The organism is Cellulomonas sp. URHD0024 (genome assembly GCF_000426185.1).
Taxonomy (GTDB): Bacteria; Actinomycetota; Actinomycetes; order Actinomycetales; family Cellulomonadaceae; genus Cellulomonas.
This window is the reverse complement of the sequence record NZ_AUEW01000001.1, coordinates 913857-1029199: the sequence shown is the minus strand read 5'-3', so window position 1 is coordinate 1029199 and position 115343 is coordinate 913857. Positions and strand designations below refer to the sequence as shown.

Genomic DNA, 115343 nt, shown 5'->3' with positions numbered 1-115343 from the left:
CGACCACGACGGCGTCGACCTCCTGCTCATCCACACCCCGACCGTCGGCGACGACACCCTCGCCCGCGGCTGCTCGCCCGCGCAGATCTCGGGGCATCTGCATCGGCGTTACGGACCCGAGCGCACCGGTCGGGGCGTGCGCTACATCAGCTCGAGCACCGCCGGGGCGACCCTCGGCCAACCCACCGTCGGACCGCTCCACGGCGTCGCCGAGATGACCGTGCTGCGGTGGGACCGCACGTCCCGGCGCTTCGTCGACTACCAGGTGGTGGAGGTTCGGCCGGACACGACGGCGAGCGTCTCGCCCCGGACGCGGTGGCCGTCCGTGACGGTCGGACCCGCCGTCCCTGGCTCGCCGTTCGGTCGGACCCCGGTGTGAGCGGCCGCGGCGAGCGTCGCCGGGTGCTGGGAGTGTGCCTGTCTAGGCTGGGCGCGTGAGCACGCCGACCACGCCCGAGCTGAGCGCCGTCACGCAGGACTACCTCAAGGTCGTCTGGTCGGCGCGCGAGTGGTCCACGCAGCCCGTCACCACCAAGATGCTGGCTGCCCGGCTGGGCGTCGGTCCGTCGACCGTCTCGGAGACCGTCCGTCGGCTTGCGGACAGCGGGCTGGTGACGCACGAGCCCTACGGCGCCGTCGAGCTCACCCCCGACGGCGAGCGGCACGCCCTGGCGGTGGTCCGCAGGCACCGGCTCATCGAGACGTTCCTGGTGGAGGTGCTCGGGTACGGCTGGGACGAGGTGCACGACGAGGCAGAGATCCTCGAGCACGCCGTCTCGGACGTGTTCGTCGAGCGGATCGCCGCCCAGCTGGGGCATCCTCGACGCGACCCGCACGGTGACCCGATCCCCGCGGCGGACGGCTCGATCCAGGTGCCACCCGCGACCCTGCTCTGGGACGCGCCGACCGGGGAGTGGGCCGTCGCGCGGATCTCGGACGCCGATCCCGAGCTGCTGAGGTACGTCGACACCGTCGGTCTGGTGCTCGACGCACCGCTGACGGTGGTGGAGCGACGCGCCGTCGCCGGGGTGATCTCCGTGTCCGTCGGTCCGGGCGGCGCGCAGGGGCGGCGGACCGTGGATCTCGGCGAGGTCGCCGGGCGGGCGATCTGGCTGGTCCCGGCGCCGTGACGTAGGCTCTAGGCATCCACCGGAGTTGTCGACGACGCGCCTCCGCCGCCTTGTCGAATCGATTCGTTCCGGAGGAGCCACGTGCTGTCAACCGCACGCGCCCGCGCGGCGCTCTTCGCGCTCGCCCTCGGGGGCTTCTGCATCGGCACCACCGAGTTCGCGACCATGGGGATGCTGCCCGAGATCGCGACGGACCTCGGGGCTCCCATCCCGACGACCGGGCACGCCATCACCGCGTACGCGCTCGGCGTCGTCGTCGGCGCACCGACGATCGCGGTGCTCAGCGCCCGGATGGACAGACGCAGGCTCCTGCTCCTGCTCATGTCCGCGTTCGTCGTCGGCAACATCCTCTCCGCACTCGCGCCGAGCATGCGGACGCTGGTCGCCTTCCGGTTCCTCGCAGGGCTGCCGCACGGCATCTTCTTCGGGGTCGGCGCCGTGATGGGAGTCGCCGTGGTCGGCATCGAACGCCGCGGCCGCGCCGTTGCCGCGATGATGGCCGGTCTGACGATCGCGTGCGCGGTCGGCGTCCCGCTGACGTCGGTCGTCGGCGACACGGTCGGTTGGCGCTGGTCGTTCGTCGGGGTGGGCGTCCTCGGCCTGCTGACGCTGGCTGCGCTGTGGGCGTGGACGCCGTCGCTGCCCGTCGTCGAGGGCACCACCGTGCGGACGGAGGTCTCGGCGCTGCGCAACAGCCGGCTGTGGATCGCCTTCGGCGCCGGCGCGATCGGCTTCGGCGGCATGTTCGCCGTGTACTCCTACGTGAAGCCGCTGCTCACCGAGGTGACCGGCCTGGGGGTCGGGCTCGTCCCGGTGGTCCTCGCGCTCTACGGCATCGGCATGACGATCGGCACCATGGTCGGCGGACGCCTCGCGGACCGGTCGGTGCTCGGCACCGTGATCGGGAGCATGGTCGCCACGATCGTCGTGCTCGTCGTCATCGCCCTCGTCGGCTCGTACCCGGTTCCCGCGGTGCTCGCGCTCGTGATGCTCGGGGTGACGTCGCAGGTCCTCGGCCTCTCGCTCCAGACGCGGCTCATGGACGTCTCGCCCGCCGCGCCGTCGCTCGGTGCGGCGCTGTGCCACTCGGCGCTCAACCTCGGCAACGCCGCGGGGGCGTTCGTCGGCGGTCTCGTCATCGCCGGCGGGATGGGCTACCTCGCCCCCGCGTGGGTCGGCGCGGGCCTCACGGCGATGGGGCTGATCGTGGTTCTCGCGGCCGGTCGGGGGGCTCCGCCGTCGTTCGTAGGGACGCCGTCTGCGCCGACGAGCACCGAAGACGCTGTGCGAGACCTCACGCCCGAGCTGAGCTCCCGCTGACCTGAGCACGCCGTCCGGGGCACCCGAGCGGCGACCTGAGCCGTGCACCGCCCGGTAAACTCGACGGGTGACCTCGCAGGACGCTCCCGACACCACCGCCCCGACGACGTCCGACGACGTCCCGTTCCGCTATACGGCCGACCTCGCGCGCGAGATCGAGCTCCGCTGGCAGGACGAGTGGGAGCAGCGCGGCACGTTCTTCGCCGCCAACCCCGTCGGCGGCCTGACGGACGGCCACGGACGCAACGCGGACCCCTCGCAACCGGCGTTCTTCGTGATGGACATGTTCCCGTACCCCTCGGGCGCGGGCCTGCACATCGGGCACCCGCTGGGCTACATCGGCACCGACGTCGTCGGCCGGTTCCGTCGGATGCAGGGCGACAACGTCCTGCACGCGCTCGCCTTCGATGCCTTCGGCCTCCCGGCCGAGCAGTTCGCGGTCCAGACGGGTCAGCACCCGCGCACCACCACCGAGGCGAACATCGTCATCATGAAGCGCCAGCTCCGGCGCCTGGGCCTGGCGCACGACTCGCGCCGCACCTTCGCGACGATCGACCCCGCGTACGTGCGCTGGACGCAGTGGATCTTCTTGCAGATCTTCGAGTCCTGGTACGACGAGACCGCGGTGCGCCCGGACGGCGGTCTCGGCCGTGCCCGTCCGATCGCGGAGCTCGTCGCGGAGTACGACTCGGGGGTGCGGAGCACCCCGGACGGCACAGAGTGGGCGTCGCTCGATCCAGTCGAGCGGCGTCGCGTCCTGGACACGCACCGCCTGGCCTACGTCTCGGAGACGCCGGTCAACTGGTGTCCGGGTCTGGGCACCGTGCTGGCCAACGAGGAGGTCACCTCGGACGGGCGCTCCGAGCGCGGCAACTTCCCGGTGTTCCAGCGCAGCCTGCGGCAGTGGAACATGCGGATCACGGCCTACGCCGACCGGCTCGTGGACGACCTCGAGCTCATCGACTGGCCCGACAAGGTCAGGGCGATGCAGCGCAACTGGATCGGTCGCTCGCACGGTGCGCGCGTCACGTTCGCGGTCCAGGGCGGTGACCAGGTCGAGGTGTTCACCACGCGCCCGGACACGCTGTTCGGCGCCACGTTCGTCGTCGTCGCCCCGGAGCACCCGCTGCTCGACGAGGTTCCCGCGGCGTGGCCTGACGGAACCAAGGACGTGTGGACCGGCGGCCACGACTCGCCGATCGACGCGGTTGCGGCCTACCGCGCCGAGTCGGCGGCCAAGACAGCGGTCGAGCGGCAGGCGGACGCGGGCCGCAAGACCGGCGTGTTCACCGGGCACCTGGCCACGAACCCCGTCAACGGCGACCTGCTGCCCGTCTTCACGGCGGACTACGTCCTCATGGGCTACGGCACCGGCGCGATCATGGCCGTCCCGGGTGGCGACGAGCGCGACTTCGCGTTCGCCGAGGCGTTCGACCTGCCGATCGTGTACACGGTCGACGCACCCGAGGGCACCCCGCCGGGGGCGCGCACCGGCGACGGACGCACGATCAACTCGTCGAACGACGAGATCTCGTTGGACGGGCTGTCGGTCCCCGAGGCGAAGTCCGCGATCACCGACTGGCTCGCCGCGCGCGGCGTCGGCGAGGGAACCGTCACGTACCGCCTGCGTGACTGGCTCTTCAGCCGCCAGCGCTACTGGGGCGAGCCGTTCCCCATCGTCTACGACGAGCACGACCTGCCGCTGGCCGTCCCCGACTCGGCCCTGCCGGTCAACCTGCCGGACGTGCCCGACTACTCGCCGCGCACGTTCGACGCCGACGACGCGCACTCCACCCCCGAGCCGCCGCTGGGTCGCAACGAGGACTGGGTCAACGTCACGCTCGACCTGGGCGACGGACCCAAGGTCTACCGTCGCGACACGAACACGATGCCCAACTGGGCGGGTTCCTGCTGGTACTACCTGCGCTACCTCGACACGACGAGCGACGTCACGCTCGTCGACCCGGCCCTCGAGCGGTACTGGATGGGCCCCGGCCACGGGGAGCAGAAGCCCGGCTCGATCGGTGGCGTCGACCTCTACGTCGGCGGCGTCGAGCACGCCGTCCTGCACCTGCTCTACGCGCGGTTCTGGCACAAGGTGCTGCATGACCTGGGGCACGTCGCCAGCGGCGAGCCGTTCCACAAGCTGTTCAACCAGGGCTACATCCAGGCGTACGCCTACACCGACGCCCGCGGCGTGCACGTGCCGGCGGACGAGGTCGTCGAGGACGCGTCCGTCGAGACCGGGTTCTCGTGGCGCGGCGAACCCGTCAACCGCGAGTACGGGAAGATGGGCAAGTCGCTGAAGAACATGGTGACGCCCGACGACATGTATGCCGAGTACGGCGCCGACACGCTGCGCGTGTACGAGATGTCGATGGGCCCGCTCGACCTGTCGCGTCCGTGGGAGACCCGGGCCGTCGTCGGGTCGCAGCGGTTCCTGCAGCGTTTGTGGCGCAACGTCGTCGACGAGCGCACGGGTGACCTCGTCGTCACGGACGACGAGCCGTCGGACGAGACGTTGCGGGTCCTGCACCGCACGATCGCCGACGTCACCACGGACATGGCGGCGATGCGCATCAACACCGCCATCGCCAAGCTGATCGTGCTGAACAACCACCTGACCACCCTGCCGACGACGCCCCGGGCGGCCGTCGAGCCGCTGGTCCTAATGACCGCGCCCGTCGCGCCGCACGTCGCCGAGGAGCTGTGGCAGCGGCTCGGCCACGACGGCTCGCTCGCGCACGAGCCGTTCCCCGTCGCCGATCCCGGGTACCTGGTCGAGGACACCGTCACCTGCATCCTTCAGGTGCAGGGCAAGGTGCGCGGCCGTGCCGAGGTCCCCGTCGACGCCTCCGACGACGACCTGCGCGCCCTGGCGCTCGCCGACGCGGGCGTGCAGCGGGCGCTGGACGGCCGGGACATCCGGACGGTCATCGTCCGCGCGCCCAGGCTGGTCAACGTGGTGCCGGTCTGAGCCGCCGGCCGGAACCACCTGCCTGGGTCGCGGTCGTCACCGACTCCACCGCGTCGCTGCCCGACGGGGTCGCGGAGCGCTGGGGGATCGGCGTGGTCCCGCTCGACGTGATCGTGGACGGCGTCGAGCACGTCGAGGGCGTCGACATCACCGCCCCCGAGCTGCTCGGCGCGCTGACCCAGGGGTCCCGCAAGGTCACCACCTCGCAGCCACCGCCTGCGGCGTTCGCGGCGGCCTACGAGCGGGCTGCCGCGGCCGGGGCGCGGGAGATCGTCTCCGTGCACCTGTCCGGGGAGCTGTCGGGCACCGTCCGCGCAGCGCGGCTCGCGGCCGCATCCTCCCCGGTGCCGGTGCAGGTCGTCGACTCCCGCGCCGTCGGCATGGCTCTCGGGTTCGCCGTCGTCGAGGCCGCCCGCTTCGCCGCGCTCCCGGAGCCAGCCGAGCCCGCCTCGACGACCGGCCGGCTGGCGGCCGCGCGCTCGTGGTGGCAGGACCGCCACCGCGTCGCGCCGGTCGCTCCTGCGGCGGCGGAGGTGGCGTCCCGTGCCCACCGCACGGCCGAGTCCGCGCGCGTCTGGTTCCTGGTCGACTCGCTCGACCACCTGCGACGCGGCGGCCGGCTCAGCGCCCCGGCGGCGGCTCTGGGCACGGTGCTCGGTCTCCGGCCGATCCTGACGCTCTCCGACGGGAGCGTCGCGCTGCTCGAGAAGGTCCGCACGCGCCGCGCCGGCCGGGACCGGCTCGTCGCCCTCGCTCTCGCCGACGCCTCCGGGCGCCCGCAGGCGCGCATCGCCGTGCACCATCTCCGGCAGCCCGAGATGGCGCAGGCGCTCGCTGACGAGCTCGTCGCTGCTCTCGGCGACCGGCTGGTCGAAGCCGTGGTCAGCGAGTCGAGCGCCGTCCTGGCCGCGCACGCGGGGCCCGGCGTGCTCGGCATCGTCGTCGCCGACGCCTGAGGCCCGGACGGCTGCGGTCGCCGAGCCGACCACAGCCACCTGCGCTCATCCACCCCGTCCGCGGATCGCGCCTGTGCGGATCGCTGACCGGGCCCGGCGACCTACGGTCACCAGGTGCTGCGCCGAGACCGTGAGCTGACCCGCGCGGTCCGTGAGCGCCTCGACGCGGTGAGCGCATCGCCCGGTCGTGGTCCCCACCCCGGGTGGGTGCCGAGCCTCGACGGCCCGAGCGGCTCCGACCCGGACGGCGCGCGACCGACGGACGGGCTGCCCGTCGCTCCGCTCGACGCGCCGTCCGTCGTACCGCTCGCCGCCTTGCCCGTCGCTCCGCCCGACGCGCTGCCCGTCGTACCGCTCGGCCCGCCGCCCGTGCCGTCGCCGTCGGTCCACGCCTGGCCGGGCCGCGCTGACGGCCTGGTCCCGGAGCTCCGACCACCGACCCGCTCGACGGCCGCTCTGCGCGCAGCAGCAGGCTCGTACGCCGTCACGCACGGCACACCGCTCGGCAGGTATCCGCGGCGGCGGGTGCGCTGGTCGGTGTCCTGGCGGCTCGTCGGCGTCGCCGGGGCCACCGTTCTGCTCCTGGCCGGCGGCGTCGCGCTGCGCGCCGCGTCCGCGGCTCCAGGCCCACCCGTCGCTCTGCCGGTACCGGCGCCCGCGGGCACCCAGTCGTCTACCGGGACACCCGGTGCGCAGACGTCGCCCGCGGCGCCCGTGGTCGTCGACGTGGTCGGCGCGGTGAGGACCCAGGGCGTCGTCCGACTGCCGGCCGGGTCACGCGTCGTCGACGCGGTCGCCGCAGCGGGCGGCACCGCGCCGGACGCGGAGGTCGGCTCGCTCAACCTCGCACGCTTGATCGTCGACGGCGAACAGATCGTGGTTCCGCGGCCCGGGGACACTCCCGCGCCCGGCGTCCCCGCCGCCTCGGCCGACGACCGGGTGGACCTGAACACGGCGGACGCGGCTGCGCTCGACGCGCTCCCGGGGATCGGGCCGGTGCTCGCCGCTCGGATCGTCGCCCACCGGGACGAGGGGCCGTACGCATCCGTCGACGATCTCGGCGACGTGAGTGGCATCGGCCCCACGCTGCTCGACCGCCTTCGGGACCTGGTGCGCGTGTGACGACGCTCGAGACGCCACCCGACGACCGCGAGCCGACGGTGACCGTGGACCTGCGCCTGGCGGCCGCTGCGCTCGGTTCGTGGCTCGCCGCACTCGCCGTCGTCCGCACGGCGCCGTCGACCGCTGCTCTCGTCGCCGGCGCGTGCCTGGTCGTCGTGGCGGCCGGCGCCGCTGTTCGCCGCTCGGGTGGGCGGCAGATGCGCGTGGAGACACCCCGCGGTCCGACCGACCGCTCGGTCGTCGACGCCTCCGCACTCCCAGATTCCTCCGCGGCGCCGCGACTATGCGGGCCCGAGTCGCCGGCTCGGTCCCGCCGTGCGACATCCCGTGCGCGGTCAGCCGTCGCTCGACGGGGTCCAGCGGCACCCGGCGTGGCTCCCACCGTCGCCCTCGCGCTCCTGGCGGTTGCCGCCGTCCTCGGTGCGGGCGCCGAGCAGACCCATGTCCGCGCCCTGGGTCTGCTCCCACGGCTCGCGGCGACGCAGTCGGCCGCGGTGCTGACGGGGCGGGTGGTCGGTGAGCCTGCCGTCCTGCCGCCCGCCTGGCCCGGTGCACCGCCCCGCGCCCGGTGCGTCGTCGCGGTCGGGACGATCTCCGCCCGCGGCCGGGCGTCCGGTGCCGTGGGTCAGGTCCTCGTCCTCGGACCGCCCGCACTCGCGAGCGCGCGGTTCGGCGCGCGCGTCCGGGTCGTCGGGCGGTTGCAGCCCAGCACCCGCGGTGCGCGGCTGGTGGCGGTGCTCCTGACCAGCGCCGCACCTGAGCTCCTCGGCGACCCGGGGCCCTGGGACGCTGTCGCCGGGGTCGTCCGCCAGGACGTCGCCGATCTCGCGCGCCCGCTGCCCGGCGACGCCGGAGCGCTCCTTCCCGGGGTGACGGTCGGCGACACGAGCGGCGTGCCGACCGACCTGGCGGCGGACATGCGCGTCGCGGGCCTGACGCACGTCACGGCGGTCTCGGGAGCGCACTTCTCTCTGGTCGCGGTCCTCGTGCTGACCCTCGCGACGGCAGCACGCCTTCCGCGCGGAATGCGGGTCGCGCTGGTGGTGACAGCGATGGCCGCCATGGTGACCCTGGTGCATCCGTCGCCGAGCGTCGTTCGTGCGGCGGCCATGGGGCTCGTCGCGGCGGGCGGCCTGCTCCTCGGGCGTCCGCACAGGGCACCGCCCGCGCTCTTCGCCTCGGTCGTCGTCCTGCTGGTGAGCGACCCGTGGCTGGCCGGCGAGCTCGGCTTCCTGCTGTCGGTCCTCGCGACAGGTGGTCTCGTGCTTCTGGGCGGCCCCCTCGCGCAGCGCTGGTCGGGCCGGTGCGGCCGGCCGGTCGCGCAGGTCCTCGCGCTGCCGGTCGCCGCTCAGCTCGTCTGCGCGCCGGCGAGCCTGCTGGCCACCCCGTCGGTGGCGACGTACGCGATCCCGGCGAACCTGCTCGTCGCGCCGGCTGTGGCACCCGCGACCGTGCTGGGGCTGGCGGCAGGCGCTCTAGCGTCGTGGTGGCCGTGGGGCGCGCAGCTGCTCGCGCTGGGCGCAGGTGCAGCGTGCTGGTGGATCGGGGCTGTCGCCCGTGTGGCCGCTGCCGCTCCGGGCGCACAGGTCGCCTGGCAACCCGGTGTCGTCGGGATCGTCCTGCTCACGGTCACGGCACTGAGCGTGGCGCGGCTGCTCGTCGCCCGACGCTGTCGGTGAGGTCTGGCAGGCTGTACGCGTGCCCCCCGCAACCCGCCGTGCCGCCGCGAAGACCGTCGGCGTCTCGTGGGATGCCGTCGAGCTCGCGCCGGTCCTGCTCGTCAGCGGAGCCGAGGACCTGCTCGCGGATCGCGCTGTCGATCGCGTGGTCGCCTTGGCGCGATCGACGGACCCCGACGTCGAGGTGACCCGGTTGGACGGCGCCGACTACGTCGTGGGAACGCTCGGAGTCGTCGCGAGTCCCTCACTCTTCGCCGAGGACAAGGTCCTGGTGGTGGGTTCGCTGGACAAGGGTCCCGACGAGCTCCTGGCCGACATCACGGAATACGTGGCGGCGCCACCGCCTGGAGTGGTGCTCGTCCTGAGGCACTCGGGTGGCGTGCGCGGCAAGAAGCTGCTCGACCTGCTGCGCTCCACGGGCGTACCCACCGTGGCATGCGACGTGATCAAGTCCGACTCGGACAAGAGTGCATTCGTGACGGCCGAGCTGCGGCGGGCCGGACGACGCGCCGACGCAGGCGCGGTCCGGGCCCTGGTCGACGCGGTGGGGAGCGACCTGCGCGAGCTCGCAGCGGCCTGCGCCCAGCTGGTGGCCGACACGTCGGGCCTGATCGGTGCCGACGTCGTGGAGCGCTACTACGGCGGGCGGATCGAGGCGACGGGCTTCCGGGTCGCCGATGCGGCAGTTGCGGGAAACTCCGGTCAGGCGGTCGCACTGCTCCGGCACGCGCTGGCCACAGGCGTCGACCCGGTCCCCATCGTCGCGGCGCTCGCCGCCAAGCTTCGCGTGCTGGCCAAGGTCGCTGCGGTCCGGGGGCGTGGCGCCGGCGCCGTGCGGGATCTTGGTCTGGCGCCGTGGCAGACGGATCGCGCGATGGCCGACCTGAGGCGCTGGACCCCCGAAGGCCTCGCCGGTGCCATCTCTGCGGTCGCGCAGGCGGATGCAGAGGTCAAGGGGGAGGGGCGAGACCCTCAGTTCGCCGTCGAGCGAGCGGTCCTTCGCGTCGCGGCGTCGGTCGGCAGCTGAGTCCGGCCCGTCCTGCCCGGTCGCGCTGGCCGGACTCGGTCGTCAGGCCACGAGCGTGACGGCAGGCCCCAGGACGTCACCCTGCAGGAGCTCGAAACCCAGGGCGACGCACTCGTCGACGAGCCGGTGGTTCCAGACGCGTTCCGCCACGAGGACGGCCCCGTTGCGGCGAGCCAGCTGAACGATCTGCGGTCCGAGCCGCTCGACGTCGCGGACGTCGATCTTCACGAAGTCGGCGTAGGGCAGCATCGCCACCTGGTCCGGCTCCGCCGCGAAGTCGTCGATCGCGATCCTGTAGCCACGCTGGCGCAGCCTCGACAGCCCGCCGAGCACGGCGTCGTCGGCGGTGACCGACTCGACGATCTCGAGGACGAGTCGTCCGGCATGGCCCGGCAGGGGGCGCTCGTTGACCACGAACGAGCGGGTGACGTTGACGAACGCCGGGTTCGTGTCTCCGGGCGGCCCGTCGCCGAACAGCACATCCAGGACCGACGCGGTCGCGATGTCCTGCCGGTCCGAGCGCCAACGGTCCACCTGGGCCGGTAGGCCGTCTCGAGACCGGTAGAGGAACTCGTTGCCGAAGAGCCGACCGTCGGAGGTCCAGATCGGCTGTCGCGCGATCGGGAGCTTCGAGGGCGTTGTGGGAGACACTGCGGCCACGGTCACGTGACATGAGAGCAGGGTGTGTCTCATCTATGACGCGAGTCACCCGATCGGCTGAACCTGGGGTGGCCGGTCGGTGCCGTGCAGCACCGCACGCCGGCTAGGTGGCTGCGCCCGGTCCGGGGCTCAGTGGTTCGTGCGGGGCGCTCCGGCACGGTCCAGCACCCCGGCTCGCTCCAGCAGGTTGCCCTGGAACAGCGTGAAGCCGAGGTCGCGGGCGTGGCGCAGCGTGTCCGGGCTCTCGACGAACTCGGCGACGAGGAGCGCACCGTAGGACCGCGCGAGGTGCACGACCGGCGGTCCCTCGACGTCGAGGTCCCGGACGTCGATCTTGACGAAGTCGGCGTGCGGCAGCAGCCGACGCTGGTTGGCGTTGCTGACGAACGACGGGACGGCGATCCGGAAGCCTTGCTCGCGCAGGCGTCGGATGCCCGCGATCACCGCGGGATCGATGGTCACACCGTCGTTGATCTCGATGACCAGGCGGTCCGGTCTGCTCGGCACGGGCAGCTCGCCGACCAGGTAGGCGCGCGGGCACCGGACGAAGAGCAGGCGTCCGTGGGCGACGTGCTCGAGATCGACGCGGCCGAACGTGGCGCCGAGGACGTGTGCCGTGGCGCGCTCGTGCTGGTGCGAGTTCCACGTCGTTGCGGTTGCCGTGTGCTGGTCGGGCGAGCGGAACGACAGCTGGTAGGCGAAGGGACGGCCGTGCTCGGAGAAGATCCCCTGGCGGGCGACGAGAACCGGTTCGCGGGCGATGCGCTGCGACCACTCCTGGCGAAGGGCCAGAGGGATGGCGTCCTCGACCGCGGCCGCGAGGTCCGCGAGCCTGCCGTCGGCGTCGTCCGGTGTCATGCGAACTATGACATCACAAGTTCGAGCCTATGAACGTGGAACTGTGGGTGGAATTCTCATGGGGCGCCGGAAGGTCCCGATCGGACGGGTGACAAATCGAGAAGTTTTCACCCGATCTCGGTCGAACCGGTCGGACGGCGAAGCGGGGGGCACTTCATCGGTCATCATGGTGTTGACCGATCCGTTGCTTAATTTGACAGGAGATCCATCATGTCCCGTTCCATCAAGTCCGCCCTGGCCATCGTCGCAATCGCCGCTGCGCTCGGCCTCACCGGTGGACCGGCGGCCGTCGCCACCGGGTCGATCCAGCTGAACGGCGGGGCCACTGGGTGCTGCCGGATGGCGGTCTGAGCGAGCCACGGCGGTGGGGAAGCGCTCTGTCACATCATCACCCCCCGCAGGGGTGGTGCAACACGGAGACGTCACACATACAATGACTGACCATGACCACGATTGCTGACCGGGTGCGCGATGCCCGGCTCGCTGCGGGACTGTCACAGACCGCGCTTGCCGGGTCCGCGTTCTCCCCGAGCTACATCTCCCTGATCGAGGCGGGTCATCGTGAACCGACCGACTCCGCCCTTGCTGTGCTCGCCATCCGACTGGGCACGACCCTCGAGTTCCTCAAGCACGGCGAGGACGGACCGAACGAGGCACGGACCCGGCTCGAGATCGACTACGCACGGCTCGATCTGACCCAGGGTGACGCTGCCGGCGCCCAACGACGCCTCGAGGTCCTCGACCTCGACATCGTCTCGCCGGCGCTCCGCGTCGAAGCCCTGACCACGCTGGCCCGTGCGCACGAGGGTCTCGGCGACCTGGAGTCGGCCGTGGCGATCCTCGAGCCCCTGCTCGAGGACGCGCGCAGCCGGTCGCACCACGTCGAGTCGGCAAAGCTGGCCAACGCGCTCGTCGCCTCCTACCTCGAAGCCGGCGACCTGCACCGCGCGGTCGAGGTGGGGGAGCACACGCTGACCGAGCTGGAGGCCGCGGAGCTCACGGGGACCGACGGACACCTTCGACTGGCGTCGACGGTCCTGTGGGCCTACGTCGAGCGCGGCGACCTCCTCTATGCGACGCACCGGGCGGCAGAGCTCGTGCGGCTGGCCGAGTCGCTCGGCACGCCGCGAGGTCGGGGGAGCGTGTACTGGAACGCTGCTCTCGTGGCCGAGCAGCGCCGCGACTACGAGCTGGCTCAGCGCTACACCGAACGGGCGCTCGCGCTCCTCTCGGAGGGTGAGCCGGACCGGGATCTCCCGCGTCTGCGGCTCAACTACGCGTGGCTGCTGCTGCGCTCCGAGCCGGCAGATCCGAAGGCCGCGCTCGAGCAGATCGAGCGTGCGGCACCGGACCTCGCCGTCCTCGGCTCGGAGCTGGAGATGGCCAGGCTCGACGTCGAGCGCTCTCGGGCGCATCTCCTGCTGGGAGACGTCACCAGGGCCGAGGGGTTCGCGACCGCCGCACTCGAGCGGCTGGGCGAGCCGCCGCGGGTCGAGACGGCGATCGCCCGCCTCGCCCTCGGCGACACCCTGCACGCGCAGGGCGACCTCGAGGGATCCGCACGTGCCTACCGTCTTGCGGCAGACATGCTCGGCATGATGTCGGCGTCGCGGCAGTCTGCGGCTGCCTGGCGTGACCTCGGCGACCGGTACGCGTTGCACGGCGACACCTCGCGTGCCGCGGAGGCGTACGACCGCGCACTGCGGGAGGCGGGTTTCCGGCCTACCGTGCCGCTCAGCTCGTGGGAGACGTGGTCCCTGGCCTGATCGGCCCGAACGAACGAGAAGGCGTCCCCGACCGGGGGCGCCTTCTTGCGTCCCGCCAGGCGGGAGGCGGGAGGGACGACGAACGGGGCCGGCCCGAAGGCCGACCCCGTTCGTGGATCTCAGTGCAGCAGGCTCAGAGAGCGGCGACCGACTTGGCCAGCGCTGACTTCTTGTTGGCCGCCTGGTTGGCGTGGATGACGCCCTTGGAGACGGCCTTGTCGAGCTTGCGCGAGGCGGACACGAGCGCCGTGTTGGCAGCGTCCTTGTCGCCACCGGCGACGGCCTCACGGACACGACGGATGTGGGTCCGGAGCTCGGACCGCACCGCCTTGTTGCGCAGGCGCGCCTTCTCGTTGGTGGTGATGCGCTTGATCTGGGACTTGATGTTGGCCACGTATGGACTCTCTTGTGCGTTCGCCGAAGCGATCTGACAGGTCGTAGAGGGCGCACACAGCTCCGGGACTGGGGCGTGGGGATACCCGCGGAGAGGAACTGGGCTTGTGCCCGCCGACCCGGGCGGACACGCGACTGCCCATACTACCAGGCCAGTGGTGTCAGACCGAAACCCTGACCAGTCCTGGCCGACCGGTCACCACCCGTTGCACTCCCGCAGCGCTGCTGTGACCCGGTCGAACAGGGCGCGGTCCATGACGGCTCCCTCGCGGCGGAACGCGGTGGGGTGCAGCTGCACGACCCGATCGAGTCGGACCTCGCTCGGTCGTCGACGCGCGTCCCACGGCCCCGAACCGATGTCCAACCAGACGCGTCCGTGGCGGGCCTCGTTCGCAGCGTTGCGCGAGTGGTCCTTGCTCGTGAGCATCAGGCCGATCACGGAAGCGCCGTTGCGGGCGACGACGAGGACCGGCCGGTCCTTCCCCTGGCTGACGTCCTCCTCGTACGGCACCCACCCCCAGACGATCTCGCCAGGATCGGCGTCGCCGTCGAGGCTCGGTGCGTACAGCGGGTGGACGGGGCCGTGGTGGTCCGGCAGGACGACCCTGCGAGCGGGGGTCGCCGGTGCGGGCGCGCGACGGACGTCACGGCCGACCAGTCTGCTCAGGAGGCGGTGCAGCGTCGCCCAGCGGGTCCGTCCGGTCACGTGGGAGAACCTACCGGGCAGCGGCCGGGCCGGGGGCTCTCGGGACGTGCGCGCACCTCTGGGTCCGGCGAACACGTTCTGTTACCTGATCGGCCGATCCGTAACGCGTTGTTATCACCGGACGGCTACTGTCCGGGGCATGGCGGACCTGTTCGACGACTACCCAGCGGGCGCAGCCTGGGACGAGATGATCGGCGCCGACGGCGGTTCGCGTGCGGCCTACAAGGGTCTGCACACGGCCCTCGCCGAGCTGAGCGCGGGCGAGCTGCGCGGCCGCGCGGAGACGTTGGCGCGGTCCTACCTCGCGCAGGGCGTGACGTTCGACTTCGCCGGCGAGGAGCGACCGTTCCCGCTGGACGTCGTCCCGCGCGTCGTAGCCGGGGACGAGTGGGAGCACGTCGCACCCGGGGTCGCCCAGCGGGTGCGTGCGCTCGAGGCGTTCCTCGCCGACGTGTACGGCCCGCAGCGGGCGATCACCGACGGCGTGATCCCACGCTCGACCGTCGTCTCGTCGACGAACTTCCTGCGGGCAGCCCGGGGCATCACCCCGCCCAACGGCGTGCGTGTCCACGTCTCCGGGATCGACCTGATCCGCGACAGCCTCGACGGCTGGCGGGTCCTCGAGGACAACGTCCGCGTCCCGTCGGGCGTCAGCTACGTGCTGTCCAACCGGCGGGCGATGGCGCAGACGTTCCCCGAGCTCTTCGCGGCCTTGCGGATCCGACCGGTCGCCGACTACCCACGCCGGCTGCTCGCCGCCCTGACGGCCGCCGCGCCGCACGGCGTCGACGAGCCGACGGTCGTCGTGCTCACCCCCGGCGTGTTCAACAGCGCCTACTACGAGCACTCGCTGCTGGCCCGGATGATGGGCGTCGAGCTCGTCGAAGGCAGGGACCTGTTCTGCGCGAGCGGACGCGTCTGGATGCGGACCACCCAGGGCCGCCGTCGCGTCGACGTGATCTACCGGCGGGTCGACGACGACTACCTGGACCCGGTCGTCTTCCGCAACGACTCGTTCCTGGGAAGTCCAGGGCTGATGACCTGCGCGCGCAACGGCACCGTCACCATCGCGAACGCGGTGGGCAACGGGGTCGCCGACGACAAGCTCGTCTACACCTACGTGCCGGACCTGATCCGCTACTACCTGTCGGAGGAGCCGATCCTGCGCAACGTCGACACGTGGCGGCTCGAGGAGCCCGACGCGCTCGAGGAGGTGCTCGACCGTCTCGACGAGCTCGTGGTCAAGCCTGTCGACGGGTCGGGCGGCAAGGGTCTGGTCGTCGGACCGAGGGCGTCGCAGCACGAGCTGGCGGCGTTGCGCGTCCGGCTCCGTGAGGACCCTCGCGGCTGGATCGCCCAGCCGGTGGTCCAGCTCTCGACGATCCCGACACTGATCGGCGACGCCCTGCGGCCCCGGCACACGGACCTGCGACCGTTCGCGGTCAACGACGGCGAGTCCGTGTTCGTCCTGCCCGGCGGCCTGACGCGTGTGGCGCTCCCGGAGGGTGAGCTCGTCGTCAACTCCTCGCAGGGCGGCGGTTCGAAGGACACCTGGGTGCTCGGCGGTGCCGTGCCCCGCCGTGCGGTCCGGCTGGGTTCCGACCTGCCGCAGTCGGTGGCGCAGGACGAGGCGGTGCCCATCGACTCGAACCCGAACGACGTGCGCGCCCAGGTCATGCAGCAGCAGCAGACGCGGTCGTTCCCGGTCACGTCGTCGTCGGAGTCGGGCGGAGGTGGTGCCGCGTGCTGAGCCGGATCGCGGAGTCGCTGTTCTGGATCGGTCGGTACGTCGAGCGGGCCGACGACACGGCACGTCTGCTCGACGTGCACGTGCAGATCCTGCTCGAGGACCCGTGGGCAGAGGAGGACCTCGCCTGCCGCTCCTTGCTGTCGGTGATGGACCGGCCGGCCGAGCCGAGCCACGTGGAGGTCGGCCGCGAGTACGTGCTCGACATGCTGGCGTACGACAGGTTCGCGCCGTCGTCGATCGCCGGTTCGCTGGTCTCGGCGCGTGAGAACGCGAGGCGGGCCCGAGAGACGATCTCGACCGAGCTGTGGGAGGCGCTCAACGCCACCTGGAACCAGCTGCCGTCGCACATGCGGCCGGCTCGACCGCACGACTACTTCACGTGGGTGCGTGAGCGTGCGGCCGTCGTCGCCGGGATCACCGACTCCGCGACATCGCGCGACGACACGTGGAACTTCATGGTCCTCGGGCGTTCGATCGAGCGCGCCGACATGACCGCACGGTTGCTGACCACCCGCGCTCTGGCCGGTTCGGCCGGGCCGAGCTGGACGACGCTGCTGCGGTCCTGCGGTGCGCACGAGGCGTTCCTGCGGATGTACCGCGGAGCCGCGTCCGACGAACGCGCCGCCGGGTTCCTGCTGACGGACCAGCTCTTCCCGCGGTCGATCGTCTTCGCGCTCAACCAGGCCGAGTCGTGCCTGGCCGCGCTGGAGCCGACTGCGGACCGCGCCGCCGTCGACGACGCACGACGGCACATCGGCTACGTCCGGACGAACCTGGAGTACCGGCCCCTCATCGAGGTGCTCGACACCCTGCCCAAGGAGATGGAACGCGTGCAGCGAGCCTGCTCTGCCGCGTCGGACGCGATCCGTGGTCGCTACTTCCCGAGCGGCTCCGCGACGAACTGGGTGGGGGAGGCGCTGTGAGTCGGCTGCGCGTGGTCCACACGTCCGCGTTCCAGTACGCGAGCCCGGTGCTGGCCTCGTACAACGAGGCACGCATGACACCGCTGACGCAGCACGGCCAGACGGTGCTGGAGTCGAAGATCGAGGTGCAGCCGCACACCGGCTGGTCCGAGTACCGCGACTACTGGGGCACGGCCGTCTCCGCGTTCGAGGTGCTCACGCCGCACGAGTCGATGGTGGTGACCGCCGAGCACCTGGTCGACGTGGCCGAGCGCCAGCCGCTGCGGAACCCCGCCGGGTGGGAGACCCTGCGCGGCGCCGAGCTTCGTGACCGGCTGGCCGAGTTCCTCTCGGACACGCCGACCACCGCGCCGCCCGACGAGGTCGTCGAGCTGGCCAAGCGCGTGGCAGCGTCGCTGACCCCGGCCGAGGCCGCGCTGGCGGTCAGCAACGCGCTGCGGGACGAGGTCGAGTACATCCCGGGCGCGACGACCGTGCACACGCCGGCATCCGAGGCGTGGGCCAAGCGCGCCGGCGTCTGCCAGGACCTGGCGCACCTGGTCTCCGGGGCGCTGCGGTCGATCGGCATCCCGGCCAGGTACGTGTCCGGCTACCTGCACCCCGACGACGAGGTGGAGATCGGGACGACGGTCAGCGGCGACTCGCACGCCTGGGTCGAGTGGTGGGTGGGCGAGTGGTTCGCGTACGACCCGACCAACCGGTCGATCGCCGGTGACCACCACGTGGTGATCGCGCGCGGACGCTGCTACGACGACGTGCCGCCGCTGCGCGGGATCTTCGCGGGTGCGGGGACGCAGGAGACCTCCGTGACGGTGCAGATCACGCGCGAGGCCTGACGTCCGGATCCGATCACGGCGTCAGGCGCCGGGAGAGCGTGTCGTCGAGCGCTGCCCGGTCGCCGTCGACCCGCAGACCGTCGTCGGGGGACCGCCGTCCCCACAGGAGGAGGGCGAGGTCCCTCGCCCGGCCGGTGACGTGCACAGCCGGGGCGGCCGGGCCGCCCAGCGACCACGTCCGGTCCGCGTCGGTGGCGTGCAGAGCGACCGGCGCGGGCAGGGGCTCCATGCGACCCATCCGCTCCTGTCGCGGCTGCATGACGGTGACGACCTCGTCCACGGTGTCGGCCCACACGACGGGGTCCACGGCCAGGTCCAGCCCGCCTGCGGTGCGCAGGTCCCACAGGTGCACGAGCGTCTCGTGGGTCTGGCGACGGTGCCAGAACGACGCGGGTCCCTCGCCGAGGAGCGTCCACGAGCGAGCGTCCGGTCCGAGCTCGGCGAGCGTCTCGCGCAGCTCGGCGGCGCACGATCCGTAGAGGTCGGTGAGGACGAACGGCCCGCGTCCGAGCGGGGTCTCCTCGGTGCGGCGCGCCTGGCCCGCAGCCCAGTGGTGGATCCGGGCCACGTGCACCACCAGGTCCTTCACCCGCCAGCGGCCGCACCAGGGGACGCGGGTGGTCGGGTCGACCGCGGGGATCGTCGCGAGGAACTGGCCCTGGAGGTCCGACAGCACCGCCAGCGAAGCGGGTACAGCGGCGGGCGCTGGTGTGGGCGCATCGGCATGGTGCGTCGTCATGGGACCATGGTGGTACCGACCGCACGTGACCCGACAGGGCGACGACGGTCACCGATCGTCGCGACGGTGCCATCAGTGCCGCCCGAGCCTTCGCCGATATCGAACTCAGGAGCCAGTCCGCTTGTCCCCGATCCCCGGTGCCGCCGCCTCGTCGCGCATCCACCCCGCGGCCACGCCGCCGGAGCTGCTGCGCAACTTCTGCATCATCGCGCACATCGACCACGGCAAGTCGACGCTCGCGGACCGCATGCTGCAGCTCACCGGCGTCGTGGACGCGCGGGCGATGCGCGCGCAGTACCTGGACCGCATGGACATCGAGCGCGAGCGCGGCATCACGATCAAGTCGCAGGCCGTGCGGATGCCGTGGGGCGTCGGTGAGGACGCCTTCGCGCTGAACATGATCGACACCCCCGGGCACGTCGACTTCACCTACGAGGTGTCCCGGTCGCTGGCGGCCTGCGAGGGGGCCGTGCTGCTGGTCGACGCCGCGCAGGGCATCGAGGCGCAGACGCTGGCCAACCTCTACCTCGCGCTCGACAACGACCTGACGATCATCCCGGTGCTCAACAAGATCGACCTGCCGGCCGCCCAGCCCGAGAAGTACGCGGAGGAGCTGGCCAAGCTCATCGGCGGCGAGCCCGAGGACTGCCTGCGGGTGTCGGGCAAGACCGGAGAGGGTGTCACGGAGCTGCTGGACCGCATCGTGGAGCTGGTCCCTCCGCCCACCGGCGACGCGAACGCACCGGCACGCGCGATGATCTTCGACTCCGTCTACGACACGTACCGCGGTGTGGTCACCTACGTCCGGGTCGTCGACGGCAACCTGAACCCGCGCGAGAAGATCGTCATGATGTCGACGCGCGCGACGCACGAGCTGCTCGAGATCGGCGTGATCTCCCCGGAGCCGGTCCCGACGAAGGGGCTCGGGGTCGGCGAGGTCGGCTACCTCATCACGGGCGTGAAGGACGTGCGCCAGTCGAAGGTCGGCGACACCGTCACCAACGCCAGCAAGCCCGCGGCCGAGGCGCTCGGCGGCTACTCCGACCCGAAGCCGATGGTTTTTTCGGGCCTGTACCCGATCGACGGCACCGACTACCCGGTGCTGCGCGACGCGCTCGACAAGCTCAAGCTCAACGACGCCGCGCTCAACTACGAGCCCGAGACGTCGGTCGCCCTGGGCTTCGGCTTCCGCGTCGGCTTCCTCGGCCTGCTGCACCTGGAGATCGTCCGCGAGCGGCTCGAGCGCGAGTTCGACCTCGACCTCATCTCGACGGCACCGAACGTCGTCTACGAGGTGACGCTCGAGGACAAGAGCGTCGTCGTCGTGACCAACCCGAGCGAGTTCCCGTCGGGGAAGATCGGTGCCGTCAACGAGCCCATGGTCAAGGGCACGATCCTGGCGCCGTCGGAGTTCATCGGCGCCATCATGGAGCTCTGCCAGACCAAGCGCGGCGAGCTGCAGGGCATGGACTACCTGTCCGAGGACCGTGTCGAGCTGCGCTACGTGCTCCCGATGGCCGAGATCGTGTTCGACTTCTTCGACCAGCTGAAGTCCAAGACGCGCGGCTACGCCAGCCTCGACTACGAGCGCATCGGCGACCAGGAGGCGGACCTGGTCAAGGTCGACATCCTGCTGCAGGGCGAGACGGTGGACGCGTTCAGCGCGATCGTGCACAAGGACAAGGCCTACGCCTACGGCGTGATGATGACGGCCAAGCTCAAGGACCTCATCCCGCGCCAGCAGTTCGAGGTGCCCATCCAGGCCGCGATCGGTGCGCGGATCATCGCGCGCGAGACCATCCGCGCCATCCGCAAGGACGTCCTGGCCAAGTGCTACGGCGGCGACATCACGCGTAAGCGCAAGCTCCTGGAGAAGCAGAAGGAGGGCAAGAAGCGCATGAAGACGATCGGTCGGGTCGACGTGCCGCAGGAGGCCTTCATCGCCGCGCTCTCCAGCGAGCCTGCCGGTTCCGCCGGCGGCAAGGACGCGAAGAAGAAGTGAGTCCGGCTCTCCCCGAGGGAGACGTGGCACCCGACGACGGCTCCTTGCCGGCGTCGGCGTTCGACGGCCTGGAGCAGCGCGCCTTCGGCGTCTACCTGCACGTCCCGTTCTGCACGGTGCGCTGCGGCTACTGCGACTTCAACACGTACACGGCCACCGAGCTGGGCGGAGGCGCGAGCCAGAACGCGTACGCGGACACGGCCCTGAAGGAGATCGCGCTCGCCGCGAGCGTCCTGCCGGCGCGGCCGGTGCAGACCGTGTTCGTCGGCGGCGGCACCCCCACGGTCCTGTCGGTCCCCGACCTGTCGCGCATGCTGACCGGCGTCCGCGAGGCGTGGGGCTTTGGCGACGACGCCGAGGTGACCACCGAGGCGAACCCCGACTCCGTCACCCCGGAGTCGTTGGAGGCGCTGGCCGCCGCCGGCTTCACCAGGGTCTCGTTCGGGATGCAGTCGGCGGTGCCGCACGTGCTGGCCACCCTCGAACGCACGCACGACCCCCGACGTATCCCGGACGTCGTGCGCTGGGCTCGCGATGCGGGCCTGGCCGTCTCGCTCGACCTGATCTACGGGACGCCGGGGGAGTCGGTCGACGACTGGCGTACCAGCGTCGAGGCCGCACTGGCCACCGGCGTCGATCACGTCTCCGCCTACGCGCTGGTCGTCGAGCAGGGCACACGCATGGCGGTGCAGGTGCGCCGCGGCGAGCTCGAGCTGCCCGACGGCGACGACCAGGCCACCAAGTACGAGCTCGCCGACGACCTGTTCGAGGCGGCCGGCCTGCGCTGGTACGAGGTCAGCAACTGGTCGAGGACCCCCGAGACGGCCTGCCGGCACAATCTCGCCTACTGGCGGGGTGACGACTGGTGGGGGGTCGGCCCCGGGGCGCACAGCCACGTCGGCGGGGTGCGCTGGTGGAACGTCAAGCACCCGCGCGCGTATGCGGACCGGCTCGACCGCGGGCTGAGCCCCGCCGCCGGCCGCGAGACCGTGACCGGCGACGGCGCGGTGCTGGAACGGCTGATGCTCGGCGTCCGGCTGTCGGCCGGGCTGCCGCTCGACGTGCTGCCGGCGAGTGCGCGTCCCGCGGTCGCCGGGTTGATCGCGGACGGTCTGGTGGACGGCGCGGCAGCACTGCGTCGGGACGAGGGCGGCCGGCGTCTGGTCCTCACGCGTCGTGGACGACTGCTCGCCGACGCGGTCGTCCGGACGCTCGCGGGCTGACGTGACGGCCCTCGGTGCGCTGGGAGCCCGAAGCCGACATGCCGGGCATCACCCCGCATCCTTGACACAGGTGTGCGCCTTCGGTTCGCTGGCGTGGGCATCGACCGCCCGTGACCAGGAGGCCACGCATGAGCGAGAACCGGGACGGTACGCCGCCGAACGACGACGAGCCCGTCGCGCCTGACCCTCAACAGCCGGTTCCGCTGGCAAAGCCGCCAGCGGCACCGCCACCGCCACCGCCGCCACCGCCCGCTCCGCCGCAGGCGCCCCCACCCCCACCCCCACCCCCGCCGCCCGCTCCGCCGGTCCCGCCGCCTGCGCAGCCGCAGTACGGGCAACCCCAGTACGGGCAACCGGCGCCGGGCGCGTACCCGCCACCGCCCCAGCCGGGGTACGGCCAGCCGGGGTACGGCCAGCCGGGGTACGGCCAGCCGGGGTACGGCCAGCCGGGGTACGGCCAGCAGGCGCCCGGCGCCTACCCGCCCCCGGGCTACGCGCAGCCGCCCGCCGGTGGCTACGCACCGCCGCCGCCGTCGCCGATCGGGGAGTCGGTGTCCTACGGCTGGGCGCAGTTCACCCGGCACGGTGGCCTCTTCATCGCCGCCGGAGTCGTCTGGTTCGTCGGCTTCCTCGTCGTGGTCGGGATCGTCTCTGCGATCTTCGGCGGCGGCGCACGGATGTTCCGCAACGGCGCGTTCGGCTTCGGGCTGTCGTTGGGCGCGATCCTCCTGACGCTCGTCGCGTCACTGATCGGCTACCTGATCCAGGCGATCTTCATCAGCGCTGCCCTGGACGTCACCAAGGGCAAAGAGATCACCTTCGGGACCTTCTTCAGGTTCGTCGACGCCGGACCGGTCGTCGTCACGGCCCTGATCCTCACCGGGATAGCGGTGGTGCTCAGGGTGATCCCGGTCCTCGGGGGCCTTGCCTCGCTCGTCGTGAACTTCCTGCTGTTCTTCACGTTCTGGTTCGTGATCGACAAGAAGCTTCAGCCTGTGGACGCCATGAAGGCGAGCTACGCGTTGATCGTCGCCAACCTGTCCACCACGATCCTCTTCTACCTGCTGGCCCTCGCGATCGTCGTAGCGGGTGCCCTCCTCTGCGGCGTCGGCCTGCTGGTGGCCGTCCCCGTCGTGCTGCTGGCGAGCGCGTTCCTGTTCCGGAGGTTGCTCGGGGACCCGATCGCCCCCGTCGCCTGACCGCTGCTCGACACCCACGGTGCCCGGCCCGCTCGCAGGCCGGGCACCGTCACGCGGTGACGAAGTCGATGAGCTCCTCGACGCGACCCAGCAGGCTGGGCTCGAGGTCGGCGTAGCTGCGGACGGAGCGCAGGATCCGCTGCCAGGCGCGGGCCACATCGGCCTGGTCCTGCGCGGGCCACCCGAGCTCACGCAGGATGCCGTGCTTCCACTCGGTACCGCGCTCGATCGTCGGCCAGGCCGCCAGGCCGATGCGTTCAGGCCGCACGGCCTGCCACACGTCGACGTACGGGTGCCCGAGCACGAGCACCGTGCCCGCGGGGGCCATCCGGACGGCCTCGGCGGCGATCCTGCTCTCCTTGGCCCCGGCGACGAGGTGGTCGACGAGCACGCCGACGCGGCGCCCGGGTTCGGGGGCGAAGTCGCGGATCGCGTCGGGCAGGTTGTCCACGCCGTCGAGCAGCTCGACCACGACGCCCTCGAGGCGGAGGTCGTCACCCCAGACCTTCTCGACGAGCTCGGCGTCGTGCTTGCCCTCGACCCAGATCCGGCTGCCGCGGGCAACGCGCGCCCGGGCGTCGTGCACCGCGACCGACCCGGAGGCCGTACGGGTGGGGCGCCCGGGCGCCGGCGCCCGGACCGGGGCGGTCAGCGCGACGGGTTCGCCGTCGAGCCAGAAGCCCCGGCCGAGCGGGAACGTGCGCGTGCGGCCGCGGCGGTCCTCCAGGACCACGACGTGGACGCCGCCGGACTTCTCGACGCGGACGACCGCACCGACCCAGCCGGTGGTGACCTCCTCGACGACGAGGCCCGTCTCCGCAGCCTGCGGGCGGCTGGTCCGGGTCGGTCGGTGGTGGGTCGAGGCGGCGCCGCGCAGGACGTCGGAGCCGTAGCGGTCCTGGTTCACCCGGGCAGCGTAGAGGCGCGCCGGGATCGCGCCGGCGGGGCACGCCGTTGCGCTGTGGGCGCAGTGCCCCCACCTGCAGTCGTGGTGTCGTCGTCGCGGCGTAGCATTGGCACTCCTGCCCGGGGAGTGCTACCCGCCTCACCGCCGCGCAGGCCGAGACGGCCCGAAGGCAGGCTGCCACGAACGCGAGGGAGGCGAGATGAGCGACGACCGGAGGCTTGACGTGCTGCGGGCGATCGTCGAGGACTACGTCGCCACCCGTGAGCCCGTCGGTTCGCGCGCGCTGGTCGAACGGCACTCCCTCGGGGTCTCTCCTGCCACGATCCGCAACGACATGGCCTCGTTGGAAGAGGGCGGCTACATCGCTCAGCCGCACACCTCGGCCGGTCGGGTCCCGACCGACAAGGGGTACCGGCTCTTCGTCGACCAGCTCTCCAGCGTCAAGCCGCTGTCCAGCCCCGAGCGGCGCGCGATCGGCACGTTCCTGGAGAACGCGCAGGACCTGGACGACGTCGTCGACCGAGCGGTGCGCATCATCGCGCAGCTCACCCAGCAGGTCGCGGTGGTGCAGTACCCCTCGTTGCGGCGCTCGGCCCTGCGGCACGTGGAGCTCGTGCCCGTCGGCCAGCGGCACCTGCTCGTCGTGCTCATCACGGACACGGGTCGCGTCGAGCAGCGCACGCTCGAGCTCGACGGAGAGCTCGACGAGTCGGTGGTCGCCTTGCTGCGCGCCCGGCTGAACGTCAGCGCCGCAGGTCGTCGGCTCTCCGAGCTGCCCGTCGCCCTCGCCGACCTGAGCGCAGCCTTCGCCCCCGTCGACCAGGCCCTGGTGCGCAGTGTCGTCTCCGTGCTCGAGGAGACGTTGGCGCAGGAGAGCGAGGAACGGGTCGTGCTCGCCGGGACGGCCAACCTCGCGCGTGCGGGTGGGACCGACGTGCGCTCGATCGGGCCGGTCCTCGAGGCGCTGGAGGAGCAGGTCGTCCTGCTGCGGCTGCTCTCGGAGATGGCGGAGGACACTCAGGCCGTCGCGGTGCGCATCGGTCGCGAGACCCAGCACGACGGCCTCGTCGAGACCAGCTTCGTGACCACCGGCTACGGCGACGAGGGAGGCGGCTCGGTGGCGCGCATCGGCTCCATCGGCCCGCTGCGCATGGACTACCCGGCCACCATGTCCGCGGTGCGCGCTGTCGCGCGCTACCTGACGCGGATCCTGGCGCAATGACCGTCGCTCTGAACAGCACACCCACCGGAAGCGAGCAGATCCTCCCGTGACCGACTACTACGAGATCCTCGGCGTGCCACGCGACGCGACGCCTGACCAGATCAAGAAGGCCTACCGCAAGCTCGCGCGCGAGCACCACCCGGACGTCGCGGGTTCCGATGCGGGCTCCGAGGACACGTTCAAGGACGTGTCGCGGGCCTACGACGTGCTGGGGAACCCCGAGAAGCGCCGGGCGTACGACATGGGCGGCGACCCCGCCTCTCCGGGTGGCGGAATGGGCGGTGGGTTCGGCTTCCAGGACATCTTCGAGACGTTCTTCGGTGCGGCGACCGGCCAGGCGCAGCAGCGCGGGCCGATCCCGCGCGCACGCCGCGGCCAGGACGCGCTCGTCCGTCTGGACCTCGACCTGCCCGAGGTGACGTTCGGCGTGCACCGCGAGGTCCCGGTCGACACGGCCGTGGTCTGCCCGACCTGCAACGGCACCTGCTGCCGGCCGGGCACCTCGCCGCGCACGTGCGAGGTCTGCGGTGGTCGCGGCTCGGTCCAGCGCGTGGCCCGCTCGTTCCTGGGCCAGGTGATGACCACGCAGCCGTGCGCGGTCTGCCACGGGTTCGGCAGCGTCATCCCCGATCCGTGCACCGAGTGCTCCGGCGAGGGCCGGGTCCGTTCGCGGCGCACCCTGAGCGTCGACGTGCCCGCCGGCGTGGACACGGGCACGCGCATCAAGCTCACGGGTCAGGGCGAGGTCGGTCCGGCGGGCGGACCGGCGGGCGACGTGTACCTCGAGGTGCGCGAGCGGAAGAACGACACGTTCGTCCGTCGTGGTGACGACCTGCACGCGACGCTCGAGGTGCCGATGACCGCGGCGGCGCTCGGCACGGTGCTCACGCTGGAGACCTTGGACGGGCCACGCGACGTCGACCTGCGTCCCGGCACGCAGCCGTCGCAGATCGTCACGCTGAAGAACCTGGGGGTCGGCCACCTGCACGTCGGCGGACGCGGGGACCTGCACGTGCACGTCGACGTCCAGGTGCCCACCGCGCTGGACGACGAGCAGTCCGAGCTGCTGCGCAAGCTCGCGGCGCTGCGCGGCGAGGAACGCCCGGAGGCCCGGTTCGCCGGGTCGAGCACGGGCGTGTTCGCCAAGCTGCGCGACAAGCTGTCCGGCCGCTGAGCGGCCCGGCGGGATGAGCGCGCCGGTCTTCCTCGCCGACCCCGGGACCCTGCGGGACGTCGTCGCGGGCGGCACCTACCTGCTCGGCGGCACCGAGGGCCGTCATGCCGGCGTCGTCCAGCGGCGCGCCGCCGGTGAGCGGGTCGACGTGGTCGACGGCGAGGGCGTGCGTCTGGTGGGCACAGTCGACGCTGTGACGGCCGACGGCGTCCTCGTCGCCGTCGCGGAGGTCGTGCTCGAGGACCCGCCGGCCGTGGGGCTCGTGCTCGTGCAGGCGCTGGCCAAGGGGGACCGGGACGAGATGGCGATCGAGGCTGCGACCGAGGTCGGGGTGGACGCCGTGGTCCCGTGGCAGGCGGAGCGGTCGGTCGTCGTGTGGCGTGGAGAGCGTGCCGCGAAGAGCCGGCTCCGCTGGGTGGGTGCGGTGCGGTCCGCGGCCAAGCAGTCGCGTCGTGCCCGGGTGCCCGAGGTCGGGACGGCGCTGGACGGGCGAGCGCTCGCCACGCGGATCCGGTCGGTGGTCGACGCCGGTGGCGTCGCGCTGGTCCTGCACGAAGAGGCGTCGGCGCCGATCGCGGACGTCTCGTTGCCCGCCGCGGGCGAGTGTCTGGTCGTCGTCGGACCCGAGGGTGGGATCGGCGAGACCGAGCTGAGCCGGCTGACGGACGCCGGTGCGCACGCTGTCCGGCTCGGCCCGCACGTGCTGCGCACCTCGACGGCCGGGCCCGTCGCCCTGGCGATCCTGGCCCAGCGACTCGGTCGTTGGTCGTAGCCGGTCCCTTGTGGGCGCGGGCTCGTAGACTGCTCTGTACGTTCTCACCCAGCTAAGGAGCCCACGGCGCACGCCGAGCACATGGCCGAACCAACGCCCAACCCTGAACGCACAGCCCGCACCCACGGTGCGCCGGCTCGCGTCGAGCACCGGATCACTGTGCCGTCGGACATCTCCATGGTGGAGCTGCTCGGCCTGCAGGACGAGGTCCTGCGCGCGATCGAGACCGGTTTCACGTCGGTGGACATCCACGTGCGCGGCAACGAGGTCACGTTGGCCGGTCCGGTCGGCGATGTCGCTCTCGTGTCCCGCCTCGTCGACGAGCTGGTCGAGATGGCGGCGAGCGGCACACCGCTCACGCCCGACATCGTCGCGCGGTCGGTGACCATGCTGACGGAGGCCTCGGCGGTCCGGCCGGCCGACATCCTCTCGTTCAACATCCTGTCCAGCCGCGGGCGCACGATCCGGCCCAAGACGTCCGGGCAGAAGGAGTACGTCGACGCCATCGACCGGCACACCGTGACGTTCGGTATCGGTCCCGCCGGCACGGGGAAGACCTATCTGGCGATGGCCAAGGCGGTGCAGGCGCTCCAGGACCGCAAGGTGCACCGGATCGTGCTCACGCGTCCCGCCGTGGAGGCAGGCGAGCGACTCGGGTTCCTGCCCGGCAGCCTGTCGGACAAGATCGACCCCTACCTGCGCCCGCTCTACGACGCGTTGCACGACATGGTCGATCCCGAGGCCATCCCGCGGCTCATGGAGGCGGGGACCATCGAGGTGGCGCCGCTCGCCTACATGCGCGGTCGCACGTTGAACGATGCGTTCATCATCCTCGACGAGGCTCAGAACACGACCGTCGAGCAGATGAAGATGTTCCTCACCCGCCTCGGGTTCGGGTCCAAGGTCGTCGTCACCGGGGACGTCACCCAGGTGGATCTGCCGTCGGCGACCACCTCCGGGCTGCGGGTCGTCGAGCAGGTGCTCACGGGCATCGACGACGTCGCCTTCTGCCGGCTCAGCTCGTCCGACGTCGTCCGGCACCGGCTGGTCAGCGAGATCATCGACGCCTACGCACGCTGGGACAGGAGCTGAGGGCGAGATGAGCGTCGAGGTCAGGAACGAGTCCGGGTACGACGTCGACGAGGCGGAGTTCGCGGCGCTCGGCAGGTTCGTCATCGACGCCATGCACGTGCACCCGCAGACGGACCTGTCGATCACCCTGGTCGGCACCGACGCGATGACCGACCTGCACGTCCAGTGGATGGACGAGCCGGGTCCGACCGACGTGCTGTCCTGGCCGATGGACGAGCTGCGGCCCGGCCGGGAGGGCGATCCGACGCCGGCAGGGCTGCTCGGTGACGTCGTCCTGTGCCCCGAGGTCGCCGCCGCCCAGGCCCGGACCGCCGGGCACTCGACCGAGGACGAGCTCCTGCTGCTCACCACGCACGGCATCCTGCACCTGCTCGGCTACGACCACGTCGAGCCTGAGGAGCACAAGGAGATGTTCGACCTCCAGCGCCAGCTGCTGCTGAGGTTCCTGGCAACCCGATGACCGACGTGCCCGTCGCACTGCTCGTCCTGCTCGCGGTCCTGGGCATCGCCGCGGCCGCCGCGCTGTCCGCGGGGGAGATCGCTGTCGTGCGCGTCTCCCGAGCTGCGGTGACCGACCTCGTCGCGGAGCGGCACCCGGCGGCGAGCCGTGTCCGTGCGCTCACCGAGCACCCGACCCGGGTCGCCTCCGCGGCGGCGTTCGTGCGGCTCCTCACCGAGATGACGGCGACCGTCTGCATCACGCTGGCGGTGGGCTCGGGCGACCTTCCGTGGTGGGCCGTGCTGCTGATCTCGGTCGCGCTGTGCGGGCTGGTCGCGTTCCTGCTGGTGCGGGCGAGCCCCCGCACGCTGGGTCGCCGGCACCCCGTCCGGACGCTGGCGGTCCTGTCCCGGCCCCTGGTCGCGGTGACGGCCGTGGCAGGGCGGCTGGGCGCGGTCGGTCGACCGACGGAGGGCTCCGCCGAGGAGGACGAGGACGAGCTGCGCGAGATGGTCCAGCGCGTCAGCGAGTCGGACGTGATCGAGGACGACGAGCGTGAGATGTTCCGGTCGGTGCTCGGGCTCGGGGACACCCTGACGCGCGAGGTGATGGTGCCGCGCACCGACATGGTCACGGCACCCGACGACACGCCGGTGCGCAAGGCCCTCGCGCTGCTCCTGCGGTCAGGGTTCTCCCGTGTGCCGCTCACCGGCGAGTCGGTGGACGACCTCACCGGGGTCCTGTACCTCAAGGACGTCGTCCGTCGGCTGCCGATCGCACCCACCGGGCGCTCGAACAACAAGGAGCAGCAGGCCGTGCTCGACGCCCCGGCCAGCTCCTTGGCCCGGCCGGCGGTGTTCGTCCCCGAGTCCAAGCCGGTCGACGAGCTCCTGCGCGAGCTCCAGGACGGGACGTCGCACATGGCGATGGTGGTCGACGAGTACGGCGGCATCGCGGGACTCGTCACGATCGAGGACGCGCTCGAGGAGATCGTCGGCGAGCTCACCGACGAGCACGACCGGAGCGCCCCTGTGGTCGAGGACCTGGGCGACGGTCTGTTCCGCGTCCCCGCCCGTCTGGGGCGCGACGAGCTGGGCGAACTGTTCGGTCTCGAGGTCGAGGACGAGGACGTCGACACCGCCGGCGGTCTGCTGGCCAAAGCCTTGGGTAAGGTTCCTCTGCTCGGGTCGGCGGGGGACATCCACGGGCTGCACCTCGTCGCGGACCGCGTCGAGGGTCGGCGCCGTCGGTTGGCTACAGTCCTGGTCAGCCAGGTCGACCCCGAGACTCAGAACGAGCTGGACAAGCACGGAACTGTGGGCTCGGCAAGGACGCCCGCGCCCGACAACCACGGAGCGACTCGATGACCTTCCGATCCGGCTTCGCCTGCTTCGTCGGGCGCCCCAACGCCGGCAAGTCGACGCTCACCAACGCGCTCGTCGGCCAGAAGGTCGCCATCACGTCCGGCCGCCCGCAGACCACCCGGCACACGATCCGGGGCATCGTGCACCGCCCGGACGCGCAGCTGATCCTCGTGGACACGCCCGGGCTGCACCGTCCGCGGACCCTGCTGGGTGAGCGGCTGAACGCGCTGGTGAAAGACACGCTCACCGAGGTCGACGTGGTCGGCTTCTGCCTGCCTGCCGACGAGCGGGTCGGCCCGGGAGACCGCTTCATCGCGGACCAGATGACCGAGCTGGCGCGCGACGGTCGAGGCACGCCGGTGGTCGCGATCGTCACCAAGGCCGACCTCGTCGGCAAGGGCAAGCTGGCGGAGCACCTCATGGCCGTGCAGGGGTTGGGCGACTGGGCGGACATCGTTCCCGTCTCGGCGGTCGGCGGCTACCAGGTCGACGTCCTCGAGAAGGTGCTGATCGGCCACCTGCCGGAAGGGACGCCCCTGTACGCCGAGGGTGAGCTCACCGACGAGCCGGAGGCCGTGATGGTCGCCGAGCTGGTCCGGGAGGCGGCGCTCGAGGGCGTCCGCGACGAGCTGCCGCACTCGTTGGCGGTGGTCGTCGACGAGATCGTCCCGCGCGACGAGCCGGCCGCGGGCGGGGTGCCGATGCTCGACGTGCGCGTCAACCTCTTCGTGGAACGCGACAGCCAGAAGGCGATCATCATCGGCAAGGGTGGTGCGCGGCTGCGTGACGTCGGCAGCGAGGCGCGCCGCGGGATCGAGGCGCTCCTCGGGGCCCGGGTCTACCTGGACCTGCACGTCAAGGTGGCCAAGGACTGGCAGCGTGACCCGAAGCAGCTCGGGAAGATGGGTTTCTGAGGGATGCTGCGCTCAGGGGAGCGGACGACGAGCAGGCCGGAGGCCGCAAGCCGGCGTCGTGCGGCGTACCGGATCACCGCCGCCACGGTGCTGGGTGTGGTGGTGCTCGCCGTGCTGGGAGCGGTCATGGGTCCGCAGTGGGACCCGGTGCCGTTGTCAGACCCGTTGACCGTCCAGACGCCGTCGACGGTGATCGGGGCCGCCGGCACGACCGGCAGCTATGAGGTCAAGACGTCGGTGGTGACGGTCCAGCTCGACGGCGAGACGATCGACGCCCGGATCAGCGAGCCGGTAGGCCTCGACGGCCCCAAGCCCGGGGTCGTGTTCATCCACGGCGCGGGCACGGGCCGCTACGAGATCGCGTTCCTCGCGCAGGCGCACGACCTCGCCGCGTCGGGCATCGTCGCGATGGTGCCCAACAAGCGGCTGGACACGTACACGACCCGACACCGCGACTACGTGGGGATGGCTCACGACTACGACGCCTCCGTGAAGCTGCTGCAGAACCATCCCGGCGTCGATCCGGACCGGGTGGGCCTGTACGCGGAGAGCGAGGGCGGCTGGATCGCCCCGGTCATCGCAGCCGAGGACCCCACCCTGGGCTTCGTCGTCCTGGTGTCCTCGCCCGTCGTCCCGCCGCGCCAGCAGGCAGCGTTCGCCGTCGACTCCTACCTGCGGAACACGGGCGTCCCGCACGGGGTGTTCCGGGCGATCCCGCGCGCGGTCGGCATGTCGATCCCCGGTGGCGGGTTCGAGTACGCGGACTTCGACGTCACGCCGTACCAACGCCGCATGACGCAGCCGGTCCTCGTCGTCTACGGCACGGGTGACGCCTCGATGCCCACGATCCAGGGTGCCCTGCAGGTCATCGACGACACCGCGCTGGCTGGGAACGGCGACGTGACGGTGCGCTACTACGCCGGCGCCAACCATGGCATCCGGGTGAACGGCGTGGTGGACGCAGACTTCGTGCGCGACCTGTCGGGATGGGTGCTCGGGCTGCCCGGCACCGCAGGCGCCGAGCCGCGAGTCGCCGGCGACCAGCCGGTGCAGACCTACGTCGCGGCGCCTGTCTCGCGGCCGCACTGGAACAGCAGCGTGGTCCTCGCGCTCACCGGGCTGGCCGTGGCGCTGATCGTGCTCGGCCCGCTCGCCGTCGCGGTCGCACGTGGCGCGGAGGCCGCGCTCGACCGCGTGCGCGACCGCCCGTCGGCGCCCGGCCCGAGGTTCGCGCACGGCATCCTGCCGCGCCTCCTCGCGGTGGGAACGGGCGCGATCCTCACCGTCGTCGCCCTGATCTGGTACATCGTCTCCGTCGCCCGTCTCGCCCTGAACTACCAGCACGACGACCTCGTGGTGCAAGGCGGCTGGATCCTCGTGCGGCTGCTCGGCGTCGCTGTCGTGCTCGGCGCGGTTCTCCTCGCGCGGAGGTACGGTCAAGCAAGGGCGACCGGTGCGCGACCGGCCCCAGGCGTTCTGCGGACCCTCGTCCTGTGGGGTGGCGTCGTCGGATCGGGCATCCTGCTCGTGGTCCTCGCCTACTGGGGTGTCTACCAGCTCGGCATCTGACCACAGGGTGGCCGCACGTGTGTACCTGGGACTCAGGTACGGGACGATGTGCGCCGATGATGACAGCAGGCACCGACCGGGTGTCGCCTCGTCGCGCAGACAGCTAGGGGGAACGCAGGTGCGAACGTCGTGGGGTTCTGCGACCGACCGCGGCCGCGTCCGCGATGTCAACGAGGACGCGCTCCTGGCCTACCCGCCGGTGTTCCTCGTGGCAGACGGCATGGGCGGTCACGACGCCGGTGACCTGGCCAGCCGGATCGCCGTCGAGGAGTTCGCCCAGCTGGCCGGGCAGGCCGCCGCCAGCGCCGACGACGTGCACGCGTGCTTCGAGCGGACCGCGGCCCGGATCCGGAACGAGTTCACCGGCGGGCGGCAGGGCGGAACGACCGTCGCCGGCGTCGCGGTCACCGAGCACGACGGCGGCTCGTACTGGCTGGTGTTCAACGTCGGCGACTCCCGGGTGTACCGGTGGGACGGCGAGGAGCTCGAGCAGGTGAGCGTCGACCACTCGGTCGTCCAGGAGCTCATCGACCTCGGCGAGATCGAGGTCGCCGACGCCGAGACGCACCCCGAGCGTCATGTCCTGACACGCGCCCTGGGGACAGGGGACGCCCCGGAGCCCGACTACTGGCTCCTGCCGGCCGGCCTGCAGGACCGGCTCCTCATCTGCACGGACGGGCTGACGCGCGAGCTCGGAGAGGCCGCGCTGCAGGACGTGCTCGTCGCGACCAGCGATCCCCAGGATGCAGCTGCGCTGCTGGTGCGGCTCGCCCTCGAGCACGGCGCGCGGGACAACGTCAGTGCCGTCGTGGTCGACGTGGCCACCTCGGCGGGTGCGCACGAGGACGTGCACATCACCGTCCCTCGTGGATCCGCCGACCTCGGCCCGCACCTGTGGGACGAGATGCTCAACGGCGCGACCGTCCCGAGGTTCTACGCTCCGGGATCGTCGCCGAGCGACGCGAGCAAGCTCAACGAGGAGGGCCCGTCATGAGTGTTCCCGAGTACTCCGCCGGCGAGTGGACGGCGATCGTGCGCCCCGGGTTCGTGGCGCTCCTGGGGCCCGCTGCGGCCGAGTCGACCGTGCGCGACCTCTGGCAGGCGACCGGAGACGGCGTCTTCGCGGCGCTCGCCCTGCTCGCGCGCGACGGGTTCGCGGGCCTTCCGCCGTTCGCGCTCGTGTCCGTCGACAAGCGCCGGGTGCATGCCGCGCTCCGCGGTGACGTCGAGGTCGTGGTGGATCTCGAGGGGCGCCTCGAGACGTTGCGGTCCGGCGAGGTCAGCACGTGGACCGAACGCGTCCTCGACGGCGTCGGGTCGGTCGTCGTGCAGGTGGACGCGCCAGCCGACGGCCCGACGCTCCCGGTCGCCGACGGTGTGGTGCGGGCGTCGCGCGTGCGCATCGCCCTGGCCGTCTCGGACGAGGACGTCGCCGCTGCCCAGGACGTCGATCCCGTTCCCGCGCAGGTGGTCGTCCCTCCGACGCCGACCGCCGAGCCCGAGCCGCTCGAGCCGTCCGCCGACGACGTGCCGGCCTCGGAGCCCTCGTTCGTCGAGGAGCCCGTGGCGCTGGTGCCCGTCGAAGAGCCCGAGACGGCCGCGGCGGACACGGATCCCCTCGGACTGGTGCCCGTGCGCGACGAGCAGACGGATGCGACCGGCGTCGTCGCTGCCGCCGAGGCGTTCCTGTCGGACTCCGCGTTCGACGAGAAGCACGGCACCGGAGGCCCGACCGTCCCGCTGACGGGCGCGTCCCTGGACGACCACGACGGTCTGACGATCCTGTCCACCGACCTGGCGGACATCCGTGACCAGCTTCCCTCGTGGGCGTCGGACGACATGCCGGCGCCGTTCCGCGCCCCCCAGGGTGCGCCCATGCCGGCCAAGCTGGTGCTCTCGACCGGTCTCGTCGTCCCCCTCGACCGGGCCGTGCTGCTCGGTCGCGCGCCGCAGGTGGCGCGAGTCTCCAACCGCGAGCTGCCGCGGCTCATCACCGTCCCGAGCCCCCAGCAGGACATCTCGCGCACCCATGCGGAGGTGCGTGTCGAGGGAGACCACGTCCTGGTCACGGATCTCGACTCGACCAACGGCGTGCACGTGGCTCGTCCGGGTGAGGGCGCCCGTCGGCTGCACCCCGGTGAGCCGAGCGTGGTGGGCCTGGACGAGCTCGTCGACCTCGGCGACGGCGTGACCTTCTCGCTGGAGCGGGGTTCGTGACCGCACGCCGCGAAGCCTCGAACCCGCCGCGCCTGCCCGGGTACGAGCCTGTCCGCGTTCTCGGTCTGGGTGGCTTCGCGGACGTGTTCCTGTACGAGCAGCAGCTTCCCCGGCGCGAGGTCGCGGTCAAGGTGCTGCTCGCCGGCAGTCTCGACGACGACGTCCGCACGCGGTTCCAGACCGAGGCCAACCTCATGGCCCAGCTGTCGCACCACCCGTCGATCGTGACGATCTACCACGCCGCGATCGCCGCCGACGGACGCCCGTTCCTCGTCATGGAGTACTGCTCGCGCCCCGGGCTGGCGGAGCGCTACCGGCAGGAGCGGATCTCGGTCCCCGAGGCCCTGCGGATCGGCATCCGCCTGGCGTCCGCGGTCGAGACGGCGCACCGTGCCGGGATCCTGCACCGCGACATCAAGCCGGCGAACGTGCTGACCACCGACTTCGGCTGGCCCGCCCTGACGGACTTCGGCATCGCCGCGACGACCGGCCAGGGCGGCGGGGCGACGGTGGGCATGTCGATCCCGTGGTCGCCGCCCGAGCTGCTCGGTGAGCACCCGACCGGTGACGCACGCTCGGACGTCTACTCTCTCGCCGCGACGATCTACTCGCTGCTCGCCGGCCGGACGCCGTTCGAGATCGCCGGTGGCCAGAACAGCGCCCAGCAGCTCGTCGCCCGGATCGAGCGGTCGCCGTTGCCGCCGACCGGTCGTGACGACGTGCCGCCCGCCCTGCAGGATGTCCTCGACAAGGCGATGGCCAAGGTGCCGGCACGGCGCTACGACTCCGCGGCGGCCGTGGCTCGGGCGTTGCAGCAGGTGGAGAGCGACCTGCGCCTGCCCATCACTCCGCTGGACCTGACAGAAGAGGCGCTCGCCGCACCGCAGCGCGACCAGGGAGGCCCGTTCGGCGGGCCGGACGGCGGCGAACCGGACGCGACCCGGCTGCGCTCGATCGTCAGCGTCGCTCCCCAGGAGGCCCCCGCTGCCGAGTCGCCGAGCCTCGTCGTCGGCGTCGTCCCGGGTGCCGACGACGCGACGCGGGTCCGTTCCATCACGACGGTGCCTGCGACCGCCGGGCCGGGCCCCGGCTCGACCGCGGTTGCTGCCTCGACGAGCACGGCTCGGCCGAACATGCCGACGTTCATCGCGCCGCAGGAGCCGGAGCCGACGGACGACCTCGACGTGCCTGGCCGGCGTCGGACGCGCCTGGTGGTCGGCGTCGTCTCGAGTCTGGTGGTCCTGGCGGCCGCCGTGACGCTCGGTGCCGTCGCGCTGAACGATGACGCGCCCAAGCCCCCCGCATCGGAGTTCACCCCGGAGCCGGCGCCGACCGCGATCGACGACGTGGTCCCGTCGCCGCACTCGCTGCTCGGCACGCGCCAACCCGACGGGTCCGTCGTGTTCGTCTGGGAGAACCCGGAGCCCCAGACAGGGGACCAGTACCTGTGGGGCGTCCTGGAGGTCACCGGCGAGCCCGAGCTCCAGCTCGTCGGGGTGCCGACGGTCACGGTGCCGTCGGACGGCAGCGAGAAGGTCTGCATCACGGTGTCGATCGTGCGTCAGGACCGCCGCGCGTCGGCGACTCCCGCACAGGGGTGCGCGTCGTGAGGTTCGCCCGGGTGCGCTCGAGGGTGACGACGACCGCCGCCGTGGTCGTCGTGCCGGTGCTCGTCGCCGTCCTCGCACTGATGAACCAGGGCTTCCCGCTCGCCCGGCTCGACCTGAACGACGGCGCGGTCTGGCTGACCGCCACGAACCAGAGCCAGCTCGGCAGGTACAACGCGAAGGTCGAGGAGCTCAACGGCGGGCTGGTGGCCAAGGGGACGACGTTCGACGTCCTGCAGGACGAGGGCGACATCCTGCTCGTCGAGCCCGGGCAGGCGTCCGTGGTCGACCCCGCCTCGGTGACGGTCACGACGCAGGTCGCCACCCAGGGTGCCAAGGTGGCCATGGCCGGCGGGACGGTGGCGATCTTCGATGCCGACGGCAACGCGTGGGTGCGGGCGATCGGGGACCTCGACGGGCTCGCCATCGGCACGGACGCGCCCGACGTCGAGCTCGGCCCGGGGGGCAAGGTCGTCGTCACCCAGGACGGCCTGGTGCTCGGCGTGGCCGCGAAGGACGGTGCCGTCACCCGGCTGGATCTGTCGAGCGGGGCGGTGGACAGCTCGCCCGACGGCGTTCTGGGCGCGGGAGACGTCGACCAGGTCACTGCGGTCGGCGACCAGCCCGTGACGCTCTCCGGACGTACGGTGCACACGCTGCACGGCACGGTCGACCTGGAGGGCGACAGCCTGCGGCTGCAGCAGCCCGGTCCGAGCTCGTCCGTGGTGCTCGTGGCCAGCACCACCGGGCTCATCGAGGTCCCGCTCGACGGCGGGGACGTCGTCGAGCACCCGACGAAGGGTTCGGGGAAGCCGGCGGCACCGGTGCGGGTGGGCACCTGCGCGCACGGCGCGTGGGCCACGGGGACGGGGTCGTACCTCCAGCTCTGCGACGGCGGGTCCGCGCACGTCAGCAACCTCGAGGGCATGTCGAGCGCCGACTCCCTGACCTTCCGGGTGAACCGTCAGGTCGTGGTGCTCAACGACACGTTGCGTGGTCGGTTGTGGCTGCCGCTGCAGGACACGAACCTGCGTGTCCCGAACTGGAACCAGGTCGTCCCGGAGGAGAACCCCGAGCAGTCGAAGGACGAGTCCCAGAGCTCGGACACGACGCAGGACCTGGTCACGGAGTGCTCGGGCCAGACGGCGCCGCCGACCGCGACCGACGACGAGTTCGGTGTCCGCCCCGGCCGCACGACCATCCTGCCCGTGGTCGACAACGACTCCTCGTCGGACTGCGGGATCCTCGCGATCTCCCAGTTCGACGCGGTGCCACCCGCGTTCGGGACCGTGGAGTCGATCTACGGCGGACGGGCGTTGCAGATCGAGGTGGCCGCAGGCGCCACGGGTACGGCCGACTTCACGTACACGATCTCGGACGGGCAGGGCAAGACAGCACCGTCGACCGCGCACGTGCGGCTCACGGTGCGCCCGCCGGGCGTCGACGCCCCGCCGCGCCAGCTGCGCACGGGGGCGCTGACCGTGGAGCAGGGGGGCCAGGCCGACCATCAGGTCCTCGCGGACTTCGACGACCCGGACGGCGACGACCTGCTGCTGGTCGGCGCGAGCGCGGTCGCGACGGCCGGCACGGTGCGCTTCCGGCAGGACGGGACCTTGACGTTCAAGGCCGACGGGTCGGCGCTCGGTCGCACCCGGGTGACGGTGCAGGTGTCCGACGGCACGACCACGACCGAGGGCTACCTCGACGTCGACGTGCGCCCCGGTGGCTCGCTCGCGCCACAGATCGACCCGGTCTTCGCGGTCACGTACGTGGACCAGCCCGTCACGCTGCACCCGCTCGACTCGGTGCGCAGCTCGTCCAGCGAGCCCCCACGCCTCGCCGGTGTCGACGACGTCGTCGGGGCGACGTTGACCCGCGACCTGCAGGGCGGAACCTTCACCTTCAGCGCCGCCCGTGCCGGCAGCTACTACGTGCAGTTCCTCGTCGCCGCATCGCCGCAGCAGGCCAGCGGGCTCGCGCGCATAGACGTCAAGGAGTGGCCCGAGACCGCGGCACCACCGGTCGCGGTACGGGACCAGGCGTCGCTGCCCGCCGGAGGCGAGGTCACCATCGACCCGCTCGACAACGACTCCGACCCGGCCGGCAAGGTGCTCGTCCTGCAGTCGGTCGACGTACCCGACGGCTCCGGGCTGAGGGTGGCCGTGCTGGACCACCACCTCGTGCAGATCCGCGCCGACCGCACGCTCACGGCGCCCGTCGTCCTGCGTTACTCGGTGTCGAGCGGTCAGTCGTCGGCGATCGGCGAGATCGTCGTCCAGCCGGTCCCCGCGTCGACCACGTCCCAACCGCCGGTCGTGCCGAACGTCGAGGTGGACGTCCGTACCGGCGGCGTCGTGACGATCCCCGTGCTCGAGGGCGCCTACGACCCGGACGGCGACCGCCCGACGCTGGTCCCGGTGCTGGACCAGGACGTCGCTCCGGGCGAGGGCCTGCTGTTCGTGTCCGGCGACGTGCTGCGGTACCAAGCACCGTCGACCCCGCTCACGGCGCACGCGTTGTTCTCCGTCCAGGACGCGACGGGCAACGTCACCGGAGCGTCCCTCACGGTGCGGGTCCACCAGTCCGACGCGTCGACCAAGGCGCCACCGCGGCCTCGCGACCTCGTCGCCCGGGTGTTCGAGGGCGACAAGGTCCGGATCGAGATCCCGCTCGTCGGGATCGACCCGGACGGCGACGGGGTGACGCTGCTCGGTGTCGCCTCCGGCGCGACCCACGGCCGTGTGACGGTCGGGGGACCGGACTGGCTGGAGTACGAGGCGCTGCCGAACGAGCTCGACACGGACGAGTTCACCTACGCGGTCGAGGACTGGACCGGACAGCGCGCGGTCGCCACGATCCGGGTCGGCATCGCTCCGCGACCCACGAGCACGGCGACGGTGACGGCGCGGGACGACCAGGTCACGGTCGGCCCGAATCGGCGTGTCGAGGTGCGCGTCCTGGCGAACGACGTCGACTCCAGCGGTGGTGACCTCGAGCTCGTGCCGGAGCTGGACCTGGCGGCCGGCGCCGAGGGCCTGGCAGAGGTGGAAGGGCGCCGCATCATCGTGCGGGCTCCGGAGACACCCACCGTGCTGCAGATCGGTTACACCGCGGTCAACGCCCGCGGTGGTCGGGACTCGGCCGTGCTCACGGTCACGGTGGCACGCGACGCGAAGGTGCTCCCGCCGATCGCCCGCGACGTGGTGGTCGGCGCACTCGACACGCTCGGCCGCACCGAGGTGACCGTCGACGTGCTGGCGGTCGCCCAGAACCCGAGCGGCCCGCTCAGCGACCTGGTGGTGTCCGTGCCGGGCTCTCTCGCAGATGTCGCCTCGGTGGTCGATGGCAAGGTCGTCGTGAAGCTCGTGGACCACGCTCAGACGGTGCCGTTCCTGCTCACGAACAAGACCTCTCCGGCGGCGGCGTCGTACGCGTTCGTCACCGTGCCCGCGCTCGGGTTCTTCCCGCCGACCCCTCGGCCCAAGGCGCCCGAGCTCCGGGTGGCCTCCGGTGCCCAGCTGCTGATCCCGCTCGACGAGCAGGTGCAGGTCGCGCCGGGCCGCATCCCGACCGTCGCCGACATCGCGGGGCTCAGCGCGACGAAGTCGGACCGCACGGACCTCCTGAAGGACAAGAAGACGCTCCAGTTCACCTCGGCGCCCGGCTACGCAGGGCCGGCGTCGATCACCGTCCCGGTCACCGACGCGTCCGGGCCGAACGACACGTCCGCGCGCACGTCGATCATCACGTTGCAGATCACGGTCTACGCGGTCGACGACCACCCGCCGACCTTCACCCCGTCGACGATCGACGTCGCGCCCGGCGAGGCCGCGCTGGCGGTGGACCTGCGCTCGTTCACGACCGGCCCCGAGGGTGACGCTGACCAGTCGCAGACCCGGTACACCTACCAGCTGACCGCTGCGGTGCCCTCCGGGTTCACGGCGACGATCGACGGGAGCGTGCTCCGCGTCGCGGCCGACGTGTCGACGCCCAAGGGCCGCACCGACAAGCTCAGCCTGAAGATCGGGTACGGCCGCAGCGGCTCGCTCGACCAGACGATCGACCTGCGAGTCATCGCGAGCACCCGGCGCAAGGCCCAGGTGCCCGACGTGCAGCTCGAGGGCGTCGAGGGCCGGGAAAGCACCGTCCAGGTGCTCGAGAACGCCTACAACCCCTTCCCGGGCTCTCCGCTCACGGTGGTCGGGGCAACGGTCGAGACGCCGGGCGCCGGTACGGCCACGGCGACGTCGAGCTCGGTCTCGGTGCGTCCGGCGATCGGCTTCATCGGACAGATCGTCACGCGCTTCAGGGTCCGCGACGTGACGGGTGACCCCGATCGTGAGGTCGAGGGCCGCGTCGTCATCGTGGTGCGCGGCAAGCCCGCGATCCCGACGGCCCCGCGGATCGGCGAGATCCGGGACCAGACCGTGGTCCTGTCGTGGGACGCCCCCGACAACCGCGGCGCGCTCATCTCCGGCTACCGCGTCGTCGCGAACCCGGGCAACATCGTGCGTGCGTGCGTCAGCACGACGTGCACGATCGACAACCTCACGAACGACACCGAGTACACGTTCACGGTGGCCGCGCAGAACGCCGTGGACTGGTCGGACCCGAGCCCGAGCTCGGCGCCTGCCCGACCGGACGCCGTGCCCGGACAGCCCGGCGTGCCCACGCTCGACTTCGGGTCCGGCTCCGTGCGCGCCATGTGGGCTGCGCCGGTCCAGACGGGGTCGCCGATCTCCAGCTACACGCTCGAGATCTCGCCGACGCCGTCGTCGGGCTCCGCGACCGTCACCTCGGCGACGACGAGCTACACGTTCACGGGTCTCACGAACGGCACGGCCTACACGGTGCGGGTCCGCGCGCACAACAAGGTGCCCGACCCGGGCCCGTGGTCCGACTCGTCGTTGCCGATGATCCCCGCGGCGCAGCCGGACACGCCGACCGTGGCCGCCTCGCGGACCGCCGTCGGGGCCTCCGGTCCGCAGATCAACGTGTCGTGGAGCGTTCCCGACGGGCACGGGGACGCGGTGCGGGGTTACGAGATCTCGATCGACAACGCGTCGCCGATCGCGCTCGACGCGTCGACGACGAGCTACGTGATCTCGCCTGCCCAGCGCGGTCACACCTACCAGGTCGCGGTCCGGGCGAAGAACAAGGCCGGCACGTCGCCGTGGGGCTCGGCCAACGGCGAGACGTGGAGCCAGCCGTCGGCACCGTCGGCACCGGGCATCGTCCCGGGATCGAGGTCCGTCCCGGCAGGGTCCGGCTCGGTCACCCTCACCTGGGGCCCGCCCGCCGACCCCGGCGGCCTGGGCGTCACCATCGACTACTACCAGCTCCAGGTCGGGTCCAAGGACGCTCCCATCACGCGCGTCGACGGAACGTCGAGCAGGCTCGAAAACCTCGCCGACGGACCGAGCCCGATAGCTCGCGTCCGCGCCGTGAACTCCCGCAAGAGCGAAGGTGACTGGTCGGAGCTTCCGCAGACCCAGGTGATCACCCAGCCCGCTACCCCCACGGTCAACGTGAGCCCCGGCCCGATCGACCAGGTCGCCGTCGAGTTCGTGGACGGGGACGACGGCGGGTCGCCGATCACCGCGCGGCGCTACAGCATCGACGGTGGTCGTACCTGGAAGACGGACATGCCGAGCGTCATCGACACGACGGTCCCCGTCACGGTCCAGTTCCAGGTCTCCAACCAGTACGGCTGGAGCCCCACCGCCACCGGCTCGGCGAGCCCGGGACAACCGGCCAAGCCGGACGCGCCGGCCAAGCCGGACGCCGTGGCGAACGACACCGACGGTACTGTCAGCATCTCCTGGGTGGCGCCACCCGACCACGGTCGCGCGATCGACCAGTACGAGTGGCAGTACAGCGGTGACGCGAAGGACAACGACACGGTCCCCGGCACCGACAGCAGCGCTGTACTGACCGTCAAGGGCCACGGTGTGGTCGTGATCCGGATCCAGGTCCGGGCGCACAACGCCAAGGGCTGGAGCGAATGGAGCCTGCCCTCCGACGAGGTCTCAGTTTCGTTGCCGGAAGTGCCGACACCATGAGCAGGACGACCGAGTACGACCCGACGACCGATCATCTGGAGAACGCGTACATGGACCCCGAGCAGAGCACCTGGTTCGCCGAGACCTTCGACGCCCTCGTGTCCAACGTGGGCCTCGCGCTGCTGGGCAAGGACCACACCGTCCGTCTGGCGCTGACGGCGATGATCGCCGAGGGCCACCTGCTGCTCGAGGACGCGCCGGGTACCGGGAAGACATCGCTCGCCAAGGCGCTCGCCGCCACGGTCCAGGGGAGCCACCACCGCATCCAGTTCACGCCTGACCTGCTGCCGTCGGACGTCACGGGGGTGACGATCTACGACCAGGGCACGCACCGGTTCGAGTTCCACCCGGGCCCGATCTTCGCGTCCGTCGTGCTCGCCGACGAGATCAACCGCGCGTCGCCCAAGACGCAGGCCGCCCTGCTCGAGGTGATGGAGGAGGGCAACATCACGGTCGACGGTGTCACCCACCCGGTCGGCCGCCCGTTCATGGTCATCGCGACGCAGAACCCGATCGAGCAGGCCGGGACCTACCGGCTCCCTGAGGCGCAGCTCGACCGCTTCCTCATCAAGACGTCGCTCGGCTACCCGGACCGGTCTGCGACGATCGAGATCCTGGCCGGCGCCAAGGACCGCACCGTCAACCTGCAGCCCCGCATCACGACCGAGGCCGTGGGCACGATGTCGGACCTGGCGCAGACCGTGCACATCGACGACGTCGTGCTCGACTACGTGGCGCGGTTGACAGAGGCGACCCGCGACGACGCGCAGACGGTGATCGGTGCGAGCGTGCGCGGAGGCCTCGCCCTCGTCCGCACGGCCAAGGTCTGGGCCGCGTCCGCGGGCCGGGAGTACGTCATCCCCGACGACATCAAGCTGCTGGCCCAGCCCGTCCTCGCCCACCGCCTCGTGCTCGACACGGAGGCCGAGTTCGCCGGTGTGACCGCGATCGACGTGCTCGCACGGATCCTCGAGACGACCGCGCCGCCAGCCCTGCGGGCGGCCTGAGCACCATGGGTCTGCGGGTCTCCACGGTCGGCTGGGGGGTGGCGGTCGTCGCTCTGGGCTGCCTGCTGGCCGGCCGACGGTTCGGCTGGCTCGAGCTCGCGGCGATCGGCGCCGCGCTCACCGCCGTGCTGCTGGTCTCCCTGCTCATGACGGTGGGCCGCTCCCGGTACGCGATCACGCTCGACATGGCCGACCGGCGCGTCAAGGTGGGGGAGCGTGCGCTGGGCCGGCTCGAGGTGCGCAACATCGCGCGACGGCGCTCCCTGCCCTCGCGGGTGGAGCTGCCCGTCGGTGCGGTGACTGCCGAGTTCTCCGTGCCGGCGCTGGGCGCGGGGGCGGAGCACGACGACCTGTTCGCCATCCCGACGGCGCGGCGCGCCGTGATCATCGTCGGACCGGTGCGTTCTGTGCGCGGCGACCCGTTCGGTCTCGCGCGGCGCAGCGTGCGCTGGACGAGGCCGGTCGAGCTGTTCGTGCACCCCCTGCTCGTCTCGCTCGCCGGCGCCAGCTCGGGTCTCCTGCGTGACCTCGAGGGGCAGGCCACCCGTGACCTGTCCGACTCGGACCTGTCGTTCCACGCGCTGCGCGACTACGTGGCCGGGGACGACCGCCGCTACATCCACTGGCGCACGACCGCCCGCCGCGGAAGCCTGATGGTCAAGCAGTTCGAGGACACGCGGCGGACGCAGACGGCGATCGCGCTGGCCACGGACCCGCGGGACTACGCCGACGACGACGAGTTCGAGCTGGCGGTCTCCGTGGTCGGCTCGGTGGGAGTCCAGACCATCCGGGACGAGCGCGAGCTCGCCGTGCTGGCCGGACCAGGGACGTTGCGCGTCGAGACACCGCCGTTGCTGCTCGACGACTGCTCCGGGCTGCAGCTGAGCTCCAGCGGCGCGGGTATGGCCTTGCTCGGCCGCCGCGTCGCGCGCGAGGCGCCCGAGGCCTCGGTCGCGATGCTGGTCACAGGGTCGGAACCGACGAACACCGACCTTCGGCTGGGATCGCGGTACGTGCCCGTCGGGACCCGCACCGTCGTCGTGCGGTGCGAGCGCGGCGCTGACGTCTCGGTGCGGACGCACGGTTCACTGAGCCTGGCGACGCTGGGGTCGCTCGACGACCTGCCCCGCCTGCTGCGGCGGGTGACGGCATGACGACTCTCGTCCCGGCGCGCTCCCTGCGCGCGGGGTCGGTCGACACTGCGGTGCTCCTGGGCGCTATCGGCTTCGCGCTGCTGCCGCTCTTGTCGGTGTACGGCGACCAGGCAGCCGTCCCGGCGCTCGTGGGCGGCCTGGTGCTGGGCGCCGGGGTCGCGGCGCTCGGCGCATGGCGTCGGTGGTCGGCGCTGACCGTGGTCGCCGCCCTGGTGGTCGTGTTCTTCGTCGCGGGTGGGCCGCTCGCCGCCCCGCGCACCACGATCCAGGGGTTGGTACCGACCCTGAGCACCGTACGGGCTCTCGCCAGCGGTGTGGTGTCGACCTGGAAGCAGGTGCTCACCCTGCAGCCACCGATCGGGACGAGCGGCACGCTCCTGGTCGCCATGTACACCCTCGCCTTCGCCGGCGCCGCCGCCGCGGCCGCGGTGACTCTTCGCGCGCGGCGCCCGGCGTTCGGCGCTTCCGCCGCGGTCGTGCCCGTCGTCGCCGTCGTCGGGGCGATCGTGCTCGGCACGCGGACACCGGCGATCCCCCCGACGCTCACCGGCACGGTGCTCGCCGTCGTGCTGCTGCCGTGGGCCGCGTGGCGGTCCGGTGGCCTCCGGCTGCGCCGCGTCGTCGCGTCGACCATGCTCCTGGTGGTCGCTGCCGCGGCGGGGACGTTCGGGGCGCCGGCGGTCGTGGGGTCGTCGAACAGGTTCGTGGTGCGCGACGAGATCGTGCCGCCCTTCGACCCTCGCGCCTACCCGAGCCCGCTGTCCGCGTTCCGGGAGTTCGTGAAGGAGGACGCCGACACGACGTTGTTCACCGTCTCGGGCCTGCCGGATGGTGCGAGCATCCGGCTGGCGACGATGGACCGGTACGACGGTGTGGTGTGGAACGTCGCCGGCGACGGTTCCGCTGAGGCGTCCGGTGAGTTCCGCCGTGTCGGCGACGTGATCGAGTCGGGCACGCGCGGTACGCCGGCGCGGGTGTCCTTCCACATCGACCAGCTCGGCGGCGTCTGGCTGCCGACCGTCGGCCAGGCGACCTCGTTCGACGTCACCGACCCGGCGGTGTCGAACGGTCTGCGCTACAACGACGCGACCGGTGCCGCGGTGGTCACCGGCGGCGTCCACCCCGGGCTCTCGTACGACATCGACGTCGTGGTCCCGCCGGTCCCGGACCTCAAGACCGTCGGCCGCGCCCCGGCGTCGGACGTCGCGCAGCCCCCGCCCGCCGCGGTGCCGGACATCGTCCTGAACACGGCGTCGGACGTCGCCCGGGACGCAGGCAGCCCCGTGCAGATCGCGTCGGCGCTCTCGAGCTGGCTCAGCCAGCAGGGCTTCTTCAGCCACGGGATCGTGGACAGGGGCGACTACGTGTCTCTCTCCGGCCACGGCGGCGACCGGATCACGACGCTTCTCGGCGGCGACGTCATGGTCGGCGACGGTGAGCAGTACGCGGCCGCGATGGCGCTCATGGCACGCGAGATGGGACTGCCCGCCCGCGTCGTGCTCGGCTTCAAGCCCGAGGCCGACGCCACCGGGAAGACGGCGTCCGACAAGCCCGTCAAGGTGACCGGCAAGGACATCAAGGCCTGGGTCGAGATCCCGTTCCGGGGCTACGGCTGGATCCCGTTCGACCCGACGCCGCCGCCCGAGCAGACGCCGCAGGAGAACGACAAGGACAAGCAGACCGAGCCCAACCCGCAGGTCGTGCAGCCGCCGCCGCCGCCCCCCGCCGCGGTCAACCCGCCCGACGAGGACACCGAGCAGCCTCAGACGGACGACCCGGCGCCCAAGGAGGAGGCCACGCCGCTGTGGCTCCGCGTGACCCAGGTCGCAGGCGTCGCCGCGATCCCGCTGGTGCTGCTGGCGGCGCCGTTCGTGGTCATCGTCCTGCTCAAGGTCCGGCGCCGCCGCCGTCGTCGGCGTAGCGCGGACCCGGTGGTGCGTGTCGCCGGGGGATGGGACGAGGTGCTCGACGTCGCACGCGACCTGCGGCATCCCACCGGCGGCCTCGCCACCCGCAACGAGTCAGCCAGAGCGCTCGCGGCCTCGTTCGAGGACGTTCCCGACGGTGCGCTGGTCGCCTCGAGGGTCGGGGCGCTCGCCCGTTCGGCCGACCGTGCGGTCTTCAGCCCGGCGACACCGAGTCCGGAGCAGGCGGCCGCATACTGGGCAGATGTCCAGGTTGCGGTCGCGGCGATGGCGCACAGCGTCGGTTGGCGACGCCGCGTCCGGGCTCGGCTCTCGACGGCCTCGCTGCGCCAGGAGAACCGGCGTCGGCGCGCTGCCCGCCGCTCGCGTGTCGTCTCCTAGCGCCGGGTGCCCAGCTCGTCCATGTCCACACGACCGGTCCGATCGCAGGGAGCTCAGGTGAACGCCCGGTACGCGCGAGCCGACGCGGCGCCGCCGGCCTCGATGGGTCGACGCTTCGCGGCTGTGCTGCTGGACGCCGTTGCCTGGCTGGTACTCGGAGGCTGGATCGTCGTCGCCGGCGTCATCGCCTGGGCCCGAGCCGAGCCGTCCACCCAGGCGTCCGACGACGCCGTGGCGCTCATGACGATCGGGCTGGCGCTCACGGGTGCCCTCGTCGTGACGCAGTGGATCCTGCACGGCAGGCTGGGGTGGACCCTCGGACGACTCGCCACCGGTGTGCGGACCCTCGACGTCGAGTCGCGGCAGCCCATCGGGATCGCGCGCATCTTCGTGCGCTTCGTGGTCGTCGCGGCCGGCGCCGTCGTGGCGCTGCTCGGTGCGCTGGTGGTGCTCCTGTCGCCGTTCTTCGACCGGACCGGGCGGAACCGTGGGTGGCACGACCGCGCAGCCGGTGACGAGGTGCTCGACGTGCGCCGGTCCGTGCTCGCAGCCGCGCAGCAGCCACCGCGCCGCAGCCGTCCCTCAGTCACGACAGCCTCCACTGTCGCGAGTACTGCGAGTGCCGCGGCTGTCGTCGCCGAGCCCACGGCCGCGCCGCGGCACGCCGCGCCGGTTCCCGCCTGGGCGTCGATCCCTCGGCCACCGATGGTCAGCCCCCCTCCGCCGTCGTCGCTGGTGCTTGCCCCCGTCGCCCCGCGGCGCAGCGGCCCGGACCTCGACACGCGCGCCATCCCCGTGGTGCGGCCCGGCCTCTCGTACGGCCTCGCGCCCGAGCTGGAGATGACCCGCCCGGCGCCACCGCGCACCGCCGCCGTCCTCAGTCATCCGCCCGTCGCGGAGCGGATGGGCGCAGAGTTCGAGCTCTCCGACGGCCGCCGCGTGAGCATCGAGCGCATCGCGCTGGTGGGCCGCAACCCGGCGTCCGACGCCCCGGTCCAGCTCGTCCGCGTCGCCGACCCCGGTCGCTCGGTGTCCAAGACCCATCTCCAGATCGGGGTCGAGCGGACGGGCGTCTGGGTGGCGGACCGGGGGTCGACCAACGGCACGGTGGTGACCCTGCCCGACGGCGGCCAGGTGATCTGCGGTGTGGACCAGCAGGTCCGGCTCCGGGTGGGCTCGACGGTGCTGTTCGGGGACTGCTCGATGCGGCTCGTCTGGGTGCCCGGGACGGGTCTCGCGGGCTAGGGGCGCCTAGAGTCGGTGCATGGCGGTGCGACGCCTGGCCGAGCGGCCGACGATGCAGCTCGTAGGACTGGACGAGGACGCGACGGACGCGTCACCGCCCGTCCGATCCGCGCCCGATCGGCTGCGCGATGCTGCGGCCGGCGCCCGGAGCTGGGCGTCCCAGAGGCCGGCGGCGGCGGTCGTCGCGACACTCTCTGTGCTCGCACTGCTGACCGGCGTGGTGCTCGCCGGGCCGCAGTGGCTGAGCCGACGCGAACGCGCCCAGGTGCTCGGGCCTGCGGCGTTCGTCGGCGCGGTGCACTCGTTGCGCTCGGCACCCGAGGTCCGCTGGCGGGTCGACGTCGACGGTGCGATGCCCCCGGTGCTCGTCGACGACGTGCTGGTCGTCGCAGCGGGGTCGGCGGACGCGCGGGACCGCCGGGTCGTCGGCCTGGATGCGGTCACGGGCGAGACCCGCTGGACCGTACCCCTCGGCACGGATCCGGTGCCCGACACGGTCTCGTGCCGGTCGACGGGCCCGCTCCTCACGTGCGTCGCAGGTCCGGCACCCCAGCCCGACCGCCGGGACCTGCCCCAGGTGCCGGACGGTGACGCGGCACCCGGAGCGGTCTGGGCGATCGACCCGACCGACGGCACGGTGCGCGCTCAGCACCCTGGCGCCGGCTGGACCCTGGCGACCGCCGCTGTGGGCTCCGACCTCGTGGTGGCGGCGTACACGGCCGGTCGGCTGACGATCCGCAGGCTCGACCCGGTCACGGGCAAGGAGGTCTGGGCCGCCGACCGGTTGCTGTCCGGATCGTTCACTCCCGTGAACGGTCGTATCCGGCTCGTGGCCGCGGGTGACCTGGTCATGGTGACCCGCAACGACAGCACGCTCCTGCTCGACGCGGCCACCGGGCAGCGGGAGGCGCGCGGGACGGCGACCCTCGGCGCCGAGCAGACCACGCTCGACCCGGACGGCACCGTCGTGCGGCAGGAGTACCGGTTGCTGGGCTCGGCGATCGTCGCTCGGTCCTCGCTGGCCAACGGCATGGACCATCCGTGGCTCTTCGCGGAGGGCTCGGTGCTCTCGGTGGACGTGGCCGACGGTTCGTCGGATCTCACGTTCACGACCAACGGGCTGGGGGTCGACGGCATCCGGGCGTACCGCGCCGGCGTGGACCAGCAGGTCTGGCAGACGCCGACCCGGGGGACGCGGGTGTCGGTCGCCGCGGCTGGTCGCGTGGTGGTGCGCAATGCGGGGACGCTCGCGGGACTCGACGCCGCCGACGGATCGGTCGCCTGGGTGCGTGACCTCGGCGCGGTCTCGGGACCGGCGCTGACGGACGGCAGGCGGGTCGGGGTGCTCACCGGTGGGCTGGACGACCGAGCGGTACTGGTCGCCCTCGACCTGGAGGACGGCAGGCTCGCCTGGCAGCTTCCGCTGCCCCCAGGGACCTCGCGCGTGGTCCGGCTGGGCACCCAGCTGTACGCCGTCGGGGACCACGCGCTGGTCGCGTTGCGCTGACCTGACCGGCCTCGACCATCCGTCCTGCGGTCCAGGTTGCGAAGGTGTCCCGTGTTCGGGGTACGGTGACTTCGTGCTCGGGATCACCCTCCTTCTTCGTTGCCGCGACGAGGCCCTCTAAGGCCGCATCCTCGTCGCGGTGTCGCGTGTGCCGGCTGACCCCCCGCCGAACGCCCCGAAGGACGAGGACCCCATGAGTTATCTGGAGACGAGCGCACAGCAGCCGTCGTCGATGCCGGTGCACAAGTACCGCCCCTTCCACGAGCAGATCCGCGTCGAGCTGCCCGACCGCCAGTGGCCCGACCGCCGCATCACCAAGGCCCCGCGCTGGTGTGCCGTGGACCTGCGCGACGGCAACCAGGCGCTGATCGAGCCGATGAACCCGGCCCGCAAGCTGGAGATGTTCGAGCTGCTCGTACAGCTGGGCTTCAAGGAGATCGAGGTCGGGTTCCCGTCCGCCTCGCAGACGGACTTCGACTTCGTCCGCAAGCTCATCGAGGAGAACCTGATCCCGGACGACGTCGTCATCCAGGTGCTGACGCAGGCGCGTGAGCACCTGATCGAGCGGACGTACGAGGCGATCGCGGGTGCCAAGCAGGCGATCGTGCACCTGTACAACTCGACGTCGACGCTGCAGCGCGAGGTCGTGTTCCGGTCCGACGAGGACGGCATCATCGACATCGCGGTATCGGGTGCCCGGTTCTGCAAGAAGTACGAAGAGCTCATCCCCGACACCGACGTGTTCTACGAGTACTCGCCGGAGTCGTACACGGGTACCGAGCTGGAGTACGCGCTGAGCATCTGCAACGCGGTGCTGGAGGAGCTGGCGCCCACGCCCGACCGCAAGGTGATCATCAACCTGCCGGCGACCGTGGAGATGGCGACGCCGAACGTCTACGCGGACTCGATCGAGTGGATGAGCCGCAACCTGCGCTACCGCGAGAGCGTGGTGCTGTCCCTGCACCCGCACAACGACCGCGGCACCGCCGTGGCCGCTGCGGAGCTGGGCTACCTGGCCGGCGCCGACCGCATCGAGGGCTGCCTGTTCGGCAACGGCGAGCGCACCGGGAACGTCGACCTGGTGACGCTCGGCATGAACCTGTTCAGTCAGGGCGTCGACCCCGAGATCGACTTCTCGGACATCGACCACATCCGGCGCACGGTCGAGCGCTGCAACCAGCTGCCGGTCGCGGAGCGCCACCCGTACGGCGGGGACCTGGTGTTCACGGCGTTCTCCGGGTCGCACCAGGACGCCATCAAGAAGGGTCTGGCGGCCATGGAGGTCTCGGCTGCGGCGCAGGGCGTCTCGGTCGACGACCTGGTCTGGGCCGTGCCGTACCTGCCGATCGACCCGAAGGACGTCGGCCGCTCGTACGAGGCGATCATCCGCGTCAACTCGCAGTCCGGTAAGGGCGGCATCTCCTACCTGATGAAGTCCGAGAAGGACCTGGACCTGCCGCGCCGGCTGCAGATCGAGTTCTCCCAGGTGGTGCAGAAGCACACCGACCAGCACGGCACCGAGGTCACCGCCGACGAGCTGTGGCACATCTTCAACGACGAGTACCTGCCGGTCGAGGAGGGCAGCCCGTTTGCTCCCTGGGGCCGGTTCTCGCTGCGCGGCACGCGCGGCACCAGCGTCGAGGACGGGCCTGACACGCTCGAGGTGGACCTGGTCGACCGGGAGGTCCAGCGGACGCTGCGCGGGTCCGGTAACGGGCCCGTCGCTGCCTTCGTCGCGGCCCTCAAGGACCTCGGCGTCGACGTCGCTGTCCTCGATTACGCCGAGCACGCCCTCTCTGCGGGAGGCGACGCCGCAGCGGCCGCCTACGTGGAGTGCGCGATCGGCGACGAGATCCTGTGGGGCGTCGGCATCGACCCCTCCATCACCACCGCCTCGCTGAAGGCGATCATCTCGGCCGTCAACCGGCACGAGCGCTGACACAGCGCTCTTTCACCCCCTGACGCCCGGGGCCGCCGCACCATCCAGCGCGGTTCGCCCCGGCGCGCCCGGCGCTGCCTCGGCAACCCCGAGACGCGTCGAGCGCTGACGTCCGTGTTGCCGGTCCCCGCTGTGCGGTCCCGTCGCCATCCCAGGCGGGCGCGTGCCGTGGGGACCGGCGGCGCGGCACCCAGCGTGCTGGCATGGCGTCTTGGGCGGGGCACGCCTGCCGTGGGCACTGCCAGCGCGGCACCCAAGGTGCTGGCATGGCGTCTTGGGCGGGGCACGCCTGCCGTGGGCACTGCCAGCGCGGCACCCAGGGTGACGGCATGGCGAGGTCCCAGGTGGTTGCGGCGGCTTACGTCGTCCTGCGGCACGATGACGAGGTCCTCCTGCAACAGCCGCGGGGGGGGCCTACGTCTGTGCTGAGGCACGACGACGCCGTCCTCGTTGCGGCCGCGGCGGCGGACCGGCTGCATGGACCGGTAACGGCCTGCCCGGTGGCCGGACCTTCTGCGCCTGTCCGGTGGCCGGACCTGCTGGGCCTGTCCGGTGGCCGGACTTGCTGGGCCTGCCCGGTGGCCGGACGTGCTGTCCGGTGGCCGGACACGCTGGGCCTGCCATGTCCGTGCCGCCAGTGAGGATGTTCGAAGGTCTCAGACCGGCTGGGGGCGTGCGCCGCGTCCGTGCCCCATCCGCCCTTGGCGCAGCCTGCCTCCTGCCGCCATCCACTATATGGGCGACATCTGGTAACTCAAACATATGTTCGATAGAGTCGAGGACATGACCACCACCCTTCTGCACGCGACGAGCGACGCCGTCGGCGACGTCGACGCTGCCGGCGCCGTCGACGCCGTCGACGCTGCCGCGGTCGAGCGGTGGCGCAGTGAGCTTGCGATCGGTCTGGACGGGCTGCGCAGAGGTGCTCTCGACGAGGACGTGCGTGTGGTACCGCGGCCTGTTCCTGTGGGTCGAGACGTGCGCGCCGAGGCCGCAGGGGCGAGTTCACAGCTGGTGGAGCTGATTACCGCGCTCGAGGGTCTCAAGTCCGCAGCGTGCGCGCTGCAGGCGGAGGCGGCGGTCGCGTTCGAACGTATGGAGCGCGACCGACAGGCGCACGAGGGGGTGCCCTCCGCGAGGCGCGGGTTGGGCGTTGCCCCGCAGGTCGCGCTGGCCCGTCGGGAGTCGCCGCACCGCGGTGCGGCGCTCTGCGGTGCTGCGAAGGTCTGGCTTTCGGAGATGCCGCACACGTTCGGAGCGTTGCGCTCGGGCCGGCTCTCGGAGCATCGAGCGATGTTGCTGGTCCAGGAGACGGCGTGCTTGGACCTCGAGGAGCGTCGGGAGGTCGATGTGCTGCTCTGCGGGCAACCGTCGGCGCTGGACGGGGTCGGGACACGGCGGCTCGTGGCGTCGGCACGGGCGTTGGTCGCGCGGCTTGATCCGTCGGCTGTCGTGCGCCGCGCTCGACGGGCGGAGTCCGAGCGTTGCGTCACCTTGCGGCCCGCTCCGGACACCATGACGTACCTGACGGCGTTGCTTCCGGTGGCGCAAGGGGTAGCGGCCTACGCGGCCCTGTGTCGGGCGGCCGACGCCGCCGTGGTGTCGCCCGATGCGGACGCCTTGTCTGCCGCCGCCGCGGCCGCTCGCGCCGTTGCCGCTGGCGCCGTTGCCGGCGTTGCCGCTGGCGCCGTTGTCGGCGGTGCCGAAGCCGGGAGCGGCGCACCCGTCACGAGCATCAACGCGCGTACGCAAGCTCGACGCGGTCGCGGACAGGTCATGGCGGACACGCTCGTGGAGCTCGTGACCGGACAGTCGAGTGCGTCCGCTGTGCCCGTCACGGTGAACCTCGTGCTCAGCGACTCGGCCCTGCTCGGAGCAGGGCACGAACCTGGCGTGCTGCCCGGCACCGGCCCGGTGCCGGCGCAGATCGCGCGGGAACTGGTAGCCGCGGGCATCGACGCGGACGCCGCCTGGGTGCGGCGGCTGTATGCCGATCCTCATGGCGACCTGGTCGCCATGACCTCTCGGGCCCGATTCCACCCAGACGGGCTGGCCGAGTTTCTGCGGATACGCGACCAGGGGATGTGTCGCACGCCGTACTGCGGAGCCCCTATCCGACACATCGACCACATCGTCCCAGCGGCCGCGGGGGGCAAGACGACGGCCGCGAACGGCGAAGGCCTGTGCATCGCCTGCAACCTCGCCAAGGAGGCGCCGGGATGGATTCGGCGGCCGATCGACCGAGGCGGAGCCTTGTCCGCACACGGGGCGAGCGGGTCGTCGGTCCATAGGGTTGTGACGACGACGCCCACCGGTCACCAGTACGTCAGTCACGCCCCGAGCATGCCGGTCGATCGGGCGAGGCCGGCGAGGTCGCTAGGCGAGATGGCATCGGTCGATGAGGCGCGTTCAGAGGGTTCCGTGGGCGTGCCGTCGTCGGTTGGCGGCGCGGCGCGCGAGGTTTCCGTGGGCGTGACGTCGTCGGTCGGTGGGGCGGAGCGCGAGGGTTTGGTGGGCGTGCCGTCGTCGGTTGGTGGGGCGGAGCGCGACAGTTTGGTCGGCGCGACGTCATCGTTTGATGGGGCGCGGTCGGATGGTTCGGTCGGAGCGGCGTCGGCAGCAGCGGTCCAGCGCGAGCTTTCGGCCATCGACGTCTGCTTCACGGCGCTCGTCGCGGAGTGTCCGGAGCTGGCGGCGTGAGCTGCTCCCGCCGTGTTCCGCGCGCCGACCGGACTTGTCGGTGGTGCGGGGGAGAATGGGCTCGTGAGCCTCTACCGCGACGAGGCGATCGTCCTGCGCACCCACAAGCTGGGGGAGGCCGACCGCATCGTCACCCTCCTGACCCGGTCGCACGGCAAGGTGCGCGCGGTCGGCAAGGGTGTGCGTCGAACGTCGTCGCGGTTCGGCTCACGGCTGGAGCCGTTCATGCACGTCGACGTGCAGCTGAGCACGGGCCGCAACCTCGACATCGTCACGCAGGCCGAGACGCTCGGGTCGTACGGGCGGCAGGTGTGCGAGGACTACACCCTCTACACCGCGGGCACCGTGATGCTCGAGACGGCCGACCGGCTGGTGGAAGCCGAGCGTGAGCCGTCGCTGCAGCAGTACTGGCTGCTCGTCGGTGCGGTCCGCGCGCTCGCCGGACGTGACCACGCCCCCGGACTGGTCCTCGACTCCTACCTGCTGCGTGCGCTGGCCGTCGCTGGGTGGGCGCCCAGCTTCACCGACTGCGCACGCTGCGGCGAGCCCGGCCCGCACGCGGCCTTCGCGATCGCGTCAGGCGGTGCCGTCTGCCGGGCCTGTCGTCCGCCCGGCGCCGCGGCGCCCGCTCCGCAGACGTTCGAGCTGCTGGCTGCGCTGCTCGCGGGTGACTGGTCGATCGCCGACGCGAGCGCCGAGCGGCACCGCGGCGAGGGCAACGGCCTGGTCGCTGCGTTCTGCCAGTTCCACCTCGAGCGGCAGCTGCGGTCGCTGCCGATGGTCGAGCGGGTCTGAACGGGCCGGTTCGATGCGGTCGACGAGCCGTGTCATCCACGCGCCGGACATCGCGCGGCGCGTGGATGACGGCAGCTCAGGCCCGTGCGCCCAGGGTGGCGACGACGTCGATCGGGTCCTTCGATCCCGTCTCGATCAGGCGGCGCAGGTTTCCCAGCACGTAGGAGCTCCAGGCGTCGTCGCACACGTCGTAGCACTCCTGCTCGGGGACCAGACCGACGTGGGTGAAGACGACCTCGGTGCGTCCGTCCCGCTCGACGATGTCGAACGTGACGGTCGTGCCGTCCCACTCCTGCCGGTCCTGGACGAAGCTGAGCTGGCTTTCCACGGCCAGCCACGCGACCCGGGTGCTCGGGACGAGCTCGGTGATCCGGAACCTGACGTAGTGCAGATCGGTGACGGTGTAGGTGAACTCCGCCCCGAGGACGTCGGTCCGGCCCTCGATCTGTGGCTCGGTCGGCGCGGGCGGGCCGGACCACCACCCGCGGACGTCGTTGATCGCGGCGAAGACGCGCTCCGCGGTCTCGTCGACGGTGAAGGTCAAGATGAGGTTGCTGGTCATGCTGGCGGCTCCCTTTCGTTGTGCAACTCGAATGTTGCACTTCAACGTAGGCGAGGAACGGCCTAAGTGCAACCATCCAGTTTCACTTCGCGCGGCGCGGCACAATGTCCGTCGTGCCTCTGCCTGCCGGAAGACCTGTCGAACCGCCCTACCCGCATCCGTCGGGTGCCCGTCCGCCCGAGATTCCCAAGGAGTTCGTGCCCAGGCACGTCGCCGTGGTGATGGACGGCAACGGTCGATGGGCCAACGCGCGAGGACTCCCGCGCGTCGAGGGCCACAAGGCGGGGGAGGCCTCGCTGCTGGACGTCGTCGCCGGCGCCATCGAGATCGGCGTCGAGCACGTCTCCGCCTACGCCTTCTCCACCGAGAACTGGTCGCGCTCGCCCGACGAGGTCCGCTTCCTCATGGGCTTCAACCGAGACGTCCTGCGCCGCCGACGCGACCTCATGAACTCCTGGGGCGTGCGGGTGCGCTGGGCCGGCCGACGCCCGAGGCTGTGGCGGTCGGTGATCAACGAGCTGGAGACCGCCGAAGAGCTCACCAGGAACAACTCCACGGTGACGCTCACGATGTGTGTCAACTACGGCGGCCGCGCCGAGATCGCCGACGCCGCCCAGGCGATCGCGCGTGAGGTCGCGGCCGGTCGCCTGAAGCCCGACAAGGTCAACGAGAAGCTGTTCGCGCGCTACCTGGACGAGCCCGACCTGCCCGACGTCGACCTGTTCCTGCGCTCGTCCGGTGAGCAGCGGATCTCGAACTTTATGATCTGGCAGGCCGCCTATGCCGAGCTGGTGTTCCTCGACGAACCCTGGCCGGACGTCGACCGCCGGCACCTGTGGCGCGCGGTCGAGACGTACGCACGTCGGGACCGGCGCTACGGCGGCGCGGTCGACAGGGCCGACGGCGGCTCAGCGGGAGGGGTCGACGAGGCCGACCGCCGCTGAGTCGGTGGGCTCGGCCGGCGTTCGACCACAAGGATGACCCTTGGAGGTGAGTCGGCGCTCTCGTGCGGGCCGGCGCGACGCCGAGCACGTCTGCACACCGCAGGCATGGACCGTGCTCCCCGACCCGGAGGGCAACCAGTTCTGCCTGTCGAAGACCTAGACCGGCTCGACGGGCGTCGGGCGCCGAGCGCGGCGGGACAGCCGGAACCACACCAGCCCGCCGATCACCGCGGCGACCAGGGCGACGGCAGCAAGCAACGCCCACGGTGACACCGCAAAGAGGTTGATGGCACCCCAGACGGCGCCGAAGCCGACGGTCGCCCAGACGACGGACCACACCAGTGCCCCGGGGATCGAGGCGAGAGTGAAACGCAGGTACGGCATCCGGATCATCCCGGCGGACGCGAAGATCGCGGTCTGCAGGCCGACGGTGAGGTAGGCCAGCGAGATGGCCGGGGCGCCCCAGCGGCGCACCATCCCCAGGCCCTTCTGGGCGGCCTGCGTGCCGGTCCACTGCTCGAGCCTGGTCATGGTCGCGTGCCACCACCCCGGGGCGGAATCGAGACGATGGGCGCCCTGAGCTCCGCGCACCACGCCTCGACCGGCCCAGTAGGTGCCGTGGGAGCGGGCCATCACGATGACGAACAGCCCGACGATCGCGATGCCGACGGGGACGCCGCCCAGGTGGTAGGCGTCCCGAACGTTCACTCCGTGATCGTACGGGAGGGTGGGTCGACGACACCGTCGTCGACGAGGAGGACGTCGTCGACCATGTCCGGGTGCGGGTCTCGTGGCGGTGACGGTCGGCGGACGAGCGGGCGTACGGACGCGCCGACGCCGTACACCACGATGGCGAGCACGACGATCGTCGCGCCGGGAGGGATGTCCTGCCAGTACGTCAGGGTCAGGCCGACGACGCTGACGAGGACGCCGATGATGCTGGCCGCGGTCATGGTGCGGCCGAACGACCTGGCGTAGAGCTGCGCGATGGCGACCGGCACGATCATGAGCGCGCTGACCAGCAGCAGGCCGACGACGCGCATCGCGATCGTGACCGTGAGGGCGGCGATCGTCGCGACGAGCATCGACAGGAACCGCACGGGCAGCCCGCTGGCGCGGGCGAACTCCTCGTCGTGACTGACCGCGAACAGCGCAGTCCGCAGCCCGAGGCCGACGCCGAGCACGACGGCAGCGAGCGCGAGAGTCCACCACAGGTCCGTCGTCGACACCGTGGAGATCGAGCCGAACAGGTAGCTGATGAGGTTGGCGTTGGTGCCGCCGGCCACCTTGATGAGCAGGACGCCGCCCGCGATGCCGCCGTAGAACATCAGGGCCAGGGCGAGGTCGCCGCTGGTTCGCCCGCGTTCGCGGACGAGCTCGATGACGACCGAGCCGACGATCGCCGCGATCACGGCCCCCGGCACGGCGAGCGCGTCCTGCGGGACCAGCCCGGCCCAGCTGCCGACGAGCCAGCCGAGGGCCACGCCGGTCAGGGCCACGTGCCCGATGCCGTCGCCCATGAGTGCCATGCGTCGCTGGACGAGGAACGTGCCGACGACGGGTGCGGCCGCACCGACGAGCACCGCGGCGATCAGGGCACGCTGCATGAGCGGCGAGGTGAGCAGCTCGACGACCTGGTCCCAGGCGGTCACGGGAGCACCTCCACGGTGAACGGGGACGGGGGTTCCTCGGGGTCGGAGTGCGCGTGGGTGTGGTCGTGCCACTCGCCGGCGTGCTCGCCGCGAGCGCGTGGCGCGGGACCGTCGTGCGCGACGCGTCCGTGCCGCAGCACCACAGCGCGATCGATCAGGGGGGCGAACGGCCCCAGCTCGTGCAGGATCACCACGACAGTCGTACCCGCGTCGTGCAGGCGGCTGACGGTCTCCACGAACGTGGACTGCGTCGGGATGTCGATCCCGGACGTGGGCTCGTCGAGGACCAGCAGGTCGGGTCGGCGCACAAGGGCGCGGGCGATCAGGACGCGCTGCTGCTGGCCACCCGACATCTCCTGCACCGCCTGGTGCGCTCGCTCGGCCAGCCCGACGTCCCGCAGCGCGCTGAGGGCGCTCTGCCGGTGCCCGTGCGGCCGGCGGAGCGTGCGTCCGTGCAGGAAGCCGGAGGCCACCACCTCCAGCGCGGTCGCCGGGACCCCCGACGCGGCAGGCATGCGCTGCGGCACGTAGCCGATGCGGCTCCAGGGGGCCGACGGGCCGAGCGGCACGCCGAACAGGCGGACCGACCCCGCGGTCGTGGGAATCACGCCCAGCAGGCTGCGGACGAGCGTCGACTTCCCCGAGCCGTTGGCGCCGAGGAGCGCCAGCACCTCGCCCGGAGTCACCGTCAGGTGGATGCCGGTGAGGATCGGCTGCCCGCCGATCGTCACGCCGAGGGCCGTCGCCTCGATCACAGGAACCGCTTCGCTCACGTGCACTCCAGGGCCGTGCGTAGGGCGTCGAGGTTGCGTCCGGCGATCGAGAAGTAGTCGTCCGACGGGTCGGCCAGACCCTCGATCGGGTCCAGCACGGCGGCTGTGATGCCCAGGTCGGAGGCGAGCGTCTCGGCGACCTTCGGGCTCACCAGGCTCTCGAAGAAGATGGTGGAGATGTCCTCGCGGCGCACGATCTTCTGGACCGCGGCGAGCCGGGCCGGTGACGGCTCGGCCTCCGGGTCGATCCCGGAGATGCCCACCTGCTCGAGGTCGTACCGGGTGGCGAGGTACCCGAACGCCGCGTGCGACGTGACGAACGTCCTGCTCCGGCAGGTGTCGAGGCCGTCGGTGTAGCTGGTGTCGAGGTCCTCGAACCGCTGGGCGAGGGCGGTGGCGTTCGCGGTGAACTGGGACGCGCCCTCCGGGTCGATCGTGCTCAGGGTGCGGGCGACGTCCTGGACCAGTGCCGGCATGCGGGTCGGGTCCAGCCAGAAGTGCGGGTCGAGGGTGCCGTGCCGCTCGTCGTCTGCTGGGTCGCGGGGCTCGTCCTGGTGCGTGTGCTGCTGCGCGGGCGTCGACAACGTCGTGTCCTGAGCCGCGTCGATCACGTGGGCCGGGTCGGTCAGCTCGACCGCGTCGTCGACCGCCGCCTGGAAGCCGGACAGGTACACGACGAGATCGGCGCGGTCCAGCCGGGAGACCTGCGCGGGGGAGAGCTCGACGTCGTGCGGCTCGGCACCGGGGGGCGTCAGGGAGCGGACCGTGACGCGGTCGCCGCCCACCTGCTCGGCGACGAACTGCAGGGGGTAGAACGACGCCATGACGTCCACCGTGCCCGCGCGGACGCCCGCCGTCGCATCGGCCGAGCACCCGCTGATCAGCGCGGAGGCGACCACCAGCAGCGCCGCGAACCGTGACGCGCGGGGGACCATGGGGCTCAGTGTCACCGTAATCGAGAACCATTGTCAAAACGGGTCCGTTGCTTCCCGGGTAGCCTTGAGCGCTGCTCAATCCGCGACCCGTCGCGGTCCCGTCCGCCCGCGACACCCAGCCGCGGGCGCCACCACCTGGAGTGATCGAACGTGGCACCTTCGCGCCTGGACTCTGTCGTCTCCCTCGCCAAGCGGCGTGGCTTCGTCTTCCCGAGCGGGGAGATCTACGGCGGCACACGGTCCGCCTGGGACTACGGACCACTCGGCGTGGAGCTCAAGGAGAACATCAAGCGCCAGTGGTGGCGTGCGATGGTCACCAGCCGCGAGGACATCGTCGGCCTCGACTCGTCCGTGATCCTGCCCCGGCAGGTCTGGGTCGCCTCCGGCCACGTCGGCGTGTTCACCGACCCGCTCACCGAGTGCCTCAGCTGCCACAAGCGCTTCCGTGAGGACCACCTGCTCGAGGAGTTCGAGGAGAAGAAGGGCCGTGCGCCCGAGAACGGCCTGCTCGACATCGCCTGCCCCAACTGCGGCACCCGCGGACAGTGGACCGAGCCGCGCGACTTCAACATGATGCTCAAGACCTACCTCGGCCCCGTCGAGGACGAGTCCGGCCTGCACTACCTGCGGCCCGAGACCGCGCAGGGCATCTTCGTGAACTTCGCCAACGTCTCGACGACCGCCCGCAAGAAGCCGCCGTTCGGCATCGGCCAGATCGGCAAGTCGTTCCGCAACGAGATCACGCCCGGCAACTTCATCTTCCGCACGCGCGAGTTCGAGCAGATGGAGATGGAGTTCTTCGTCGAGCCCGGGACCGACGAGCAGTGGCACCAGTACTGGATCGACACGCGCACCGACTGGTACGTCGACCTCGGCATCTCCCGCGACAACCTGCGGCACTTCGAGCACCCGCAGGAGAAGCTGTCGCACTACTCCAAGCGGACCGTCGACATCGAGTACAAGTTCGGCTTCCAGGGCAGCGAGTGGGGCGAGCTCGAGGGCATCGCGAACCGCACCGACTTCGACCTCAAGACGCACACCGAGCACTCCGGCCAGGACCTGTCGTACTTCGACCAGGCGACGAACACCCGGTACGTGCCCTACGTCATCGAGCCGGCGGCGGGTCTGACGCGCAGCCTCATGGCGTTCCTGGTCGAGTCGTACACCGAGGACGAGGCACCGAACACCAAGGGCGGCGTCGACGTCCGCACGGTGCTCAAGCTCGACCCGCGTCTGGCGCCGGTCAAGGCCGCCGTCCTGCCGCTGTCGCGCAACGAGGCCCTCTCACCCAAGGCCCGCGACCTGGCCGCCGAGCTGCGCAAGAACTGGAACGTCGACTTCGACGACGCCGGCGCGATCGGCCGCCGCTACCGCCGCCAGGACGAGATCGGCACGCCGTTCTGCATCACCGTCGACTTCGACACCCTCGAGGACCAGGCCGTGACCATCCGGCACCGCGACGACATGACGCAGGAGCGCGTCTCGCTCGACAAGGTCACGGGCTACCTGGCGGCACGCCTGATCGGCGCCTGAGCCCGCGAGAACGGGCCGGCAGCCCGCTGCGCTGCCGGCTCGTTCTCGACTCACGACGTCAGTCGGGCAGGTGTGCCCCGATCGACTTCAGGGCGGGTACGAGTGCGCCACCGAGCGTCTGCGAACATTCCTCGATCGTCGAGCCTCCGCATTCGTCGTTGAGGTCGACGGTGCCGTCGGAGCCGACGAACACGATGACCGGCCGGAACTCGTACGCCCGGTTCGGGCGAAGCTTGGCCTCGTCGATCGTCACCGCGTACAGCCTGGCCTTGGGGTCGACCGGGCTGACGACCGTCGGGAGCTCGACGTAAGAACGGCCGTTCGCCAGGCCCGACGCGACGATCATGGCGGCGCGGGCCGACGGCACCCGGGCCGAGACGTGCCCGGCGAGCACATAGACGGTGCTTCCGTTCTCGCCGAAGCCGCTCAGGCTGGTCAGGGGTCTCGCGGGGTCGGCCGACGAGGACGCCCGAGGCCACGAGATGACGTCTTTCCACACGTCACCCGTACTTCCGAGCTCGTCGCTGGCATCCGGTGAGATGGCCCTCTGGCTCGCGGTCAGCGGGGTGGTCGTCGTCTTGTACAGACCGAGCGACACGCCGGCGAGCACGGAGCTCGACCCACCCCCGGCACGGAGCTCGTCGTTCGTCGCGGCGGCGAAACCGTAGCGGTAGCCCTCCAACGGGTGGGTCTCCAGCCCCGTGTCCCACCAGATCGTGCCGTCCGGGGTGAGCTGGGGGACCAACTTGTCCGCCGCAAGCACCCCGGGCGCCACCTCGACCGCCGTGGCGTCGGCGAGCACGCCCGGTCGCCCGGCTGGCAGCGTGGGCGACGTGAGACCCAGGTTCGCGACGATGGCCCCGCCGAGCACCAGGACGCCGACCGCGCCGAGGGCACCGGCGATGTGGCCCGAGCGCCGCCGCCTGCCGGCAGCCAGGACCGTGCTCACGTCGAGCGACAGTCCGGCAGGTACGGACGCCTCCGCCTGGCGTCGCAGGTCGTTCTCGAAGGTCGTGCTCATCGGGTTCCCCCAGTGTTCGGCTCCTCCTCGAGGGCCTCGCGCAGGGTGGCGAGGCCGCGCGAGGCGGTGGACTTGACGGTGCCGAGGCTCACTCCGAGCTCGGTGGCGACCTCGGCCTCGGGCAGCCCGACGAGGTGGCGCAGGACGACGATGCGGCGCTGGCGCGGTGTCAGCAGAGCGAGTGCGCGGGTCAGCTGGTCGCGGTCGTGGGTGGTGCGGTGCTCGTCGGGACGCACGCCGTCGGGCAGGTCGCCCGGTGCCGTGAGCACCTCTCGCCGTCGCCTGCGCCACGTGTCGACGCGGTGGTTGACCAGGACGCGGCGCGCGTAGGCGCCCGGGTCGCCGCTGCGGACGCGGGACCAGGCGGCGTAGGTCCGGACAAGGGCCTGCTGCGTGAGCTCCTCGGCCCGGTGCTGGTCACCGGTGAGGTACCAGGCGGTCCGCAGCAACGCGTCACCGTTGGCCGCCATGAAAGCCGCGAACTCGTCGTCCCGCGAGGCCTTGCCGGTCCGCACGGGTACGACGTCGGTCGTCTCCGGCTCGGGCAGCACCAGGTCGGGTTCGGGTTCGGGGGGCGCCGGTTCCGGCTCCGGCAGTGTCGGCTCGTGCTCGTGGAGCGCGGCGGGCGTCGTCGACATCGTGGTCACACCGTAGAAGACGCAGGACGTGCCCCGAAGGTTGAGTCGTGACATCCGTCATCTCGATCGGGTGACTCCCGGCGGGGACGGCTGTGGGCGACGACCAGCAGGATCTAGCCATGACCTTCACCGACATGCTCCCCACGCCGGCACCGACCGGCTCGGGCCCGCTGGCGATCGACCTGCGCGGCCTGCACAAGTCCTTCGGCACGGTGCACGCCGTCGACGGGATCGACCTGGCGGTCGCACCCGGCGAGGTCGTCGCGTTCCTGGGACCCAACGGCGCCGGCAAGACGACGACGATCGACATGCTGCTCGGTCTGGCCAACCCGGACGAGGGTTCGGTGTCCGTCCTCGGGCTCGAGCCCGGCCGGGCGATCGCCGAGGGCCGCGTGTCCGCCGTCATGCAGTCCGGCGGCCTGCTCAAGGACCTCACGGTCGGCGAGACGGTCGAGCTGACGGGCTCGTTCTTCCGGTCGGCCCGGACCGTGCAGGAGGTGCTGACCCGGGCGGGGATCGCGGACATCGCGGACCGTCGGGTCGGCAAGTGCTCAGGCGGTCAGCAGCAGCGGCTCAGGTTCGCGTTGGCGCTCCTGCCCGACCCGGACGTGATCGTCCTCGACGAGCCCACCACCGGTATGGACGTCGAGGGTCGACGGGACTTCTGGACGGCCCTGCGCGCCGACGCCTCCCGCGGTCGCACGATCCTGTTCGCCACGCACTACCTGGAGGAGGCGGACGCGTACGCCGACCGGATCGTGCTGGTCAGCCGCGGCAAGATCGTCGCCGACGGGTCCGCCGCCCAGATCAAGAACCTGGCGTCCGGTCGGCTCGTGAGTGCGTCGCTGCCGGCCATCACGCCCGCCGAGTCCGCGGCGATCGAGGCGTTGCCCGGCGTCCAGGGCGTCGAGCTGAGAGGCGACCGGGTCCTGGTGCGGACCTCCGACTCCGACGGCGTCGCTCGTCACCTGCTCACGACCACCCAGGCCACCGACATCGAGATCACTGCCCGAGGCCTGGAGGACGCGTTCCTCGCGCTCACGGGTGACCACACCGAGCCCGGCACCACCACAGGGAGCAACGCATGAGCGCCACGAGTGCCACCACCGTCACCGGATCGGCCACCGCGACCGCCGCCGACCGCGTCCCGCGGACCGGGCTGGTGAACGGGCGGTTCCTTGCGATCGAGCTGCGCAGGTTGGTCCGCAACCGCCGGACGGTCATCTTCACGCTCGTGATGCCGCCGGTGTTCTTCCTGCTCTTCGGCACCGCCGACGCGTACACGACCCAGTCCGTCGGCCGCGCCAACGTGACGGCCTTCATCATGGTCTCGATGGCTCTCTACGGCGCCATGATCGCCACGACGAGCGGTGGTGCGAGCGTCTCGGTCGAGCGGGCACAGGGCTGGACCCGCCAGCTGCGCCTGACCCCGCTGCGGCCGGTCACGTACGTCTTCACGAAGGTCGCGGTCGCGATGGTCATGGGCCTCGCCGCGGTGATCGTCGTCGGTGCGGTCGGCATGGCCTCCGGTGCGACCGGTAGCGGGACGGTCATCGCGGAGTCCCTTGTGCTCGCCTGGGTCGGATCGGTCGTCTTCGCCGCGTTCGGCCTGTTCATGGGCTACCTGCTGCCGTCGGAGAACGTCATGCAGATCCTCGGCCCGTCGCTCGCGCTGCTGGCGTTCGCCGGCGGGCTGTTCGTCCCGTTGGGCGAGGGTGTCTTCGCGACGCTGGCCAAGTTCACGCCGACCTACGGCCTCGCCGAGCTGGTCCGGGCGCCGCTCACCGGTGCGGGCGTGAGCATCTGGGCCATCGTCAACGTGCTCGCCTGGGCGGCCGTCTTCGGGCTCGGTGCCGCGTGGCGGTTCCGCCGGGACACGGCACGGGTTTGACCGGGCTGCCGGCACCTCGGACGGACCGCCGCCCGGCTACCGTTGACGCCGTGACTGACGCAGCGGAGCTGGACGGCGGTCGTCCCGCTGAGGGTCGGGACACGGCCGGCTGGGGCGGGCGCGGACCCTTCGGTCCCGACTCACCGGGTTTCGGCCATCCGCAGGTTCGCCGCGCGATGCGGATCATCGGTCCGCTCATGGGCATCGCCTGGCTGGTGTTCCTGATCCAACCGTGGATCGTGGCTTGGGACAGTCCGCCGGGGCTCGCCCGCAGCCTGTCGCTCCTCGCGATCATCGGACTGGCCGCGAGCTTTGCGTGGGTGGTGCTCACCCAGGTCGGCCCCCAGCACCAGCAGCGTGCGTCGGCAAGGTTCTCCGCGCTCGTCCTGGGCGGGCAGCTCGTCCTCGTCGCGATCTCGTGCCTCGCAACCGCCGAGCAGGGCCTGTCCGGGATCGTGTTCGTCTGCGTGTCGGCGGTGTTCCTCCTCCGGGACCTGCGCGCTCTGCTGTTCGCAGTCTTCGCCGTCGGTGTCGTGATCGTCGTGCCGCGGGTGATCCCTGGCTGGCAGACGGACGACGAGCTGATCATCTCCATCGCCCTCGCGACGTTCGCGGTGTTCGGTTTCACGCAGCTGGTGCTGCGCAACCGTCAGCTGCAGCTCGCTCAGGACGAGGTCGCGGTGCTCGCGGTCGAGCGTGAGCGAGAGCGGATCGCACGCGACATGCATGACGTGCTCGGTCATTCGCTCACCGTCATCGCGATCAAGGCGGAGCTTGCCGGCAAGGTGTTCGACCTGGACCCGGACCGGTCCCGCGCCGAGATCGCGGAGGTCCAGGCGCTGGCCCGCACGGCGCTCGCGGACGTGCGCGGCATGGTGACGGCGACGCGCGAGGTGACGCTGGCCGGCGAGCTCGCCGGCGCGCGCCAGGCCTTCGACGCGGCCGGTGTCGAGGCCGAGGTGCCGGGGACCATCGACGAGGTGCCCGCCGACCTGCGCGAGCTGTTCGCCTGGGCGCTGCGCGAGGGCACGACCAACGTCCTGCGCCACTCGGCCGCGACCCGGGTCCGCGTCACGATGTCCTGCGACACGCTCACGGTGGACGACGACGGCTATGGACCCGCCGTCGTCGACGCGGTGCCGGGCAACGGGCTGAACGGTCTGACCGAGCGCGCACGGCTCGCCCGGGCCCACGTCGCCGTGACCGCGAGCCCACTGGGCGGCTACCGGCTCGTCGTCACCACGAAGGGCGCCCGATGATCCGCCTGCTGCTCGCCGACGACCAGGCGCTGGTCCGGGGTGCGCTCGCCGCCCTGCTCGACCTGGAGCCGGACCTCAGGGTGGTCGCGCAGGTGGGTCGTGGCGACGAGGTGGTCGACGCCGCCCGGGCGCACCACGCCGACGTCGCGCTGCTCGACGTGGAGATGCCAGGCATCGACGGGATCGCCGCCGCGGCCGCGTTGAAGAACCAGTACCCCGCCTGCCGGTCGCTCATCGTCACCACCTTCGGGCGCCCCGGCTACGTCCGGCACGCGCTCGACGCGGGGGCGAGCGGTTTCGTCGTCAAGGACACGCCGGCCGACCAGCTGGCCGACGCCGTGCGCCGGGTGAACCAGGGGTTGCGTGTGATCGACCCGGAGCTGGCGGTCGAGTCGCTCGCGGTCGGACACAGTCCGTTGACGGACCGTGAGCGCGACGTCCTCGTCGTCGCAGCGACCGGCGGGACCGTGGCCGACATCGCCCGCGAGACGTTCCTGTCCGAGGGCACGGTCCGCAACTACCTGTCCGCCGCGATGGGAAAGACCGGCGCCCGCACCCGCGCCGAGGCCGTCCGGCTGGCCCAGGAATACGGCTGGTTGCTGGGCTGAGCGACAATGGAGCCATGCCTGGACCAATGACAGCCTCTTCTCCTGTCATATCCACGCGCCCGGGCGCCGTGCTGCCGCCGTTGCGGATCGGGCCCCTGACCATCGACACCCCGGTGGTCCTGGCTCCCATGGCAGGCGTCACCAACGCCGCGTTCCGACGCCTGTGCCGCGAGTCCGGGGCCGGTCTGTACGTCGCCGAGATGGTCACGTCACGCGCACTCGTCGAGCGCGGCGAGGAGTCGATGCGGATCATCTCGCACGAACCCGACGAGCGTCCGCGGTCCGTGCAGGTCTACGGAGTCGATCCGGCGACGGTCGCGGCCGCGGTCCGGATGATCGCCTCGGAGGACCGCGCCGACCACGTCGACCTCAACTTCGGCTGCCCCGTGCCCAAGGTCACGCGCCGCGGCGGGGGAGCGGTGCTGCCCTGGAAGCGTGACCTGTTCCGCGCGATCATCGCGGCCGCGGTCGATGCCGCTTCGCCCTACGGCGTGCCGGTGACCGTGAAGATGCGCAAGGGGATCGACGACGACCACCTGACCTACCTCGAGGCCGGTCTCGTCGCGCAGGAGGTCGGCGTCGCGGCCGTCGCCTTGCACGCCCGCACCGCCGCCGACTACTACTCGGGCACCGCCGACTGGGACGCGATCGCGCAGCTCAAGGCGACCGTGACGGACATCCCGGTGCTCGGCAACGGCGACATCTGGTCCGCCGAGGACGCCCTCGAGATGGTCGCCCAGACCGGCTGCGACGGCGTCGTCGTCGGCCGCGGCTGCCAGGGCCGCCCGTGGCTGTTCGCCGACCTCGCGGCCGCGTTCGCGGGATCCGACGAGCGGGTGACGCCGGGCCTCGGCTACGTCGCGCGCGTCGTTCGTCGGCACGCCGAGCTGATGGTCGAGCACTTCGACGACGAGGGCAAGGCGCTGCGCGAGATGCGCAAGCACATGGCCTGGTACTTCAAGGGGTACGTCGTCGGCGGCGAGACGAGGGCCGCGCTCGGCCTGGTGTCGACGATGGCCGAGCTCGACGACCGCCTCGCCGGGCTGGACCTGGAGCAGGGCTATCCGGGCGCCGGGGCCGAGGGCCAGCGCGGTCGCGCCGGCTCGCCCAAGCGTCCTCTGCTCCCGTACGGCTGGCTGGACTCCCGGGACCTCTCCCCGGAGTTTGCGAAGGCGCTGCACGAGGCCGAGCTGAGCGTCTCAGGCGGTTGATGCGCGGTCTTTCGGGGCGAGCGACACCGTCGCCACGCCCGCGGCGGCCGTCGCCGGCGGTGACAGCACTTGCTTGGCATGTCGCCACGCCCTTACCGTCGGCCCCATCAGGCTGGCGTCGGTGGATCCTGCTGCCCGCGGCACATCGACGAAGCGACGGGCAGGCAAGGCATGAGCAACCTGCTCGACCTCCCGCACCACGACGGCTCCGAGATCTACGTCCGGCGTGCGACACCGCAGCTCGGTGAGGTGGTCCCCGTCCGGATCAGGGTCCCGTCCGCGGGGTCCGAGCGCGCCGTCTGGGTGCGCACCGTCCGTGACGCAGAGCCGCGCATGGTCGAGGCCAGGCTCGAGCGGTCCGACGTGCACGAGCGCTGGTACGTCGCGGACGTCCCCGTGCACAACCCGGTCACGGGCTACCGCGTGCTGCTCGACGAGCCGGGCGGCTACCGCTGGCTCAACGGGCGGGGCGTGCACGCACGGGACGTCCCGGACGCGTCCGACTTCCGGCTCACCGTGCACGACCCGGCGCCGCCCTGGATGGACACCTCCGTGGTGTACCAGGTGTTCCCGGACCGGTTCGCACGGGCCGGTTCCTCCGAAGGGCCGGTGCCGGACTGGGCGCAGCCGGCCCGTTGGGACGACGAGCCGATCGGTGCCGGACCGGGCGCGGCGACGCAGTTCTTCGGCGGTGACCTGCTCGGTGTCGAGGCGCGGCTGGACCACCTGCAGCGGCTCGGGGTCGACACCCTCTACCTCACGCCCGTGTTCCCGAGCCGGTCCAACCACCGCTACGACGCCAGCACGTTCGACCACGTGGACCCGTTGCTGGGCGGTGACGAGGCGCTCGCCTCCCTGAGCCGGGCGGTGCACGCGCGGAGCATGCGGATCCTGGGCGACCTGACCACCAACCACACCGGCGCGGGGCACGAGTGGTTCGCGCGGGCGCTGGGGGACCAGGCCAGCGAGGAGGCCGGCTTCTACTACTGGTCGGCGGGCGAGCCGGGGTACGTGAGCTGGCTCGAGCACGCGTCGTTGCCGAAGCTCAACTACAACGCGCCCGCCCTCGGCGCCCGGATGGTGCAGGGCCCGGACTCGGTGATCGGCCGTTGGCTCGCACCGCCCTACGCCCTCGACGGGTGGCGCATCGACGTGGCCAACATGACCGGTCGGTACGCGGACGACGACCTGACCCACCAGGTCGCGCGCACGATCCGCGCCACGATGCGCGAGGTCAACCCGGACGCGGTGCTGGTGGCCGAGCACTTCCACGACGCCGGCCTCGACCTCGCTGCAGGCGGCTGGCACGCCAACATGAACTACTCCGCGTTCACGCGTCCGGTCTGGACGTGGCTGGTGGACCCGGGCAGCGCGCTGGGGTTCCTCGGCATGCCCGTGCCGATCCCGCGCCGCGACGGCGCCTCGATGGTCGCGACGATGCGGGACTTCGACTCGACCGTCCCGTGGAGCATCACGACGCACCAGTGGAACATGCTCGGGTCGCACGACACGGCGCGCGTGCGCACGGTCGTGGGCTCGCGGGAACGCGTCGAGCTCGCGGCAGGACTGCTGTTCACCTATCCGGGCACCCCCGCGATCTTCGCGGGCGACGAGGGCGGGCTGACGGGTACCAACGGCGAGCACGCCCGGGTCGCCATGCCGTGGCGCGATGTCGACGCCGGAGGTGGCCCGCGCTGGGACGCGGGCACGTTCGAGATCTACCGGTCGCTCATCGCGGTGCGCCGGGGATCCCGGGCACTGCGCGAAGGCGGGATGCGCTGGGTCGTCGTGCAGCGAAACGCCGTCGCGTACCTGCGCGAGACGCTGGACGAGCGGGTGCTCGTCGTCGTCGCCCGGGGACCCTGGGAGGGCGTCGACCTGCCCCGCCACCTGCTCGCGCCGCACGCTCTGCCGGAGAACCTCTACGGTGGCGCGGACCTCGACGTGCGGCCGGACGCGCTGCACCTGGCGGGCGACGGCCCCGGGGTGCAGGTCTGGCGGCTCGCCTGATCGTTAGGCTGACGCCGTGACGGTATCGGACCAGGCACTGGCCCATGCCCCCGACGTCGACGGCTACGTCGACGCCGACCGGGAGCGCTGGGTCCGCGAGGGCACCAAGTCGCGCGAGCGCACGGCGTTCGAGCGTGACCGCGCGCGCCTCGTGCACTCGTCGGCACTGCGCAGGCTCGGCGCCAAGACGCAGGTGCTGGGTCCCTCGTCGGACGACTTCGTGCGCACCCGTCTGACGCACACGCTCGAGGTCGCCCAGGTCGGCCGCGAGATCGGGAAGGCACTGGGCTGCGACCCGGACGTCGTCGACACGGCCTGCCTCGCGCACGACCTCGGCCACCCACCGTTCGGGCACAACGGCGAGCGCGCACTGGCGGAGCTGGCCAAGGCGATCGGCGGGTTCGAGGGGAACGCGCAGACGTTGCGGCTGCTGACGCGGCTGGAGCCGAAGGTCGTCGGACCCGACGGCCGAGCGGTCGGCCTCAACCTGACGCGCGCGTCGCTGGACGCGTCGGTCAAGTACCCCTGGCGGCACCTGCACGGCCCGATCAGCGCGGCGAGCGGTCGGCCGACGCACAAGTTCGGGGTGTACGAGGACGACCTGCCGGTGTTCGAGTGGCTGCGCCAGAACGCACCCGAGGGTCGCAAGTGCCTCGAGGCGCAGGTGATGGATCTCGCGGACGACATCTCCTACTCGGTGCACGACGTCGAGGACGCGGTGGTCGGCGGCCGCCTCGACCTCGAGGTGCTGGGCGTCCCGCAGGAGCGCGAACGCGTGGTCGAGGCTGTGCAGACCTGGTACGGCGACGCGGTGACCGGCGACGAGCTGCAGGACGCGATCGACCGGCTCGTGTCCGCGAAGCTGTGGCGACACGGGTTCGACGGTTCGCGTGGTGCGCTCGCCCACCTCAAGGACTCGACCAGCCAGCTGATCGGCCGGTTCGCCAAGGCGTCCCAGCGGGCCACTCGCCTGGTGTACGGCCCGGGTCCGCTCACGCGGTACGGCGCGGACCTGATCGTGCCGCACGAGACTCTCGCCGAGATCCTTGTGCTCAAGGGTCTCGCGGTGGCCTACGTGATGGCACCGCGCGAGCTCGAACCGCTCTATCACCGGCAGCGTGAGGTGCTGACCGACCTGGTGCACGTGCTGACCGAACGGGCACCGATCGCGCTGGAGCCGCCGTTCGCCGCGGACTGGGCGGTGGCCGACGACGACGCCGCCCGGCTCCGCGTGGTGATCGACCAGGTCGCCTCGCTCACGGACGTCTCGGCCGCCGAGCTGCATGCGCGCCTGGTTCACCCGCCACGCCACGGCGGCCCACCCGCTTTCGTCTGAGGACGTCGAGCCGCGATCTGGCAGGGCTGCGGCCTGACCGCGTCACGCAGGATCTGGCACGGTGGTCGTCCCCGGTGACTGCGCAGCCCAGGCGTCGACCCGCCGCTGCAGCTCGGCCTGGTCGAGGACCTCGACCGTCTGGTTCAGGAACCACCGGTGGCCGAACGGGCAGCGGACGGTCGCGATGCGGCCCCCGTGGAAGCCGTCGTTCGGCTCCTCGACGGCGACGGCACCCGCCGCCACGGCTCGCGCGAACGCGGCGTCCGTGTCCTCGACCTCGATCGTGAACGACGCGTGCGTGGGGCCGTCCACGGTCGGGGCGACCGATCCGAATGTCGGCATCGCCTCGGCGACCGTGAATCCGGTGTCGCCGAGGGTGAGGTCGGAGTGGACCACCAAGCCGCCCGCCCGGACGGCCGTGACGAGCGTGGCGCCGAACGCAGCCACGTAGAAGTCGATCGCGGCCTCGGCGCCGACGACCGAGATGTTGGGGTGCAGCGAAAGGGCCATGGCGCCATAGTACAGGTGTTCGAACGAATGGTCTACGGTGCTGCTCCGGTCCGGACAGCGGCAGCGGCGCCGGTCACCCGCGCGACGGCCTGATCTCGCCCCGTCCGGCGCCTACACTGCCAGCGTGGCGGGACGCATCCGACGGGAGGACGTGGAGGCGGTCCGTGAGCGCGCCCACATCGACGAGATCGTCGGGCAGCACGTCACCCTGAAGTCCGCAGGCGTGGGATCGCTCAAGGGCCTGTGCCCGTTCCACGACGAACGCTCACCCTCCTTCCACGTCCGTCCGCAGGTCGGCCGGTACCACTGCTTCGGTTGCGGCGAGGGCGGGGACGTCCTGGATTTCGTGCAGAAGGTCGACGGTCTGGGTTTCTCCGAGGCGGTGGAGTACCTGGCCGCCAAGGTCGGCATCCAGCTCCGGTACGAGGAGGGTGGCGCGCCGCGGTCGACCGAGGAGCCCGGCAAGCGTCGCCGGCTCATCGAGGCGCACAAGGTCGCCGAGGAGTTCTACCGCGAGCAGCTCAGCACTCCCGGGGCCGCCGCCGGGCGCGCGTTCCTGTCCGAGCGCGGCTTCGACCGGACCGCCGCCGCCGACTTCGGCGTGGGCTTCGCGCCGCAAGGGTGGGACTCCCTCATGCGGCACCTGCGTGGGCGTGGGTTCACCGAAGCCGAGCTGACGGCGTCCGGGTTGGTCAGCCAAGGTCAGCGCGGCGTCTACGACCGGTTCCGCGGCCGGCTCGTCTGGCCGATTCGCGAGGTGACGGGGGAGACCGTCGGGTTCGGTGCGCGGCGGCTGTTCGAGGAGGACCAGGGCCCCAAGTACCTGAACACCCCGGAGACCGCGCTCTACAAGAAGTCGCACGTCCTGTACGGCATCGACCTCGCCAAGCGCGACATGCAGCGCGACAGGCGTGTGGTCGTCGTCGAGGGGTACACGGACGTCATGGCGATGCACCTCTCCGGCGTCGGCACTGCTGTGGCCACCTGCGGCACCGCGTTCGGCTCCGACCACGCCCGGATCGTGCGACGCCTCGTCGGCGACTCCGGCTCGACCGGGGGAGTGCAGCTCGCCTCGGGCGCGTCCGTCGGCGGCGAGATCATCTTCACCTTCGACGGTGACGCCGCCGGCCAGAAGGCCGCGCTGCGGGCGTTCGGGGAGGACCAGACGTTCACCGCGCAGACGTTCGTCGCCGTCGAGAGGTCCGGTCTGGACCCGTGCGAGCTGCGCCAGGCGAAGGGTCCCGACGCGGTACGCGCGCTCGTGGCGGGCCGGACGCCCCTGTACGAGTTCGTCATCAAGAGCACCCTGGAGACGTTCGACCTGCGGACCGCCGAGGGGCGGATCGGGGCGTTGCGCGCGGCCGCCCCGGTCGTCGCCGGCATCCGGGACGCCGGCCTGCGGCCCGAGTACACGCGGATGCTCACGGGGTGGCTCGGCATCGACGACGAGGAGTCGGTGCGCCGCGCCGTGCAGGGGGCGACGAGCAGGCAGCCGTCCCGTGGCGCGGATCCGCGACCCGCTCGCGACGAGCGTGCCGCGCCGCGCGACGAGCGACCCGCCCAGCCCCAGCCAGGCATGGCGCAGCCGGACCGCCGCGACCCGGTCGCCCAGATCGAGCGGACCGCGCTGGAGGTCGTGCTCCAGCAGCCCGCGCTCGTTCCCGACGACTTCGACGACCTGCCCACCGACGCGTTCGGCGCGCCCGCGTACCGAGCGGTGCACGAGGCGATCCGGGCGGCGGGCGGCCTCGTCGCCGCCCGGGCGCTCGGGAACGCGACCGCATGGGTCGGGGCGGTGATCGAGGAGGCCGGCGAGAACCTGCGACCGCTGGTCACGGAGCTCGCCGTCGCGCCGCTGCCCGAGGATCGGCCCGAGTCCCTGGTCGGCTACGTCAAGGGTGTCGTGCGCAGCCTCGTCGAGATGGGCTTCACGCGCCACATCGCCGAGCTGCGTGGGCGGCTGCAGCGGATGGACGCCGAGGTGGACCCCGTCGCCTACCGTGCCGCCTACGCGGAGCTGGTCGAGGTCGAGGGTCGGCGCCGGAACCTGCGCGAGAGCGCCTAGCGCAGGGCGACGAGCTCCGTGCCGTCGTCGGCCGGGAGCTCGCCCTGCATCGTCGCGGTGACCGTCATGGCCTTGACGTACAGGCTCCCGCCGTACCAGGAGATGAACGCGGTGTCGGTCGCGTCCCGCCCCGTCGCGATGCGGACCAACGACTCGCGCGGTGCCATGCCGGTCGCGTCGACCACGTGCCAGGCGCCGCCGATGTAGGCCTCGGCGACCGCGTGGAAGTCCATCGGCTTGAGTCCGGGAGCGTAGACGGAGGTCAGGCGCGCGGGGACGTCGCAGGCGCGGAGCAGGGCGACGACGAGGTGCGCGAAGTCCCGGCACACGCCGCGGCGCTTGAGCAGGGTGTCGGTGGCGCCGTCGGTCGGCAGGCTGGAGCCGGACAGGTACGTGACGTGGTTGGTGACCCATCCGACCACGGCGTCGAGCAGGTGCTTGCCCTCGAGGCCACGGAACTGGTCGCGCGAGAATGCGAGCAGCCGGTCGGAGTCGGCGTAGCGGGAGGGGCGGCGGTAGTCGACGATGTCGACGTCGTCGATGGGCGGCAGGTCGGCCTGGCCCGTGACGGTGGCGTGGTAGTCGACCACCACGCGGCCCATGGGTGCGTACACGCGGTGCATGCGCGCGCCGTGCGGGAGCTTGATCTCGACGACGTCGAGCGGGCCGTCCTCGTGGCGGACCGAGAGGAGCTCGGAGCGGTCGTAGGCGCCGTCGGCCACGGCCACGAGGAGCTCGATCTCGAGCGGCGAGCGCACGTCGAGAGAGAGGTGAGAAGTCACGGTGCGCAGCACGGCCGCGGTCCTTTCCCAGCCATCGGTGGCTGGACCATCTAGAGGGGCGAGCGCAAGTGTGAGGCTCCCGGGGCTCGGCGTCCAGCCCGCGGACAACGCCCGATGAATGCCCAGGTCACAGCGCTGTCCGGGACGGTGCGTCCGGTCGCTCGCGCGGCCCGAGATGGACATCCGTTCAAGAGGGCCGGGTCGGGAATCTGAGGCCGCCCCGCGGAAAGCCTCGACGCGAACCTCGCCGGCCCGAAGTCTCGTCGCCGTGGCGCCCCCGGCGGCCTACCGTGGCGGGATGGATCTGGCAGCCGAGGTCGCCTGGCTGGCCACCGACTTCTCCGGGGTGGTCCGCGTCGACCGAGCGGGGACGACGGTGCTCGACGCGGCCTTCGGGCTCGCCGACCGCAGGCACGCGCTGCCCATGACCGTCGACTCGCAGGTCGCCATGGCGAGCGGCTGCAAGGGCATGACGGCGCTGGCCGTGATGAGCCTGGTCGAGGACAGGACGCTCACGCTCGACACCACCGCTCGGTCGCTGCTGCGCGACGACCTGCCGCTCATCGCCGACGACGTCACGGTCGAGCATCTGCTGGCGCACAGGTCAGGGATCGGCGACTACCTCGACGAGAACGTCGAGTCCGACATCGACGACTACGCCCTGCCGGTACCGATGCAGGAGCTGGCCACCACGGAACAGTTCCTGGCGGTGCTCGACGGCTTCCCGACCGCGTTCCCGGCCGGTGAGCGGTTCGCCTACTGCAACGGCGGGTTCCTGGTGCTGGCGCTGCTGGCCGAGCGCGCGAGCGGCACGGGTTTTCACGAGCTCGTCGACGACCGGGTGCTGCGGCCCGCGGGGATGGTCGACTCCGGCTACCTGCGCTCGGACGAGCTGCCGGGCCGGGCCGCCGTGGGCTACGTCCGGAGGGACGGCCGGTGGCGGACGAACGTGTTCCACCTGCCGGTGCGCGGGAACGGCGACGGTGGCATGTACACGACGACCGCGGACATGCACCGGTTCTGGACCGCGCTGCATGCCGGCGCGATCGTCTCGCTCGACACCCTCGCGCTGATGACCAGCCCACGGAGCGACGTGCCACAGGAGCGGCAGAGCTACGGCCTGGGGTTCTGGCTGCACGGGTCCCGGGCCATCCCGTCTCTCGCCGGCTACGACGCCGGTGTGTCGTTCCGTAGCTTCCACGACCCGGTCGAGCAGCTCACCGCGACGGTCGTCGCGACCACCGCGGCGGGCGCCTGGCCGATCGCGCGCCTGCTCGAGGAGCGGCTGGTCACCACCAGCCCTGGCGTTTCGCCCAGTACAGAAGTCCCGCCGACATCGCCAGCATGATCCCCAGCGCCCACGCCAGGGGGACCGGGGTGGTGTGGCTGTTGACGATCATGTTCATGCCGAGGACCGAGGCGAGAGCCGTGATCGGCAGCGTGACCACCGCGATCACCGCCAACCGTTCGGCCGCGATCGTCATCTTGGTGTCGGTGCGCGTCCGGTAGAACTCGATGACGCCCTGGAGGTAGTCCTTCTCCTCGCCGGCCAGCGCAGCGATGCGGTCGAACTGGTCGATGAGGTCGACGACGAGATGCCTGCTCTCCTCGGGGACGGCGCGCGAGATGCCGGAGACGCGCCGGTAGATCTGGGCGGTCTGGGCGGCGATGGTGCGGACGGCGAGCAGGCCGTGGCGCGTGCGGAACATCTCGTCGAGGAACTTCTCCGGGTCGCCGAGCGCGCCGTGCGTCACGCGCAGCTCGAGGTCCCAGACGTCGGACGTGAGCTCCTCGACGAACCGCTCCATGTGCCGGGTCAGCGTCGAGACGATCGCGTGCGAGATGTCGAACGAGGTCCGCGGGCGCAACCGACCCGACCGGATGCGAGCGAGGACCTCGTCGGTGTCCCGCAGCATGACCTCGCGGGAGACCGCAGGGTTGACGGGCCCGTGCACCGTGACCAGGTAGCGCGGTCCGACGATCCGGTCGAGCTCGACGTGGTGCACGTGCCCGGCCGCGCCCCGCTCGGGGGCGTGCAGCACCAGCAGGAGCGAGTTCGGGTAGGCGTGCAGCTTGGGCAGCCGGTTGCGGACCTCCAGGTCGTGCAGGGCGAGCGGGTGCACACCGAACACGGTCGAGAGGATTCCGGCGCTCTCCGCGTCCCACTCCGGGACGTCGACCCAGATGATCCCGCGCTTCGCCGCCAGCAGGGCGGGCAGCTCGTCGGGCGTGCAGTCGCGGACGCCGTCGTCGGCGATCAGGTGGACGTCCATGCCGTGGCCCTCCCGCGCGCGATCCTCACCGGACACATCGAGACTGCCACGTGGGTCACATGCTCCGCCTGCTGGTGGACGAAGGTCCCAGGAGCCCCCGCGACCGTTTTCACCCGATCTGACCGCGTTCGGCGGACCTACCCTGGCAGGGACGGGCATCGGGTCGTGATGCCCCGACGACGAGGGGGTCGTGCCATGCGCCGTGCATTCCTGTCGGTCGTTCTCCTGCTGGCCGCGTTCGTGGTGCTGCCGGTGTCGCCCGCGAGTGCGGCACCGTACTGCGGGATCACGTGGGGCTCGCTCCAGAAGTCCGCACCGGGCCTCTCCCAGGCTCCGGTGACCAACCTCCGGACCGGGCAGCACACCTGCTACGACCGGCTCGTGATCGACGTCGCGGGCCGCGTCGGCGGGTACACGGTCCGGTACGTCCCGCACATCACCCAGGACGCCTCGGGTGCGGTCATCCCGACCCGCGGCGCGGCCGCGTTGCAGATCACGGTGAACGACCCGGCGAACAGCTGGGCCCCCGCCAACCGGCTCGAGCTGAGCAACGTGTCCGGGTACGCGACGTTCCGGCAGGTCGTGCACGCAGGGACCTTCGAGGGCTACACCACCGTGGGCGTCGGGCTGCGGGCGCGACTGCCGTTCCGCGTCCTGGTGCTCGCCGGACCCGGTTCGTCGTCCCGGCTCGTGGTGGACGTCGCCCACCGCTGGTGAAGCGCCGCCGGGGCCGGCCCTGATCGGTCGAGGTCGTCAGGGCCGGGCAAGGGCCACCGCGGTGACCACGAGCCCGTCGCCGACTGCCCACCGTCCGTGCAGCAGGTCGGTGCCGAGCCCCCGCACCAGCAGACGTGCCGTGAACGTGCCCGGACCGATCCGCACCTCCACGTGCTCGAACCCGAGCCACGCGTTGGTGATCGGCGACCAGACCTTGTACACCGACTCCTTCGCCGAGAACACGATGCGGTCCGCGCAGATCACCGGGTCGAGCTCCGAGATGGCCGCCTGCTCTGCCGAGCTCATCACGAGCGACAGCACCTCGGGCGGCAGAGGCTCCAGCACCTCGGCGTCGATCCCGATGCCGGTCCAGGCGTCGGCGTGCGCGACGGCGGCCGCCCGGAAGCCGTCGCAGTGGGTCATGCTGCCGACGACGCCCGGCGGCCAGATGGGAGCACGGTCGGGGGCGGACGGCACAGCGACAGGACCAGGGCCGAGCCGTGTCAGAGCGGCACGCGCGCAGGTCCGGACCGCCGCGTACTCCGTACGACGACTGGGGACGGCCCGCGCGACTGCGAGCTCCTCCTCCGGAAACAGGGTGGCGGGCACGGGGTCCCCGCGATGCTCGTCGACGACGACGTCGGGGGGCAGCACCTGCTCCATCACGCCCGCCAGTCTGGCAGCGTCGACGCGCACCGCGAACGCTCGCGCCGTCGACGAGCCGGCGGACGCCGGCACCGGTCACGAAGACGCGCTGCGGACGCCGGCGACGAGCTCCACGGCCTCCCGGCACAGCCGCGCGATCGTCGTGACCTCTCGCGCCAGCACCAAGGTGCGCCGGACCATCCACGACCCGCCGACGGCGACGACCTGCGGCAGCGCGAGGTACGAGGCAGCGTCGTCGGGTCCGATGCCACCCGAGGCGATGATGCGCAGGTCCGGGAACACCTCACCCAGTACGGCGACCGCCGGAGGCCCGCCGGCTGCATGCGCGGGGAAGACGTTCACGCACGAGACCCCCAGGTCGAGCGCCGCCATCACCTCGGTGGGCGTCACGGTCCCGGGCACCACCGGAACGCCCAGCTCGACGCACCGCTCCACGACGGGCCTCGAGAACCCTGGCGAGGCGACGAAGGCCGCCCCTGCGTCCACGGCCTGGTCCACCTGGGTAGGCGTGAGCACCGTGCCGGCACCGACCAGGGTGTCGGCGCGCAGGGCCAGGGTGCGGATCGCGTCGAGGCTCGCGGGTGTCCGGAGGGTCACCTCGGCGAGGGGCAGGCCTCCGCCGACCAGTGCCTCGGCCAGGTAGTCGGCGTCGAGCGCGCGGTCGATGACGACCACCGGGAGGACGCCGTAGGCAGCGAGCGTGTCGAGGACGCCGGTCATCCGGACGCCGTCGGTCGGGTGCGTTCGTGTCGAGCCACGAGAACACCGTACGTGGGACGGCGACGACGGTGCGGGACCGCCTTCATGCGCCGCCCGTGCCTGTATGGATGCCCGGCCGAGCGTCGATGGGTCCGGTCTCAGGTCCCCAGCGACTCGAATCCCCTGATGATCGAGCCCGCGACGATGCCCGCGACTCCGACGACGATCAGCACGATGCCGCCGATCGCCAACCAGGAGCCCGGCCCGACCTTGCCCTGCGGGCGCGTCTTGACGTCCTCGAGGTCGTTCGGGTTCACGTAGACGTACCCGCCGAACGTCGGGGTCGCGCCGAGACCTGTCCGGACCGCCGCGTACACGTCGGCGCGCCGAGGTGCGTTGTCCGGCCCGGGGAACTCCAGGGTCATGACCCAGCCGCCCGGAGCGGGGATCCGCCCGAGCAGCAGGGCGGGCACCCGGACGCGGGGCACGGCACGGGCGCGGCTCACGAGCCGCATGCCCTGGACGGCGGCGGTGATGCCGAGAAGGAGCACGGCCAGTCCGAGGACGACGAGAATCACGTCGCGAAGATAGTGCGTCGGCGACGATCTGTCGGACCCGTCCAGGGCCGGCCGTCGGACGGTGCCTCTAGTCGACCCAGATGACGATCCCCGTCACCCCGTTGAGCACCGCGGCGGTCCCGGCCCGGATGGCGGCCGCGCTGCGCTCGGGCGTGAACGAGTCGGCGTCGTAGGTCGAGGACGTACCCAGACCCTCGCCGCGGAACGAGGCCCCGCTCCAGTCGACGGCCGTGACGTTGTGCGTCGGCTCGGCGACCTCTGCGCCTACGACGAGGAACTGCTGGTCGAGGTGGTTGGCCGTGATCACGGCGAGGGGGTCGACGAGGTCGTCGCCCGCGGTGACGACGAGGTCGGGGTGCATCGACATCGCCTTCGTGATGCCTCCCACGTAGTCGCCGGCGTCGACGGCGACCGTCCGGAGTGCGACGTCCTCGTCGTCCGCCCAGTCCAGCACGGCGTCGACCAGGGTCTGAGTCGGCGCCTCGTGGCCGGCACTCACCAGGACGATGCGATATCCGGGTGCGGGGTGGACGGCGGACCACGAGCCGGGCCGCGGAGAGATGGTCGCCTCCGGGCTCGGCGGTGCGGACGGGTGGACGAACCCGGCGCCGAGGGTGCCGATGCCCGCCGGGGCGTCGCGGGGCTCCGACCATCCGTCGGCACCGCCGCAACCCGCGAGCAGGACCGTTGCCACAGCCAGGGAGCAGGCGGTGCGAACTCGTGAGCGCAAGCGGGATCGTCCTTCGTGAGCGGAGGTGAGGGGTCCTTCCTAGCCCACGTCGGCGACCGGCTCACCGGCAGGGAACGGACGTTCCGCGGGCGTTCGTCAACGGTCCGCCTTGCGTTCACCGGGACGGTGGACGGTTCGCTGGCCGTCCCGAAGGAGCTCCCATGTCCCGCGCCGCCCGGCGGTCCGTCCTCGTCTGTCTCGCACTGCTCGGGCTCGCGGCCCTCGGCAGTGCGCCCGCCGCTGCGCACGGGTTCAGCACGAGCGTCTTCGTCGACGTCACGTCCCCGCACAGGGGACAGGTACGCACCGAGCTCGGGCTCGAGTACGACCTGCTGGTCGTGTCCGCCGCCGACGCCGAGCACGACGACGCGCTCTTCCAGGACGGTACGGCGGCGTTCGACGACGGCGACGTAGGGGAAGAGGCCGCGGCGCTCGCCGGGCACGCCGACGCCGTGCTCGCGTACGTGACGGAACGCTTCTCGGTCTCGTCGGCGGACCAGACCTGCGCCCCGGCGCAGGTGGGAGGCGTGACGATCACGCAACGCGAGGGCGTGCCCTACGCCGTGCTCGTTCTCGACCACCAGTGCGCGACGTCCGACGGTGCGCACGAGGTGACGGCGACCCTGTTCGGCGACGACGAGGGCTACGTCCGGGACGCCAAGACCATCGTGACCTACGACCTGGACGGCCAGCACGGCAGCGCCGCGGTCGACGGCGCCCGCCCGACGTTCTCTACCGAGCAGACGACCGGCGAGCGGTTCTGGGAGTTCTTCCACCTCGGCGCGGAGCACCTGCTCACAGGCCTCGACCACATCGTGTTCCTGCTCGCCCTCATCGCCGGCTCGCGGGGGCTGCGCGAGGTGGTGCTCGCGGCGACGACGTTCACGCTGGCGCACTCGATCACGTTCATCCTCGCCGCGACCGGGCTGGTGACCGTCCCCGCGCGGGTGGTGGAGCCGATCATCGCCCTGTCGATCGCCGTCGTGGCCGGCTGGTACCTCTACCGGATCTGGAAGCACGGCGACCGTGCCGCCGAGATCGACACCGCCCACGGGGGCCCTCTCGGACTGGACCGGGCCGGTTGGCTGCGGCTGGGCGTCGTCTTCTGCTTCGGACTGGTGCACGGCCTGGGCTTCGCCAGTGCCCTCGGCATCGACGAGGCCTGGTCCTGGACGCTGCTGTGGTCGTTGCTCGTCTTCAACGTCGGCATCGAGGCCGTGCAGCTCTCGCTGATCCTGCTCCTCTTCCCGGCGCTCACCATGACGCGGTACCGCGTGCCGCGGGTCGGGCTGTGGATCACCGGGCTGGTCGCCGCTGGCGTGACCGTGCTGGGTCTCGTGTGGTTCACGGAGCGTCTGCTCGGTCTGTCGTGAGATCGGAACCTGAGGCAACCGTTCCGGCGTGGGCAACCTCCCGGGTCGTCCTGGTTTGCGTCGAGTTCATCTGCCCTCGACACGTTGGGGGGCGCCACACAGGCCCCTCCCAGGAGAGAACGGACGACGCATGCCTTCGAACAGCGTGACACCCGAGCGCCGGGCAGCCCGGCACCGGATGTCGGTACGACTCACCGCCCTCGCAGTCGGCGCCACGTGCGCCTTCGGCGGCTTCGCCCTCGCCACGCCCGCCATGGCCGACGGCCCCGCCAACCTCACGGGAATCGTCCTCGGTGTCGGTGCCGATGAGGCGCAGCGCGTCGTGACCTGGTACACCTCGGTCGACGCCGCGCAGAGCGTCCAGCTCGCCCCCACGTCGTCGCTCGTGGCCGGTGACTTCCCGGCGAGCGCCGTCACCGTCGCGGGCGTCGGCAGCGCCAACATCGCCTCCAGCGGCGGGTTCAACCGCCACGCGACGCTCGCCGGTCTGGCCGAGAACACGGTCTACTCCTACCGCGTCGGCTCGGCCGGCAGCTGGTCGCCGACCTACTCCTTCAGGACGCAGTCGTTCGACGGCGACTACGACTTCCTGTTCTACGGCGACCCGCAGATCGGCTCGTCCGGCGACACGGCCAAGGACCAGGCCGGCTGGGAGGACACGCTGAACGTGTCGCTCGCGGCCAACCCGAACGCCGAGCTCCTCGTCTCCGGCGGTGACCAGGTCGAGACGGCCAACACCGAGGCGCAGTGGACGGCGTTCCTCGCGCCCGAGAAGCTGCGCCAGTACCCGTGGGCCGCGACGATCGGCAACCACGACGTCGGTGGCAAGGCGTACGAGCAGCACCTGTACACACCGAACACCGACCGCTCGGGGGCGCTCTACTCGAACGGCAACCCAGCGGGGACCGCGTCGGGCGGCGACTACTGGTACCTCTACAAGGACGTCCTGTTCATCGACCTGAACAGTAACTCCTACAGCACGGCCACAGGCGGTGGCGGCGACGCGGCGCACCTCGCGTACGTCACCGACGTCATCAACCAGCACGGCGCGGAGGCCAAGTACAAGGTCCTCGTCTACCACCACTCGATCTACTCGCCGGCCGACCACGCGAAGGACACGGACGCCAAGGTCCGTCGCGTCGACTTCCCGACGACGTTCTCCAACCTTGGCGTCGACCTGGTCCTGCAGGGCCACGACCACAGCTATTCGCGCAGCTACCTGAACAAGAACGGCGCGAAGGCGGATCCCGCAGAGCAGCCTGGTCAGGCGGACGTGTACCCGGGGCCCGGCGGCGTCCTGTACGTCACCGCCAACTCGGCCTCGGGCTCCAAGTACTACGACCTCACGGCTCCCGACGGCACGGGCACGAGCGGTGCCGGCAACGGTGCCGACCCCCTGAACCCGAGCAGCTACTGGTACAACTCGGTCCAGAACCAGGAGCACGTGCGGTCCTACGTCAAGGTCGAGGTCCGCAGCGACAAGCTCGTCGTCGAGAACGTGCGCAGCGGCGACTGCTCGGCGCCGAACGCGGCCGTCGAGCTCGCCAAGGTGGCCTGGTGCGGGCCGAACAACGGCTCCTCGCCCGCCCAGCCGGTCGGTTCGCTCGTCGACTCGGTCACCGTGCACCCGTACCAGGGCGCCGGTCAGCACCTCCAGGTCGCGGTGCCCGACGCCGCCCCCGGTGAGTTCGGCTGGACGATCGACGGCTACAACGGGCTGGTCGACCTCGGTACCGCGGTCGAGCACGGCGGCGACTACTTCGAGGCGGCCGGCCAGATCAACCCGATCACCGTGACGGACTCGCGTCGCTCGCACGCGCCGTGGTCCGTGTCCGCCTCGGTCGGCGACTTCAAGGACGGCACCAAGACGTTCTCGGGCGCCAACCTCGGCTGGACTCCCAAGGTCGTCCAGCCCGGCGCGGGTGCGACGGCCGGTGAGTCGGTCGTCTCCGGCTACGCCGGTGGTGGCAGCGGGCTCTCGGTCTCGCGTGGCCTCGGTTCCGCAAGCCAGGGTCACGACAAGGGGACGGCCAAGCTCGGCGCCGACCTCGACCTCAAGATCCCGGGCGACGTCACCAAGGGCTCGTACCGCGCGACGCTCACGATCACGGCTCTGAGCAGCTGACCTCGGTCGGCTGACCCCGGTGGGTGGGCGCCTCGTGCGCCCACCCACCGGATTCCCGTTTCTGCTCTGCTGCTCTCGTCGAAGGAACTCCCGATGCACGCACGACTCGTCCGCACGGCCCTCGTCACCGCGCTCGCCGGTGTCGCACTCGCCGCCGGCACCACCTCCGCGACCGCCGGCGACGACGACGTCACGTGGACGGTGCGCACGGGCTCCAGCGACCTGGGTGCCGACCGGACGAGCTTCACCTACTCGGTGAAGCCGGGCGGGACCGTCGACGACAGCCTCGTGGTGGCCAACCACGGGGCGACCCCGCTCGTCCTGGGCGTCCTGGCCGCCGACGGGTACACCACCGAGAGCGGCCAGCTCGACCTGCTGACGACCGACGAGACGTCGACCGGGGTCGGCGCGTGGGTCGACCCGCAGACGACGAGCATCACCATCCAGCCCGACGCCACCGTAGACGTCCCGTTCAAGGTTCAGGTCCCGGACTCGGCCACCCCCGGGGACTACGTCGGCGGCATCGTCACGTCGCTCACGCAGTCCGACACCGAGGAGGGCATCAACGTCGACCGACGCCTCGGTGTGAAGGTGACGCTGCACGTCGACGGTGAGCTGCACCCCAGCCTCGCGGTCGAGGGCGTGAGCGTCGCCTACCACGGGACGTTGAACCCCTTTGCGACGGGTGACGCCACGATCACGTACACCCTCCAGAACACGGGGAACGCGATCGTGTCCGCCCGGCAGGCCGCTTCGGTCGCCGGGCCCTTCGGATGGTTCACCGCGCACGCGGGCGAGGTCGCGGCCCCGCCGCAGCTCCTGCCGGGGGAGTCCTGGAAGGTCACCGTGCCGGTCGACGACGTCGCGCCGACCGTGCGCCTCTCGGCGCAGGCCCTGGTCACGCCGTTGCTCACCGACATCTCGGGGTCGACCACGTCTCTGGATCCCGTCGCTGCGGCAGGGTCGACCTGGGCGATCCCGTGGTCGCTGCTGGTGCTGGTACTCGTCGTGGTGGGCGCCATCGTGGGCATCGTCCGCGTCCTTCGTCGGAACCGTCGACTTCGGGCAGCCCAGGAGGAGGCCCGCGTGCAGGAGGCGGTCGAGCTCGCGCTGCGAGAGCGGGCGGACTCCGTCAGCTGAGACGGGCGCTGTCGCGGGACAATGGCGTCCCCCGAGCCGACGGAGGGCCCGTGCCGGAACAGATGGACCCACCCACCGCGGCGCTCGTCGCCCGCTTCGCGCAGCGGTTCAACGACGCTTTCCTGGGCGAGCACGGCGTCGGGTCGCCCTTGGGTCTCTGGCTCCTCCTCGCGCTGCTCGCTCCGGCCGCGCGCGCGGCGGCGCGGGGGACGCTCGAGGAGACGCTCGGCACCGACGCGGCCGATGCGGCCCGCCGAGCCGCCGCGCTGGTCCAGGAGCCGCACCCGGCCGTCGGCGCTGCGCTCGCTGTCTGGCTCGACGAGGCCGCCCTGGACGGTTCAGCGTTCGGCTCCTGGGCCGGACGGCTCCCGGCCGCGGTCGAGGCGGGCGCGATCCCGACGCAGGACGCCGCCGACCGGTGGGCGCACCGCCGGACCCGAGGTCTGATCGAGCGCTTCCCGCTGACGGTCGAGCCGGACACCGCTCTCGTCCTCGTCTCGGCCCTGGTCAGCGAGGTCACCTGGACCAAGCCGTTCGAGGATGCGGCCCCGGGCGAGCTGGGCGGCTCGTTCGGCGGTCTCGAGGCGCTCAGGGCTCCGCACGAGGGGCACGACAGGTGGATCGCGCGCACGGATGCGGCCGGTCTCGTCGGCGTGCACGCCGCCCGGTCGGTCGACGGCCTGCGGGTGCTGTCCGTGATCGCCGCCCCGGAGGTCGCGCCCGGGGACGTGCACCGGGCCGCGCACGAGATCGCGTGCCTGCTGGACGCGCGACGGGAGGTCGGCGTCAGCCTGTTCGACCTCCCCGAGGGACCGGGGGTGGCCTGGGAGATCTCCGAGACCGTCGAGGAGCGGGTCTCCTTCTCCGACCGGAGCGAGGTCGTCGACGCCGTCCTGCCTGCCTGGTCGGCGCGCTCGACGCACGATCTGCGCGACGCACCTGGCGTCGAGGAGGCCTTCGCGACGATGGACACCTTCCTCGTCCCCGCCGCCCGCCCCAGTGCCGGCAGTGCGGTCCAGGCCACGGTCGCGGCGTTCGGCAGGGCGGGGTTCGAGGCGGCAGCGGTGACTGTGCTGGCCGCTCGGGCCGGTGGGGTGCCGCCATGCGTCGAGGTGCGCGAGCGCCACGCGACGATCCGGTTCAACCGCCCCTACGCGGTCGTCGCGGTTGCCACGTCCGTGGTCCCGGACCTCGAGCAGGGGTGGGGCTCGACGGACGTGGCGGTTGCACAGTGGGAGGGCGTCCCCGTGTTCAGCGCCTGGGTCGCGACGTCGGGGGACTAGGGAGTTAATCGCTTGTCGGCGGTCGGTCGTACAGTTGTTCGAACGGACGACGCACGGCGAGAGGTTGGCGATGAGGGACGGCGGGGCGGCGATGGTGGACCTGACAACGGCGATGCCGTCGTTCTCGTCTTCGCCCACGCTCGAGTCTGTGCCCTTGGACGCGGTCGGGCCCGGGCAAGGACTGCCGCAGTTCCCGGTCGCTGGGGTCTCGATCCTTGAGCTGGCAGTCGCGCTGGACGGGGTCGAGGTGGCGGACCTCTCTTCCGGGGACGTGATCGGTGTGGTGCAGGGATTCGAACAGCTGATCCGCGCTGCTCAGGCCGCCCAGGCGGTCGCCGTCCGAGAGCTCGAGGTCCGCCGCCCGGTCCATCCCTCCCCGGTTCCCGACGAGCTCGCCTGCGCCCTGGTCACCACCCGCCGCGCGGCGGAGATGCTGCTCGTGCGAGCGTCGCTGGCGGCTGCTCACCCAGCCGTGCACGACGCGTGGGCGGCCGGCCTGCTCGATGCCCGCAAGGTCGACATCCTGTTCACGGAAGCCCTGACCACCCACGCGGTCGACCCCAGAGAACCCACCGCGGGAGCCGCGGACGCCGCACTGGCCATCGGGCTGGCGGCCGCTCCTCGGATGACCGGGCCCCAGCTCGCCCGCCACGTGCGCGCCGCCGTCATCGCCTGCGACCCCGACGCCGCCGAGAAGCGGCGCACCGCCGCCCGGGCGGACCGCGGCGTGTCGTTGAGCCCCTCTGTGGACGGGATGGCCTGGCTGAACGCGTACCTGCCCGCGCCCGACGCAGTGATGGCGTTCACCGTCCTCGACGCTCTGGCCGGAACCACTCGCGTCGACGGTGACGAGCGGACCGCCGACCAACGCCGAGCGGACGCGTTCAGCGACGTGTTCAGCTCCATCCTGACGAACCAGGCCACCCCGGACGGCGTGCCCCTGCCGCGAAGACACGGAATGGCCGTGAGCGTCGGGGTCACGGTCGCTGCGACCACGCTGCTCGGGTCCGACGATCAGCCGGGGTCTCTGGACTCGTTCGGTCCGATCACCGCGGGAATGGCCCGTGAGCTCGCACAAGACGGAACCTGGCGGCGCCTGCTGACCGACCCGGCGACGGGGCTGGTGTGTGAGACCGGGACAGTGTCCTACCGGCCGGGCGCGGACCTGACCCGCACCATCATCGCCCGTGACGTCACCTGCACCTTCCCAGGGTGTCGGCAACCGGCTGGCCGCTGCGACCTCGACCACATCGACCCGTTCGACCCGGCGAGATCGGCCGACGGTCAGACCTGCCCGGACAACCTGCACGCGCTGTGCCGGCACCACCATGAAGCGAAGACGAGGAAGTACTGGAACGTGCACCGCGACCGCGCCACCGGAATCACCTGGTGGACGAGTTCGGACGGCCTCACCTACTCCCGGGACCCCACTCCGCACCTGCTGGACATCGCCGGACTGACGACGCACGCGCCACCCCGGTCAGACGACGAACCGCCGCCGTTCTGACGCCAGCTCGCGTTCGCCTGCGGATCGTCGCCCAGCGTGTGTCGGCTGTGTCGGCTGTGTCCTCTGCGCCGGAGGCCGGTTCCGGATGAGTCCGGCGAACTGGTCAGGGTGCGGTCGCGGGCCGGGGCAGGACGCGGCCCGGGTACCGGTCGGGCGGGTGAGGCCGGTCAGGCCGGTCAGGCTCGGTGAGGCTCGGTCATGCCTGTCGCGCTCGGTGAGCTTGGCCAGGCGGGTCAGGCTCGGTCAGGCCGGTGCGGCCGGTGAGGCTCGGTCAGGCCGGTGAGGCTCGGTCAGGCCGGTGAGGCTCGGTCAGGCCGGTCAGGCTCGGTCAGGCCGGAGCCGATTCGGCTCTGGGGCGGCGGATGAGCGCGAGGCCACCGCCGACGACGGTGAGGAGCAGGCCGATCGCGGCGAGAGCGGCGGGCAGCCAGGTGGGGATGCCCAGGTAGACGGTGATGCCGAGGATCCGGGAGAGCCCCCATGGCAGCAGGGCCATCTGGTCGTTCCAGATGGTGAGCGCGCGTTCCAGGCCGATCGCGGCGATGCCGAACGACGTGATGGCCAGGGTGAGACCACCCGCGAGGACCGTGAAGCCGACGGCTCGGAGCGGGCGCATCCCGTACGCGCGCCGCAGGACCAGCGAGATCACGACGAACGACCAGCAGAACGCGGCGAAGGCGACGGTGATGTAGGCCGTGCGGGATGTCGGGTCGGTCCAGAAGCCGAACCAGTAGCGGCCCGGGCCTCGGACGACGAGCGCCACGAGCAGGATCACCGTGCGGAGCAGAACCACGCCACCGAGAGCAGCCCAGAGGTGGAACGGGTCCCGGCGGCCGACGACGAGGCGCAGCACGGCGGCCAGGATGAGCCACGCCCCGAGGGTCGCGACGAGGTGCGCAGGCGCGGCGAACCAGGTGTAGATCAGGCGGCTCGCGACCAGGACCGCGGCGGGCAGGGCCCACACCACGACCCGCTCGGTGCGGTTCGTCGGCGCCGGGATCTCGGCGAGCCGCCACGGCCGCGTCGTCGCGACGAACAAGGCGCGGAGTGCGGTCGGACGCGGCCGGACCGCACCGAGCCCGAGGACGAGGAGCAGTACCAGGAGCATGACGCGAGCCAGCCAGGCCATGGCGGGATCCCGGTCGGCCCGTTCGGCGCCGATGTCGGCGGCCGTGAAGTTGTACGCAGGCAGGTCGACGTCGCCGGCGTACGTCGACTCGTGCTCGGCGCGGGCACGGCGGAACTCGCCCTCGGCGGCCCGCCACTGGTCGTAGGCCGTCGAGCTGCCCGTGTCGAGCCACTCCACCCGCCGCAGGACCGACTCGCGGTACGCGGCGAGGGTGCCCAGGAGATCGGTCTCGTAGTCGAGGGCGCTCACGAAGTGGTCGTACAGCTCGGGCGAGCGCCACGTGCTGGGGTCCGTCGCTGCGACCTGGGTGCGCATGTCGCGGGCGATCTCTGTCGCGTGTGCTCCGTCGGCCACCGCCGAGTCGAGGTCGGTCCTGCTCACGGCGTAGATGCTGTCCAGGGCGGCGGAGTCACCGGTGGCGATGTCCCACTCGAAGATCCACATCATCGGCGGCGGTTCGAGGCCGAGTGCCTTGACGCTGTTCTCGGCGTACGGCCGGATGTACAGGCCGCTGGTGATCGCCTCGCGCGAACGGCCGAGGCTCGCGGTGATGGCGGCAGCGGTCGCGGGGTCGTCCGAGAGGGTCTGCCGAACCCAGTCGGCGGTCAGCCCTGTCGGGTCGGCCGACGGGTCCCACGCCAACCGGGCGGTGCCGTAGGTGTTCAGGTCGTACATCTGCCAGAACCCGGTCCGCAGGTAGAGCGTCATGGGTCCGGCACGCAGCGGACCGCCGTCCTGCGTCCAGTTCCACACTCCCTCGACGTGCGGGTTTGCCGCGAGGAAGGTCTGCAGCGCCTGCGCCTCCTCGGCCACGAGGTCGTTCGGTAGCGACCCGAACCCCTCGAACTCGCGCCGCGCCTGGAACTCGACGATGCGCCGCTGGTCACCGACCAAGAGCGTCGGGTTGAGGGGCAGGTGGCTGTAGAAGTCGCCCATCGTGTACTTCGTCGACACGATCAGGTGCTGGTCGTCGATGCCGCCGAGCACGGCCTCGTAGGACTCGGGGTTGGTGTGCAGGTCACCGACCGCACCGACGCCGACGGTCCACGTGCGGAAGATGATGTCGCGGTCGTGTGCAGCCGCCGTCGACAGGAGTGCCTCGAGCATCGCCTGGACGGAGGACGCGGATGTCACCGCAAGCTTCGACGAGTAGTCCCATCCCGCCTGGTAGACCGAGCCGCCCTCGCCGATCCGGACCATCAGCCCGTCGACGAACGGCATGTTCTCGAACAGCTCGGCGAGGCCGGCCTGGTAGACGGACCACAGTGCTGGGTCCTCGACGGCCAGACCGCCGACCGTCCGTTGCAGGTACGACTCGAGCGGGGGCGAGACCGCGAGCATGTCTGTGAGCAGGTAGACGTGCATTCCCATGTCCGCCGCGTACTGGAACACCGGACCGAAGGCCGCGACCATGGCCTGCGCGCGGGCCACATGGGGGTCGCCCTCGGGGTAGACGTCATGGCCGTCGCCGACGCCGCTGAACGTCACGTACTCGAGGAACCCGGGCACGACGATCCCGTTGTACCCCTCCCGCAGGTCGTGCTGGACCAGCTGCTTGAACTGCGCGTCGATGTCGTCGACGACGGCCTGGTCGACCCACGGCGCCTCGGGCAGCACCGCACCCGCGACGACGTCGGTGTTCAGCGAGTAGTCCGTCCCGGCGGCGAACGCCTCCGGGTCTGCCTCGCGTCCGACGGATCCGCTGTCGGTGAGCCGCAGCCCGAGCCGCGGTTGCTGGGTCTCGCCGGAGGCGTCCACCGCGGCGCCGGACCGAATGCGGTCGGCGATGCCGTAGAGGCCGGCCGCCGCGCCCGCTGGTCCGGACGCTTCCACGGCATACCCGCCGGGAGTGTCCCGGTCGACCCGGTACGCCTCGGGTGAGTCGGCGAAGGGCGAGACCGTCCGCACCACCAGGTCGGCCGACGCGATCCCGGCGAGCGCAGCCTCGGAGCCTTCGGTCGTGATGGTCGGCGCAGGTAGACCCCGGCCCGCCAGCGCGTCGGCCACGGCTGACGCCGCAAGAGCGACCCGTGCGTCGTCGGGAACCTGGATCGTCGCGATGGACGGCGGATCCGCGAGTGGCGTGGACGCCACGCTCGTCGCCGCCGCTGGGGCCGGGGTGTCCGCCGGCTCGAAGCTCAACCCGAGCGCCTGACCGACACCCACAGCGACGGTCGCGCCCAGTGCGAGGACGACGACGGCCGCCACGAGCGGTGCACGCAGGGCGGATCGAGGGCGCGAACGAGACATCGGCGAAGTGTAGGAACCGCGCCCGTGCGCGTGGGACCTAGGTCGCGCGGACGTTCGGGGTCAAACCCGGTCGAAGCGACCAGCACTCCTGTGCACACGACTCGCATTCACCCGTTCGGCCCAACGACTCCCGCGTGGGACGGTGCGTGTCGCCGCTCCGGGCGTCGAGACGACCGGAGCACCACGGTCATGCGTCGAGCTGGTCGAACTCGTCGAGCTCGTCCAGCTCGTCCAGCTCGTCCAGCTCGTCGAGCCCGTCGGGCGCGGCGGTCTCGACGTCGCGCTTGGTGAGCGTGAGGTAGACGACGATCACGGCGATCGTCGCCAGGAAGATGAGGCTCGTCGTCGTCGTACCCAGCCCGAGGCCGCCGTCCGCCCTGGGCTGCGAGAGCAGGTCTCCGATCGAGGCGCCCAGCGGTCGGGTCAGGACGTAGGCGATCCAGAAGGACAGGACAGCGCCGAGGTGGAACCGGTAGTGGGCCAGGGCCACGACTCCGATGGCGGCCGCGAAGATCACCGCGGACGCGAAGTACCCGAGACCGAGCTTCTCGGCGAGCAGGTCGCCGGCAGCGGTGCCGAGCGCGAACGTGAAGAGGATGGCCAACCAGTAGAACGCCTCGCGCCGGGTGCTGGTGATCGAGTGGATCGAGAGCGTGTGCTCCGTCCGGTACCAGACCGCGAACGTGAGGCCGAGGGCGATCGCGAACACCGCTGTGGTCATCCAGAGGGGGACGCCATAGCTCTCGACGAGGTTGTCGGTGATCAGGGTCCCGACGACGCTGATCAGGACGACGGCGAGCCAGTAGGCCGGGGCGACGTAGCGAGGAGCGCGGAACTGCGCGACGAGCGTGATCACGAGCAGTGCCCCGACGATCAGCGTCGCAGCCGTCAGCGTCATGCCGAGCGTCTCGGTCAGGTAGTCGGCGAACGTCTCCCCGACGGTCGTGGCCAGCACCTTGATCACCCAGAAGGACACCGTGATCTCGGGGACCTTGTTCAGCAGGCGGCGTACGTCCGTGGCGGAGGTGTTCGATGTCATGGGACGTAGGCTCGCGGTCCGATGCTGAGGATCCCCTGAAGGGCGTGGCCAGTGAAGGTGCTGATCGTCGAGGACGAGCACGACATCGCGGAGGCGATCCGCCGGGGGCTCGCGGGCGAGGGGATCGCTGTCGACGTCATGCGCGACGGAGTGGACGGGCTCTGGGCCGCCACCGAGACCGCGTACGACGCGATCGTCCTCGACCTGATGCTGCCTCGGATGAGCGGCAGAGACGTCCTGCTCGGTCTTCGCGAGCGCGGGGTCTGGACGCCGGTACTCGTGCTGACGGCCCGCGAGGGCGACGCGGTGCAGGTCGGCGCCTTCGACGGAGGCGCCGACGACTTCCTGGCCAAGCCGTTCTCGTTCGACGTCCTGCTCGCCCGGCTCCGGGCGCTCGTGCGCCGCGGGGCTCCTGAGCGCCCGGTGGTCCTGTCCGTCGGCGATCTTCGCCTCGAGCCCGCGCGCCGGCGGGTCACCCGCCAGGGCGAACAGATCGCTCTGACCCCGCGCGAGTACGGCGTCCTCGAGCTCCTGATGCGGCGCAACGGCGACGTGGTGACCAAGAGCGAGATCCTCGCCAACGTCTGGGACTCCGCGTACGAGGGAGATCCGAACGTCGTCGAGGTCTACATCAGCTATCTGCGGCGCAAGGTGGACGCCCCCTTCGGGCGCACCTCGATCGTCACGGTCCGGGGGATGGGCTACCGAGCCGTCGACGACGAGGCCTGAGGCAGCCGCACGACGAACGAGGCTCCCCCCAGGTCCGACTCGCCGACCCGCACGCTCCCGCCGTGCGAACCGACGATCCCGCGCACGATGGCGAGCCCGAGCCCCGAACCGCCCGCCGACCGGGCGCGGCCCTCGTCGAGTCGCACGAAGCGGTCGAAGACGAGATCGCGGTCCGTCACCGCGATGCCGCTGCCGTCGTCGGCAACCTCGATGCGTGCGCACGGAGCATGCGCGCCCTGAGTGCCTGCACCGGGAGTTCCGGGGTCTGCGGTGACCGTGAGCCGGACCCGGCGCTGCGCGTGCCGGACCGCGTTGTCGGCCAGGTTCTGCACCACCCGTGACAGCTCCTCGGGGTCGCCTGGGACCCGCACCGGCTCGGTGACCACGTCGACCACGACGCCACGCCGCGGACGCAGCCCGAAGCCGATCCGCTCGACCACCTCGTCGAGGTCGACGTCGCGGTCCCGTCCGGGTGCGTGCTCCTCGGTCCTCGTCAGCACCAGCAGGTCGTCGACGAGGCGCTGCATCCTCTCGTTGGACGCGCGAAGGACCGAGGTGGTGGCGACCCAGTCGGCGTGCGCCGGGTCCCGAGCCGCCACGTCGAGCTCGGCGCGCGCGGCGGCCAACGGACTGCGCAGCTCGTGGCTGGCATCGGCGACGAAGCGGACCTGAGCCTGGTGCGCGTCGTGCAACCGGTCGAGCATGCCGTTCAGGGTCACCGCCAGCCGGGCGATCTCGTCGGCGGTCGTCGGCACGTCGACGCGGGTGCTCAGGTCGGCCGCACCGATCTGCGCCGTGCGCGCCCGCATCTCCTCGACCGGACGCAGGGCACGGCCCGTGAGCAGGTAGGTGATGGCGCCGACGACGAGGACGAGGAGCGGGACGCCGACGAGCATCGCCTGGGCGGCGTCCTGGACCGCGTCGGACGCGATCGGCACAGCCGCCTCGTGGGCCTCGAGCGAGCGGTGCAGCACGACGAGCAGACCGAGCGACGCCACGACGAGGGCGATCGCGACGGCACCCATGGCGGCGAACGCCGACCGTGCGCGGACGCTGCGGGCCACCTGCCTCATGCGGGTCACGCTAACGGTCGACGGTCCTCGCGCTGGGTGAGGGTCATCCGGACCACCAGGGCGCCGATCGCCAGGCTCAAGACCAGCGCGACCCGGCCGGAGCCGATCCCGAGGCCGCCGCGGACCGGCGGCTGTCCGAGCCAGTCGGCGAACGACGCACCGACGGGTCGGGTGAGGACGTACGCGGCCCAGAACGCGAGCACCGCGTTCATCCCGAACCACCGGTACCCGATCGCCGGGACGAGCAGGAGCGCGCTGAACACGAGAGCCGCTGCGAGGTAGCCGAGGTGGAGAGTCACCGCGACCAGGTCGCCCGCGGCGGTGCCGAGCGCGAACGTCGCCATCACTGCCGCCCAGTAGAAGAGCTCGCGTCGTCGCGTGTGGATGCTGTGGATCGACAGGGTCTTCTCGCTGGACCGCCACGCCCCGAACACGGCGGCCAGTGCGATCGCGAACGCGACGGTGGAGACCGCGTACGGGATCCCGAGTCCGACGTGCACGACGTCGGCCGCCATGGTGCCGAAGACGCCGACCATCGCCACCGCGAACCAGTAGCGCCAGACGACGTAGCGACCGGCTCGCAGCTGGATGACGAGCGCGACGGTGAACGCCACGGCGCCGAGCAGCACGGCGATCTCCGGCGCCATCGCGCGGACCAGGAAGTCGGAAGCCGCCTCACCCATCGCCGTGGTCAGAGCCTTGGTGACCCAGAAGATCGCGGCCACTTCGGGCACGCGGGACGGTGCAACGGTACGGATGAGGGTGGGTTCGTTCGTCGTCACGGGCGGATCGTCGCGAACGCACCCTTCAGATTGCCTGAGAGCGGTGGGTCCCGGCGGGAGCTGTTCCGGACGCACGCGGTACTAGTACCAAGGTTCGATGGCGCCGCAGACCTGCGAGGCGGGAGAAAGGTGTAGCCAGCCCACCACCCAGGGAGATCGACATGTTGAAGCGCATCCTCTTGCTCACCGCTGCCGGTGTCGTCGCCGTCGTGCCCGCCGCCGTCGGGCTCGCGGGCAACAGCAGCCTCAGCCCGTCGGTGCCCGTCGCGCCACCGGCTCAGGCGGTGCTCGTCGACGACCACGACGGCAGCGGCAGTGGCGCGACCACCGAGATCGGCGACGACCAGCAGAGCCCGACGGCGTCGGCGAGCGCGGCACCCGGAGCGACGAGCGTGCCCGCACCAGTGCCCGCGGCCGGCGCGGACGACCACGGTGGCCTGGTCGACCGCGACGACCGTGGCGAGGTCGGAGACGACCGTGCCGAGAGCAGCGCCCCGAGCAGCGCACCCGACGTCAGCGACGACGACGCCTCCGACGACGCCTCCGACGACGCCTCCGACGACGCCTCCGACGACGCGCAGCACGACGCCTCCGACGACGCCAGCCACGACGCGTCCGACGACACGGTGAACGACGGGTCGGACGACGGCTCGACCCACGACGCAGGAGACGACCACGGCGGGCATGGCAGCGACGACTGACGAAGCGGCGGACAGGGGGCCGCATAGGGTGAGCCACGTGCCACTCGAGGTCCCCTGGACCACCCTGAGCGCCGGCCGCGGCGCCGGCGTCGCGCACGAGCAGCGTCCCGTACGGACGTGGCGGGTGTTCGGTCAGCTGGCTGCCGCCGCGGGGGTCGTCCTGGTCGTCGTCGCGGTGCTCGGCCTCACGGCCAGCCGGCGGATCGCCGAGCAGGAGTCGGTCAACGGCGCGGCCCGTCGCACGGATCTCGTCGCCGACGCCGTCGTGCAGCCCACGCTCCAGGACGGCATCGTGACGTCGGACCCGGCCGCGGTGGCCGCGCTCGACGAGGCCGTGCGGACCAACGTGCTCGGCGACGAGGTGGTCCGGGTCAAGGTCTGGGACGCCGACGGGCGGATCGTCTACTCCGACGACGACCGTCTGGTCGGGCGGGTCTTCCCGCTCGGTGTCGACGAGTCCGCCGTGCTCGCGGACCCGACCACCGAAGCCGAGGTCAGCGACCTCAGCCGGCCGGAGAACGTGTACGAGCGCGGGCAGGGCAAGCTGCTGGAGGCCTACCGACCGGTGTGGACCCCGGACGGCACGCCCCTGCTGTTCGAGACGTACAGCAGGTACGACGTCGTCACCGAGCGGTCGACGGCGCTGTGGCGCGGCTTCTCGGGCGTCACCCTGACGAGCCTGCTGCTCTTCGTGGTGCTCATGCTCCCGGTCCTCTGGACGCTCGTGGACCGGCTCCGACGCGCGCAGCAGAACCGCGAGGTGCTGCTGCAGCACGCCGTCGAGGCGTCGGAGGAGGAGCGTCGCCGCATCGCCGCGACGCTCCACGACGGCGTGGTCCAGGAGCTCGTCGCCTCGTCGTTCGCACTCGCGGGCGCGGCCGAGCGTGCCGAGCGTTCGAGCGCACCCGAGCTTGCCCAGCCGCTGCGTGAGGCCGCCGGTACCGTCCGTGCGAGCATCCAGGGACTGCGCTCCCTCTTGGTCGACATCTATCCGGCGAGCCTGCAGACGTCCGGGCTCGACGCCGCGCTGACCGACCTCGTCGGCGGGTTGGCCGCTCGCGGTGCCGCGATCGACCTTGCGCTGTCCGACGCTGCGGTGTCGGCCAGCTCCGACGCTGCCCTTCCCGCCGGGCCCGACGCTGCGGTGTCGGCCAGCTCCGACGCTGCCGTGTCCGACGGACTCGACGCGGCAGGCGAGCGGCTGGTCTACCGGGTCGCCCAGGAGACGCTGCGCAACGCCGTGACGCATGCGCGGGCCGACCAGATCGCCGTGAGCCTGACGCGCACGGGTGCCGATGTCGTGCTGGAGGTCACGGACGACGGCGTGGGGTTCGAGGTCGACGAGACGCTGGTCCGGCCGCAGGAGGGTCACTTCGGGCTCCGCCTCCTGCGCGACCTCGCCTCGTCCGAGGGCGCCGAGCTCAAGGTGCGGTCCGCGCCGGGATGCGGCACGGCGTGGCGGTTGACGGTGGGAGCAGGCCGATGAGTCACGACGACGTGACGGTGCTGCTCGCCGACGACCACCACCTGGTCCGCTCAGGGCTGGCCGGACTCGTCGACGGTGCCGAGGGCCTGCGCGTCGTCGGCCAGGCTGCGGACGGTGCCGAGGCGGTCGAGCGTGTGGCGGAGCTCGAGCCCGACGTCGTGCTCATGGACCTGTCGATGCCGGTCCTGGACGGTGTGGAGGCCACCCGTCGGATCGTCGCTGCGCGACCCGAGACCCACGTCGTCGTGCTCACCTCGTTCTCGGACCAGCGGCGGGTCGCCGATGCGCTCGCGGCCGGGGCCGTCGGCTACCTGCTCAAGGACTGCGACCCGCGCGACCTCGTCGCGGCTGTTCGGTCTGCGGCCCAGGGCCACGCGCCGTTGGACCCACGGGTGGCCCGTGCCCTGCTGCCCTCTGCAAGCACGTCCCCGGCGGACGGTCTCAGCGCCCGCGAACGGCAGGTCCTGCGCCTCCTCGGCCAGGGCATGGCGAACAAGCAGATCGGTCGTGCGCTCGGGATCAGCGAGCGGACGGTCAAGGTGCACGTGGGGCACGTGTTCCGCCAGCTCGGGGTGTCAGACCGCACGAGCGCGGCGCTCTGGGGCAAGGAGCACCTGGCGGAGGACTGACGTGTATCTGCCATGGACCCGCTGCCTCATATCGGCGGGAGGGGCGTGTCATGGCGAAGCTTCGCAGGATCGGCGGTGCACGGGGTCGGACCGTCGTCGCGCTGCTCGCGTGCGCGGGCGTGGCCGGCGCGGCCGCGTCGTTCGCGAGTCCGTCCGGCTACCCGGAGCGGGCGCTGGCGTCGGGCTCAGGGTCGATCTGGCTCGCGTCCTCGGGCCCGGGACAGCTCGCGCTCCTCGACGGTGCGTCCGGTGAGATCACGGTGCGCGTGGCGGTCGCGGCGCCGGGTCACGACATCGTGGCCGTCCAGGGCGGGGCAGCGGGGTACGCGCTCGACCGCACGACCGGCGGCGTGGTCCGTGTCGACGCGGCGACCTGGGAGCAGAGCGCGCCGGTCGATCTGCTGTCCGGGACGAAGGCGTCGCTCGACGCCGTCACGTCCTCGGACGCGCTCTACGCGTTCGACCGTGGACGGGGGCTGATGGTCGAGGCGGATCCTCGGTCGCTCCGCTTGCGCGGGTCGGTCTCGTCGCTCTCCGCCGTCCCGTCCCCGGGTTCGCCCGTGGTCGACCGGTCCGGCGCGCTCTGGATGCTCGACGCGCGCTCCGGAGACCTCCTGCGGGCAGCCCACGGCGTGGTCGGCGTGACCGACCCTGCCGCATCCGACGCCGGGTCGGGTCAGCTGCTCGTCTCCGACGGGACCCCGGTGGTCGTCGACCTCGCGTCGCGTCGCGCCGAGCTCGTGAACACCCGCACGGGGCGGCTCTCGCGGGCGTCGGCGTGCGTGGACATCGATCCCAGCGACGACACCATCCAGGTCGCCGCGGCCGCCTCCACGCACAAGCTGTACGCGGTGTCCGGGCGCACCGGGGTCCTGCGCACGTCCGACCTGGACAAGGGCACGTGCCGTGGCACCGTCGCCGACGTCGCGGTGCCGGGATCACGGCTCGGCCCACCGGTGGAGGTCGACGGCACGGTCTTCGTCCCCGACTACACGACCGGTCGCGTCGTCGTCGTGCGTCCCGACGAGCACAAGGTGCTGGCCGTGACCGACGCGGTGGTGGCCCCGGGTTCGTCGTTCGACCTGTTCAGCCACGACGGGTTCGTGTTCTACAACGAGCGCAGCACCGAGAAGGCCGGGGTCATCGAGCTCGACGGCCAGGTGCGGGCGGTGGCGAAGTTCGACGCCTCGAACCCGGCCGCCGACGTCCAGGACGGCGCTGACCAGACCCCGGCCGCGGACGCGCAGCCCGCGGCGCCGGATGCGCAGCCCGCTGCCCCGGAGCCGGCGGCCCCGCTCGTGCAGCCCGAGACGCCGGCCGACCCCAAGGCACGGGTCCAGGCACCGCACCGGGCTGGAACGTCGACCCACCCGAAGAAGTCCCACCCGGCCGCTCCCCGCGCCCACGACGTGCAGCCGTCGGCACCCGCGCCACCGCCTCCGGCGGACGAGCCCGACGCACCGACGGACCTCGAGATCGTCGTGCCGGCCGCCGTCGTCGTCCGACAGGACATCCCGCTGCAGGTCCGCACCCTGCGCGGCAGCCCCATAACGACCGCCACCTGGTCGTTCGGTGACGGCACGCCGTCGGACTCAGGGATCGCGCTCTCGCACCGCTGGACGCGGACCGGCTCCTACGACATCAGCATCGACGTCCGGCGTGCGAGCGGCGCCGACGAGGTCGCGACGGCGACGGTCGTGGTCGGCGCCGATGCGCGCACGGTGACGGTCCGTCGTACCGGCGGGCCTGGGACGTTGTCCGCCGCGGTCGCCGGCGGGCCCCCGACCGAGTGCACCGACACCGCGCCGTGCGCGCTCGACGCGTCGACGGGCGCGCAGATCGAGCTGTCCGTGAGCGTCGCCGGCGCGGAGCGACTGGTGGACTGGGGCGTTCCCGGGTGCGACGTGTCGTCGACCAGCTGCACGTTCCCGCTCGACGACCTCGACGACGTCACCGCCGCGTTCGGCGCGGTCGCGACCCTGAGCGTCGACGTCAGCGGGCCGGGTTCGGTCCAGGTCAGCCCAGGGCCGCCCGACGGCGGTTCGGCGACCTGCGCGTCGGGCAGGTGCGACTGGGTCTACGTCCCGGGGACCCCGGTGACGCTGAGCGCGCAGACCAGCGACCGGTTCGCAGGCTGGGGTGGTGGGTGCGGCGGCACCGGCGGGTGCTCGCTGGTGGTGGCAGACGGCGGGGCGTCGGCGAGCGCGAGCTTCGTCGCGGTCGACCGCACGCCGCCCACCGTGACGCTGTCCGGGGGTGGCAAGACGGTCTCGATCGGCTCCGCGGGCCAGGCGGTCACGTTCACCGGGTTCGGCTCGACCCTGACGGTCACCGCCGTCGCCACCGATCCCGAGAGCGCCGTCGTGAGCACCGACATCTACGTCTCGATCGGCTGGTCGTGCCGCAACGGAGACATCGGTCAGAACGTCGGGCCAGGCCTCGTCGGCCGTCCGAGCGCCAGCTCGTCGTCCGGGTCCGCGTCGTTCACCGTGTCCTTCAGCGGCCGCTGCCAGCAGGGGTGGACGCTGTCGGGCGCGAGAGCGTCCGTCTGGGCGACCGCGACGAGCGAAGGCGGTACCTCGGACGAGACGGCGAGCCTCGGGGTCGGCTGGACGCCGTGAACGACGCGCCTGGCCCGGGAACGGTGGCTAGTGGGCGGCGCCTGCGAGGGCAGGCCGGGCTGCCGACGACACCGGCAGGCCGGCCGCGGCCCAGGCGTGGTACCCGCCGATGACGTCCGTGGCCCGGTGCAGGCCGAGGTCCGCCAGCGAGGCCGCAGCCAGGCTGGAGGTGTACCCCTCGGAGCAGAGCACGACGATCTGCAGGTCGTAGCCCGTCGCGGCCGGTATGCGGTGCGCGCTGGACGGATCGAGGCGCCACTCGAGAACGTTGCGCTCGATCACGACGGACTGCGGCACCTCGCCCTCGGCGGCCCGCTGCGCTGCTGGACGGATGTCGACGAGCAGTGCTCCGTCGGCGAGCGCGTCCCAGGTCTGCCGTGGGGTGAGTCGGTGCAGGCCCGCGCGGGCCTCCGCGAGGACGTCGTCGATCGTCCGGCGTCGCGCGCTCATGCGTTCGACTCCGGTTCGTCCGTCACGACGGTGCGCGCCGGGACCAGCACGCCGTCGTCGGTGCGGCTCCAGTAGGTCATCCGGGTCAGCGGGACCGAGTACGCGTGGATGGTGACGGCCGGCTCCGTGCCGGCGTTGAGCACGTCGTGCAGGTCGTGCGGTTCCACCGTCTGCGTCCGGCCCGCCGTGAGCTCCTGCGGCACGAGCCGCCCGTCCACCGCGGGCCGGATCTCCGTGACGGTGCCGCCGGCGATCGTGAACGCCGCCGACGAGTCGCCGTGGTCGTGGAGCTCGGTGCCCTGCGCCGGGAGCCAGGTGATCAGCCAGACGTCGACGCCGGCGGGTGCGTCGAGCCGGGTCCACCAGCGACCGCTCTCCTGGAAACGGACCAGAGGCTGCCAGAGCTCCGGACGTGCGGCGATCGAGCGGGTGAGCGCGCTGAGCTGGTGGACGTCCAGCGCGGGGCGACGAGGACCGGCAGGGAGGGCAGAACGGGCAGAGGGTGCGGAAAGCAGGGACATGGTCGTGCCTCTCGGGTGCGTCTGTCGGCGACCGCGCAGGGCGGTCGGTGGGCCTGAGCGTCAGAGGTGCTGACAGCGGGCCGGACAAGAGCGCGACGGACGCAGCGGCGTCGGCGTGGTGCTCGACACGAGCTGCTCCGTTCTGTACGCAAGGGCGATCGACCCGCGCAGGGAAGCACGGCGTCGCGACGACGTCAACGAGTCGGCCGCGGCTTCTCTGATCGTGGACGCAGCGGGTAGACGCACGATGGACGCAGCGCCTGAACCCGTGCAAGACTCGCCGATCTTGACGAGGGGTCACGAACATGTCGATGGACGGTCCGCGGGAGCCCGATGCGCTCACGATCGGTCGACGGGTCCGGCACCTGCGCACGTCGCGGGGTCTGACGCTGGACGCTCTCGGCCGACAGGTCGGGGTCACGCCGAGCCTGCTCTCGCTCGTCGAGAACGGTCGTCGGGAGCCGCGGCTCATGCTCCTGCGCAGCCTCGCCGACGCCCTGGACGTCAGCGTCGCGGACCTGCTCGACGCCGAGCCGCCGTCGCGCCGGGCGGGGCTGGAGATCGCACTCGACAGAGCCCAGCGGTCGGCGGGGTTCGAGCGGCTCGCGCTGCCGACCGTGCGCCCCGGCAGGACGCTGCCCCTGCCTGTGCTGGAGCAGCTGGTCGGCCTGCACTCCGAGCTCGCCCGGCGCGACCTCGAGGCCATCGCGACGCCGGAGGAGGCCCGACGCGCGAACACGCAGATCCGCCTCGAGCGCCAGGCTCGGGACAGCTACCTCCCCGAGATCGAGAAGGTCGCCGAGCAGCTGGCCCGTGCGGCCGGGTACACCGGGGGAGCGCTGACCCACCGGGCGGTCTCCCGGATGGCCGAGCAGCTGGGGTTCACCATCCTGCACGTCGACGACCTGCCCAGCTCGACGCGCACGGTGACCGACCTCGCGCACGGGCGGATCTACCTGCCGCCGGCATCGATCCCGGGCGGGCACGGGCTGCGGTCGCTGGCGCTGCAGGCGATCGCCCACCGCGTGCTCGGGCACGAACGTCCGACCTCGTACGCCGACTTCCTGCGGCAGCGCATGGAGATCACGTACTTCGCGTCGGCCGCCCTGATGCCCGAGAAGGCTGCCGTCGAGCACCTCCAGCAGGCGAAGCGCGAGAAGGACCTGGCGATCGAGGACCTGCGTGACGCGTTCGGTGTGACGCACGAGGCGGCCGCCCAGCGCTTCACCTGCCTCGCGACGCACCACCTCGGGATCCCGGTGCACTTCCTGCGGATCGGCGGCGACGGCGCGATCTACCGCGCCTATGCGAACGACCGACTGCCGCTGCCGACCGACGTGACGGGCGCGATCGAGGGCCAGCTCGTGTGCCGGAGCTGGGGGGTGCGCCGCGCGCTGGCCCGACGCGACCGCTCGTCGGAGTCCTACCAGTACACCGACACCCCGGCCGGCACGTTCTGGTGCTCGACGCAGACGGGCTCCGGGACCGAGGGGCAGCTGGCGATCGCCATCGGGGTGCCGTTCGCGTCGGCGTCCTGGTTCCGCGGGCGGGACACGCCCACCCGCCACCAGTCCACCTGCCCGGACGAGGCGTGCTGCCGTCGGCCCAGGGCGTCGGCGACCGCGCGCTGGCAGGACGCGTCGTGGCCGAGTGCGCGCGTCCACCAGCACGTCTTCACGGCGCTGCCCACCGGTGCGTTCCCCGGGGTGGACTCGCGCGAGGTGTACGGCTTCCTGGACAGGCACGCGCCGCAGCCTGCGGATTCCGAGCAATCCTGACGCCAGGCGCAAGATTCGCCGTTCTTGCGGGCATCCGGGTGTCGCGGTCGTCGGCACACGCCCTGAAGTCTGGAGGAACGGCTGCACCACCCCGCAGCCCCTGACGACAGGAGCTCGCGATGGCCAGGTACGTGTCCAGGTTCTGCGACGGCGACAAGGACCAGCTGGACCTGCTCGGCGGCAAGGGCGCCAACCTCGCCGAGATGACGAACCTCGACCTGCCCGTACCGCCGGGCTTCACGATCACGACCGAGGCGTGCCGGGCGTACCTGCGTGACGGTCACGTACCGCCCGAGCTGCGCGTCGAGGTGACGCTCGCGGTGCGCGAGATCGAGGACACGCTCGGGCGCCGGCTCGGGGACTTCCACGAGCCACTGCTCGTCTCGGTGCGGTCGGGCGCCAAGTTCTCGATGCCCGGGATGATGGACACCGTCCTGAACATCGGGCTGAACGATGCGTCCGTGAAGGGACTCGCAGAGTTCTCCGGCGACGAGCGCTTCGCGTGGGACTCGTACCGCCGGCTGATCCAGATGTTCGGAAAGACCGTGCTCGGTGTCGCCGGCGACGTGTTCGAGGAGGCGCTCGACGAGCGCAAGCGCACGGTCGGTGCTGCCACGGACGTCGACCTGTGTGCGCAGGACCTGCGGATCCTCGTGCACACGTTCAAGGAGATCGTCCTCGAGCGGACGGGCCGGGAGTTCCCGCAGCACCCCCGCGAGCAGCTCGACATGGCGATCGAGGCGGTCCTCGGCTCGTGGAACACGGACCGTGCCCGGCTCTACCGGCGTCGCGAGCGCATCTCCCACGACCTGGGCACGGCGGTGAACGTGGTGAGCATGGTGTTCGGGAACCTGGGCGAGACGTCCGGGACGGGCGTCTGCTTCACCCGTGACCCCGCGACCGGGGCGTCGGGGGTGTACGGCGACTACCTGCCCAACGCGCAGGGCGAGGACGTGGTGGCGGGCATCCGGAACACCCTGCCGCTGGCGGAGCTCGAGCTGCTCGACCCGACGTCGTACGAGTCGCTGCGCCAGGCGATGCGGCGTCTGGAGACGCACTACCGGGACCTGTGCGACATCGAGTTCACGATCGAGCGCGGCACGCTCTGGCTGCTGCAGACGCGCGTCGGCAAGAGGACTGCTGCGGCGGCGTTCCGGATCGCGACCGAGCTCGTCGACGAGTCCCTGATCACGATGGACGAGGCCATCACGCGGTGCACCGGCGACCAGCTCAGCCAGCTGCTGTTCCCGCAGTTCGACGGATCGGCCGCCCGTCGGCGGCTCACCACCGGGATGCCGGCCTCGCCGGGTGCGGCTGTCGGAGAGATCGTCCTGGACAACGCCCAGGCGCTGGCGCGCTCCTCGCAGGGCGTGCGCGTCATCCTCGTGCGCAAGGAGACCAACCCGGACGACCTGCAGGGGATGATCGCCGCCGACGGGATCCTGACCGCCCGCGGCGGCAAGACGTCGCACGCGGCGGTCGTCGCGCGCGGCATGGGGACGTGTGCGGTCGTCGGTGCCGAGGAGCTCGACGTCGACCTCCGTCTCGGCGAGGTCCGCGTCGGCGACGTGGTGCTGCACGCAGGCGACACGATCGCGGTCGACGGGTCCACCGGCGAGGTGTTCCTCGGTGCCGTCCCCGTGGTCGACTCACCGGTCATGGTCTACGTCTCCGACGGGCTGGATGCCGGACTGGCCGCCGCGCGCGACGACGAGGCGAAGCACGTGGTGACCGCCGTCGACCGGGTCCTGCGGCACGCCGACTCGGTGCGAAGGATGCAGGTCCGGGCGAACGCGGACACCGCGCAGGACGCCCGGCGCGCTCGCGACCGTGGCGCGCAGGGGATCGGGCTGTGCCGGACCGAGCACCAGTTCCTCGGCGAGCGCCGGCAGTACATCGAGCGGCTCGTCCTCGCGGACGCCGACGAGGCCCACGCGGCCCTGGCCGAGCTGCTCCCGCTGCAGCGTGAGGACTTCGTCGGCCTGCTCGACGCGATGGACGGGTTGCCGACGACGATCCGGCTCATCGACCCGCCGCTGCACGAGTTCCTCCCGGACGTGACCGAGCTGGCCGTGCGGGTCGCGACGGGGGAGGGAGACGCCCACGACGTCGAGGTGCTCGCCGCCGTGCGGCGCATGCACGAGCAGAACCCGATGCTCGGGCTGAGGGGCGTCCGGCTGGGGCTGACCCTGCCCGGCCTCTTTGCGCTCCAGGTCCGGGCGGTCGCGGAGGCCACCGTCCTCCTCAAGAACGCCGGACAGGACCCCCGGCCCGAGATCATGGTGCCGCTCGTCGGCTCGGTCCGTGAGCTCCAGCTGGTCCGCGAGGAGGCGGAACGGGTGCTCGCGGACGTCTCTGAGGCGTCCGGCGTCCCGCTCGACGTCCCCATCGGCTGCATGATCGAGCTCCCTCGGGCCGCGTTGACCGCACACCGCATCGCGGAGGAGGCGGACTTCTTCTCGTTCGGCACCAACGACCTGACCCAGACGACGTGGGGGTTCTCCCGCGACGACGTCGAGCGCGCGTTCTTCGCCGCCTACCTGCAGAACGGCGTGCTCACCATCTCCCCGTTCGAGACTCTCGACGCGGACGGCGTCGGCCAGCTCGTGCAGGCCGGCGTCGACGGCGGGCGGGCCACCAAGCCGGACCTGCACCTCGGGGTGTGCGGGGAGCACGGCGGGGATCCCGAGTCGATCCGGTTCTTCCACGACGTCGGGCTCGACTACGTGTCGTGCTCGCCGTTCAGGGTCCCGATCGCCCGGCTGGAGGCCGGCCGGGCATCGGTCGCGGGCTGACGCCGGGCTCTCCCAGGGCAGGGCGCGTCCGAGGCGACCGCCTCCGGTAAGGGATACTCGCCGCATGTCACGCACGGACGAGGTCGTCGAGGCCATCAAGGCGATGATCCTCGACGGCCGTCTCCAGGCCGGGGCGCGGCTCCCCGTCGAGAAGGACCTGGCCGACGAGCTCGGCGTCTCCCGCGGCCCGCTGCGGGAGGGCGTCCGCGCCCTCGTGACCCTCGGCATCCTCGAGACGCGTCAGGGCGACGGCACGTACGTGACCAGCCTGGACCCGTCCCGCCTGCTCTCGTCGATGGGATTCTTCGTCGACCTGCACGCGGACGGCTCGGCCCAGCCGTTCCACGCCGTGCGACGCCTCCTGGAGACCGAGTCCGCCGGGTTGGCCGCGACGCGCATCACGCCGGAGGCGCTCGCGCGTGCCCGCGAGGTGCTCGACGAGGTGCGCGAGATCCTCGGTCGCACGCCCGTGGACCACGAGGCGTTCATCGCGACGGACATCGAGTTCCACCGCATCGTCGCCGAGAACTCGGGGAACCCGGTGCTCGCGGCCTTCGTCGAGTCGCTCGCGAGCCGCACGGCGCGCACGCGGCTCTGGCGGGGGCTGCACGAGGAGGGCGCCGAGGAGCGGACCTGGCACGAGCACGACGCCATCTGGCGGGCGCTCGAGGCCGGGAACGCCGAAGCGGCCCGCATCCGCATGGCCAGCCACCTGCTCGGTGTCGAGGAGGCTATGCAGCTCCTGCCGCTCGACGAGGAGTAGGGCAGGGCCCGCGACGGGTCAGAGCTCGAGTCGGTCGGAACGGATCTTCTCGGCCTCCGTCGTGTCGTCGACGGCGTCGAGTCCCTCGTCGTCGAGACCGTCCGCGCGGATCTTCTCTGCGTCGGTCGTGTCGTCGACGGGGTCGAGTCCGGCATCGCCGAGACCGTCCGCGCGGATCTTCTCTGCGTCGGTCACCTCGTCGGCGACCCCGGCAGGCACACGGTGGTCCGGGACCTCGGGAACGGAAGCGTCGTTGCTGGTCATCGTCTTCCCCCGGTCTGATCGGTTGTGCAAGGACAAGAAGCGTAGGTCCGGCAACTCGCCGGCGCGCGTTGGACCGACCGGCCAGCCGCTGGCCTCGTCCGGGTCCTGCACGAGGTCGTGCGCGGCGAGCCCGACCTCCTCGCCGTGCCACGCCGCGGCAAGAGACGGACGCGGTCAGCGCGCTGCGGTGCACCCGCCTGCGACGACCCGCACCGAGCGTCGGTCTCGTCGGTCCTACGCGTGGCGAGCATGCGCAGCCGGTGCCAAGGTGAGGCCGTGGCTGACACCGTGAAGAATGTTGCCGCCCGGACGGGCGACAACCCGGTCGTGCGCTCCGGCGCCCGCATCGGGTACGCCGCGAGCGGCATCCTGCACCTGGTCATCGCGTGGATCGCCGTGACGATCGCCTGGAGCGGCGCGAGCACCTCAGCGGACCAGAACGGTGCGCTGGGCACGCTCGCGGCGACGCCGGTCGGCGGATTCCTGCTCTGGACGCTGGTCGTCGGGTTCGGGTTGCTGGCCCTGTGGTACGTCGCGGACGCGTTCCTGCAGCACGGTGCGGGCGACCGCCTGAAGTCCGTCGGGAAGGCTGTTCTCTACGGCGTCCTGGCGTGGACAGCGGGGGTCGTGCTCCGAGGTGCCGGGTCGAACGGCGGCAACCAGGCGGCCAGTGCCAGCGCCACCCTGATGAAGCAGCCGTTCGGCCGCGGCCTCGTCGTCGCTGTCGGCGTCGCGATCGTCGGGGTCGGTCTGTACCACGTCGTCAAGGGCTGGCGGCGGCGGTTCCTGCGGGACCTGGTCGAGCACCCCGGCCGGTGGGCGGTGCTGGCCGGCCGCATCGGCTACGTCACGAAAGGCGTCGCGCTGGGCCTGGTCGGCTGGTTCTTCGTGCAGGCGGGGATGACCAGCGACCCCGCGAAGGCGCAGGGTCTCGACGGGGCGCTTCGGTCGGTCCTCAAGCTTCCGGCCGGACCGTGGCTGCTCACGGTGGTCGCGATCGGCCTTGCGGCGTACGGGATCTACTCCTTCGCCCGTGCGCGGTACGCCCGCCTCTGAGCGGCGCACCCGCGCCCCTCGAGCAGCGCGGCGCGGATCGCTGAGGCAGAGGCTCGGGTCCTCGTCGGTCCCGCTCTCGTGTCTCCGGGCAGGACGTCTCGAGGGTCGACGGCCCGGACAGGGCTGCCCGAGCTCAGAGCAGGCCGCCAGCCGGGGCGCCGACCAGCGCCAGGCCCGCACGGTCCCCGTCGCCGTAGTCGCCGGTCTCACGGAGACGAGATCGACCGATCTCGACGACGGCGGTGGGGCGCGACAGCACACGACGACGGCGGCTCCGTTCCGCCGCAGCCGAGGAGCCAGCCCCGCTGGCGTCTTGCCGTCGCCTCGGACGAGACTGGGCGGGGGCAGTGGTTCATCGACGAAGGGGGCACGTGGACACGGGGAAGGTCATCACCGGCGAATTGCCGCACGTGGTGATCATCTATGACGACAAGCCAGGCGCCATGGCGGTTCTCGCGAAGCTCGCCCGGCAGATGGTCACTGTCCAGCTCATCGGCAGACCCATCACGGCGCTCGACTTCGCGGACCTCCTCGCGGCGGACGCCGGTGTCCTGGTCACGCACGGGACGTGGGCGCTCCAAGGGCAGAACGTCACGGCGCGTGCCGCGGAGCTTGCCTCGATCGTCCCGTGCTTCGTGGTGCGCCCCCCGCTGGACCCTGAGGCAGGACCGGATCCGCTCGCACCGTTGCTGGGGTTCGTGAAGTTCGCGAGCGTGGTCGACGACGCGTTCATCCAGACCGTCGTGACCGAAGCTCGTCAGAGCCGAGCAGCGCGGCGGATGCCCGGTCCGCGCGAGGTGGTCCTGGCGATCGGCGCACACCCGGAGGACGTCGAGGTCGGGGTCGGCGGCATCTTGGCGGCGCACGTCTTCGCCGGCGACGACGTCGCGATCCTCACGCTCGGGCAGGACGGGCACGCCGGCTCGACCGGGCAGGAAGCGCGCGCCGCGGCGGCCGTCATCAGGGCGCGCCTGTTCCTCGACCCTGTCCCTGCCGCCCGGTTGGCGTCCACGAGCGACCTCGTGGACCGGATCGCGGCAGTCGTGGACGAGGTGCGCCCGACGGTCGTCTACGTCCATGCCGCCGAGGACCAGGACCCTCACCACCGGGCGGTGCACGACTCGACCTGCATCGCCGTCGACGGGGTGCGGACCGTGGCGGCCTACCAGTCGCGCTCGTCCTCGGTTCGGTTCCAGCCGACCGAGTTCGTCGCGATCCGGGCGTTCATGCCCGTGAAGCTCGAGATGCTCGCGGCGTACGACGCGCAGGGGTCGGGGAGCCACCCGGACGCCAAGGGCGTCCGCATCACGGCCGCCTACTGGTCTCGGTTCGCTGGTGGGGGCCTGGTCGAGCCGCTCGAGGTGCTGCGTGCAACGTCCGCCGCTGACGACCCGGACGCCGCGCCGGGCACCTGGTCGCGACTGTCGGCGGCCTCGGCCCCAGCCGTCGCCTGATCGGAGGTCGTCCACGCCCCACACCAGCCGGCCTCGAGGTTCTGGAGCGTCGATCGCTGTCACAGCGAAATCAGGATGTCGCGCTGATCTGGCACGGAAACACGAAGCCGCCCTCGAGAGGGGGCCCTACCTGCGCTCGTGCTGGCTCCCTCGACTGGACTGGAACCAGTAGCGGCCAGGGTTTCCGGTGACTGTTCTGAGCGGCGCGCGCGAGTGCATGTACGTGCCACGGTCGCGGAGCCGTTGGTGCCGCGAAGGCCGGCCAGCGACCGCACGCACTCATGAACATCGGCATCGACAGCACTTGCGTCATCGGCCGTCCAGGGCTCGTCGAGCACGGAAGCGGCCTCGACAGCCGTCTTCGGGCGGCCTGCCCCGACGACGACGTCCATCGCCGGGGACGTGGCCAGTACAGCGCGAAGAACCAGGCGTTGGACGGAGATCCCACGAAGCTCGGCCCGCGATGCCAACGCAGGGAAGAGCGACGCGAGTCGATGAGCATTCGACGCGCCACCCAGCGGGGAGTAGGCCACGAACCTCGCACCGTTCGCTTCGCACCAGGCCAAGACGGGCGAGTCGGGGTGTGCCAGGTCGTATTGGTTCTGCACGGCGTCGATGCTCACGTGGCTCGTCAGCCGTTCGAGCTGGTCGATCGACGCGTTCGAGATGCCGATGGCCGCGGTGAGGCCTTCTGAGCGCATCTCGGCGAGCGCTTCCATGCTCTCCCGGGTAGGCACGGTTTCGTCATCCGCGCGGTGCAGGTAGAACAGGTCGAGGCGGTCTACGCCGAGCGCGCCGAGGCTGTCGAGCACGTCACGACGAAGTCGCTCCGGTGAGTTGTCCGTGCCCCAGTGGTCGTGATCGCGGCGGTAGTGGCCACCTTTCGTCGCGGTTGTGACGTCGAGGATCGATGGCCCGAGCGCCCGGGCGAACAGTCGTTCGTTGTGGACGGGATCACCGACGGGGGCATAGGCGCGAGCGGTGTCGAATGAGCGGATCCCCGCATCGAGACCGGCGCGGATGGTCGCGACCGAACTGCCGTCGTCGCGGTCATCACGCAAGGAGAAGCCGGCACCGCCAAGGGCGACGCGTGCATCCCCGAGCAGGACGCTCACGATCCACCGCCTTTCTCGGGCTACGCCTGGGTGAGGAGGAGCCGGCCTGACGCCCACCCCCGGTCGTCGGGGGCGGGCGTCAGGGCTTCGGAGAACTACCCGACCGAGAAGGTGCCGGTCAGAGTCGCGGTCGCCGCCGACGGGCCGACCTCGACCGTGTAGGTGCCGGGCGCGATCGTCCAGGCGTGGCTGGCCGTGTCGTAGTACGACAGGGGCAGGTCGGGCGACTGCGGGTCGATCGTGAGGGTGACCTTGTCGCCGCGTCCCACCTTCGGCGAGACCTTGGCGTACCCGACGAGGCGCTTCGGCTCACCGGTCGTCGACGGAAGGGTCAGGTAGACCTGCGCCGTCTCCGTCCCTGGCTTGGGGCCGGTGTTGGTCACGAGGAATCTGACGTCGACCGGCTTCTTGCCGTTGGTCTTCGCCGTCACCTTGAGGTTGTTGTACGCGAACCCCGTGTAGGACAGGCCGTGCCCGAACGGGAACAGGGGTGCGATGTTCTTCGCGGCGTACCACTTGTAGCCGACAAGGAGACCTTCGCTGAAGTTGACCTGGCGGATCTCGGTGCTGCCGGTGGGTCGGGTCGTGCTCCCGTTGGCGAACGTGCCCGGGTACTGCTGCGGGCTGTTCGTCGGGGTGTCGGCGAGCGACTTGGGGAACGTCATGGGCAGCCGACCGACGAAGTTGTCGTCGCCGTAGAGCAGGCGAGCGATCGCCGTGCCCTGCTGCTCGCCCGGGTACCAGGCCTCCACCACGCTCTTGACGTCGGCGAGCCAGGGCATCGGGGTTGCTGTGCCCGTCTCGAGGATGGCGACGGTCCTGGGATTGGCGGCGGCGACCGCGGCGATGAGCGTGTCGCCGTTGTTGTCCAGGTCCAGCGTCGTGCGGTCGGCGAACTCACCCTGCTTGGAGTAGCCGAAGACGATCGCGACGTCTGCCGCTGCGGCGGTCGCTGCCGCGCTGGTGGCGTCGGCGCCGTTGTCGAACGTGACGGATGCTCCGGCTTGTGCGGCGCGAGCGGTGATGGCGTCGAGCGGTGCGACCGGGGTTGGGCAGGCGTTGCCGCCTCCACCGAACGGGCCGGCCGCCTGCTGGCACACCGTCCCTGCGCTGACTCCGTTGGTCGGGGTGTTCGAGGCGGTCGGGCCGATGATCGCGATCCTCTTGGTCGACGCGGTCAGCGGGAGCACGTTCTTGTCGTTCTTGAGCAGCACGGAGCTCTCCGAGGCGATCTGCGCCGCCAACGCCTTGTGAGCGTCCGTCGAGGAGCTCGTCGAGGGGACGGCGGGCAGCGGGTGGTCGAACAGCCCGTGGGCGATGTAGGCGCGCACGACCCGGAACGCGGCCTCGTCGATCTGTGCCCTGGTGACGGAGCCGTTGTCGATGGCCGCACCGATGTTCGCCGGCGTGTAGAACTTCGGAGCGTTCAGCTCCTGGTCCAGTCCGGCGGCCAGTGACGGTGCGGTGCTGTGCACAGCACCGAAGTCGGACGTGACGAAGCCCTGGAAGCCGGTGTCGCCCTTGAGGACGTTGTTGAGGATGGGGTTCTCGCACCCGTACACCCCGTTGACCTGGTTGTACGAGCACATGACCCCGCCGGGGTTCGACTTGTCGATGAGGATCTTGAACGGCAGGTTGTACGTCTCGCGCAGAGTCCGGCCGTCCAGGTTCGACGAGCTGGTCTGGCGGTCGAGCTCCTGCTCGTTGGCGATGTAGTGCTTGATGACGGCCATGACTGGCTGGTTCGCGTTGCCCTTCTGCATGCCGTTGACGGTGGCGGCGGCCATGTTGCCGGACAGCAGCGAGTCCTCGCCGAGGTACTCCGGTGTCCTTCCTGACAACGCGGTGCGGCTCGCCGAGACGCCCGGGCCGAGGATGACGTTCTTCCCGGACCGGAATGCCTCGTCCGCCTGGGCGACACCCTTGTCGTAGGCCAGCTGCTCGTCGAACGTGGCGGCGAGCCCGATCTGGTCGGGGAAGATCGTGACACCGGCCGTGCCGCGCACGTAGTCGGGGCCGTCGGTGTAGACGACCTTGGGAGTGCAGTCCACCTGCACGGGATACGTCGCCCCGCCGCCGAAGAAGCCACCGGGGAACGTCGTCCGGGTCGGGTTGTTCGCCGCCTGCTCGTCCAGCCAGCGCAGCTCCTGGTCGAGCGTGCTGGCCTTCAGCAGGAGGTTCGCCCTCTGGTCGGCTGTCTTGCTCGTGTCCATCCAGGGGCACGCCTGGCGAGGGCCGGCCGCCTCGGCGGACCGGGCCAGCGGTATGCCGAGGCCGAACGTCACGAGGACGGCGGCCACGGCTGCGAAGGCAACCGGCCGGCGCGAACCGGAGAGACGGAAGGGGGATAGCGAGACGTGCATCGGTTCTCCTCATTGAGAGACGGACACGGGGAATTCTCGATCAGCTGCGCAGCCGCGGTCGCGCGGTCACGGCGGAGGACTACGTCCGCGCTTCACGAGTCGATGAAGCGTTTCAAATCGCGCGTCCGAAACTACCCAGATCGCGTCAGTTGCCGCAAGCGGGGCCGCTGATGACGTGTACCGACTCGGAGCGTCGCCGGAGGCGCATCCAGCGCGAAGACAGGATGAAACGCTCCACCGACGCGGCTGACGCGGAAGAGTGGACCTGTTGGTGGTCAGGTGGCAGTCACATGGTCGAGTGCTGTCGAGAGCTCGTGGTGTCCGGCGGTCAGGTCGACGATGCCTGCCGAACCGAGGTCGACTCGTGCGCGAGCGCCGATCGGAACGGTCGCGGTGATAGCCACCGTTCCGCCGTCGACCTTCCAGGTGACTTCCGCACGACCGAACGCCGTCTGCAGCCAGGCCTGCGCCCAGGACAGTCCGCCACCCGGGCGCGGCGCGATGTCGAAGACGTCGCCCGCCGGAGAGGACTGCCGCAGGCCGGCGACGGTGCCGTGCAACCAGTCCGCGACCGAGCCGAGCGCGTAGTGGTTGAACGAGGTCATGTCTCCGGGGTTCACGGTCCCGTCCGGAAGGATCGAGTCCCAGCGTTCCCACATCGTCGTGGCGCCCTGGCCGACCATGTAGAGCCAGGAGGGGCAGGCTGTCTGCATGAGCAGCGCGTATGCGCGATCGAGGTGCCCGGTGCTGGACAGGGCGTCGAGGACGACCGGTGTCCCGACGAATCCGGTGCCGACCACGTCGCCGCCGTCCTGGATGAGGGTGGCGAGGCGCTCGCCGGCGGCGTCTCGCAGGTCGGGTGGAAGCAGATCGAACGCGAGCGCGAGCGCGTAGGCGGTCGGGGCGTCGCTTGTCAGACGTCCGGCCGGCATGACGTACCGGCGGACGAATGCCTCGCGGACCTCGGTGGCCAAGGCTCCGTACCGGTCGGCATCCTGGGGCCGACCGACGACCTCGGCCATGCGGGCGAGCAGCGAGCTCGATCGCGCGAAGTACGCCGTGGCGACCAGGTAGCGGTCGGTCCGAGCGTCCGCCGGGTCGTCCGGAGGTGCGGCGGGGTCGAGCCAGTCGCCGAGCTGGAACCCGGTGTTCCAGAGCCGTTCCGGGCCGGCGAGCCGTTCGACGCAGTCCACCCACGCACGTGCGGAGTCGTACTGCCGGGCGAGCACGTCGAGGTCCCCGTACCGCTCGTAGAGGGTCCAGGGGACGATCACCGCTGCGTCCCCCCAGGCGGCTCCGGGCCGCGGTGGTGACCACATGGGGTTGCCGTAGATCGCGGGGACGAACCACGGGACGGTGCCGTCGGGAAGCTGCTCCAGTGCCAGGTCCCGTAGCCAGGACGAGAGCAGTCCGGCGCTGTCGTACAGGAACGTCCCGGTCGGGCCGAACACCTGGATGTCGCCCGTCCAGCCGAGCCGTTCGTCCCGCTGCGGGCAGTCGGTCGGCAGCCCCACGAAGTTGCCCCGCATGCTCCACACGACGTTCGCGTGCAGGCGGTTCAGCCTGGTGTCGGAGGAACTGAAGCCCCCCGTGCGACGCATGTCGGTGTGCAGGACCCGCGCGACGACGTCTCCCGGTCGCAGCCGGCCGGGCCAGCCCTCGACCTCGACGTAGCGGAACCCGTGGATGGTGAACCGCGGCTCCCACTCCTGCTCGCCGGCGGTCCCCAGCACGTACTCGTCGACGGACTGTGCACCGCGCAGCGGGCGCACGTAGACGTGTCCGTCCTGGAGCACCTCGGCGTGCCGCAGCCGGACCACGGTGCCCTCGGGCCCGTCGACGCGGATGCGCAGTCGGCCGACGAGGTTCTGGCCGAAGTCCAGGAGCGTGGTCCCACGGTCGGTCGGGGAGATCGAGGCCGGTGCGACCTCCTCGGTGCACCGGATCGGCGGTCCCTCCGGCGCGACGAGTGTTGCAGGGTCACGGTGGACGACCTCGACGCTCGACCAGTCTGCGTCGTCGAAGCCCGCCGAGGACCAGCCCGGCTCCAGCAGGCGGGCGTCGTAGCGCTCGCCCTCGTACAGGCCAGAGCTGAGGACGGGCCCGAGCCCGGCGCGCCAGCTCGGCCCAGTGGCGACGACCTGACGTGTCCCATCGGCGAGCTCGACCTCCAGCTGCGCGAGCAGGGCCAGACGGTCGCCGTAGATGTCGCGGTTCCCGCCGTCGAACCCGAGGCGTCCGCGGTACCAGCCGTCACCCAGGAACG

At 71.7% G+C, this 115343-nt stretch carries 93 protein-coding genes (2 of these 93 cut by a window edge); 63 read left to right on the top strand and 30 right to left on the bottom strand.

Annotation, left to right across the window (positions count from 1 at the left end):
• The 8 genes from I847_RS27335 to holA form a co-directional block, all read left to right on the top strand.
• On the top strand, nucleotides 1-379 hold the final stretch of the coding sequence (locus tag I847_RS27335) for a metallophosphoesterase (RefSeq protein WP_028048782.1). 1355 nt of this gene lie to the left of the window's left edge; 379 of the gene's 1734 nt are visible here — the last part of the coding sequence; the start codon falls outside the window, past its left edge; the stop codon is at nucleotides 377-379.
• A gap of 55 nt (nucleotides 380-434) precedes the next feature.
• Nucleotides 435-1130: a metal-dependent transcriptional regulator gene (locus I847_RS0104760; RefSeq protein ID WP_028048781.1), complete on the top strand. Its 696-nt coding sequence runs from the start codon at nucleotides 435-437 to the stop codon at nucleotides 1128-1130.
• Nucleotides 1131-1211: 81 nt separating this feature from the next.
• The gene (locus tag I847_RS0104755) at nucleotides 1212-2450 is read left to right on the top strand and encodes an MFS transporter (RefSeq protein ID WP_028048780.1); all 1239 of its coding nucleotides are present in this window, start codon (nucleotides 1212-1214) and stop codon (nucleotides 2448-2450) included.
• 67 nt (nucleotides 2451-2517) lie between these two features.
• A complete protein-coding gene (gene leuS / locus I847_RS0104750; RefSeq protein WP_028048779.1) occupies nucleotides 2518-5427 on the top strand; it encodes a leucine--tRNA ligase in 2910 nt (969 codons plus the stop codon).
• The gene (locus I847_RS0104745) at nucleotides 5424-6383 is read left to right on the top strand and encodes a DegV family protein (protein ID WP_028048778.1); all 960 of its coding nucleotides are present in this window, start codon (nucleotides 5424-5426) and stop codon (nucleotides 6381-6383) included. Before leuS ends, I847_RS0104745 begins: the two co-directional genes overlap by 4 nt.
• 114 nt (nucleotides 6384-6497) lie before the next feature.
• Entirely contained in the window at nucleotides 6498-7505 is a 1008-nt protein-coding gene (locus I847_RS27330; protein ID WP_231384073.1) for a ComEA family DNA-binding protein, read from the top strand.
• Nucleotides 7502-9184 (top strand): ComEC/Rec2 family competence protein, encoded by a 1683-nt coding sequence (locus I847_RS21945; protein WP_051274437.1) that lies wholly within the window; start codon nucleotides 7502-7504, stop codon nucleotides 9182-9184. The genes I847_RS27330 and I847_RS21945 overlap by 4 nt, the downstream gene beginning before the upstream one ends.
• Before the next feature lie 19 nt (nucleotides 9185-9203).
• Entirely contained in the window at nucleotides 9204-10211 is a 1008-nt protein-coding gene (holA, locus tag I847_RS0104730; RefSeq protein WP_028048777.1) for a DNA polymerase III subunit delta, read from the top strand.
• Between the two features lie 42 nt (nucleotides 10212-10253).
• On the opposite strand, the gene I847_RS0104725 is transcribed toward holA, so the two are convergent.
• Together I847_RS0104725 and I847_RS0104720 are read right to left on the bottom strand one after the other, a co-directional pair.
• The gene (locus I847_RS0104725; protein ID WP_028048776.1) at nucleotides 10254-10862 is read right to left on the bottom strand and encodes an EAL domain-containing protein; all 609 of its coding nucleotides are present in this window, start codon (nucleotides 10860-10862) and stop codon (nucleotides 10254-10256) included.
• A gap of 138 nt (nucleotides 10863-11000) precedes the next feature.
• Nucleotides 11001-11729, bottom strand: coding sequence for an EAL and HDOD domain-containing protein (locus tag I847_RS0104720; RefSeq protein ID WP_028048775.1), 729 nt, complete (start codon nucleotides 11727-11729; stop codon nucleotides 11001-11003).
• A 210-nt stretch (nucleotides 11730-11939) separates the two neighbouring features.
• Here I847_RS0104720 and I847_RS26560 point away from each other — a divergent pair, with 210 nt between their 5' ends.
• Nucleotides 11940-12080, top strand: a complete 141-nt coding sequence (locus I847_RS26560; RefSeq protein ID WP_155855987.1) for a hypothetical protein — start codon at nucleotides 11940-11942, stop codon at nucleotides 12078-12080.
• A gap of 92 nt (nucleotides 12081-12172) precedes the next feature.
• Entirely contained in the window at nucleotides 12173-13495 is a 1323-nt protein-coding gene (locus I847_RS0104710) for a helix-turn-helix domain-containing protein (protein ID WP_028048774.1), read from the top strand.
• Nucleotides 13496-13628: 133 nt separating this feature from the next.
• Here I847_RS0104710 and rpsT read toward each other — a convergent pair whose 3' ends face one another.
• On the bottom strand, nucleotides 13629-13889 hold the full coding sequence (rpsT, locus tag I847_RS0104705) for a 30S ribosomal protein S20 (RefSeq protein WP_028048773.1): 261 nt from the start codon (nucleotides 13887-13889) through the stop codon (nucleotides 13629-13631).
• A gap of 195 nt (nucleotides 13890-14084) precedes the next feature.
• Entirely contained in the window at nucleotides 14085-14594 is a 510-nt protein-coding gene (locus I847_RS21940; protein WP_028048772.1) for a type II toxin-antitoxin system PemK/MazF family toxin, read from the bottom strand.
• A 139-nt stretch (nucleotides 14595-14733) separates the two neighbouring features.
• Here I847_RS21940 and I847_RS0104695 point away from each other — a divergent pair, with 139 nt between their 5' ends.
• Genes I847_RS0104695 through I847_RS0104685 form a run of 3 tightly spaced genes read left to right on the top strand, consistent with a single transcriptional unit; the run spans nucleotide 14734 to nucleotide 18103 of the window.
• The gene (locus tag I847_RS0104695; RefSeq protein ID WP_028048771.1) at nucleotides 14734-16344 is read left to right on the top strand and encodes a circularly permuted type 2 ATP-grasp protein; all 1611 of its coding nucleotides are present in this window, start codon (nucleotides 14734-14736) and stop codon (nucleotides 16342-16344) included.
• The gene (locus tag I847_RS0104690) at nucleotides 16338-17267 is read left to right on the top strand and encodes an alpha-E domain-containing protein (protein WP_028048770.1); all 930 of its coding nucleotides are present in this window, start codon (nucleotides 16338-16340) and stop codon (nucleotides 17265-17267) included. Before I847_RS0104695 ends, I847_RS0104690 begins: the two co-directional genes overlap by 7 nt.
• Nucleotides 17264-18103, top strand: coding sequence for a transglutaminase family protein (locus tag I847_RS0104685; RefSeq protein ID WP_028048769.1), 840 nt, complete (start codon nucleotides 17264-17266; stop codon nucleotides 18101-18103). The genes I847_RS0104690 and I847_RS0104685 overlap by 4 nt, the downstream gene beginning before the upstream one ends.
• Nucleotides 18104-18116: 13 nt before the next feature.
• On the opposite strand, the gene I847_RS0104680 is transcribed toward I847_RS0104685, so the two are convergent.
• A complete protein-coding gene (locus I847_RS0104680) occupies nucleotides 18117-18842 on the bottom strand; it encodes a maleylpyruvate isomerase family mycothiol-dependent enzyme (protein ID WP_028048768.1) in 726 nt (241 codons plus the stop codon).
• Nucleotides 18843-18963: 121 nt separating this feature from the next.
• Between I847_RS0104680 and lepA the strand changes: the two genes are divergently transcribed.
• From lepA to I847_RS27010, 3 genes are all read left to right on the top strand, one after another.
• Nucleotides 18964-20844, top strand: coding sequence for a translation elongation factor 4 (gene lepA, locus I847_RS0104675; protein ID WP_028048767.1), 1881 nt, complete (start codon nucleotides 18964-18966; stop codon nucleotides 20842-20844).
• Nucleotides 20841-22067: a radical SAM family heme chaperone HemW gene (hemW, locus tag I847_RS0104670; RefSeq protein WP_028048766.1), complete on the top strand. Its 1227-nt coding sequence runs from the start codon at nucleotides 20841-20843 to the stop codon at nucleotides 22065-22067. The genes lepA and hemW overlap by 4 nt, the downstream gene beginning before the upstream one ends.
• 128 nt (nucleotides 22068-22195) lie before the next feature.
• Nucleotides 22196-23266, top strand: a complete 1071-nt coding sequence (locus I847_RS27010) for a hypothetical protein (protein WP_196804467.1) — start codon at nucleotides 22196-22198, stop codon at nucleotides 23264-23266.
• Between the two features lie 49 nt (nucleotides 23267-23315).
• On the opposite strand, the gene I847_RS0104660 is transcribed toward I847_RS27010, so the two are convergent.
• Nucleotides 23316-24173: a DUF3097 domain-containing protein gene (locus tag I847_RS0104660; RefSeq protein WP_028048764.1), complete on the bottom strand. Its 858-nt coding sequence runs from the start codon at nucleotides 24171-24173 to the stop codon at nucleotides 23316-23318.
• 199 nt (nucleotides 24174-24372) lie between these two features.
• Here I847_RS0104660 and hrcA point away from each other — a divergent pair, with 199 nt between their 5' ends.
• The 20 genes from hrcA (at nucleotide 24373) to recO (ending at nucleotide 55258) form a co-directional block, all read left to right on the top strand.
• The gene (gene hrcA, locus I847_RS0104650) at nucleotides 24373-25395 is read left to right on the top strand and encodes a heat-inducible transcriptional repressor HrcA (RefSeq protein ID WP_028048763.1); all 1023 of its coding nucleotides are present in this window, start codon (nucleotides 24373-24375) and stop codon (nucleotides 25393-25395) included.
• A 46-nt stretch (nucleotides 25396-25441) separates the two neighbouring features.
• Entirely contained in the window at nucleotides 25442-26569 is a 1128-nt protein-coding gene (gene dnaJ, locus I847_RS0104645; protein ID WP_028048762.1) for a molecular chaperone DnaJ, read from the top strand.
• Between the two features lie 13 nt (nucleotides 26570-26582).
• Nucleotides 26583-27341 carry a 16S rRNA (uracil(1498)-N(3))-methyltransferase gene (locus I847_RS0104640; RefSeq protein WP_028048761.1) on the top strand — a complete coding sequence of 253 codons (759 nt, stop codon included), beginning with the start codon at nucleotides 26583-26585 and terminating at the stop codon, nucleotides 27339-27341.
• 81 nt (nucleotides 27342-27422) lie between these two features.
• Complete coding sequence (locus I847_RS0104635; RefSeq protein ID WP_028048760.1) at nucleotides 27423-28433, top strand: PhoH family protein; 1011 nt, start codon at nucleotides 27423-27425, stop codon at nucleotides 28431-28433.
• 7 nt (nucleotides 28434-28440) lie between these two features.
• Nucleotides 28441-28893, top strand: coding sequence for an rRNA maturation RNase YbeY (gene ybeY / locus I847_RS0104630; protein WP_028048759.1), 453 nt, complete (start codon nucleotides 28441-28443; stop codon nucleotides 28891-28893).
• The gene (locus tag I847_RS21935) at nucleotides 28890-30239 is read left to right on the top strand and encodes a hemolysin family protein (RefSeq protein ID WP_051274436.1); all 1350 of its coding nucleotides are present in this window, start codon (nucleotides 28890-28892) and stop codon (nucleotides 30237-30239) included. Before ybeY ends, I847_RS21935 begins: the two co-directional genes overlap by 4 nt.
• On the top strand, nucleotides 30236-31150 hold the full coding sequence (gene era / locus I847_RS0104620; protein ID WP_028048758.1) for a GTPase Era: 915 nt from the start codon (nucleotides 30236-30238) through the stop codon (nucleotides 31148-31150). Before I847_RS21935 ends, era begins: the two co-directional genes overlap by 4 nt.
• Before the next feature lie 3 nt (nucleotides 31151-31153).
• Nucleotides 31154-32719, top strand: a complete 1566-nt coding sequence (locus I847_RS0104615) for a S9 family peptidase (protein WP_028048757.1) — start codon at nucleotides 31154-31156, stop codon at nucleotides 32717-32719.
• A 118-nt stretch (nucleotides 32720-32837) separates the two neighbouring features.
• Nucleotides 32838-33713: a PP2C family serine/threonine-protein phosphatase gene (locus tag I847_RS0104610; protein ID WP_028048756.1), complete on the top strand. Its 876-nt coding sequence runs from the start codon at nucleotides 32838-32840 to the stop codon at nucleotides 33711-33713.
• Nucleotides 33710-34936, top strand: coding sequence for an FHA domain-containing protein (locus I847_RS0104605; protein WP_028048755.1), 1227 nt, complete (start codon nucleotides 33710-33712; stop codon nucleotides 34934-34936). The genes I847_RS0104610 and I847_RS0104605 overlap by 4 nt, the downstream gene beginning before the upstream one ends.
• Nucleotides 34933-36546, top strand: a complete 1614-nt coding sequence (locus tag I847_RS0104600) for a serine/threonine-protein kinase (protein ID WP_028048754.1) — start codon at nucleotides 34933-34935, stop codon at nucleotides 36544-36546. The genes I847_RS0104605 and I847_RS0104600 overlap by 4 nt, the downstream gene beginning before the upstream one ends.
• Nucleotides 36547-36569: 23 nt before the next feature.
• Entirely contained in the window at nucleotides 36570-42605 is a 6036-nt protein-coding gene (locus tag I847_RS0104595) for a fibronectin type III domain-containing protein (RefSeq protein WP_231384072.1), read from the top strand.
• Nucleotides 42606-42655: 50 nt separating this feature from the next.
• Nucleotides 42656-43612: a MoxR family ATPase gene (locus I847_RS0104590; RefSeq protein WP_028048752.1), complete on the top strand. Its 957-nt coding sequence runs from the start codon at nucleotides 42656-42658 to the stop codon at nucleotides 43610-43612.
• Nucleotides 43613-43617: 5 nt separating this feature from the next.
• Complete coding sequence (locus I847_RS0104585) at nucleotides 43618-44766, top strand: DUF58 domain-containing protein (RefSeq protein ID WP_028048751.1); 1149 nt, start codon at nucleotides 43618-43620, stop codon at nucleotides 44764-44766.
• Nucleotides 44763-47072 (top strand): transglutaminase family protein, encoded by a 2310-nt coding sequence (locus I847_RS21930; RefSeq protein WP_051274435.1) that lies wholly within the window; start codon nucleotides 44763-44765, stop codon nucleotides 47070-47072. The genes I847_RS0104585 and I847_RS21930 overlap by 4 nt, the downstream gene beginning before the upstream one ends.
• Before the next feature lie 57 nt (nucleotides 47073-47129).
• Nucleotides 47130-48317, top strand: a complete 1188-nt coding sequence (locus I847_RS0104575) for an RDD family protein (protein ID WP_028048750.1) — start codon at nucleotides 47130-47132, stop codon at nucleotides 48315-48317.
• A gap of 19 nt (nucleotides 48318-48336) precedes the next feature.
• A complete protein-coding gene (locus tag I847_RS0104570; protein ID WP_028048749.1) occupies nucleotides 48337-49824 on the top strand; it encodes a PQQ-binding-like beta-propeller repeat protein in 1488 nt (495 codons plus the stop codon).
• A gap of 193 nt (nucleotides 49825-50017) precedes the next feature.
• A complete protein-coding gene (gene leuA, locus I847_RS0104565) occupies nucleotides 50018-51763 on the top strand; it encodes a 2-isopropylmalate synthase (RefSeq protein ID WP_028048748.1) in 1746 nt (581 codons plus the stop codon).
• A 783-nt stretch (nucleotides 51764-52546) separates the two neighbouring features.
• Nucleotides 52547-54463, top strand: a complete 1917-nt coding sequence (locus I847_RS21925; protein WP_081680482.1) for an HNH endonuclease — start codon at nucleotides 52547-52549, stop codon at nucleotides 54461-54463.
• Between the two features lie 63 nt (nucleotides 54464-54526).
• Nucleotides 54527-55258: a DNA repair protein RecO gene (gene recO, locus I847_RS0104555; RefSeq protein WP_028048747.1), complete on the top strand. Its 732-nt coding sequence runs from the start codon at nucleotides 54527-54529 to the stop codon at nucleotides 55256-55258.
• 76 nt (nucleotides 55259-55334) lie between these two features.
• Here recO and I847_RS21920 read toward each other — a convergent pair whose 3' ends face one another.
• Nucleotides 55335-55820, bottom strand: a complete 486-nt coding sequence (locus I847_RS21920) for an SRPBCC domain-containing protein (RefSeq protein WP_034608846.1) — start codon at nucleotides 55818-55820, stop codon at nucleotides 55335-55337.
• Between the two features lie 104 nt (nucleotides 55821-55924).
• Between I847_RS21920 and I847_RS21915 the strand changes: the two genes are divergently transcribed.
• Nucleotides 55925-56764 carry an isoprenyl transferase gene (locus I847_RS21915; protein ID WP_051274433.1) on the top strand — a complete coding sequence of 280 codons (840 nt, stop codon included), beginning with the start codon at nucleotides 55925-55927 and terminating at the stop codon, nucleotides 56762-56764.
• 156 nt (nucleotides 56765-56920) lie between these two features.
• Here the strand turns inward: I847_RS21915 and I847_RS21910 are convergent, their stop codons facing one another.
• From I847_RS21910 to I847_RS26545, 4 genes are read right to left on the bottom strand one after another with little or no spacing between them, the layout of a single operon-like run.
• A complete protein-coding gene (locus I847_RS21910; protein ID WP_034608845.1) occupies nucleotides 56921-57472 on the bottom strand; it encodes a DedA family protein in 552 nt (183 codons plus the stop codon).
• Complete coding sequence (locus tag I847_RS0104530; RefSeq protein WP_081680480.1) at nucleotides 57469-58371, bottom strand: metal ABC transporter permease; 903 nt, start codon at nucleotides 58369-58371, stop codon at nucleotides 57469-57471. The genes I847_RS21910 and I847_RS0104530 overlap by 4 nt, the downstream gene beginning before the upstream one ends.
• A 41-nt stretch (nucleotides 58372-58412) precedes the next feature.
• Nucleotides 58413-59189, bottom strand: coding sequence for a metal ABC transporter ATP-binding protein (locus I847_RS26550; protein WP_051274493.1), 777 nt, complete (start codon nucleotides 59187-59189; stop codon nucleotides 58413-58415).
• Complete coding sequence (locus tag I847_RS26545) at nucleotides 59186-60124, bottom strand: metal ABC transporter substrate-binding protein (protein WP_028048745.1); 939 nt, start codon at nucleotides 60122-60124, stop codon at nucleotides 59186-59188. Before I847_RS26545 ends, I847_RS26550 begins: the two co-directional genes overlap by 4 nt.
• Before the next feature lie 150 nt (nucleotides 60125-60274).
• Between I847_RS26545 and I847_RS0104515 the strand changes: the two genes are divergently transcribed.
• The gene (locus tag I847_RS0104515) at nucleotides 60275-61657 is read left to right on the top strand and encodes a glycine--tRNA ligase (protein WP_028048744.1); all 1383 of its coding nucleotides are present in this window, start codon (nucleotides 60275-60277) and stop codon (nucleotides 61655-61657) included.
• 58 nt (nucleotides 61658-61715) lie between these two features.
• On the opposite strand, the gene I847_RS0104510 is transcribed toward I847_RS0104515, so the two are convergent.
• Both I847_RS0104510 and I847_RS0104505 read right to left on the bottom strand, forming a co-directional pair.
• A complete protein-coding gene (locus I847_RS0104510) occupies nucleotides 61716-62678 on the bottom strand; it encodes a hypothetical protein (RefSeq protein ID WP_028048743.1) in 963 nt (320 codons plus the stop codon).
• A complete protein-coding gene (locus I847_RS0104505) occupies nucleotides 62675-63370 on the bottom strand; it encodes a SigE family RNA polymerase sigma factor (RefSeq protein WP_369751703.1) in 696 nt (231 codons plus the stop codon). The genes I847_RS0104510 and I847_RS0104505 overlap by 4 nt, the downstream gene beginning before the upstream one ends.
• A 65-nt stretch (nucleotides 63371-63435) precedes the next feature.
• Between I847_RS0104505 and I847_RS0104500 the strand changes: the two genes are divergently transcribed.
• From I847_RS0104500 to I847_RS0104470, 7 genes are all read left to right on the top strand, one after another.
• Nucleotides 63436-64404 carry an ABC transporter ATP-binding protein gene (locus I847_RS0104500; protein ID WP_028048741.1) on the top strand — a complete coding sequence of 323 codons (969 nt, stop codon included), beginning with the start codon at nucleotides 63436-63438 and terminating at the stop codon, nucleotides 64402-64404.
• Nucleotides 64401-65207 carry an ABC transporter permease gene (locus tag I847_RS0104495; RefSeq protein ID WP_028048740.1) on the top strand — a complete coding sequence of 269 codons (807 nt, stop codon included), beginning with the start codon at nucleotides 64401-64403 and terminating at the stop codon, nucleotides 65205-65207. The genes I847_RS0104500 and I847_RS0104495 overlap by 4 nt, the downstream gene beginning before the upstream one ends.
• 50 nt (nucleotides 65208-65257) lie before the next feature.
• Complete coding sequence (locus I847_RS21900; RefSeq protein WP_051274432.1) at nucleotides 65258-66466, top strand: sensor histidine kinase; 1209 nt, start codon at nucleotides 65258-65260, stop codon at nucleotides 66464-66466.
• Nucleotides 66463-67074, top strand: a complete 612-nt coding sequence (locus I847_RS0104485; RefSeq protein ID WP_028048739.1) for a response regulator transcription factor — start codon at nucleotides 66463-66465, stop codon at nucleotides 67072-67074. Before I847_RS21900 ends, I847_RS0104485 begins: the two co-directional genes overlap by 4 nt.
• Nucleotides 67075-67100: 26 nt before the next feature.
• On the top strand, nucleotides 67101-68285 hold the full coding sequence (gene dusB / locus I847_RS0104480; RefSeq protein WP_034608842.1) for a tRNA dihydrouridine synthase DusB: 1185 nt from the start codon (nucleotides 67101-67103) through the stop codon (nucleotides 68283-68285).
• Nucleotides 68286-68456: 171 nt separating this feature from the next.
• A complete protein-coding gene (locus I847_RS0104475; protein WP_028048737.1) occupies nucleotides 68457-70295 on the top strand; it encodes a glycoside hydrolase family 13 protein in 1839 nt (612 codons plus the stop codon).
• A gap of 16 nt (nucleotides 70296-70311) precedes the next feature.
• Complete coding sequence (locus I847_RS0104470; RefSeq protein ID WP_231384070.1) at nucleotides 70312-71631, top strand: deoxyguanosinetriphosphate triphosphohydrolase; 1320 nt, start codon at nucleotides 70312-70314, stop codon at nucleotides 71629-71631.
• A gap of 42 nt (nucleotides 71632-71673) precedes the next feature.
• Here the strand turns inward: I847_RS0104470 and I847_RS21895 are convergent, their stop codons facing one another.
• Nucleotides 71674-72141: a VOC family protein gene (locus tag I847_RS21895; protein ID WP_034608839.1), complete on the bottom strand. Its 468-nt coding sequence runs from the start codon at nucleotides 72139-72141 to the stop codon at nucleotides 71674-71676.
• A 124-nt stretch (nucleotides 72142-72265) separates the two neighbouring features.
• On the opposite strand from I847_RS21895, the gene dnaG reads away from it, so the two are divergent.
• Nucleotides 72266-74206 (top strand): DNA primase, encoded by a 1941-nt coding sequence (gene dnaG, locus I847_RS0104460; protein ID WP_028048735.1) that lies wholly within the window; start codon nucleotides 72266-72268, stop codon nucleotides 74204-74206.
• Here the strand turns inward: dnaG and I847_RS0104455 are convergent.
• Complete coding sequence (locus I847_RS0104455) at nucleotides 74203-75000, bottom strand: transglutaminase family protein (protein ID WP_028048734.1); 798 nt, start codon at nucleotides 74998-75000, stop codon at nucleotides 74203-74205. The two genes, dnaG and I847_RS0104455, sit on opposite strands and share 4 nt — an antisense overlap.
• Nucleotides 75001-75286: 286 nt before the next feature.
• Here I847_RS0104455 and I847_RS21890 point away from each other — a divergent pair, with 286 nt between their 5' ends.
• Nucleotides 75287-76336: a serine hydrolase gene (locus I847_RS21890; protein WP_051274431.1), complete on the top strand. Its 1050-nt coding sequence runs from the start codon at nucleotides 75287-75289 to the stop codon at nucleotides 76334-76336.
• Here the strand turns inward: I847_RS21890 and I847_RS0104445 are convergent.
• Nucleotides 76278-77261, bottom strand: coding sequence for a magnesium transporter CorA family protein (locus I847_RS0104445; RefSeq protein ID WP_028048733.1), 984 nt, complete (start codon nucleotides 77259-77261; stop codon nucleotides 76278-76280). The two genes, I847_RS21890 and I847_RS0104445, sit on opposite strands and share 59 nt — an antisense overlap.
• A gap of 195 nt (nucleotides 77262-77456) precedes the next feature.
• On the opposite strand from I847_RS0104445, the gene I847_RS0104440 reads away from it, so the two are divergent.
• Complete coding sequence (locus tag I847_RS0104440; protein WP_028048732.1) at nucleotides 77457-77978, top strand: hypothetical protein; 522 nt, start codon at nucleotides 77457-77459, stop codon at nucleotides 77976-77978.
• 36 nt (nucleotides 77979-78014) lie between these two features.
• On the opposite strand, the gene I847_RS0104435 is transcribed toward I847_RS0104440, so the two are convergent.
• From I847_RS0104435 to I847_RS0104420, 4 genes are all read right to left on the bottom strand, one after another.
• Nucleotides 78015-78641: a 4'-phosphopantetheinyl transferase gene (locus I847_RS0104435; RefSeq protein WP_231384089.1), complete on the bottom strand. Its 627-nt coding sequence runs from the start codon at nucleotides 78639-78641 to the stop codon at nucleotides 78015-78017.
• 78 nt (nucleotides 78642-78719) lie between these two features.
• Entirely contained in the window at nucleotides 78720-79364 is a 645-nt protein-coding gene (gene eda / locus I847_RS0104430) for a bifunctional 4-hydroxy-2-oxoglutarate aldolase/2-dehydro-3-deoxy-phosphogluconate aldolase (protein ID WP_028048730.1), read from the bottom strand.
• A 137-nt stretch (nucleotides 79365-79501) separates the two neighbouring features.
• Nucleotides 79502-79921, bottom strand: coding sequence for a hypothetical protein (locus tag I847_RS0104425; RefSeq protein WP_028048729.1), 420 nt, complete (start codon nucleotides 79919-79921; stop codon nucleotides 79502-79504).
• Nucleotides 79922-79988: 67 nt separating this feature from the next.
• A complete protein-coding gene (locus I847_RS0104420) occupies nucleotides 79989-80651 on the bottom strand; it encodes a hypothetical protein (RefSeq protein WP_028048728.1) in 663 nt (220 codons plus the stop codon).
• A 161-nt stretch (nucleotides 80652-80812) separates the two neighbouring features.
• On the opposite strand from I847_RS0104420, the gene I847_RS0104410 reads away from it, so the two are divergent.
• The 5 genes from I847_RS0104410 to I847_RS25365 all read left to right on the top strand — a co-directional run bounded on the left by I847_RS0104410 (nucleotide 80813) and on the right by I847_RS25365 (nucleotide 88079).
• A complete protein-coding gene (locus I847_RS0104410) occupies nucleotides 80813-82024 on the top strand; it encodes a HupE/UreJ family protein (RefSeq protein ID WP_028048727.1) in 1212 nt (403 codons plus the stop codon).
• 130 nt (nucleotides 82025-82154) lie between these two features.
• The gene (locus I847_RS0104405; RefSeq protein ID WP_028048726.1) at nucleotides 82155-84149 is read left to right on the top strand and encodes a fibronectin type III domain-containing protein; all 1995 of its coding nucleotides are present in this window, start codon (nucleotides 82155-82157) and stop codon (nucleotides 84147-84149) included.
• A gap of 93 nt (nucleotides 84150-84242) precedes the next feature.
• Nucleotides 84243-85289, top strand: coding sequence for a WxL protein peptidoglycan domain-containing protein (locus I847_RS0104400; protein WP_028048725.1), 1047 nt, complete (start codon nucleotides 84243-84245; stop codon nucleotides 85287-85289).
• A 50-nt stretch (nucleotides 85290-85339) separates the two neighbouring features.
• The gene (locus I847_RS0104395; protein ID WP_155855985.1) at nucleotides 85340-86572 is read left to right on the top strand and encodes a serpin family protein; all 1233 of its coding nucleotides are present in this window, start codon (nucleotides 85340-85342) and stop codon (nucleotides 86570-86572) included.
• 148 nt (nucleotides 86573-86720) lie between these two features.
• Nucleotides 86721-88079: an HNH endonuclease signature motif containing protein gene (locus I847_RS25365; protein ID WP_196804466.1), complete on the top strand. Its 1359-nt coding sequence runs from the start codon at nucleotides 86721-86723 to the stop codon at nucleotides 88077-88079.
• Between the two features lie 328 nt (nucleotides 88080-88407).
• Here the strand turns inward: I847_RS25365 and I847_RS0104385 are convergent, their stop codons facing one another.
• Nucleotides 88408-91458 carry a hypothetical protein gene (locus tag I847_RS0104385; RefSeq protein WP_028048723.1) on the bottom strand — a complete coding sequence of 1017 codons (3051 nt, stop codon included), beginning with the start codon at nucleotides 91456-91458 and terminating at the stop codon, nucleotides 88408-88410.
• Between the two features lie 187 nt (nucleotides 91459-91645).
• Nucleotides 91646-92497, bottom strand: a complete 852-nt coding sequence (locus I847_RS21880; protein ID WP_081680413.1) for a hypothetical protein — start codon at nucleotides 92495-92497, stop codon at nucleotides 91646-91648.
• Nucleotides 92498-92548: 51 nt separating this feature from the next.
• On the opposite strand from I847_RS21880, the gene I847_RS0104375 reads away from it, so the two are divergent.
• Complete coding sequence (locus I847_RS0104375; protein ID WP_028048722.1) at nucleotides 92549-93226, top strand: response regulator transcription factor; 678 nt, start codon at nucleotides 92549-92551, stop codon at nucleotides 93224-93226.
• On the opposite strand, the gene I847_RS21875 is transcribed toward I847_RS0104375, so the two are convergent.
• A complete protein-coding gene (locus tag I847_RS21875) occupies nucleotides 93199-94299 on the bottom strand; it encodes a cell wall metabolism sensor histidine kinase WalK (RefSeq protein ID WP_155855984.1) in 1101 nt (366 codons plus the stop codon). The two genes, I847_RS0104375 and I847_RS21875, sit on opposite strands and share 28 nt — an antisense overlap.
• Nucleotides 94300-94304: 5 nt before the next feature.
• Nucleotides 94305-95033 carry a hypothetical protein gene (locus tag I847_RS0104365; protein ID WP_196804465.1) on the bottom strand — a complete coding sequence of 243 codons (729 nt, stop codon included), beginning with the start codon at nucleotides 95031-95033 and terminating at the stop codon, nucleotides 94305-94307.
• A 209-nt stretch (nucleotides 95034-95242) separates the two neighbouring features.
• On the opposite strand from I847_RS0104365, the gene I847_RS27005 reads away from it, so the two are divergent.
• The 4 genes from I847_RS27005 to I847_RS0104345 are packed head-to-tail and all read left to right on the top strand — an operon-like array spanning nucleotide 95243 to nucleotide 100518.
• Complete coding sequence (locus I847_RS27005; protein ID WP_051274428.1) at nucleotides 95243-95782, top strand: hypothetical protein; 540 nt, start codon at nucleotides 95243-95245, stop codon at nucleotides 95780-95782.
• 37 nt (nucleotides 95783-95819) lie between these two features.
• On the top strand, nucleotides 95820-97268 hold the full coding sequence (locus tag I847_RS0104355; RefSeq protein ID WP_196804464.1) for an ATP-binding protein: 1449 nt from the start codon (nucleotides 95820-95822) through the stop codon (nucleotides 97266-97268).
• Entirely contained in the window at nucleotides 97265-97897 is a 633-nt protein-coding gene (locus tag I847_RS0104350) for a response regulator transcription factor (protein WP_028048718.1), read from the top strand. Before I847_RS0104355 ends, I847_RS0104350 begins: the two co-directional genes overlap by 4 nt.
• A gap of 50 nt (nucleotides 97898-97947) precedes the next feature.
• Nucleotides 97948-100518, top strand: coding sequence for a PKD domain-containing protein (locus I847_RS0104345; protein WP_028048717.1), 2571 nt, complete (start codon nucleotides 97948-97950; stop codon nucleotides 100516-100518).
• Between the two features lie 27 nt (nucleotides 100519-100545).
• Here I847_RS0104345 and I847_RS21865 read toward each other — a convergent pair whose 3' ends face one another.
• Both I847_RS21865 and I847_RS0104335 read right to left on the bottom strand, forming a co-directional pair.
• A complete protein-coding gene (locus I847_RS21865; protein WP_034608835.1) occupies nucleotides 100546-100968 on the bottom strand; it encodes a rhodanese-like domain-containing protein in 423 nt (140 codons plus the stop codon).
• On the bottom strand, nucleotides 100965-101489 hold the full coding sequence (locus I847_RS0104335) for a cysteine dioxygenase family protein (RefSeq protein WP_028048716.1): 525 nt from the start codon (nucleotides 101487-101489) through the stop codon (nucleotides 100965-100967). Before I847_RS0104335 ends, I847_RS21865 begins: the two co-directional genes overlap by 4 nt.
• Before the next feature lie 311 nt (nucleotides 101490-101800).
• Between I847_RS0104335 and I847_RS0104330 the strand changes: the two genes are divergently transcribed.
• The 3 genes from I847_RS0104330 (at nucleotide 101801) to I847_RS0104320 (ending at nucleotide 106825) form a co-directional block, all read left to right on the top strand.
• Nucleotides 101801-103267, top strand: a complete 1467-nt coding sequence (locus I847_RS0104330) for an XRE family transcriptional regulator (protein WP_028048715.1) — start codon at nucleotides 101801-101803, stop codon at nucleotides 103265-103267.
• 119 nt (nucleotides 103268-103386) lie between these two features.
• Entirely contained in the window at nucleotides 103387-106062 is a 2676-nt protein-coding gene (gene ppdK / locus I847_RS0104325; RefSeq protein WP_028048714.1) for a pyruvate, phosphate dikinase, read from the top strand.
• Between the two features lie 64 nt (nucleotides 106063-106126).
• Nucleotides 106127-106825 carry a FadR/GntR family transcriptional regulator gene (locus tag I847_RS0104320; protein WP_028048713.1) on the top strand — a complete coding sequence of 233 codons (699 nt, stop codon included), beginning with the start codon at nucleotides 106127-106129 and terminating at the stop codon, nucleotides 106823-106825.
• 18 nt (nucleotides 106826-106843) lie between these two features.
• Here the strand turns inward: I847_RS0104320 and I847_RS0104315 are convergent, their stop codons facing one another.
• On the bottom strand, nucleotides 106844-107089 hold the full coding sequence (locus I847_RS0104315) for a hypothetical protein (protein WP_155855981.1): 246 nt from the start codon (nucleotides 107087-107089) through the stop codon (nucleotides 106844-106846).
• 276 nt (nucleotides 107090-107365) lie between these two features.
• Here I847_RS0104315 and I847_RS0104310 point away from each other — a divergent pair, with 276 nt between their 5' ends.
• Both I847_RS0104310 and I847_RS21860 read left to right on the top strand, forming a co-directional pair.
• On the top strand, nucleotides 107366-108145 hold the full coding sequence (locus I847_RS0104310) for a DUF1206 domain-containing protein (protein WP_231384069.1): 780 nt from the start codon (nucleotides 107366-107368) through the stop codon (nucleotides 108143-108145).
• A 371-nt stretch (nucleotides 108146-108516) separates the two neighbouring features.
• Nucleotides 108517-109599, top strand: coding sequence for a PIG-L deacetylase family protein (locus tag I847_RS21860; RefSeq protein WP_051274427.1), 1083 nt, complete (start codon nucleotides 108517-108519; stop codon nucleotides 109597-109599).
• A 59-nt stretch (nucleotides 109600-109658) separates the two neighbouring features.
• Here the strand turns inward: I847_RS21860 and I847_RS21855 are convergent, their stop codons facing one another.
• The 3 genes from I847_RS21855 to I847_RS21845 form a co-directional block, all read right to left on the bottom strand.
• Nucleotides 109659-110714, bottom strand: a complete 1056-nt coding sequence (locus I847_RS21855; protein WP_051274426.1) for an aldo/keto reductase — start codon at nucleotides 110712-110714, stop codon at nucleotides 109659-109661.
• Nucleotides 110715-110809: 95 nt separating this feature from the next.
• Nucleotides 110810-113014 carry a beta-glucosidase gene (locus tag I847_RS21850; RefSeq protein WP_196804463.1) on the bottom strand — a complete coding sequence of 735 codons (2205 nt, stop codon included), beginning with the start codon at nucleotides 113012-113014 and terminating at the stop codon, nucleotides 110810-110812.
• A 338-nt stretch (nucleotides 113015-113352) separates the two neighbouring features.
• Nucleotides 113353-115343, bottom strand: partial view of an alpha-L-rhamnosidase gene (locus I847_RS21845; RefSeq protein ID WP_231384068.1) — the 3' portion only. It continues 661 nt past the right edge of the window; the window shows 1991 of its 2652 coding nt (coding positions 662-2652); its start codon lies off the right edge, out of view; its stop codon occupies nucleotides 113353-113355.

Excerpts from the sequence above, each read along its gene's own strand:
- I847_RS26560 (WP_155855987.1), top strand. The coding sequence starts at position 11,940 with ATGTCCCGTTCCATCAAGTCCGCCCTGGCCATCGTCGCAATCGCCGCT.
- I847_RS0104680 (WP_028048768.1), bottom strand. The coding sequence starts at position 18,842 with ATGACGACGCACCATGCCGATGCGCCCACACCAGCGCCCGCCGCTGTA.
- I847_RS21935 (WP_051274436.1), top strand. The coding sequence starts at position 28,890 with ATGACCGACGTGCCCGTCGCACTGCTCGTCCTGCTCGCGGTCCTGGGC.
- hrcA (WP_028048763.1), top strand. The coding sequence starts at position 24,373 with ATGAGCGACGACCGGAGGCTTGACGTGCTGCGGGCGATCGTCGAGGAC.
- I847_RS0104635 (WP_028048760.1), top strand. The coding sequence starts at position 27,423 with ATGGCCGAACCAACGCCCAACCCTGAACGCACAGCCCGCACCCACGGT.
- I847_RS0104695 (WP_028048771.1), top strand. The coding sequence starts at position 14,734 with ATGGCGGACCTGTTCGACGACTACCCAGCGGGCGCAGCCTGGGACGAG.
- I847_RS0104590 (WP_028048752.1), top strand. The coding sequence starts at position 42,656 with ATGGACCCCGAGCAGAGCACCTGGTTCGCCGAGACCTTCGACGCCCTC.
- I847_RS0104475 (WP_028048737.1), top strand. The coding sequence starts at position 68,457 with ATGAGCAACCTGCTCGACCTCCCGCACCACGACGGCTCCGAGATCTAC.
- I847_RS0104510 (WP_028048743.1), bottom strand. The coding sequence starts at position 62,678 with ATGAGCACGACCTTCGAGAACGACCTGCGACGCCAGGCGGAGGCGTCC.
- I847_RS21915 (WP_051274433.1), top strand. The coding sequence starts at position 55,925 with ATGTCCGTCGTGCCTCTGCCTGCCGGAAGACCTGTCGAACCGCCCTAC.
- I847_RS0104345 (WP_028048717.1), top strand. The coding sequence starts at position 97,948 with ATGGCGAAGCTTCGCAGGATCGGCGGTGCACGGGGTCGGACCGTCGTC.
- I847_RS0104435 (WP_231384089.1), bottom strand. The coding sequence starts at position 78,641 with ATGGAGCAGGTGCTGCCCCCCGACGTCGTCGTCGACGAGCATCGCGGG.
- ybeY (WP_028048759.1), top strand. The coding sequence starts at position 28,441 with ATGAGCGTCGAGGTCAGGAACGAGTCCGGGTACGACGTCGACGAGGCG.
- I847_RS0104640 (WP_028048761.1), top strand. The coding sequence starts at position 26,583 with ATGAGCGCGCCGGTCTTCCTCGCCGACCCCGGGACCCTGCGGGACGTC.
- I847_RS0104335 (WP_028048716.1), bottom strand. The coding sequence starts at position 101,489 with ATGTCCCTGCTTTCCGCACCCTCTGCCCGTTCTGCCCTCCCTGCCGGT.
- I847_RS0104570 (WP_028048749.1), top strand. The coding sequence starts at position 48,337 with ATGGCGGTGCGACGCCTGGCCGAGCGGCCGACGATGCAGCTCGTAGGA.
- I847_RS0104410 (WP_028048727.1), top strand. The coding sequence starts at position 80,813 with ATGTCCCGCGCCGCCCGGCGGTCCGTCCTCGTCTGTCTCGCACTGCTC.
- ppdK (WP_028048714.1), top strand. The coding sequence starts at position 103,387 with ATGGCCAGGTACGTGTCCAGGTTCTGCGACGGCGACAAGGACCAGCTG.
- I847_RS0104350 (WP_028048718.1), top strand. The coding sequence starts at position 97,265 with ATGAGTCACGACGACGTGACGGTGCTGCTCGCCGACGACCACCACCTG.
- I847_RS0104710 (WP_028048774.1), top strand. The coding sequence starts at position 12,173 with ATGACCACGATTGCTGACCGGGTGCGCGATGCCCGGCTCGCTGCGGGA.
- I847_RS21920 (WP_034608846.1), bottom strand. The coding sequence starts at position 55,820 with ATGACCAGCAACCTCATCTTGACCTTCACCGTCGACGAGACCGCGGAG.
- I847_RS21865 (WP_034608835.1), bottom strand. The coding sequence starts at position 100,968 with ATGAGCGCGCGACGCCGGACGATCGACGACGTCCTCGCGGAGGCCCGC.
- I847_RS0104320 (WP_028048713.1), top strand. The coding sequence starts at position 106,127 with ATGTCACGCACGGACGAGGTCGTCGAGGCCATCAAGGCGATGATCCTC.
- I847_RS0104445 (WP_028048733.1), bottom strand. The coding sequence starts at position 77,261 with ATGGACGTCCACCTGATCGCCGACGACGGCGTCCGCGACTGCACGCCC.
- I847_RS27010 (WP_196804467.1), top strand. The coding sequence starts at position 22,196 with ATGAGCGAGAACCGGGACGGTACGCCGCCGAACGACGACGAGCCCGTC.
- I847_RS0104720 (WP_028048775.1), bottom strand. The coding sequence starts at position 11,729 with ATGACACCGGACGACGCCGACGGCAGGCTCGCGGACCTCGCGGCCGCG.
- I847_RS0104440 (WP_028048732.1), top strand. The coding sequence starts at position 77,457 with ATGCGCCGTGCATTCCTGTCGGTCGTTCTCCTGCTGGCCGCGTTCGTG.
- eda (WP_028048730.1), bottom strand. The coding sequence starts at position 79,364 with ATGACCGGCGTCCTCGACACGCTCGCTGCCTACGGCGTCCTCCCGGTG.
- I847_RS21890 (WP_051274431.1), top strand. The coding sequence starts at position 75,287 with ATGGATCTGGCAGCCGAGGTCGCCTGGCTGGCCACCGACTTCTCCGGG.
- I847_RS27005 (WP_051274428.1), top strand. The coding sequence starts at position 95,243 with ATGTTGAAGCGCATCCTCTTGCTCACCGCTGCCGGTGTCGTCGCCGTC.
- I847_RS0104330 (WP_028048715.1), top strand. The coding sequence starts at position 101,801 with ATGGACGGTCCGCGGGAGCCCGATGCGCTCACGATCGGTCGACGGGTC.
- I847_RS0104605 (WP_028048755.1), top strand. The coding sequence starts at position 33,710 with ATGAGTGTTCCCGAGTACTCCGCCGGCGAGTGGACGGCGATCGTGCGC.
- leuA (WP_028048748.1), top strand. The coding sequence starts at position 50,018 with ATGAGTTATCTGGAGACGAGCGCACAGCAGCCGTCGTCGATGCCGGTG.
- I847_RS21895 (WP_034608839.1), bottom strand. The coding sequence starts at position 72,141 with ATGGCCCTTTCGCTGCACCCCAACATCTCGGTCGTCGGCGCCGAGGCC.
- I847_RS21875 (WP_155855984.1), bottom strand. The coding sequence starts at position 94,299 with ATGAGGCAGGTGGCCCGCAGCGTCCGCGCACGGTCGGCGTTCGCCGCC.
- I847_RS0104400 (WP_028048725.1), top strand. The coding sequence starts at position 84,243 with ATGCACGCACGACTCGTCCGCACGGCCCTCGTCACCGCGCTCGCCGGT.
- I847_RS21925 (WP_081680482.1), top strand. The coding sequence starts at position 52,547 with ATGACCACCACCCTTCTGCACGCGACGAGCGACGCCGTCGGCGACGTC.
- I847_RS0104495 (WP_028048740.1), top strand. The coding sequence starts at position 64,401 with ATGAGCGCCACGAGTGCCACCACCGTCACCGGATCGGCCACCGCGACC.
- I847_RS26545 (WP_028048745.1), bottom strand. The coding sequence starts at position 60,124 with ATGGTCCCCCGCGCGTCACGGTTCGCGGCGCTGCTGGTGGTCGCCTCC.
- I847_RS0104385 (WP_028048723.1), bottom strand. The coding sequence starts at position 91,458 with ATGTCTCGTTCGCGCCCTCGATCCGCCCTGCGTGCACCGCTCGTGGCG.
- I847_RS0104405 (WP_028048726.1), top strand. The coding sequence starts at position 82,155 with ATGCCTTCGAACAGCGTGACACCCGAGCGCCGGGCAGCCCGGCACCGG.
- I847_RS0104505 (WP_369751703.1), bottom strand. The coding sequence starts at position 63,370 with ATGTCACGACTCAACCTTCGGGGCACGTCCTGCGTCTTCTACGGTGTG.
- dusB (WP_034608842.1), top strand. The coding sequence starts at position 67,101 with ATGACAGCCTCTTCTCCTGTCATATCCACGCGCCCGGGCGCCGTGCTG.
- I847_RS0104530 (WP_081680480.1), bottom strand. The coding sequence starts at position 58,371 with ATGCAGCGTGCCCTGATCGCCGCGGTGCTCGTCGGTGCGGCCGCACCC.
- I847_RS0104500 (WP_028048741.1), top strand. The coding sequence starts at position 63,436 with ATGACCTTCACCGACATGCTCCCCACGCCGGCACCGACCGGCTCGGGC.
- I847_RS0104615 (WP_028048757.1), top strand. The coding sequence starts at position 31,154 with ATGCTGCGCTCAGGGGAGCGGACGACGAGCAGGCCGGAGGCCGCAAGC.
- I847_RS21930 (WP_051274435.1), top strand. The coding sequence starts at position 44,763 with ATGACGACTCTCGTCCCGGCGCGCTCCCTGCGCGCGGGGTCGGTCGAC.
- I847_RS21880 (WP_081680413.1), bottom strand. The coding sequence starts at position 92,497 with ATGACATCGAACACCTCCGCCACGGACGTACGCCGCCTGCTGAACAAG.
- I847_RS0104585 (WP_028048751.1), top strand. The coding sequence starts at position 43,618 with ATGGGTCTGCGGGTCTCCACGGTCGGCTGGGGGGTGGCGGTCGTCGCT.
- era (WP_028048758.1), top strand. The coding sequence starts at position 30,236 with ATGACCTTCCGATCCGGCTTCGCCTGCTTCGTCGGGCGCCCCAACGCC.
- I847_RS0104485 (WP_028048739.1), top strand. The coding sequence starts at position 66,463 with ATGATCCGCCTGCTGCTCGCCGACGACCAGGCGCTGGTCCGGGGTGCG.
- I847_RS0104315 (WP_155855981.1), bottom strand. The coding sequence starts at position 107,089 with ATGACCAGCAACGACGCTTCCGTTCCCGAGGTCCCGGACCACCGTGTG.